Source organism: Nonomuraea fastidiosa, assembly GCF_042751225.1.
GTDB lineage: Bacteria > Actinomycetota > Actinomycetes > Streptosporangiales > Streptosporangiaceae > Nonomuraea > Nonomuraea fastidiosa.
This window is the reverse complement of the sequence record NZ_CP170570.1, coordinates 4,656,052-4,768,653: the sequence shown is the minus strand read 5'-3', so window position 1 is coordinate 4,768,653 and position 112,602 is coordinate 4,656,052. Positions and strand designations below refer to the sequence as shown.

108 protein-coding genes, 1 tRNA gene, 3 pseudogenes and 1 riboswitch (2 of these 113 cut by a window edge) are annotated in these 112,602 nt (G+C 70.8%); of the genes and pseudogenes, 44 read left to right on the top strand and 68 right to left on the bottom strand.

Annotated features, from left to right (window positions below; genetic code table 11):
• On the top strand, positions 1-442 hold the final stretch of the coding sequence (locus tag ACFMQL_RS22240) for a methyltransferase (RefSeq protein WP_364070918.1). It extends 563 nt beyond the left edge of the window; 442 of the gene's 1,005 nt are visible here — the last part of the coding sequence; its start codon lies beyond the left edge, outside the window; it ends in the stop codon at positions 440-442.
• A 71-nt stretch (positions 443-513) separates the two neighbouring features.
• On the opposite strand, the gene ACFMQL_RS22235 is transcribed toward ACFMQL_RS22240, so the two are convergent.
• From ACFMQL_RS22235 to ACFMQL_RS22220, 4 genes are read right to left on the bottom strand one after another with little or no spacing between them, the layout of a single operon-like run.
• A complete protein-coding gene (locus tag ACFMQL_RS22235) occupies positions 514-1,101 on the bottom strand; it encodes an ATP/GTP-binding protein (RefSeq protein ID WP_364070916.1) in 588 nt (195 codons plus the stop codon).
• The gene (locus ACFMQL_RS22230; protein WP_364070914.1) at positions 1,082-1,504 is read right to left on the bottom strand and encodes a DUF742 domain-containing protein; all 423 of its coding nucleotides are present in this window, start codon (positions 1,502-1,504) and stop codon (positions 1,082-1,084) included. The genes ACFMQL_RS22235 and ACFMQL_RS22230 overlap by 20 nt, the downstream gene beginning before the upstream one ends.
• Positions 1,504-1,926 carry a roadblock/LC7 domain-containing protein gene (locus tag ACFMQL_RS22225; RefSeq protein ID WP_378786848.1) on the bottom strand — a complete coding sequence of 141 codons (423 nt, stop codon included), beginning with the start codon at positions 1,924-1,926 and terminating at the stop codon, positions 1,504-1,506. The genes ACFMQL_RS22230 and ACFMQL_RS22225 overlap by 1 nt, the downstream gene beginning before the upstream one ends.
• Entirely contained in the window at positions 1,923-4,820 is a 2,898-nt protein-coding gene (locus ACFMQL_RS22220; protein ID WP_364061344.1) for a nitrate- and nitrite sensing domain-containing protein, read from the bottom strand. Before ACFMQL_RS22220 ends, ACFMQL_RS22225 begins: the two co-directional genes overlap by 4 nt.
• 661 nt (positions 4,821-5,481) lie before the next feature.
• Between ACFMQL_RS22220 and ACFMQL_RS22215 the strand changes: the two genes are divergently transcribed.
• From ACFMQL_RS22215 to ACFMQL_RS22190, 6 genes are all read left to right on the top strand, one after another.
• Complete coding sequence (locus tag ACFMQL_RS22215; protein ID WP_378786846.1) at positions 5,482-6,483, top strand: ABC transporter substrate-binding protein; 1,002 nt, start codon at positions 5,482-5,484, stop codon at positions 6,481-6,483.
• Positions 6,480-7,295, top strand: a complete 816-nt coding sequence (locus ACFMQL_RS22210; RefSeq protein ID WP_364061338.1) for an ABC transporter permease — start codon at positions 6,480-6,482, stop codon at positions 7,293-7,295. Before ACFMQL_RS22215 ends, ACFMQL_RS22210 begins: the two co-directional genes overlap by 4 nt.
• Entirely contained in the window at positions 7,292-8,110 is an 819-nt protein-coding gene (locus ACFMQL_RS22205; protein ID WP_364061335.1) for an ABC transporter permease, read from the top strand. Before ACFMQL_RS22210 ends, ACFMQL_RS22205 begins: the two co-directional genes overlap by 4 nt.
• Positions 8,111-8,129: 19 nt before the next feature.
• Complete coding sequence (locus ACFMQL_RS22200) at positions 8,130-8,396, top strand: FAD-dependent monooxygenase (RefSeq protein WP_378790194.1); 267 nt, start codon at positions 8,130-8,132, stop codon at positions 8,394-8,396.
• 73 nt (positions 8,397-8,469) lie between these two features.
• Positions 8,470-9,354 carry an FAD-dependent monooxygenase gene (locus tag ACFMQL_RS22195; RefSeq protein WP_378786844.1) on the top strand — a complete coding sequence of 295 codons (885 nt, stop codon included), beginning with the start codon at positions 8,470-8,472 and terminating at the stop codon, positions 9,352-9,354.
• Positions 9,355-9,515: 161 nt separating this feature from the next.
• Entirely contained in the window at positions 9,516-10,286 is a 771-nt protein-coding gene (locus tag ACFMQL_RS22190; RefSeq protein WP_364061332.1) for an ABC transporter ATP-binding protein, read from the top strand.
• Positions 10,287-10,376: 90 nt separating this feature from the next.
• Here ACFMQL_RS22190 and ACFMQL_RS22185 read toward each other — a convergent pair whose 3' ends face one another.
• The 6 genes and pseudogenes from ACFMQL_RS22185 to ACFMQL_RS22160 all read right to left on the bottom strand — a co-directional run bounded on the left by ACFMQL_RS22185 (position 10,377) and on the right by ACFMQL_RS22160 (position 17,876).
• Complete coding sequence (locus ACFMQL_RS22185; protein ID WP_364061329.1) at positions 10,377-10,955, bottom strand: ATP/GTP-binding protein; 579 nt, start codon at positions 10,953-10,955, stop codon at positions 10,377-10,379.
• The gene (locus ACFMQL_RS22180; protein WP_245956307.1) at positions 10,936-11,343 is read right to left on the bottom strand and encodes a DUF742 domain-containing protein; all 408 of its coding nucleotides are present in this window, start codon (positions 11,341-11,343) and stop codon (positions 10,936-10,938) included. The genes ACFMQL_RS22185 and ACFMQL_RS22180 overlap by 20 nt, the downstream gene beginning before the upstream one ends.
• 22 nt (positions 11,344-11,365) lie before the next feature.
• Entirely contained in the window at positions 11,366-11,779 is a 414-nt protein-coding gene (locus ACFMQL_RS22175; RefSeq protein WP_201760494.1) for a roadblock/LC7 domain-containing protein, read from the bottom strand.
• Between the two features lie 5 nt (positions 11,780-11,784).
• Positions 11,785-14,937 carry a nitrate- and nitrite sensing domain-containing protein gene (locus ACFMQL_RS22170; protein WP_378786843.1) on the bottom strand — a complete coding sequence of 1,051 codons (3,153 nt, stop codon included), beginning with the start codon at positions 14,935-14,937 and terminating at the stop codon, positions 11,785-11,787.
• A gap of 249 nt (positions 14,938-15,186) precedes the next feature.
• Positions 15,187-16,583, bottom strand: a pseudogene (locus ACFMQL_RS22165) (aminobutyraldehyde dehydrogenase).
• A 27-nt stretch (positions 16,584-16,610) separates the two neighbouring features.
• A complete protein-coding gene (locus tag ACFMQL_RS22160) occupies positions 16,611-17,876 on the bottom strand; it encodes a glycosyltransferase (RefSeq protein WP_364061319.1) in 1,266 nt (421 codons plus the stop codon).
• 126 nt (positions 17,877-18,002) lie between these two features.
• Between ACFMQL_RS22160 and ACFMQL_RS22155 the strand changes: the two genes are divergently transcribed.
• Positions 18,003-18,608 (top strand): TetR family transcriptional regulator, encoded by a 606-nt coding sequence (locus ACFMQL_RS22155; RefSeq protein WP_364061316.1) that lies wholly within the window; start codon positions 18,003-18,005, stop codon positions 18,606-18,608.
• Here the strand turns inward: ACFMQL_RS22155 and ACFMQL_RS22150 are convergent.
• The 4 genes from ACFMQL_RS22150 to ACFMQL_RS22135 are packed head-to-tail and all read right to left on the bottom strand — an operon-like array spanning position 18,602 to position 22,409.
• Positions 18,602-19,651 (bottom strand): ABC transporter ATP-binding protein, encoded by a 1,050-nt coding sequence (locus ACFMQL_RS22150; RefSeq protein WP_364061313.1) that lies wholly within the window; start codon positions 19,649-19,651, stop codon positions 18,602-18,604. The two genes, ACFMQL_RS22155 and ACFMQL_RS22150, sit on opposite strands and share 7 nt — an antisense overlap.
• Positions 19,638-20,417, bottom strand: coding sequence for an ABC transporter permease (locus ACFMQL_RS22145; RefSeq protein ID WP_364061310.1), 780 nt, complete (start codon positions 20,415-20,417; stop codon positions 19,638-19,640). The genes ACFMQL_RS22150 and ACFMQL_RS22145 overlap by 14 nt, the downstream gene beginning before the upstream one ends.
• Positions 20,410-21,276: an ABC transporter permease gene (locus tag ACFMQL_RS22140; RefSeq protein ID WP_378786841.1), complete on the bottom strand. Its 867-nt coding sequence runs from the start codon at positions 21,274-21,276 to the stop codon at positions 20,410-20,412. Before ACFMQL_RS22140 ends, ACFMQL_RS22145 begins: the two co-directional genes overlap by 8 nt.
• Positions 21,277-21,287: 11 nt before the next feature.
• Positions 21,288-22,409 carry a spermidine/putrescine ABC transporter substrate-binding protein gene (locus ACFMQL_RS22135; protein ID WP_378786840.1) on the bottom strand — a complete coding sequence of 374 codons (1,122 nt, stop codon included), beginning with the start codon at positions 22,407-22,409 and terminating at the stop codon, positions 21,288-21,290.
• Between the two features lie 360 nt (positions 22,410-22,769).
• Here ACFMQL_RS22135 and ACFMQL_RS22130 point away from each other — a divergent pair, with 360 nt between their 5' ends.
• A complete protein-coding gene (locus ACFMQL_RS22130; RefSeq protein ID WP_378786839.1) occupies positions 22,770-24,089 on the top strand; it encodes a hypothetical protein in 1,320 nt (439 codons plus the stop codon).
• Positions 24,086-25,054, top strand: a complete 969-nt coding sequence (locus tag ACFMQL_RS22125; RefSeq protein ID WP_364061298.1) for an SIS domain-containing protein — start codon at positions 24,086-24,088, stop codon at positions 25,052-25,054. The genes ACFMQL_RS22130 and ACFMQL_RS22125 overlap by 4 nt, the downstream gene beginning before the upstream one ends.
• On the opposite strand, the gene ACFMQL_RS22120 is transcribed toward ACFMQL_RS22125, so the two are convergent.
• From ACFMQL_RS22120 to ACFMQL_RS22100, 5 genes and pseudogenes are all read right to left on the bottom strand, one after another.
• Positions 25,055-25,624: an ATP/GTP-binding protein gene (locus ACFMQL_RS22120; protein WP_378786837.1), complete on the bottom strand. Its 570-nt coding sequence runs from the start codon at positions 25,622-25,624 to the stop codon at positions 25,055-25,057.
• The gene (locus tag ACFMQL_RS22115) at positions 25,605-25,919 is read right to left on the bottom strand and encodes a DUF742 domain-containing protein (protein WP_364061397.1); all 315 of its coding nucleotides are present in this window, start codon (positions 25,917-25,919) and stop codon (positions 25,605-25,607) included. Before ACFMQL_RS22115 ends, ACFMQL_RS22120 begins: the two co-directional genes overlap by 20 nt.
• 66 nt (positions 25,920-25,985) lie before the next feature.
• A complete protein-coding gene (locus ACFMQL_RS22110; protein WP_364061292.1) occupies positions 25,986-26,408 on the bottom strand; it encodes a roadblock/LC7 domain-containing protein in 423 nt (140 codons plus the stop codon).
• Positions 26,405-27,892: a sensor histidine kinase gene (locus tag ACFMQL_RS22105; protein ID WP_378786835.1), complete on the bottom strand. Its 1,488-nt coding sequence runs from the start codon at positions 27,890-27,892 to the stop codon at positions 26,405-26,407. The genes ACFMQL_RS22110 and ACFMQL_RS22105 overlap by 4 nt, the downstream gene beginning before the upstream one ends.
• A gap of 289 nt (positions 27,893-28,181) precedes the next feature.
• Positions 28,182-28,940, bottom strand: a pseudogene (locus ACFMQL_RS22100) (nitrate- and nitrite sensing domain-containing protein); the annotation flags it as partial.
• 494 nt (positions 28,941-29,434) lie between these two features.
• Between ACFMQL_RS22100 and ACFMQL_RS22095 the strand changes: the two are divergent.
• From ACFMQL_RS22095 to betA, 5 genes are all read left to right on the top strand, one after another.
• Complete coding sequence (locus ACFMQL_RS22095; protein WP_378790193.1) at positions 29,435-30,463, top strand: glycine betaine/L-proline ABC transporter ATP-binding protein; 1,029 nt, start codon at positions 29,435-29,437, stop codon at positions 30,461-30,463.
• Positions 30,460-32,376: an ABC transporter permease gene (locus ACFMQL_RS22090; protein ID WP_378786834.1), complete on the top strand. Its 1,917-nt coding sequence runs from the start codon at positions 30,460-30,462 to the stop codon at positions 32,374-32,376. Before ACFMQL_RS22095 ends, ACFMQL_RS22090 begins: the two co-directional genes overlap by 4 nt.
• Positions 32,373-33,338, top strand: a complete 966-nt coding sequence (locus tag ACFMQL_RS22085) for an ABC transporter substrate-binding protein (RefSeq protein ID WP_378786833.1) — start codon at positions 32,373-32,375, stop codon at positions 33,336-33,338. Before ACFMQL_RS22090 ends, ACFMQL_RS22085 begins: the two co-directional genes overlap by 4 nt.
• A 67-nt stretch (positions 33,339-33,405) precedes the next feature.
• Entirely contained in the window at positions 33,406-34,344 is a 939-nt protein-coding gene (locus ACFMQL_RS22080) for an ABC transporter substrate-binding protein (protein ID WP_378786831.1), read from the top strand.
• Positions 34,341-35,966: a choline dehydrogenase gene (gene betA, locus ACFMQL_RS22075; RefSeq protein ID WP_364061274.1), complete on the top strand. Its 1,626-nt coding sequence runs from the start codon at positions 34,341-34,343 to the stop codon at positions 35,964-35,966. The genes ACFMQL_RS22080 and betA overlap by 4 nt, the downstream gene beginning before the upstream one ends.
• An 8-nt stretch (positions 35,967-35,974) precedes the next feature.
• Here the strand turns inward: betA and ACFMQL_RS22070 are convergent, their stop codons facing one another.
• Together ACFMQL_RS22070 and ACFMQL_RS22065 are read right to left on the bottom strand one after the other, a co-directional pair.
• Positions 35,975-36,769, bottom strand: coding sequence for an ABC transporter permease (locus tag ACFMQL_RS22070; RefSeq protein WP_364061271.1), 795 nt, complete (start codon positions 36,767-36,769; stop codon positions 35,975-35,977).
• Complete coding sequence (locus tag ACFMQL_RS22065) at positions 36,766-37,698, bottom strand: ATP-binding cassette domain-containing protein (protein WP_364061268.1); 933 nt, start codon at positions 37,696-37,698, stop codon at positions 36,766-36,768. Before ACFMQL_RS22065 ends, ACFMQL_RS22070 begins: the two co-directional genes overlap by 4 nt.
• Before the next feature lie 78 nt (positions 37,699-37,776).
• Between ACFMQL_RS22065 and ACFMQL_RS22060 the strand changes: the two genes are divergently transcribed.
• Complete coding sequence (locus ACFMQL_RS22060; RefSeq protein WP_364061265.1) at positions 37,777-38,556, top strand: TetR/AcrR family transcriptional regulator; 780 nt, start codon at positions 37,777-37,779, stop codon at positions 38,554-38,556.
• Positions 38,557-38,562: 6 nt separating this feature from the next.
• On the opposite strand, the gene ACFMQL_RS22055 is transcribed toward ACFMQL_RS22060, so the two are convergent.
• The 8 genes from ACFMQL_RS22055 to ACFMQL_RS22020 all read right to left on the bottom strand — a co-directional run bounded on the left by ACFMQL_RS22055 (position 38,563) and on the right by ACFMQL_RS22020 (position 47,304).
• Positions 38,563-39,144, bottom strand: coding sequence for an ATP/GTP-binding protein (locus tag ACFMQL_RS22055; protein ID WP_364061262.1), 582 nt, complete (start codon positions 39,142-39,144; stop codon positions 38,563-38,565).
• Positions 39,125-39,487, bottom strand: a complete 363-nt coding sequence (locus ACFMQL_RS22050; protein WP_364061259.1) for a DUF742 domain-containing protein — start codon at positions 39,485-39,487, stop codon at positions 39,125-39,127. Before ACFMQL_RS22050 ends, ACFMQL_RS22055 begins: the two co-directional genes overlap by 20 nt.
• Positions 39,488-39,513: 26 nt before the next feature.
• A complete protein-coding gene (locus ACFMQL_RS22045) occupies positions 39,514-39,936 on the bottom strand; it encodes a roadblock/LC7 domain-containing protein (protein WP_364061257.1) in 423 nt (140 codons plus the stop codon).
• A gap of 21 nt (positions 39,937-39,957) precedes the next feature.
• Positions 39,958-43,134 (bottom strand): nitrate- and nitrite sensing domain-containing protein, encoded by a 3,177-nt coding sequence (locus ACFMQL_RS22040; RefSeq protein ID WP_364061254.1) that lies wholly within the window; start codon positions 43,132-43,134, stop codon positions 39,958-39,960.
• Between the two features lie 133 nt (positions 43,135-43,267).
• Positions 43,268-43,483, bottom strand: a complete 216-nt coding sequence (locus tag ACFMQL_RS22035; protein WP_378790192.1) for an ACT domain-containing protein — start codon at positions 43,481-43,483, stop codon at positions 43,268-43,270.
• A 197-nt stretch (positions 43,484-43,680) separates the two neighbouring features.
• The gene (locus ACFMQL_RS22030) at positions 43,681-45,492 is read right to left on the bottom strand and encodes a [protein-PII] uridylyltransferase (RefSeq protein ID WP_378786829.1); all 1,812 of its coding nucleotides are present in this window, start codon (positions 45,490-45,492) and stop codon (positions 43,681-43,683) included.
• A 160-nt stretch (positions 45,493-45,652) separates the two neighbouring features.
• Positions 45,653-45,991, bottom strand: coding sequence for a P-II family nitrogen regulator (locus ACFMQL_RS22025; protein WP_364061248.1), 339 nt, complete (start codon positions 45,989-45,991; stop codon positions 45,653-45,655).
• The gene (locus tag ACFMQL_RS22020) at positions 45,988-47,304 is read right to left on the bottom strand and encodes an ammonium transporter (protein WP_364061245.1); all 1,317 of its coding nucleotides are present in this window, start codon (positions 47,302-47,304) and stop codon (positions 45,988-45,990) included. The genes ACFMQL_RS22025 and ACFMQL_RS22020 overlap by 4 nt, the downstream gene beginning before the upstream one ends.
• A gap of 204 nt (positions 47,305-47,508) precedes the next feature.
• Here ACFMQL_RS22020 and ACFMQL_RS22015 point away from each other — a divergent pair, with 204 nt between their 5' ends.
• On the top strand, positions 47,509-48,435 hold the full coding sequence (locus ACFMQL_RS22015; protein ID WP_364061242.1) for an iron-siderophore ABC transporter substrate-binding protein: 927 nt from the start codon (positions 47,509-47,511) through the stop codon (positions 48,433-48,435).
• Between the two features lie 108 nt (positions 48,436-48,543).
• Here ACFMQL_RS22015 and ACFMQL_RS22010 read toward each other — a convergent pair whose 3' ends face one another.
• From ACFMQL_RS22010 to ACFMQL_RS21980, 7 genes are all read right to left on the bottom strand, one after another.
• Positions 48,544-49,314, bottom strand: a complete 771-nt coding sequence (locus ACFMQL_RS22010; RefSeq protein WP_364061239.1) for an MOSC domain-containing protein — start codon at positions 49,312-49,314, stop codon at positions 48,544-48,546.
• 140 nt (positions 49,315-49,454) lie between these two features.
• Positions 49,455-50,396, bottom strand: a complete 942-nt coding sequence (locus tag ACFMQL_RS22005; protein ID WP_364061236.1) for a sigma-70 family RNA polymerase sigma factor — start codon at positions 50,394-50,396, stop codon at positions 49,455-49,457.
• A gap of 167 nt (positions 50,397-50,563) precedes the next feature.
• Complete coding sequence (locus tag ACFMQL_RS22000; RefSeq protein WP_364061233.1) at positions 50,564-51,250, bottom strand: SDR family oxidoreductase; 687 nt, start codon at positions 51,248-51,250, stop codon at positions 50,564-50,566.
• A 46-nt stretch (positions 51,251-51,296) separates the two neighbouring features.
• Positions 51,297-52,100, bottom strand: a complete 804-nt coding sequence (locus ACFMQL_RS21995; protein ID WP_364061230.1) for a MurR/RpiR family transcriptional regulator — start codon at positions 52,098-52,100, stop codon at positions 51,297-51,299.
• A 120-nt stretch (positions 52,101-52,220) separates the two neighbouring features.
• Positions 52,221-53,927 (bottom strand): ABC transporter ATP-binding protein, encoded by a 1,707-nt coding sequence (locus tag ACFMQL_RS21990; protein WP_364061227.1) that lies wholly within the window; start codon positions 53,925-53,927, stop codon positions 52,221-52,223.
• Between the two features lie 413 nt (positions 53,928-54,340).
• A complete protein-coding gene (locus ACFMQL_RS21985; protein WP_364061224.1) occupies positions 54,341-55,099 on the bottom strand; it encodes a hypothetical protein in 759 nt (252 codons plus the stop codon).
• Between the two features lie 121 nt (positions 55,100-55,220).
• Positions 55,221-55,925 carry an FCD domain-containing protein gene (locus ACFMQL_RS21980; RefSeq protein WP_364061221.1) on the bottom strand — a complete coding sequence of 235 codons (705 nt, stop codon included), beginning with the start codon at positions 55,923-55,925 and terminating at the stop codon, positions 55,221-55,223.
• A gap of 136 nt (positions 55,926-56,061) precedes the next feature.
• Between ACFMQL_RS21980 and ACFMQL_RS21975 the strand changes: the two genes are divergently transcribed.
• The 7 genes from ACFMQL_RS21975 (at position 56,062) to ACFMQL_RS21945 (ending at position 63,476) form a co-directional block, all read left to right on the top strand.
• Positions 56,062-57,432, top strand: a complete 1,371-nt coding sequence (locus tag ACFMQL_RS21975; RefSeq protein WP_378786826.1) for a glutamine synthetase family protein — start codon at positions 56,062-56,064, stop codon at positions 57,430-57,432.
• Between the two features lie 9 nt (positions 57,433-57,441).
• Positions 57,442-58,785, top strand: a complete 1,344-nt coding sequence (locus tag ACFMQL_RS21970) for an aldehyde dehydrogenase family protein (RefSeq protein ID WP_378786824.1) — start codon at positions 57,442-57,444, stop codon at positions 58,783-58,785.
• Positions 58,786-58,790: 5 nt separating this feature from the next.
• Positions 58,791-59,555 carry a 3-oxoacyl-ACP reductase gene (locus ACFMQL_RS21965; protein WP_364061212.1) on the top strand — a complete coding sequence of 255 codons (765 nt, stop codon included), beginning with the start codon at positions 58,791-58,793 and terminating at the stop codon, positions 59,553-59,555.
• A gap of 29 nt (positions 59,556-59,584) precedes the next feature.
• Entirely contained in the window at positions 59,585-60,277 is a 693-nt protein-coding gene (locus ACFMQL_RS21960; protein ID WP_364061209.1) for a gamma-glutamyl-gamma-aminobutyrate hydrolase family protein, read from the top strand.
• Positions 60,278-60,342: 65 nt separating this feature from the next.
• Positions 60,343-60,440, top strand: a riboswitch (glycine riboswitch).
• 130 nt (positions 60,441-60,570) lie between these two features.
• Positions 60,571-61,656, top strand: coding sequence for a glycine cleavage system aminomethyltransferase GcvT (gcvT, locus tag ACFMQL_RS21955; protein ID WP_364061206.1), 1,086 nt, complete (start codon positions 60,571-60,573; stop codon positions 61,654-61,656).
• Positions 61,653-62,042 carry a glycine cleavage system protein GcvH gene (gene gcvH / locus ACFMQL_RS21950; RefSeq protein WP_364061203.1) on the top strand — a complete coding sequence of 130 codons (390 nt, stop codon included), beginning with the start codon at positions 61,653-61,655 and terminating at the stop codon, positions 62,040-62,042. The genes gcvT and gcvH overlap by 4 nt, the downstream gene beginning before the upstream one ends.
• 57 nt (positions 62,043-62,099) lie before the next feature.
• The gene (locus ACFMQL_RS21945; RefSeq protein WP_378786822.1) at positions 62,100-63,476 is read left to right on the top strand and encodes an L-serine ammonia-lyase; all 1,377 of its coding nucleotides are present in this window, start codon (positions 62,100-62,102) and stop codon (positions 63,474-63,476) included.
• Here ACFMQL_RS21945 and ACFMQL_RS21940 read toward each other — a convergent pair.
• Together ACFMQL_RS21940 and ACFMQL_RS21935 are read right to left on the bottom strand one after the other, a co-directional pair.
• On the bottom strand, positions 63,457-63,972 hold the full coding sequence (locus ACFMQL_RS21940) for a hypothetical protein (RefSeq protein WP_364061197.1): 516 nt from the start codon (positions 63,970-63,972) through the stop codon (positions 63,457-63,459). The two genes, ACFMQL_RS21945 and ACFMQL_RS21940, sit on opposite strands and share 20 nt — an antisense overlap.
• Positions 63,973-64,060: 88 nt before the next feature.
• Entirely contained in the window at positions 64,061-64,660 is a 600-nt protein-coding gene (locus tag ACFMQL_RS21935) for a DUF6286 domain-containing protein (RefSeq protein ID WP_364061394.1), read from the bottom strand.
• A gap of 137 nt (positions 64,661-64,797) precedes the next feature.
• On the opposite strand from ACFMQL_RS21935, the gene ACFMQL_RS21930 reads away from it, so the two are divergent.
• Positions 64,798-65,991, top strand: a complete 1,194-nt coding sequence (locus ACFMQL_RS21930; protein ID WP_364061194.1) for an amino acid deaminase/aldolase — start codon at positions 64,798-64,800, stop codon at positions 65,989-65,991.
• Between the two features lie 49 nt (positions 65,992-66,040).
• On the opposite strand, the gene ACFMQL_RS21925 is transcribed toward ACFMQL_RS21930, so the two are convergent.
• Positions 66,041-66,370 (bottom strand): DUF3618 domain-containing protein, encoded by a 330-nt coding sequence (locus ACFMQL_RS21925; RefSeq protein ID WP_364061191.1) that lies wholly within the window; start codon positions 66,368-66,370, stop codon positions 66,041-66,043.
• Between the two features lie 178 nt (positions 66,371-66,548).
• Here ACFMQL_RS21925 and bcp point away from each other — a divergent pair, with 178 nt between their 5' ends.
• Together bcp and ACFMQL_RS21915 are read left to right on the top strand one after the other, a co-directional pair.
• On the top strand, positions 66,549-67,022 hold the full coding sequence (gene bcp / locus ACFMQL_RS21920) for a thioredoxin-dependent thiol peroxidase (RefSeq protein ID WP_364061188.1): 474 nt from the start codon (positions 66,549-66,551) through the stop codon (positions 67,020-67,022).
• Between the two features lie 209 nt (positions 67,023-67,231).
• Positions 67,232-67,304 (top strand) — tRNA-Leu (locus tag ACFMQL_RS21915).
• A 55-nt stretch (positions 67,305-67,359) separates the two neighbouring features.
• Here ACFMQL_RS21915 and ACFMQL_RS21910 read toward each other — a convergent pair.
• Entirely contained in the window at positions 67,360-67,830 is a 471-nt protein-coding gene (locus tag ACFMQL_RS21910) for a hypothetical protein (RefSeq protein WP_364061185.1), read from the bottom strand.
• 164 nt (positions 67,831-67,994) lie between these two features.
• Here ACFMQL_RS21910 and ACFMQL_RS21905 point away from each other — a divergent pair, with 164 nt between their 5' ends.
• From ACFMQL_RS21905 to ACFMQL_RS21885, 5 genes are all read left to right on the top strand, one after another.
• Positions 67,995-69,212 carry a histidine kinase gene (locus ACFMQL_RS21905; protein WP_364061182.1) on the top strand — a complete coding sequence of 406 codons (1,218 nt, stop codon included), beginning with the start codon at positions 67,995-67,997 and terminating at the stop codon, positions 69,210-69,212.
• Positions 69,209-69,892, top strand: coding sequence for a response regulator transcription factor (locus ACFMQL_RS21900; RefSeq protein WP_364061179.1), 684 nt, complete (start codon positions 69,209-69,211; stop codon positions 69,890-69,892). The genes ACFMQL_RS21905 and ACFMQL_RS21900 overlap by 4 nt, the downstream gene beginning before the upstream one ends.
• A gap of 121 nt (positions 69,893-70,013) precedes the next feature.
• Entirely contained in the window at positions 70,014-70,766 is a 753-nt protein-coding gene (locus ACFMQL_RS21895; protein ID WP_364061176.1) for an ABC transporter ATP-binding protein, read from the top strand.
• 1 nt (position 70,767) lies between these two features.
• Positions 70,768-72,069: an FtsX-like permease family protein gene (locus tag ACFMQL_RS21890; protein ID WP_378786819.1), complete on the top strand. Its 1,302-nt coding sequence runs from the start codon at positions 70,768-70,770 to the stop codon at positions 72,067-72,069.
• Entirely contained in the window at positions 72,018-73,253 is a 1,236-nt protein-coding gene (locus ACFMQL_RS21885) for an FtsX-like permease family protein (protein WP_378786817.1), read from the top strand. The genes ACFMQL_RS21890 and ACFMQL_RS21885 overlap by 52 nt, the downstream gene beginning before the upstream one ends.
• Before the next feature lie 101 nt (positions 73,254-73,354).
• Here the strand turns inward: ACFMQL_RS21885 and ACFMQL_RS21880 are convergent, their stop codons facing one another.
• From ACFMQL_RS21880 to rph, 5 genes are all read right to left on the bottom strand, one after another.
• On the bottom strand, positions 73,355-73,624 hold the full coding sequence (locus ACFMQL_RS21880) for a hypothetical protein (protein ID WP_364061170.1): 270 nt from the start codon (positions 73,622-73,624) through the stop codon (positions 73,355-73,357).
• Positions 73,621-74,427 (bottom strand): toxin glutamine deamidase domain-containing protein, encoded by an 807-nt coding sequence (locus ACFMQL_RS21875; protein ID WP_364061167.1) that lies wholly within the window; start codon positions 74,425-74,427, stop codon positions 73,621-73,623. Before ACFMQL_RS21875 ends, ACFMQL_RS21880 begins: the two co-directional genes overlap by 4 nt.
• A gap of 118 nt (positions 74,428-74,545) precedes the next feature.
• The gene (locus tag ACFMQL_RS21870; RefSeq protein WP_378786816.1) at positions 74,546-76,186 is read right to left on the bottom strand and encodes a molybdopterin-dependent oxidoreductase; all 1,641 of its coding nucleotides are present in this window, start codon (positions 76,184-76,186) and stop codon (positions 74,546-74,548) included.
• A 242-nt stretch (positions 76,187-76,428) separates the two neighbouring features.
• Positions 76,429-77,019 carry an RdgB/HAM1 family non-canonical purine NTP pyrophosphatase gene (rdgB, locus tag ACFMQL_RS21865; RefSeq protein WP_364061161.1) on the bottom strand — a complete coding sequence of 197 codons (591 nt, stop codon included), beginning with the start codon at positions 77,017-77,019 and terminating at the stop codon, positions 76,429-76,431.
• Positions 77,016-77,735: a ribonuclease PH gene (gene rph / locus ACFMQL_RS21860; protein ID WP_364061158.1), complete on the bottom strand. Its 720-nt coding sequence runs from the start codon at positions 77,733-77,735 to the stop codon at positions 77,016-77,018. The genes rdgB and rph overlap by 4 nt, the downstream gene beginning before the upstream one ends.
• 68 nt (positions 77,736-77,803) lie before the next feature.
• On the opposite strand from rph, the gene ACFMQL_RS21855 reads away from it, so the two are divergent.
• Entirely contained in the window at positions 77,804-79,045 is a 1,242-nt protein-coding gene (locus ACFMQL_RS21855; protein WP_364061155.1) for an MFS transporter, read from the top strand.
• 186 nt (positions 79,046-79,231) lie between these two features.
• Here the strand turns inward: ACFMQL_RS21855 and ACFMQL_RS21850 are convergent, their stop codons facing one another.
• The 3 genes from ACFMQL_RS21850 to ACFMQL_RS21840 all read right to left on the bottom strand — a co-directional run bounded on the left by ACFMQL_RS21850 (position 79,232) and on the right by ACFMQL_RS21840 (position 81,745).
• A complete protein-coding gene (locus ACFMQL_RS21850; protein ID WP_364061152.1) occupies positions 79,232-79,984 on the bottom strand; it encodes an MBL fold metallo-hydrolase in 753 nt (250 codons plus the stop codon).
• Complete coding sequence (murI, locus tag ACFMQL_RS21845; protein ID WP_364061149.1) at positions 79,981-80,805, bottom strand: glutamate racemase; 825 nt, start codon at positions 80,803-80,805, stop codon at positions 79,981-79,983. The genes ACFMQL_RS21850 and murI overlap by 4 nt, the downstream gene beginning before the upstream one ends.
• 148 nt (positions 80,806-80,953) lie before the next feature.
• A complete protein-coding gene (locus ACFMQL_RS21840; protein ID WP_364061146.1) occupies positions 80,954-81,745 on the bottom strand; it encodes a thioesterase family protein in 792 nt (263 codons plus the stop codon).
• Positions 81,746-81,847: 102 nt separating this feature from the next.
• Between ACFMQL_RS21840 and ACFMQL_RS21835 the strand changes: the two genes are divergently transcribed.
• Together ACFMQL_RS21835 and ACFMQL_RS21830 are read left to right on the top strand one after the other, a co-directional pair.
• On the top strand, positions 81,848-82,174 hold the full coding sequence (locus ACFMQL_RS21835) for a hypothetical protein (RefSeq protein ID WP_364061143.1): 327 nt from the start codon (positions 81,848-81,850) through the stop codon (positions 82,172-82,174).
• An 84-nt stretch (positions 82,175-82,258) separates the two neighbouring features.
• Entirely contained in the window at positions 82,259-84,136 is a 1,878-nt protein-coding gene (locus ACFMQL_RS21830) for a DUF3352 domain-containing protein (RefSeq protein ID WP_364061140.1), read from the top strand.
• A 183-nt stretch (positions 84,137-84,319) separates the two neighbouring features.
• On the opposite strand, the pseudogene ACFMQL_RS21825 reads toward ACFMQL_RS21830, so the two are convergent.
• The 5 genes and pseudogenes from ACFMQL_RS21825 to clpS all read right to left on the bottom strand — a co-directional run bounded on the left by ACFMQL_RS21825 (position 84,320) and on the right by clpS (position 87,080).
• Positions 84,320-85,266, bottom strand: a pseudogene (locus ACFMQL_RS21825) (PLP-dependent cysteine synthase family protein).
• Position 85,267: 1 nt separating this feature from the next.
• The gene (locus tag ACFMQL_RS21820) at positions 85,268-85,540 is read right to left on the bottom strand and encodes a MoaD/ThiS family protein (RefSeq protein ID WP_364061134.1); all 273 of its coding nucleotides are present in this window, start codon (positions 85,538-85,540) and stop codon (positions 85,268-85,270) included.
• A 207-nt stretch (positions 85,541-85,747) separates the two neighbouring features.
• Positions 85,748-86,149: a Mov34/MPN/PAD-1 family protein gene (locus tag ACFMQL_RS21815; protein WP_378786812.1), complete on the bottom strand. Its 402-nt coding sequence runs from the start codon at positions 86,147-86,149 to the stop codon at positions 85,748-85,750.
• A gap of 9 nt (positions 86,150-86,158) precedes the next feature.
• Positions 86,159-86,683 (bottom strand): DUF2017 domain-containing protein, encoded by a 525-nt coding sequence (locus ACFMQL_RS21810; RefSeq protein ID WP_364061128.1) that lies wholly within the window; start codon positions 86,681-86,683, stop codon positions 86,159-86,161.
• A gap of 97 nt (positions 86,684-86,780) precedes the next feature.
• On the bottom strand, positions 86,781-87,080 hold the full coding sequence (gene clpS, locus ACFMQL_RS21805; protein ID WP_378786810.1) for an ATP-dependent Clp protease adapter ClpS: 300 nt from the start codon (positions 87,078-87,080) through the stop codon (positions 86,781-86,783).
• An 85-nt stretch (positions 87,081-87,165) separates the two neighbouring features.
• Here clpS and ACFMQL_RS21800 point away from each other — a divergent pair, with 85 nt between their 5' ends.
• The 3 genes from ACFMQL_RS21800 to ACFMQL_RS21790 all read left to right on the top strand — a co-directional run bounded on the left by ACFMQL_RS21800 (position 87,166) and on the right by ACFMQL_RS21790 (position 89,685).
• The gene (locus ACFMQL_RS21800) at positions 87,166-88,404 is read left to right on the top strand and encodes a nicotinate phosphoribosyltransferase (RefSeq protein ID WP_378786809.1); all 1,239 of its coding nucleotides are present in this window, start codon (positions 87,166-87,168) and stop codon (positions 88,402-88,404) included.
• A gap of 15 nt (positions 88,405-88,419) precedes the next feature.
• Complete coding sequence (locus ACFMQL_RS21795; protein WP_364061119.1) at positions 88,420-88,989, top strand: nicotinamidase; 570 nt, start codon at positions 88,420-88,422, stop codon at positions 88,987-88,989.
• Positions 88,990-89,160: 171 nt separating this feature from the next.
• The gene (locus ACFMQL_RS21790) at positions 89,161-89,685 is read left to right on the top strand and encodes a hypothetical protein (RefSeq protein WP_378786807.1); all 525 of its coding nucleotides are present in this window, start codon (positions 89,161-89,163) and stop codon (positions 89,683-89,685) included.
• 100 nt (positions 89,686-89,785) lie between these two features.
• On the opposite strand, the gene ACFMQL_RS21785 is transcribed toward ACFMQL_RS21790, so the two are convergent.
• The 7 genes from ACFMQL_RS21785 to ACFMQL_RS21755 all read right to left on the bottom strand — a co-directional run bounded on the left by ACFMQL_RS21785 (position 89,786) and on the right by ACFMQL_RS21755 (position 98,496).
• On the bottom strand, positions 89,786-90,163 hold the full coding sequence (locus ACFMQL_RS21785; protein WP_364061113.1) for an STAS domain-containing protein: 378 nt from the start codon (positions 90,161-90,163) through the stop codon (positions 89,786-89,788).
• A 255-nt stretch (positions 90,164-90,418) separates the two neighbouring features.
• Positions 90,419-92,170 (bottom strand): DEAD/DEAH box helicase, encoded by a 1,752-nt coding sequence (locus ACFMQL_RS21780; protein WP_364061110.1) that lies wholly within the window; start codon positions 92,168-92,170, stop codon positions 90,419-90,421.
• A 124-nt stretch (positions 92,171-92,294) separates the two neighbouring features.
• Positions 92,295-92,807 carry a hypothetical protein gene (locus ACFMQL_RS21775; RefSeq protein ID WP_378786805.1) on the bottom strand — a complete coding sequence of 171 codons (513 nt, stop codon included), beginning with the start codon at positions 92,805-92,807 and terminating at the stop codon, positions 92,295-92,297.
• A 1,253-nt stretch (positions 92,808-94,060) separates the two neighbouring features.
• Positions 94,061-95,446, bottom strand: a complete 1,386-nt coding sequence (locus ACFMQL_RS21770; RefSeq protein ID WP_364061104.1) for an MFS transporter — start codon at positions 95,444-95,446, stop codon at positions 94,061-94,063.
• Between the two features lie 23 nt (positions 95,447-95,469).
• A complete protein-coding gene (locus tag ACFMQL_RS21765; RefSeq protein ID WP_364061101.1) occupies positions 95,470-96,417 on the bottom strand; it encodes a zinc metalloprotease in 948 nt (315 codons plus the stop codon).
• 75 nt (positions 96,418-96,492) lie between these two features.
• Positions 96,493-96,750 (bottom strand): DUF3039 domain-containing protein, encoded by a 258-nt coding sequence (locus tag ACFMQL_RS21760; RefSeq protein WP_364061098.1) that lies wholly within the window; start codon positions 96,748-96,750, stop codon positions 96,493-96,495.
• 150 nt (positions 96,751-96,900) lie between these two features.
• Positions 96,901-98,496, bottom strand: a complete 1,596-nt coding sequence (locus ACFMQL_RS21755; RefSeq protein ID WP_364061095.1) for an MFS transporter — start codon at positions 98,494-98,496, stop codon at positions 96,901-96,903.
• 160 nt (positions 98,497-98,656) lie between these two features.
• On the opposite strand from ACFMQL_RS21755, the gene ACFMQL_RS21750 reads away from it, so the two are divergent.
• A complete protein-coding gene (locus tag ACFMQL_RS21750) occupies positions 98,657-99,271 on the top strand; it encodes a TetR family transcriptional regulator (protein WP_364061092.1) in 615 nt (204 codons plus the stop codon).
• Positions 99,272-99,460: 189 nt separating this feature from the next.
• Here the strand turns inward: ACFMQL_RS21750 and ACFMQL_RS21745 are convergent, their stop codons facing one another.
• Positions 99,461-100,039, bottom strand: a complete 579-nt coding sequence (locus tag ACFMQL_RS21745; RefSeq protein ID WP_364061089.1) for a YqgE/AlgH family protein — start codon at positions 100,037-100,039, stop codon at positions 99,461-99,463.
• Between the two features lie 110 nt (positions 100,040-100,149).
• Between ACFMQL_RS21745 and ACFMQL_RS21740 the strand changes: the two genes are divergently transcribed.
• Complete coding sequence (locus tag ACFMQL_RS21740; RefSeq protein WP_364061086.1) at positions 100,150-100,665, top strand: hypothetical protein; 516 nt, start codon at positions 100,150-100,152, stop codon at positions 100,663-100,665.
• A 49-nt stretch (positions 100,666-100,714) separates the two neighbouring features.
• On the opposite strand, the gene ACFMQL_RS21735 is transcribed toward ACFMQL_RS21740, so the two are convergent.
• Positions 100,715-101,335, bottom strand: a complete 621-nt coding sequence (locus ACFMQL_RS21735; protein ID WP_364061083.1) for a TetR/AcrR family transcriptional regulator — start codon at positions 101,333-101,335, stop codon at positions 100,715-100,717.
• Between the two features lie 97 nt (positions 101,336-101,432).
• Between ACFMQL_RS21735 and ACFMQL_RS21730 the strand changes: the two genes are divergently transcribed.
• The 3 genes from ACFMQL_RS21730 to ACFMQL_RS21720 all read left to right on the top strand — a co-directional run bounded on the left by ACFMQL_RS21730 (position 101,433) and on the right by ACFMQL_RS21720 (position 105,285).
• A complete protein-coding gene (locus ACFMQL_RS21730; RefSeq protein ID WP_378786802.1) occupies positions 101,433-102,179 on the top strand; it encodes an IclR family transcriptional regulator in 747 nt (248 codons plus the stop codon).
• 74 nt (positions 102,180-102,253) lie between these two features.
• The gene (gene glpK / locus ACFMQL_RS21725; RefSeq protein WP_364061077.1) at positions 102,254-103,738 is read left to right on the top strand and encodes a glycerol kinase GlpK; all 1,485 of its coding nucleotides are present in this window, start codon (positions 102,254-102,256) and stop codon (positions 103,736-103,738) included.
• Positions 103,735-105,285 (top strand): FAD-dependent oxidoreductase, encoded by a 1,551-nt coding sequence (locus ACFMQL_RS21720; RefSeq protein WP_378786801.1) that lies wholly within the window; start codon positions 103,735-103,737, stop codon positions 105,283-105,285. The genes glpK and ACFMQL_RS21720 overlap by 4 nt, the downstream gene beginning before the upstream one ends.
• Before the next feature lie 2 nt (positions 105,286-105,287).
• Here ACFMQL_RS21720 and ACFMQL_RS21715 read toward each other — a convergent pair whose 3' ends face one another.
• The 5 genes from ACFMQL_RS21715 to ACFMQL_RS21695 form a co-directional block, all read right to left on the bottom strand.
• Positions 105,288-105,764 (bottom strand): FtsW/RodA/SpoVE family cell cycle protein, encoded by a 477-nt coding sequence (locus ACFMQL_RS21715; RefSeq protein WP_378786799.1) that lies wholly within the window; start codon positions 105,762-105,764, stop codon positions 105,288-105,290.
• The gene (locus ACFMQL_RS21710) at positions 105,686-106,456 is read right to left on the bottom strand and encodes an FtsW/RodA/SpoVE family cell cycle protein (protein ID WP_378786798.1); all 771 of its coding nucleotides are present in this window, start codon (positions 106,454-106,456) and stop codon (positions 105,686-105,688) included. The genes ACFMQL_RS21715 and ACFMQL_RS21710 overlap by 79 nt, the downstream gene beginning before the upstream one ends.
• A complete protein-coding gene (gene mrdA, locus ACFMQL_RS21705) occupies positions 106,453-108,375 on the bottom strand; it encodes a penicillin-binding protein 2 (protein WP_378786796.1) in 1,923 nt (640 codons plus the stop codon). The genes ACFMQL_RS21710 and mrdA overlap by 4 nt, the downstream gene beginning before the upstream one ends.
• Positions 108,376-108,878: 503 nt before the next feature.
• Positions 108,879-109,661: a rod shape-determining protein MreC gene (gene mreC / locus ACFMQL_RS21700; RefSeq protein ID WP_364061065.1), complete on the bottom strand. Its 783-nt coding sequence runs from the start codon at positions 109,659-109,661 to the stop codon at positions 108,879-108,881.
• Between the two features lie 155 nt (positions 109,662-109,816).
• Positions 109,817-110,845 carry a rod shape-determining protein gene (locus ACFMQL_RS21695; protein ID WP_364061062.1) on the bottom strand — a complete coding sequence of 343 codons (1,029 nt, stop codon included), beginning with the start codon at positions 110,843-110,845 and terminating at the stop codon, positions 109,817-109,819.
• A 192-nt stretch (positions 110,846-111,037) separates the two neighbouring features.
• On the opposite strand from ACFMQL_RS21695, the gene ACFMQL_RS21690 reads away from it, so the two are divergent.
• Positions 111,038-111,535, top strand: coding sequence for a hypothetical protein (locus tag ACFMQL_RS21690; RefSeq protein ID WP_364061059.1), 498 nt, complete (start codon positions 111,038-111,040; stop codon positions 111,533-111,535).
• Between the two features lie 225 nt (positions 111,536-111,760).
• On the opposite strand, the gene ACFMQL_RS21685 is transcribed toward ACFMQL_RS21690, so the two are convergent.
• A protein-coding gene (locus ACFMQL_RS21685) for an NAD-dependent malic enzyme (RefSeq protein WP_364061056.1) crosses the window boundary here: on the bottom strand, positions 111,761-112,602 show its 3' portion. 568 nt of this gene lie beyond the right edge of the window; only the last 842 of its 1,410 coding nucleotides appear in the window; its start codon lies off the right edge, out of view; its stop codon occupies positions 111,761-111,763.

Below are 112,602 nucleotides of genomic sequence, written 5' to 3'. Positions count from 1 at the left end.
CCCGCAGATGCGCGGCATCCTGCTGGACCTGGAGCACGTGGTGGACCACGCCAGGCGCACGCTCGCCGACGAGGGCCTGACCGAGCGCACCGAGGTGGTCGCGGGCGACTTCTTCGTCTCGGTCCCCTCGGGCGGCGACGTCTACCTGCTGGCCAGCGTCCTGCACAACTGGGACGACGAGGACGCGCTCAAGATCCTCCGCAACGTCCGCGAGGCGATGAACCCCGGCGGGCGCGTGCTCATCCTGGAAGTGGTGCTGCCCGACACCGAGGAGCCGCACCTGGGCATGGACGTCGATCTGCGGATGCTGGCGATCTTCAACGGCGGCACCGAGCGCAGCCGCGACGAGTACGCGGCGCTGCTCGACCGCGCCGGCCTGGCGATGGGCGACGTCATCGAGCTGGGCGCGGGCGCGAGCCTCATCGAGGCGCTGCCGCGCTGAGCCCTGGGTGCCGCGTCGTCCGGCGAGCGGGAGGGCGCGGCTCCCGGGCCGGCGCGGCACCTGAGCCCGGGTCAGCCGCCCCAGCCCGGTACGGCCATGCGCACCGACAGCGCGTGCTCGACGAGCTGGATCAGCGCGTTCTTCACCGAGTCCTTGGAGCGGGCGTCGAGCCGCACCATGGGGATGTGCGGCGCCAGGGTGAGCGCGTCGCGCACCTCGGCGTCGCTGTGCGGATATTGCCCGTCCCAGCCGTTCACGCCCACGACGAACGGCAACTGGGCCTCTTCGAAGTAGTCGATGGCGGGGAAGCTGTCGGCGAGCCGCCGCGTGTCGACCAGCACGACCGCGCCGATGGCGCCGCGTACCAGGTCGTCCCACATGAACCAGAACCGGTGCTGTCCGGGCGTGCCGAACAGGTACAGGATGAGGTCCCGGTCCAGGGAGACCCGGCCGAAGTCCATGGCGACGGTCGTGGTCGACTTCAGCGGCGTCATGCCGAGGTCGTCGATTCCCGCGGAGGCGTCGGTCATGACGGCCTCCGTGGTGAGCGGCATGATCTCCGACACCGCGCCGACGAACGTCGTCTTGCCCACCCCGAAGCCACCGGCGACCACGATCTTCGTCGAGGTGAGCCCGGGGTTAGAGCCTGCGAAGTCCACTTAGAACCCTTTCCAGCAGATTTACGTCCGGCCGGCCGGCGTCCAGCTGTGGCTGATGCACGCGGACCAGGCCTTCGGCCGCCATGTCAGCGATCAGCACGCGCACCACGCCGAGCGGGATCCGCAGCAGGGCCGACACCTCCGCGACGGACCTGACCTGCCGGCACAGTTGGCTGATCGCCTGGTACTCCGGCGTGATATGCGAGAACTCCCGCTGCTCGGCGGTCGCCGATGACACCAGGGCCTCCATCGCCAGCTTGACCCGCGGAGCCGTCCGCCCTCCCGTCACCGCGTACGGGCGGACGGGCGATGCGGGGTCGGGATTCAGCTGCGACTGGGGCTGAGGCTGCTGAGGTGGAGGGGCCCAACCGCCGCTGTTCCATCTGGGGTCCGACACGTACATCACCTTGACTGACTGGCGCGCAGCTCGGCACGCACAGCCGGAGTCAGCACCTGACCGGCGCGATCGACCATCAACGTCATCTGATACGCCACCAGACCCATGTCACAGTCCGGCGCCGCCAGCACCGCAAGACACGAACCATCACTGATCGACATGATCAGCATCAGCCCGCGCTGCATCTCCACGATCGTCTGATTGACCGCACCCCCCTCGAACACCCGCGCCGCACCCTGCGTCAAAGACACCAACCCCGACGCGATCGCAGCCAGCTGATCCGCACGATCAGCAGGAAAACCCGCCGACGCCGCCAACGGCAGACCGTCAGACGAGACCACCACCGCGTGCGCGACGCCGGGGACCGTGTTGACGAAGTCGGTGATCAGCCAGTCGACTCCACGCGCCGCGTGGCTGAGATCGTTCACGCGTCCTCCTCCCTTTCGTTCTCCTTAGGGCCTGAGGGTCCAGAGGAAAACGCCCTGCCCTCGCTGATGTCGTCACGTGCTGCTCTGAAGCCCTGCTGGAAGCTGGACAGCCGGCTGCGCACCCGGTCGGGCGAGATCGTCGGCATCGGCGACACGCCCTTGGGCGAGGCGGAGGTGTCGGCCGAGCCGGGCACCAGGTTCGCCTTGGGCACCCGCTTGGGCAGGCCGCTGGCGGTGACGCCGTCGCGGGTCGGCTCGCGTACCGCCTCGGCCGCGCTCCAGCCCTCGTCCGCCTTCGACGATCCCCAGCTCGCGCCGTTCGCGCCGAACCAGGCGGACTCGACCGCCGAGTAGATCGGCAGGTGGTCGTCGGTGCGCGACGGCGGCTCGCTCGCGCTCCCCGGCTCCGGCCGGTCGAAGCCGGGCCGCTGGGACGACGTGCCGTCCTGGTTCCAGCCGCCGCCGGACGACTCGGACTCCGGCCGCCTGGGCAGGCCGTTCTCGCCGTTCCACGACGAGTTGCGCGCCGGGGTCCACACGTCGCTCGCGTACGGCTCCGGCGGCCAGGCCGCGGGGTCGGGCTGCCAGGGCTTGCCGAACGCGCTGCTCGCCTCCGGCCCGGATGAGCCGGAGGAGCCGAGCGAGCCCGGCGCGCCCCACGCGCCCGCGCTGTCGTGACCTGGCGGGGTGGCGCCCCAGCCGCCGGGCTCCTGGCCGGACGCCCCCGATGGGGACGCGCCCCATCCCGCGCCGGCGTCCTGCCCGGTGCCGCTCCAGCCACCGTCCTGGCCCTGTGGAGGCGGGCTCCAGCTCGCCGCGCCCTCCGGGTTGGGCGCGGGCCAGCCGGACCCGAGCTCTGGGTTCGACGGGAAGGACGGATGGCCGGGGCCGTACTGCATGGCCGGCGGCTGGGGCCAGTCTGTGGCGGGCGGCGCGGGGTGCGGCCCCGCGTAGGGCTCGTCCCCTCGCGGCCCGCCGCTCGCCGCGCCCGCCAATGCGGGCGGCTGGTTGCCGGAGAAGGACGGCATGCCGGAGAAGCCGGGCGTCTGGGAGCCCAGCATGTTCTCGGGGATGAGCACCATGGCGGTCAGCCCACCCGAGCTGTGCGGGCGGAGCTGGACGCGGATGCCGTGGCGGTGCGCCAGCCTGGCGACCACGAACAGGCCCATGCGGCGGGAGACGGAGACGTCCACGCTGGGCGCCTCGGTCAGCCGCTCATTGGCGGCGGCCAGCTCCTCCTGGGTCATGCCGATGCCGGAGTCGGTGATCGACAGCATCACGCCGCCGCCGTCGATCCTGCTGCCCGACACCGTCACCCTGGTCTCGCGTGGCGAGAACGACAGCGCGTTCTCGACCAGCTCGGCGAGCAGGTGGATGACGTCATTGACGGCCTGGCCGGCCACCGACACCCCGTCGGGCACCTGGAGCACGACCCGCTCGTAGTTCTCCACCTCCGACAGCGAGGCGCGGGCCACGTCCACGATCTTCACCGGCTGGCTCCAGCGGCGCGGCGGGTCCTGACCGGCGAGCACCAGCAGGTTCTCGCTGTTGCGCCGCATGCGGGTGGCCAGGTGGTCGAGCTTGAACAGGTTGCCGAGCCGCTGCTCGTCCTGCTCGCCCTGCTCCAGGCTGTCGATGAGGGTGATCTGCCGCTCCACCAGGGTCTGGCTGCGCCGCGACAGGTTCACGAACATCGCGTTGACGTTGCTGCGCAGCTTCGACTCCTCGCCCGCCAGCCGGACCGCCTCGCGGTGCACCTCGTCGAAGGCCCGCGCGACCTCGCCGATCTCGTCGAGCGTGTCCACCCCGATGGGCTCGACGGGGCCGATCGCGCCTTCACCGTTCTCGCGCAGCTGCCGTACGGTCTCCGGCAGGCGCTGCCCTGCGATGTCGAGCGCCTCGCGGCGCAGGCGGCGCAGCGGCCTGATGAGCGAGCGCGCGATGAGCGAGATGATCGCGATGACCGCGATCAGCAGCAGCAGAATGAGCCCGCCGGAGATCATCGCCGCGCGGTAGGCGCCCTCCTCCAGGCTCCTGGCCCGCAGGATCACCGAGGACGACAGCTCGCGTTCCACGCTGCGCAGCGCGTCGATCTTGCCGGTGCTGACGTCGAACCAGGTGGCCACGTCCCGGTCGGCGCCGCCGCCGATGCTCAGCTGCTTGCCCTCCGCCGCCTGCGCCATCGCGCGCAGCCGGAACAGGTCGGTCTGGTCGACGTCCCTGCCGACGACGGTGTTGCGGTAGAGCTCGAGCTGGTCGAGGGTGGCGAGGGTGGCGAAGAGCGTCTCCTCGCTCTCCTCGCGCGACTTGGCGTCGGTGAGCGCGTCCAGCTCGCCGCTGTCGAACGCCCTCTTGTCCAGCGCGCTGGCGAGGATGCCGCGCTGCCTGGACGCCTGCTCCTTGGCCCTGGAGATGGCCGCCATCGCGCTGGCGGAGTCGGCCACCTCGTCGTCCACCGCGACCTGGCCCACCTGGTCGTGGAACTGCAGCAGCGCCGAGATGATCTCCGAGTACTTCCTGATCATCGGCAGTGGCTGGATCTTGCCGTTGACCGCGGTCTCCCGCAGCGTCGGGATCTCCTCAAGCCGGCGCAGCACGGGGCGCACGGCCTCGCCGTGGGTTTCGCCGAGTGCGTTGGCCTGCTGCTTGGCCTCGTCGATGAGGCCGTTGACCTGGCTGTAGGTGGTGCGCAGCTGCGCCTCGCGGCTGTCCGGCCGGCCCTCGGCGATGTAGAGGGCGGTCTCGTCGCGTTCGTAGCCGAGCTCATGAGTGACGGCCCCAAGCTGCTGGCTGAGCTCGGCGACCTCTCTGAGGGTCTGGTAGGTGCGGGCATCGCTGAGCGAGGTGATGACGTTCAGCCCGCCCAGGCCGACGGCGACGGCGGTGGGCACCACGATCAGCGCGATGAGGCGCGATCGGACATGCCAGTTGCCCAGTCCGAACCTGCGCGATGAAGGTTTGGACAGCCGTCGCTTCTGATGGCCGTGCGGCTCGCGGTCAGCGGAAGCTTCAGCGTTCTGCGTTCTCACTTGCCTTCGCAACCTCTCGCCCTTTGAGGAGGGGAATTCTCGGGTGGACCAGCGGTATTGCAGGGTGGGGCAGTTTTGTACGACGACATATCGAGATAAGCGTCATTTGAGCACACGGGTGGGGAAGGGCCAACCACTACTAGTGCCCCGATGAGGTGTTTGTCCCCGAATGTCCAGAAAATATGACAGAATCGATAAACGGCCTTCTACCAGGCAAAACAGGCAAGGAGGGGTCGCCCCGCGAGCCACCTCCCGACTCGCAGAAGACGCTTGACAAGAATCAGAAGTAACGTAGGTTCCCGGTAGCACCACCCTTCCCAAAACAGACATTTTTCAAGATCGCACACGTCCGCCAAAATTTCACGATAGAGCGATAAACAGACATTGCAACCACAAGTGTCAGCTTTCCGATAATGAACGGCTTTTTGGTGCTACCGTCGATCTCTGTTGTGCGTCAGGCACACAGTCCCCGGGAGCAGAAGCCGCCCGGTTCCCCCCTTGGCTCCATCCGAGAGGAGTCCCTGACATGAGGCTTGGCCGTTCCGCCAGGGCCGCCATCATCGGGTTCGCTTTGACGCTCGGTGCCGTGGCGTGCAGCTCGGGCGGCGACCCGAACACCAGCGCCCCTCCGTCCGCCGCCGCGGCGGGAGGGCTGGAGAAGACCCAGCTCAAGGTCGCCACGCTGCCGGCGATCGACAGCGCCGCCATCTACGTGGCCATCGACCAAGGGCTCTTCGAGAAGGAGGGCCTGGAGGTGACCCCGCAAGTCGTCCAGGCCGCTCCAGAGGCCATACCCATGCTGGTCAAGGGCGAGATCGACGCGATGTTCGGCAACTACGTGTCGATGTTCGCCGCGCACGACAAGCAGGCGCTGAAACTGCGCATCCTGGCCGAGGGCTCTCGCGCGGCCCCCGACTCGCTCAGCATCATGGCCCTGCCGGACTCACCGATCAAAACGCCCAAGGACCTGGAGGGCAAGACGATCAACGTCAACGTCCTGCACAACTTCCAGGAGCTGGCGCTCACCCAGGTGCTCAAGGCCAACAACGTCGACCCCACCAAGATCAACTATGTGCAGGTGACGTTCCAGAACATCATGCCGTCGTGGAAGGGCGGCCAGATCGACGCCGCCTATCTCGGCGAGCCCATGGTCACGGCCGCCACGGCCACCATGGGCGCCCGCAAGATCCTCGACCCGGCCTCCGGCCCCGCGGCCGAGTTCCCCATCTCCGGGTACGTCAGCACCCAGGAGTGGTACGACGAGCACCCGAAGACCGCCGCGGCCTTCCAGCGGGCCATACACAACGCGGGCAAGCTCATGGCCAACAACCGTGAGGTGGTGGCCAAGGTGCTGCCCACGTTCACGCAGATCGACGCCGCCACCGCGGCCACGGTGACCTTCCCCTACTTCTCCAGCAACGACAACCCGGTCCGCCTCCAGCGGGTGGCCGACTGGATGCTGGAGGCGAAGTGGCTGTCGAAGGCCATCGACGTCAAGACGCTCATGTCGCCCACCACGTCCGGGTGAGCGCGCAGACCCTGTCACCCGCCCGCCCGGCGTCACCGGCCACGCGGTGGTCGCGCCGGGCGGCGGGGGCGCTCGCCTTCGCCGCGCTGATCGAGCTGCTCAGCAGGACGGGTCTCGCCGACCCCGAGTTCCTGCCGCCCGCCAGCGAGATCCTCGTCAGGGCGGCCGGGCTCGTGGCCGACCCCGCCTTCCATGCCCACGCGCTGGCCAGCGCGCTCGCCTGGGCGATCGGGCTGTGCCTGGCGGCCGTGGTCGCCGTGCCGCTGGGCGTGCTGCTGGGCAGCGTGCCGATCATCGACGCCGCCACCCGCTCGGTGGTGGAGTTCCTGCGGCCGATCCCGTCGGTGGCGCTGATCCCGCTGGTGGCGCTGATCATCGGCACCGGCCTGCAGCAGCGCGTCGCGCTCGTCTTCTACGCCTCGCTCTGGCCCGTCCTCTACAACACCATGTACGGCCTGCGCGGCGTCGACCCCGTGGCCAAGGAGTCGCTGCGCTCCTACGGCTTCGGCCCGCTGTCGGTCCTGATGCGCGTCAGCCTCCCCGCCTCGGCGCCCTTCATCCTCACGGGCGTCCGCCTGGCGTCCGGGGTGGCGCTCATCCTGACCGTGAGCACCGAGATCGTGGCCGGCCGCGGCGAGGGCATCGGCGTGTTCATCTTCTTCGCCGGCATCGCGGTGCCCGCCCGCATGACCGACATCCTGGCCGGGGTGTTCTGGGTCGGGGTGTTCGGCGTGCTGGTCAACGCGCTGCTGGTCTGGGTCGAGCGCCACACCTTCCGCTGGCACCACGAGCAGCTCGGGAGGCCGTCATGAGGAGAGGCTTCGCGAGGGGGCGCGGCAGGCGTACGGCCGTCTTCCGCGTCCTCGTGCTGGCCGTGCTCGTCGCGCTGTGGGAGCTGGGCACGCGGCTTGCGGGCAGCACGTTCTTCCCGCCGCCGAGCACGATCGTGACCAGGATGCACTCCCTGTGGTTCTCCGGCTCGCCGGCCACGCTGTTCCTGACCGACGAGGCCATCCGCAACATCCTGCCCAGCCTGGGCCGGATGGCGATCGGCTTCGCCGCCGGCGCGCTGATCGGGGTGCTGCTCGGCCTCGCGGTGGGCCTGTCGGCCCGGGTGTACGACTACCTCGACGGCGTGCTGCAGTTCCTGCGCGCGGTCCCGCCGCCCGCGCTGGCCACGGTCTTCGTGGTGCTGTTCGGGTTCGGGATGAAGATGCAGCTGGCGTTCATGATCTTCAGCATCGTGTGGCCGGTGCTGCTCAACACCGCCGACGGCGCCCGTTCGGTGGAGCCACTGCATCTGCAGACCTGCCAGGCGTTCCGGCTCTCGTGGGCCGAGCGGCTGTGGCGGGTGATCCTGCCCTCGACGCTGCCCAAGATGTTCGCCGGGCTGCGGCTGGCCGTGTCGCTCTCCCTGATCGTCATGGTCTTCTCCGAGCTGCTGCCCGGCACGTCCAACGGCATCGGCTTCCAGCTCACCGGCGCCTACCAGAGCTTCGACCTGCCCGCCATGTGGGCCGGTATCGTGCTGCTCGGCGTGCTGGGCTACCTGCTCAACGAGCTGTTCCTGGTCGTCGAGCGGCGGGTGCTCGCCTGGCACCGCGCCGCCAGGAACCTCGTCGGTTAGAGTCCCTGCCGTGCGGACGATGATCGTGGGCGGCGGCATCGGGGGCCTCAGCACGGCGCTCAGCCTGCATGCCGCCGGACTTGACTGCGTGGTGGTGGAGGCGGCCCGTACGCTGCGGCCGCTCGGCGTGGGCATCAACCTCCAGCCCCACGCCGTGCGCGAGCTGACCGAGCTCGGCCTCGGCGATGCGCTGGCCGGGCTGGGCGTGGAGACGACGTTCATGACCTTCGCCGATCGGCACGGCAACGTCATCCTGTCCCTGCCGCGCGGCCGGAAGGCCGGCTGACCGGTGGCCCCAGTACAGCATTCACCGCGGCGAGCTGCAGCTCGCGCTGCTCGCCGCGGTGCGGGAGCGGGGCGTGCCGGTGCGCACGGGCGTCAGGTTCGAGGACGTCGCGCAGGACGGCGACGGCGTGCTCGTCACGCTGCGCGAGGGCGATGAGCTGGTGCGGGAGCGGGCCGACGTGCTGGTCGGCGCCGACGGCGTGCAGTCGGCGGTGCGCGAGCGGCTGTGGCCGTCCGGCGGGCCACTGCTGTGGTCGGGCATCAGGATGTGGCGGGGGGTGGCCGAGGGCGAGCAGATCATGGACGGCGCGACCGTGCTCGTGGGCGGCTCCAACCGCGCCGGAAAATTTGTTACTTATCACATCTCTGCGCGTAATCCGCGGCTGATCAACTGGGTCGCGGAGGTGAAGGTGGACGAACCGGGCGTCGTTTCCGCCGCCGACTGGTACCGCCGGGGAAGTTCGGCGGAGGTGTCGGCGCATTTCGCGTCCTGGAAGTTTCGCCTCGCCGACATCGGCGCTTTGCTCTCCGCCACCGACCGGATACTCGAATATCCGATGGTCGATCGCGATCCGCTGCCGCAATGGCGGCAAGGGCGGGTGACGCTGCTCGGCGACGCCGCCCATCCGATGTACCCCATCGGGTCGAACGGCGGGTCGCAGGCGGTGCTCGACGCGCGGGTGCTGGCGCGCTGCCTGGCCACGCACGACGACGCCGAGCGCGGGCTGGCGGCGTACGAGGAGGAGCGGCGCCCGCCCACGTCGGCGCTGGTGCTTGCGCATCGGGCGCTGCCCATCGAAGAGACGATCACGCTGGTGACCGAGCGCGCCCCCAACGGGTTCGGTGGCATCCGCGAGGTGCTGAGCGAGGAGGAGCTGGCCGCCATGGCGGACGCGCAGCGAAGTATCTCGGACGCCGACGTGCGCGCGCTGAACGAAAGGGAGTCCTGGAGTGTATGAACCGCGGGCCTCCATGGCCGTGACGTTCCCGCAAGAGTAAGATCACGCCCCGAATAGGGTTACCTGACTGACATGTCATGCATTTACCGCTCCGCTAGAGTCATTTCCGGCTCTGAAAGAGTCGCCGCACTGCCCGCGGTCTCGCCCCCCAAGGAAATCCATTGCTCGAGATAGAGAACCTTTCCCATGTGTACGGCAGCGGTACTCCCAACGCGCACCACGCCATCGAAGGACTCAACCTGAGCGTCGCCGCGGGCGAACTGCTCTGCATCGTCGGCCCGTCGGGCTGCGGGAAGTCCACGCTGCTGCGCTCCATCGCCGGCCTGATCACCCCCACCGGCGGGCAGGTCAAGGTCGAGGGCGAGCTGGTCCGCCGGACGCCCGACAACCTCGCCGTGGTCTTCCAGGACTACAGCCGCTCGCTGTTCCCCTGGATGTCGGTCGCCGACAACGTGGCGCTGCCGCTGCGCCGCAAGAACATGGACAAGCGCCAGCGCCGCGAGGCCGCCCAGGAGGCCCTGGAGTCGGTGGGGCTCGAAGGCGCCGCGCGCAAATACCCGTTCCAGCTCTCCGGCGGCATGCAGCAGCGGGTGGCGATCGCCCGCGCGCTGGCCTACCGGCCCTCGCTGCTGCTCATGGACGAGCCGTTCGGCTCGGTGGACGCCCAGACCAGGGAGGACCTTGAGGACCTGGTGCTCAAGGTGCGCGGCCACCACCAGATGACGATCGTGCTCATCACCCACGACATCGACGAGAGCGTCTACGTGGGCGACCGGGTGGTCGTGCTGTCCAAGGCGCCGGCGCACGTCGTGGGCGACCTGAAGGTGGACCTGCCCGCCCCGCGCGACCAGATCACCACGCGCGAGCACCCCGACTTCGTGCACCTGCGCGCCGAGGTCGGCCGTCTGGTGCGCGGCCACGCCACCGTCTGACGGCGCCTGCGAAAGCCGGCCCTGTGTCCGGCTCCGTACGCACGACGAGGCGCCGCCCGGCCTCCCGGGCGGCGCCTCGTCACACGTGTGTCAGACCGGCGAGTGCATGTGGCGGGTCAGGGCGTGCTCCACCAAAGTGATCAAGGTGGCCTTGACCGATTCGCGCTGCCGGGCGTCGAGACGCACGATCGGGATGTGCTCACCGATCGACAGCGCCTCTCTGATCTCCTCCTCGGCGTGCGCGAAGTGCCCGTCCCAGCCGTTGACGCCGATCACGAACGGCAGCTTGGCCTCTTCGAAGTAGTCGATGGCCGGGAAGCTGTCGGCGAGCCGGCGGGTGTCCACGAGGACGACGGCGCCGATGGCACCGCGTACGAGGTCGTCCCACATGAACCAGAACCGGTGCTGTCCGGGCGTGCCGAACAGGTAGAGAATCAGATCACGATCGAGTGAGACCCGGCCGAAGTCCATCGCGACGGTCGTGGTCGTCTTGTTCGGCGTGAGCGAGACGTCGTCGACGTGCGCCGAGGCGTCCGTCATGACCGCCTCCGTGGTGAGCGGCAGGATCTCCGAAACCGCACCCACGAACGTCGTCTTCCCCACGCCGAAGCCTCCGGCCACGACGATCTTCGTCGAGGTTAGGCCGGGGCTAGAGCCTGCGAAGTCCACTGAGCACCCTTTCGAGCAAGTTGAGGTCCGGCTTTCCCGCGTCCAGCGCAGGCTGGTGCACGCGGATCAGGCCTTCCGACGCCATGTCGGCGATCAGCACCCGGACCACGCCAAGAGGCTGGCGTAAAAGGGCGGAGATCTCGGCAACCGACCGGACGTTCCGAGTCAGCTGAATGATCGCCTGATACTCCGGACTTAGTAGGGAAATGTCTTGGTATTCCGACGTCACGGAGGACACGAGGGCCTCCATGGCGAACTTCATCCGCGGGGCCGTACGCCCCCCGGTCACGGCATAGGGCCGTACCAGGGAGCTCGGCTTCTGCGGACGGGGAGCCGCCGGATGCGGCGGAGTACTATCACCAGCCCAACCCTGCTGACCTGACACCATGTTCTCCTGTCACCGCCCGTTTTCAGCGGGGGCGGGCCGCTTGCAGCTCAGCGCGTACGGCCGGAGTCAGCACCTGACCGGCCCGCTCGACCAGCAACGTCATCTGGTACGCGACCAGACCCATGTCACAGTCGGGAGCGGCCAGCACGGCCAAGCAGGATCCGTCACTGATCGACATGATCATCAAGAGCCCACGCTGCATTTCGATAACGGTCTGGGTCACCATACCGCCCTCGAACACCCGCGCGGCGCCCTGGGTCAAGCTGATCACGCCGGAGGCCACCGCGGCCAGCTGGTCGGCCCGGTCCTTGGGGAACCCCTCGGAGAAGGCCAGCGGCAACCCGTCAGACGACACCACGACCGTGTGGGCGACGCCTGGCACGTTGTTCACGAAGTCCGTGATCAGCCAGCTAATGCCGCGCGCTCCCTGGCTCATTTCTCTCATTTGTCCTCCTCGTGTACTTCTCCGCGGGTGACCGCCCGGCCTTGCCGGACACCCTGCTGGAAGCTGGAGAGCCGGCTGCGCAACCGCTCGGGTGAGATCTGCGGTGCCGGTGACGTCGCCTGGGGCTCGGCCAGGCTAGCCGTACCGGGCACCAGGTTGGCCTTGGGGACACGCCGCGGCAGGCCCGACGCCGTCACACCGCCCATCTGCGGCTTGATGGCGGCCTGCGCGGCCTGGAAGCCGGAGTCCGCGGGCGACGACCACGACGAGCTGAGGCCCGACGCGCCCGGCTTGCGCTGCGGCAGCCCGGACCGGCTCGTGCCGCCCTGAGCCGCCCCCTGCGGCGGCGGACCGTCGGCGCTCACCGGCGGATGGACCGCGGTGCTCTCCGGATCGGACTCGGGCTCCGGCTCGGAGCGCTGCTTGAGCACCTCCGGGTCGGGACGCCGGAACCAGTCGGACCCGACCGACGAGAAGATCGGCAGGTACTCCTCGTTCTGCTCGTCCATCGGCGAGTTGCGCACCGCGGGGAGCGGACCGGTCATGTCCTGCGAGGAGTACTCGCCGGGACCGAACGGGTTGTAGGAAGAGTGGCCGTTCTGCTCGAACTGGTCGGCCGGCTTGGGCTCCTCCGCGAACGGCGAGCGGTAGCCCTCGCCGAACTGGGGCTTGGGCCGGTCGCCCGCGTCGAACAGCGACCTGCGCGGCAGCGGGTCGGCGAAGGACGACCAGCTCGACTCCTCCTCCTGCTGCTGCGGCGGCTCGGTCGCGAAGGACGGCCACTGCGGCTCGTCGTTCTGCGGCGGCGGTGGCTGCTCGGCGAACGAGGGCCACCGGTTCTCCGCGAACGACTGCTGCTCCGCGGCGGGCTGCGGCGTCTCCTCGGCGAAGGAGGGCCAGCGGGGCTCGCCGGCGGACTGCTGCGGCACGGCCGGAGGCTCTTCGGCGAACGACGGCCAGCGGGGCTCGTCGGCCCGCTGCGGCTCGCCGGCGCCCGACGGCTGCTCGCCGCCGAAGACCGACGGCTGGTCACCGAACGCGGACGGCGCCGGGTCGGGGAAGGACGGCGACTGCTCGCCGAACGACGGCCAGTTGCCGCCGGAGCCAGGCGGGGGCACAGAACCCGGCCACTGGGTGTCCATGACCTGGCCGGGCACGTCGTCGAACGACGGGTGGCCGTTGCGCGACGGCTGGCCGAACGAGCTCGGGTCGAACGAGGTGAACGCCTCGTACTGGCCGCCCTGCTGCTTGCCGGTGCCGGTGCTGATGAGCACGTCGGGCATCATCACCAGGGCGCTCAGGCCGCCGTGCTCGCGCTGGCTGAGCTGGACGCGGATGCCGTGGCGCAGGGCCAGGCGGCCGACCACGAACAGGCCCATGCGGCGGGAGACGGACACGTCCACGACGGGCGGGTTGGCCAGGCGCCAGTTGGCCTCGGCCAGCTCCTCCTGGCTCATGCCGATGCCCTGGTCGTTGATCGTGACCAGGACGCCGCCCTCGGTGGGCGTGCTGGTCACGGTGACCTTGCTCTCGCGCGGAGAGAAGGAGATCGCGTTCTCGATCAGCTCGGCGAGCAGGTGGACGGCGTCGGTGACGGCGGCGCCGACGATCATGGTGCCGGACGGGATCTGGATCTGGACCCGTTCGTAGCCCTCGACCTCCGACAGCGAGGCGCGGGCGATGTCGACCAGCGGAACCGGCTCGCTCCACTTGCGCGCGGCCTCCTGGCCGGCGAGAACCAGGAGGTTCTCGCTGTTGCGCCGCATGCGGGTGGCCAGGTGGTCGAGGCGGAAGAGGTTGGCGAGTCGCTGCTCGTCCTCCTCACCCTGCTCCAGGCCCTCGATGAGCTGCAGCTGCCGCTCGACCAGCGTCTGGCTGCGGCGGGAGAGGTTGACGAACATGGCGTTGACGTTGGCGCGCAGCTTGGCCTCGTCGCCCGCCAGGCGGATCGCCTCGCGGTGGACCTCGTCGAACGCCCGCGCCACCTCACCGATCTCGTCACGGGTGTTGATGCCGACCGACGGCGCCTCGGGCACCTGGGCGCCCTCACCCTGCTCACGCAGCATGCGGACGGTCTCGGGCAGCCGGGTCGTGGCGACCTGCAGCGCCTCGGCCCGCAGCCGGCGCAGCGGGCGGACCAGCGAACCGGCCACGCGGGTGGTGATGATCAGGACCAGGAGCAGCAGGACGAGGATCAGCGCACCGGAGATGATGGCGTTGCGCTGCTCGGCCTCGCTCAGGTCGCGGGTGGTCGTCACGATCTTGGTGGCCAGGCCGTCCTCGACCTTGCGCATCGCGTTGGAGACGGTCGTGGTGACCTCGTACCACTCGTTGAGGTCGCGGTTGGTGGTGACGTCGAGGTCGCGGATGCGGTTGCCGGCGCTCACCTGGGCGAGCGCGCGCTGCCGCATCGCGTCGGCGAGGTCGACGTCGGGGCCCTTGACCGTGTCGCGGTAGGTCTTGAGGTCCTCCGGAGCGGCCTCCTGCTCGAAGGAGGCCAGCTCGGTCTGCTGCTTGTCCCAGGAGCCGAGGAAGTCCGACCAGTCGGTGCTGTCGACCTTGAGCGCGCGCTGGATCATCGTGTTGATCAGGATGATCTGCTGGCGCGCCGTCTCCTCCTTCATCCGCTGCAGCGAGCCGAGCGCGGCCACGTCACCTTGCAGGCGGTCGTCGGCGACGCCGTCACCGAGGTCGCCCTGCAGGCTGGAGAACGTCTCGATCATCGTGCTGTACGTGCCGACGACGGCTCGGGGCGGGATGTTGCCCGTCATCGACTCGCGCAGGCTGTCGAGGCCCTCCAGCCAGCGGCGCATGTTCCTGACGCCCTCGCGCACGCGCGCGGAGTGGGAGGCGTCGATGGCGGATGCGGCCGACAGCACCTGCTGCTTGGCCTTGTCGGTGGCCTGGCGCTGCGTCTTGAGCTGCACCAGGCGGCCGCCCCTGCGGCGGTCGGCGACGTACCAGGCGGTGAGCGTACGCTCCCTGGCCAGCTCGTGGTTCAGCCCGCCGACGCGCTGGACCAGCTCGGCCACCTGGGTGAGCCGCTTGTACTCGGCGCTGGTGCCGATGGCGTCGGCCAGCTGGATGCCGGCGAGCAGCACGCCCACGACGGTGGGGATGAGGATCAGAGCGACCAGCCTTGAGCGCACACGCCAGTTCGCCAGCCGGAACCGTCCGCCTGTGTACTCCCCTGGCCTGGTGTGCCTGGGGTCTTTCGTCCTCACTGAGTCTCGCAACCTCTCGCCGGTACGTGCTCGAAGAAAATCAGACACGCGTGTGGCGCATGGGATTCTGTCCGGCCGGGTAATTGGAACACAACCCGTACCAGATCGGCCAACTGAACATATCCCATCACAGGCGCCCAAAGAGGCACTTTGGGCACTGACGCCACCACGTTTTCAGGCGGGCCGGAACGAATCCCGCTCGGCCGGTGCCGCGTGCTTCACCATCAGGTGCCGCGTCACCGAGTACTCCTGCACCGCCTCCTGGCTCATGTCCTTGCCGAACCCGCTGCCCTTGACCCCGCCGTGCGGAGCCTCGCTGGCGATCGGCAGATGATCGTTGACCCAGGTCACGCCCACGTCCAGCCGGTGGGACACGCGCATCGCGCGAGCCACGTCACGCGACCACACCGACGAGGCGAGGCCGTATCTAGTGTCGTTGGCCAGCCGGACCGCTTCGTCCTCTCCATCGAAGGGGAGCGCCACCAGGACCGGTCCAAACAGCTCATCCTGGACGATCTCGCTGGTCTGTGCGATATCGGTCACAAGCGTGGGCGGGTAGAAAAAGCCGGAGCCCCCACTCGGGGAGCCGCCGTGCAGGACGCGCCCGCCGGCCCGCGAGACGAAGCCGTGCACCCGGTCGCGGTGCGCGGCGGAGATCAGCGGGCCGATGTCCGTCGAGGGATCCCAGGGATCGCCGACGGTGATGCCGGCCAGGGTCTCCCTGAGCGCCTCCACCGCGTCGCCGAAGATCTCTCGGGCGACGTAGACGCGGGTGGCGGCGGTGCAGTCCTGGCCGGTGTTGTACGTGGCCCCCATGGCCACCCCACGGGCCATCTCCGCCAGGTCGGCGTCCTCGAACACCAGCGCCGGCGCTTTACCGCCGAGTTCGAGGTGGACCCGCTTGAGCGTGGCCGCGGCGCCGGTCATGACCGCGCGACCAGTCTCGGTGGAGCCGGTGACGCTGACCATGTCCACGCCGGGGTCGGTGACGAGGGCCTGGCCCACCTCGGCGTCGCCGGTGACGGCGCGTACCAGGCCCTCGGGAGCGCCGGCCGCGGCGAACAGCTCGGCCAGACGCAGCGTCGTGCGGGGAGTCTGGGGGCCGGCTTGATCACCACGGCGTTGCCCGCGGCCACCGCCGGCCCGACCTTCCAGACCGCCATCACGAACGGGAAGTTCCACGGCGCGATCGACCCCACCACACCGACGGGCCTGCGCAGCAGGACCGAGGTGTAGCCGGCGCTGAACACCCCGGCACCCGTGCCCTCCAGGGAACGGGCGGCCCCGGCGAAGAAGCGCAGGTTGTCGACGGCGAAGGGCAGCTCGCCGTCGCGGAAGACCGCCGCCGGCTTGCCCGTCTCCTCGACCTCCAGCCTGGTCAGCTCCTCGGCCTCGGCCTCCACCAGGTCGGCCACCTTCAGCAGCACCCGGGCGCGCTCGGCGGGCGTGGCCTGCGACCACTCCTCGTACGCGGCCCGCGCGGCGGCGACGGCCTTGGCGACCTCCTCCACGGGCGTGTCGGGAACCTCGGCGAAGGCGAGGCCGGTGGCGGGGTTGATCAGTGTGCGCATCAGGAAGACTTCAACTTTCAGGTCGTGCTAACGAGCGAGCTGCTCGATCAGGTCGGCGGCCTTGCGCAGGCCGTCACGGCGCCGGATCTCCTCGCCCGCGGCGGCGATGCGCGCCCGCAGCTCGGTGTCGCCGAGCAGCTTCGCGATCGCCCCTGTGAGTTCCTCGTCGGCGAAGGTGTAGGTGGAGAGCCTCACACCGTAGCCGAGCTCATCGACCCTCTGGGCGTTGTCGTACTGGTCCCAGAAGAGCGGCAGCAAGATCATCGGCTTGCCGAAGTGCAGTGCCTCGGTGGTCGTGTTGTTGCCGCCATGGGTGATGACCAAGTCACACAGTGGGATGATCTTAGTCTGCGGAAGGAACTCCTCGCCCCACATGTTGTCGTGGAGCTTGATCTCCTCGTGCAGCGGGCCCTTGGAGACGATGTACTGGTGCGGGGTGGTGCCCAGCACGTCGATCACGCGCTGCATGAGCTCCACGTCGGCGGAGCCGAGCGAGCCGAGCGAGAAGTAGATCAGCGCGTGCTCGTTGCGCTCGAAGGGCAGCGTGAAGTCCTCGTCTGTCTCGCGTACCGAGGAGTCCAGGCGGTGCCACGTCGGGCCCAGGGGGCGGTCGGCGACGTAGTCGAGGATCTCCGGGTAGACGTAGAGGTTCAGGTCGCCCTCGTGGATGAAGTCGAGGTCGGGCAGCGGCGGGGTGCCCTGCTCGACGCACCACTCGTTCCAGGCGGTCCACAGCTCGCGGTGGGTGCGCTCGTACTCGGCGCGGAAGGCGTCCCACTCCGAGCGGTCGCCGGCGGGCAGGCCGGAGAAGACCGGCGGGATGTTCGGGCCGCGCACCTCCAGCGGCTGGCAGGAGACGATCCGGACGAACTTCTTGCCCGCGGTGATCAGAGCGGGGAACGTGAGCACGTTGTCCTCGATGATCACGTCGGGGTTCACCCGCTCGATGATGGCCTTGAGCTGCGGCTCGCAGTACTTCGCGCCGTCGATCAGCTCGGCCCAGATGGGCTTGATGACGGTCTCGAGCTGCTCCCTCGTGCTCTTGCGGTACTCCGGCGCCGTGTCGCGGATGAAGTCCTTCCAGAACTGGCCCGGGTCCTGCTCCTCGTCGGACGGCGGGGCCAGGTCGACCAGGTCCTCCTCGAAGCCGAGGGCCTCGAGCTTGCCCTTCCATGACGCCTCGGCGGCGAAGACGACGCGGTGACCGCGCTTGCGCAGGATGTCGCCGATGCCGATGCAGTTGTTGGTCGGTCCGTACGCGCTTTCCGGCATGAACAGGAACGTGAGAGACATCGAGACTCCTGGGGACACTCGTTATTTTGAAGGTGAATTCAAAAACGGATCTAGCGTGAAGGTCAAGTTAAGGGCACTATGGTCACGGCTAACTGAAAAGTGGCCCAACGAGTGAAGGTGGTGAGGGTGGCTCAGCGTAAGAGCCGCAGTGATCGGCGCATCGACTTGATCGAGGCCGCGCGCAGGGCCATCATCCGCCACGGCATCGACGGCGTACAGCTCTCGCACGTCGCCGAGGAGGCCGGGCTGACCTCCGGGGCCGTGCTGTACCACTACCCCGACCTCAGCGAGCTGCTGGTCGAGGCGCAGCAGGCGGGCATGGAGCGCTTCTACGAGCAGCGCCTGCGCCAGCTCGCCACCCTCACCGACCCGGTCGAGAAGCTGGTCGTCACGATCAGGTCGGGGCTGCCCACCGGGCCGCTCGACCCCGACGTGCGCCTGCTCAACGAGCTGGGCGGAGCCGCGGGCCGCAACCGCGTCTACGGCGTGCTGCTCACCTCCCTCTACGACCGCCAGGTCTCGATGTACCAGGCGATCCTGGACACCGGGGCGGCGATCGGCGTGTTCCGGCTGAGCGCCGACTCGCTGACGATCGCCCGCAACCTGGTGGCCCTGGAGGACGCCTACGGCTACCGCATCACCGCCAGGCACCCCCTGATCGGCCCGGACGAGGCGGCCGAGCTGATCCTCTCCTACGCCCGCGCGGCCACGGGCAACGACCTGATTCACTGACCCGCCGCCATGATGACCGCGTCCTCGGCCTTCCAGCACACCTTGACCTTGGCGCCGGCCTTGATCGTGCTGGCGCCCTGGACGGCGGCCAGCACCGGCTTGTCGCGGTCCTTCACCTCGATCGACAGGTGCGAGACGCCGCCGAAGAAGCTGACGTCGAGCACGGTGCCCGGCAGGCCCCTGGTGTCGTCCTCGCCGGCCAGCTCGATCTTCTCGGGCCGGACCGCGAGCAGCGCGCCGGTGCCCTCATCCAGCTCCTCGATCAGCGTGCCCTCGAGCGTGCCGAACGCCTCGCTCTTGATGCCGTCCGAACCGTTCACGGTGCCCTCGAAGAGGTTGTTGGCGCCGACGAAGTCGGCCACGAACGGCGTGCGGGGCCGCTCGTAGAGCTCGATCGGCTCGTCCACCTGGCAGACCTTGCCGCTGTCGAAGACCGCGATGCGGTCGGCCAGCGACATGGCCTCCTCCTGGTCGTGCGTCACGACCACGAACGTGATGCCCACCTCGTTCTGCAGCCGCTTGAGTTCGAGCTGCATGTCGGCGCGGACCTTCTTGTCCAGGGCCGACAGCGGCTCGTCGAGCAGCAGCAGCCGGGGCCGCTTGACGATCGAGCGGGCGAGGGCGACCCGCTGCCGCTGGCCGCCGGAGAGCTGGGCGGGCTTGCGCGAGGCGTGCGCCGACAGGCCGACCGTCTCCAGCACCTCGCCGACCCGCTGCTTGATCTCGGCGCGGGGCAGGCGCTCGCGCTCCAGCCCGTACGCGACGTTCTTGGCCACGGTCATGTGCGGGAACAGCGCGTACGACTGGAACATCATGCTGATCGGCCGCTTGTTCGGCGGCTTGGCGAGCAGGTCCTCGCCGTCGAGCGTGACGCCGCCCGCGTCGGGCGTCTCGAAGCCCGCGATGATGCGCAGCAGCGTGGTCTTGCCGCACCCGGAGGGGCCGAGCAGGGCGAAGAACTCCCCCTGGCGGATCTCCAGCGAGACGTCGTCCAGCGCGGTGACACTGCCGAATCTCCGGGTGATCCCGTCAATCTTGAGCACGCGATTCCCCGATCTTGGTCAGGCGCTGTCCGGCGATCACGGCGGTGAAGCTCACCAGGAGCAGGATCGCGGCCAGCGCGTTGATCTTCGGAGTGACCCCGAATCTGATCATGGAATAGATGACGATCGGCAGCGTCTGCTCGCTGTTGCCGATCGTGAAGTACGCGATCACGAACTCGTCCAGCGACAGCGTGAACGCGAGCAGCGCGCCGGCCACGATGCCCGGCATCAGCTGCGGCAGCGTGATCTTCATGAACGTCGTGACCGGGCCCGCGCCGAGGTCGCGCGAGGCCTCCTCCAGCGAGGTGTCGGCCCCCGTCAGCCGGGTGCGCACCACCGCCGCCACGAACGCCATCGAGAACACGCCGTGCGCCAGCACCGCCGAGTACAGGCCGAGCGTGAGCTGGATCGCCCCGTAGAACAGCAGCAGCCCGATGGCGATCACCAGGTCGGGCAGCACGGCGGGCATCAGCGAGATCGCTTCGAGCACCTTGGATCTGGTGTGCCTGACCAGGCCGACCGCCAGCAGCGTGCCGAGCACGGTGGCGATCACCGTGGACCCGGCGGCCACGATCAGCGTGTTCACCACGCCCGAGAGCACCCGGTCGTCGCGGACCAGCTCGCCGTACCACTTGAGGCTGAAGCCGTCGAAGCTGTAGGCCGAGTCGCCCGCGTTGAACGACATCACGACCAGGACGACGATCGGCAGGTACAGGAAGACGTACGTGGCCCAGAACGGGACGTACAGGAACTTCGACCTACGCACGGCGCGTCACCCATGCCTGGATCATGAGCAGCACGATCAGCACCGCGATGACCGCCAGCGCCAGCGTCGAGCCGAATGGCCAGTCGCGCGCCGTCAGGAACTGCTGCCTGATGAGGTTGCCCACCATGATCGACTTGCTGCCGCCGAGCAGCTCGGGGATGACGAAGTTGCCGAGGCTCGGCACGAACACGAACATGCTCCCGGTCAGCACGCCCGGCAGGGTCAGCGGCAGCGTGACCTTCCTGAACGTGGTGAACGCCGAGGCGCCCAGGTTGGCCGACGCCTCGCGGAGCTGCGGGTCGAGACGCTCGATGGCGGCGTACAGCGGCAGCACCATGAGCGGCAGGTACGAGTACAACAGTCCGGTCACGATCGCGCCGTCGTTGTAGAGCAGCTCCAGCGGCTCGATGCCGAAGACGTTCAGCGCGCTGTTGATCAGACCGGGACCGCTCAGCAGGATGATCCACGCGTAGACGCGGATGATGAAGTTCGTCCAGAACGGCAGCACGACGGCGACCAGCGCGATCGTCTTCCACTTACGCGGAAGCTGCGCGATCAGGTACGCCGTCGGATAGCCGATCAGCAGCGCGATCACGGTCGTCAGCACCGCGATCTTCAGCGACTGGACGACCACGTCGAAGTAGAGCGGGTCGAGCAGGCGGCTGAAGTTCTCGGTGGTGAACTCGTAGACGACCCCGCCGAAGCGCCCCCGCTGGAAGACCGTGTAGCTGAGCACCAGCGCGAGCGGCACCAGCAGCAGCACCAGCAGGTAGGTGAGCCCCGGCGTCAGGAACACGAACGCGCCCAGCCGGCGCCCTCGGGAGCGGGACGCCGGCAGGGCCTTGACCTTTGATTCCACTACAACGACAACTACTTCGCCGCCTGGATGTCGGCGGACAGACGGGTGTACTTGGTGGACGCCGGACCGAGGTCGATGATCGACTCACCGTCGAGCAGCTTGTCCGGCGTGATGCCGAGCAGCGAACCCTTCGGGATCTTCACCCGCTCCATGGCCGCCTTGTTGGGGACCTTGTAGTTGATGTTCTCGGCCGCCCAGCTGTGGATCTCGGGGCTCAGGATGTAGTTGATCAGGGCGTGCGCGGCCTCCTTGTTCTTGGAGGACTTCATGATCACCATGGTGTCCACCCAGAGGTCGCTGCCCTCCTTGGGGTTCGCGAACCCGATGTTGCCCTTGGGGTCGGTGGTCGGGCACCAGCCGTCCCACGCCTCCACCATCACGGCCTCGCCGCTCTGCAGGCGCTCACCGAACGTGGTGTCGTCGTAGGTGAGCAGGTGGGGCTTCTGCTCGAGCAGCAGCTTGCGGGCCTGCTCGATCTCCTCGTCCTTGTCGGTGTTGACCGAGAAGCCGAGCACCTTGAGCGCGGGCAGGGCGAGCCAGCGCTCGGTGGTCATCATCGTGACCTTCTTGTCGGCCCAGGCCGGCGGCTTGAGGAGATCGTTCCAGCTGTCCGGGACCTTCTTCACGAGGTCCTTGCGGTAGCAGATGCCGGTCGTGCCCCAGGTGTAGGGCACGGAGTACTTGTTGCCCTTGTCATAGGACAGCTGCGTGGCCTCGGGGTAGAGGTTGGCCAAGTTGGGGATCAGCTCGGGGTGGATCGGCTCCAGCAGGCCCATGGCGTTGAGCGCCTGGGCGTACTGACCGGAGACGAACGCCACGTCGATGCCACTGTCGCCGGGGGCGGTGAGCTTGGTCATCGCGATCTCATTGGTGTCGTGCAAGGTGATGGTCATGTCCTTGACCTTGAGGGTCGCTTTGACCTTGTCGGCCAGCTCCTTAGGCAGGTAGCCATCCCACACCGTGACCTGCAACGACTGCTTCGTCAGGTCCGCGTTGGGCTTGAGCTCGGCCGCCGCCCCCGTCGTGTCCTGTGAACTTGACGAGGCCCCACCGCCGCACGCCGCGACGGCAAGCGCGAGGCCGACCACCGCGATGGTGGCCGGGAAACGACGGGTGAACCGGGAACGGGACACGGCCGCTACTCCTTCTGAAATTGAGATGTAAGAGGGGTCGCGCGACCTTACCGGACACAGCAGACCAGAGCAGGAGTGTTGCAGCAGAAATCAACATGAGCAAGACTTTTGATGACATTGCTACCTGGAAGTTTGGTCCACGAGTTGAATTGGGATTCAATACGCCGCCGGGTGCTCTCTCTGGGTGAGAGACCGCTCACCCCGCGAGATCGCGGGCTCAGCGCCGCGCTCGTGGCGTGCCTCGGGGAGGAGGCACCGGCACCTCTGTCCGTACGGCGATTTCTGCCGTTGCCCACCTTCTCGTACGGGCTTGGAGATCTCCACACTGGGGTCCCAGGTGAGCGTGACTTCGGAGCTCACGTGGACCAGACGAACTACTCGGTGGTGGTGGACGAGCGGGTCGTCGTGAAGTGGCTCACCCCGCCCGCGCCCCTCCCCCATCCCACCCCTGACATCCTCGCCCACCTCGTTGAGGCTGGATTCAAGGACACCGCTCCTCCTTACGCCGTCCTGACCGGCGTGGTAGACGGCAGGGAACACCTCCTAGCGCTGGTCACCGGTTACCTTCCGGATGCCAGGGACGGCTGGGAGTGGTGCGTGGACGACGCCGTCGCCGGCTCCACGGCGTTCGCGACCGAACTCGGCCGCCTCGCCGCCGACCTCCACCTCGCGCTGTCCACCCTCCCCCACCCTGCGCCATCCGCGCCCCCGCCGTCCGCAGGCCCCGCGCTCCCGGGCGGCCCCGCCGCCTCCCCCACCTCCTCGGACTCGGGGCGGACGCCCGCAGAGGCGCGCGCGGCAGGAGACGCGGCGGCCGCCACGACGGCGCCCGCGGAACGAGCCGAGGACACGCGCCCGGATCAGGCGTTCGCGGAGCGGGCGGAGGAAGCGCTGGGTGAGGCGCTGGCGGTGACCGAGGGCGAGGACGGCGCGTGGCTCGCCGGACGGGCCGACGCCATGCGCAGGGAGCTGGCCTCGCTGGCCGCGCCCATGACCACGCCGCTGATCAGGATCCACGGTGACCTGCACGTCGGCCAGATACTCAAGTGGCGCGACGGCTACGCGGTGATCGACTTCGACGGCAACCCCACGGTCACCGACGCCGACCCACGCCAGCCGGCCGCCCGTGACGTGGCCCAGCTCACCACCAGCCTCGAACACGTGGCCCAGGTGGCGATCAAGCGGCGCGGCACCCCGCCGGACCGGGCCGCCGCCTGGGTGCGCGAGGCCCGCGCCGCCCTGCTCGCCGCCTACCGCGCCCGCCTGGCCGAGCGGCACCGGAGCGATCTGCTGGATGAGCGGCTGATCCGCCCGTTCGAGGTGGAGCAGGAGTGCCGCGAGCTGATCTACGCCGCCCGCCACCTGCCCCGCTGGCGCTACGCCCCGATGGGCGTCCTGCGCACCTGGTACCCCGAGGAAACCCCTGCGCCGGACGCCGGCGCTCCGCCGGCAGACGCCGCCCCGCACCCTACGGACACCCCCGCACCGCACCCCGCCGGCACCCCTGCGGGAGACGGCGCCCCGCACCCCACGGACACCCCCGCACCGCACCTCACCGGCGCCCCTGCGGGGGATGTCGCCCCGTTCCCCACGGAGACCCCTGGGGAGGAGCCCGCGCCGCGGGCCGCAGACGACCCTTCGCGGCACTGCGCGGAGAAACCTGAGGAGAACATCGCGTGAAATCCGAGCTTTACCTGTCCGACCTGGAGAGCAAGCCGGAGGCGCTCGCCGGCCTGGCCGCCGCGCTGCGGGCGGGCGACCCCTTCGACGGGCTGCCGGAGGACGTCGACCGGGTGCTGTTCCTCGGCATGGGCAGCTCCCGCTACGCGGCGGGGGTGGCGGCCCGCAGGCTGCGCGCCGCCGGGGTCGCCGCCGTCGCCGAGTACGCCTCGGCCGCCGCCGCGTTCCCGCCCGCCCCGGGCACCCTGGTGGTGCCGATCTCGGCGACCGGCGGCAGCCGCGAGACGCTCGACGCGGTGGAGGCGTACCAGGGCGGGCCCTCGTTCGTGGCTGCGCTCACCAACCGCCCGGACGCCGCGCTCGCGAAGGCCGCCGACCTGGTGGTGGAGATGCGGGCGGGCGAGGAACGCGGCGGTGTCGCCTGCCGGACGTTCCAGCACACGCTGGCCCTGCTGCTCGCCCTGGAGAGCCGGCTGACCGGCCGCACCCGGGACCTGCCCGCGCTCGTCGAGCGGGCCGCAGAGGCCACCGCCGACCTGCTGGAGCGCAGGGACGAGTGGCTGCCGCTGACATTGGAGCTGCTGGACGGCCCGCACGGCGTCTACACGATCGCCCCCGCCGAGCGCCTGTCGTCGGCGGAGCAGTCGGCGCTGATGCTGCGGGAGGGCCCGCGCCGCCCGGCCGACGCCTGCGAGAGCGGCGACTGGTCGCACGTGGACGTCTACCTCACCAAGACCCTCGACTACCGCGCGCTGCTCTTCCCCGGCTCCCGCTACGACGAGCAGGCCATGGACTGGGTACGGCAGCGCGGCTCCACGGTGGTGACCGTGGGCGGCGAGGTGAAGGACGCCGCCGCGGCGGTCCGCTACGTGCACGACGACGACCCCGACGTGGCCCTGCTCACCGAGACGCTGGTGGCCGAGCTGGTGGCGGCCTACTGGTGGTCGGCCCAGGAGGACGGCTGATCAGTGCGCGCGTACGGCGAGCGCGTGCTCGACCAGCGCGATCAGGGTGTTCTTGACCGCCTCCCTGGCCCGCGCGTCCGTGCGCACGATCGGCACGTGGGCGGAGATCGTCAGCGCCTCCCGCACCTCGTGCTCGTTGTGCGGGAACTGGCCGTCCCAGCCGTTCAGCCCGATGATGAACGGGATGCCGGAGTTCTCGAAGTAATCGACGGCGGGGAAGCTGTCGGCCAGCCGCCGCGAGTCGACCAGCACCACCGCCCCGATCGCGCCGCGCACCAGGTCGTCCCACATGAACCAGAACCGGTGCTGGCCCGGCGTGCCGAACAGGTAGAGGATCAGGTCGTCGGAGAGCGAGAGCCGGCCGAAGTCCAGCGCCACGGTGGTGGTGCTCTTGCCCGGCGTGTGGCGGAGGTCGTCGATGCCGGTCGAGGCGTCGGTCATCACCGCCTCGGTGGTGAGGGGCATGATCTCCGACACCGCGCCGACGAAGGTGGTCTTGCCCACGCCGAAGCCGCCGGCGACAACGATCTTCGTCGAGGTGAGCCCGGGGTTAGAGCCTGCGAAGTCCACTGAGAACCCTTTCGAGCAGGCCTCTGTCGGGCAGGCCCGCCTCAAGCTGCGGCTGGTACACCCTGACCAGCCCGTCCGCCTCCATGTCGGCGACCAGCACCCGTGCCACGCCGAGCGGCACGCTGAGCAGCGCCGAGATCTCCGCCACCGAGCGTACCTGGCGGCACAGCTCGCTGATCGCCCGGTACTCGCGTGTGTACGTCGTGCCGAGCTGAGCCGAGGTGGCCGATGACACCAGGGCCTCCATGGCGAGGTTCGTCCGCGGCGCCGTACGTCCGCCGGTGACGGCGTACATGCGGACGAGCGAGCTGCGCTCCGGCTCCTCTTCCTGGTCGTGCCACGATGCCAAGGTTCACTCCCATCACCAGGGGCGCACGGAGGACAACTCCGCTCGCACGGCAGGAGTGAGCACCTGCCCCGCGCGCTCGACCAGGATCGTCATCTGGTAGGCGACCAGGCCCATGTCGCAGTCGGGCGCGGCCAGCACCGCGAGGCAGGATCCGTCGCTGATCGCCATCACCAGCAGCAGCCCGCGCTGCATCTCCACGAGGGTCTGGGTGACCTCGCCACCGCCGAACACCCGTGCCGAGCCCTGCGTCAGGCTCACCAGGCCGGCCGCGATGGCGGCGAGCTGGTCGGCGCGCTCCTGGGGGAAGCCGCGGGAGTAGGCCATCGGCAGCCCGTCGGCGGAGACCACCACCGCGTGCGCCACGCCCGGGACCTCTTCGACGAAGCCGGTGACGAGCCAGTTGACGTCTTTGGCGGCCTGGCTCAGCTCCTTCATGAGTCCTCCTCAAGCTCGGCGCGTCCTTTGCGTACACCCTGCTGGTAGCTGGCCAGCCGGCTGCGCAGCCGGTCGGGGGAGACCGGAGGAGCGGGAACGGGCGGAGGGTTCGGGTTCGCGGTCCCCGGTACCAGGTTCGCGCGCGGGGTTCGCTTCGGCAAGCCGGAGTTCGTGGTCCCGCTCTTGACCGGCTCGGCGGCGCCGGCGGCCTGCCGGCCCTGGTCGGCCGCGGACGGCCAGGACTGGTCTCGGTGGTCCGCGGTGGGGGCTGAGCGGCTGAACCAGCTGCTCACCTCGGTCACGGGCTCGGGCGCGTGGTCCTGCGCGGCGGGCTCGGGCCTGTGGGAGATGCCCAGCTCGGAGCTGGGCGCGGTCAGCGGGTCGGGCCGTGCGGGCGGCGGCTCGGGGGCCGCCTGCTCCATCGCGTGCGCCGGGGTGGGGGTGACGTCGAACCACGACGGCTCGGCCGCGCCCTGGCCCGCCGCGCCGTTGCGGAGCGCGAGCCCGTCGTACGACGGCGCCGCCCCTGTGTCTGACGAGGTGTCGAAGGACGGGTGTCCCCCGGTGAGCGACGGCAGCGACGTCAGGGACGGCGGGGACGGCGGGGACGGCGGGGACGGGTACGCGGGGGCCGGGGCGGCCGCGTGCGCCGGCGTGTGCGGCTGCCGGGACGCCCGCTGCCGCTGACCCGCGCCGGGCACCGGCCCCGGCACTCCGGTGAGGAGCACGGGCGGGACCAGCACCATGGCGGTCAGCCCGCCGGTGTCCTGCAGCCGGAGCTGCACCTTGATGTTGTGCCGCAGGGCCAGCCGGCCGACCACGAACAGGCCCATGCGCCGCGAGACGGACACTTCCACGACGGGCGGGTTGGCCAGCCGCCAGTTGGCCTCGGCCAGCTCCTCCTGCGTCATGCCGATGCCGTGGTCGGTGACCGACAGCAGCAGGCTGCCGCCGTCGATGCGGCTGCTGGAGATGATGACCTTGGTGTCACCGGGCGAGAAGGACACGGCGTTCTCGACCAGCTCGGCGAGCAGGTGCACGACGTCGGTGACGGCCTGTCCGGCGATGGCGACGTCCGACTGGACCTGGATGCTGACCCGGTCGTAGCTTTCGACCTCGCCCAGCGCGGCCCGGACGATGTCCATCAGCTCGACCGGCTCGCTCCACTTGCGCGCGGCCTCCTGACCGGCGAGGACCAGCAGGTTCTCGCTGTTGCGCCGCATGCGGGTGGCGAGGTGGTCGAGCTTGAACAGGTCGCCGAGCCTGGCGTCGTCGCGCTCGCCGCGCTCCAGCTTCTCGATGAGCGTGAGCTGCCGCTCGACCAGGGTCTGGCTGCGCCTGGAGAGGTTGACGAACATGGCGTTGACGTTCGAGCGCAGCTTGGCCTCGTCGCCGGCCAGGCGTACGGCCTCGCGATGCACCTCGTCGAAGGCCCGCGCGACCTCGCCCACCTCGTCCTTGGTGAAGATGCCGATGGGCGGCACCTCGACGTTGACCGCGCCGTCGCGGGACTCGCGCAGGTGCTGGACGAACTCGGGCAGCCGGCCAGGCGATCTCCAGGGCCTCGCCGCGCAGCCGGCGCAGGGGGCGTACGAGGGATCTCGCCACGCCGGTCGTGATCAGCAGCACGGCCACGAGCAGGGCGAGCACGGCGATCGCGGTCACGACGGCGCGCTGCCGCTCGTCGGCGCTGAGTGCCTCGCTGCGCTGCACGATGCCCTGGGCCTGGCGCTGCTCGACCTTGCGCATGGAGTCGAGTACCACGCTCGACGCCTCGAACCACTCCCTGGCGTCGTCCTTCTTGGTCAGGTCGAGCCCGCGCAGCGGCAGCCCGGTGGTGGCCCTGATGAGTACCAGCTCGCGCAGGAAGAGCATGCGGTCGGCGGAGCGGCCGTTGACGGTCTCGTCGAAGAAGCGGCGCTCCTCCGCGGTGGCCTCGGCGGCGAAGTCCTTGCGCTCGCCCGCCTCCCTGGACTGCTCGCCGAGCAGCCGCTTGAGCGGCTCGGGCTCGAACGAGCCCTCGACCAGCGCCACGATGATGAGGGCCTGCTGGTACGACACGCTCTCCTTGGCCCTGGCCAGCCCGTCGAGCATGCGGGTCTGGCGGAACAGCTCGTCGTCCACGCTGCCCTTGACCAGCTCGTTGTGCACCGACAGCAGGCCGCCCACGATCACCGTGTAGAGCTCGACGGCCGGGCCGGGCAGCAGGTTGGCGTCCAGGGCCTGGCGGCGCAGCGAGGTGAGGTCGTTGAGCCGGTTGAGCAGGTTCTCCAGCTGGTCGGCGGTGCGTCCGGTGGAGTCGGGCAGCAGCTCCTGGGCGATGGCGCGCACCTGCTTGGCGGACAGGTCCACCTGCGCCATGTGGGACTGCACCTCGGCGAAGGCGTCGGCGGGCCGGTTGCGGGCGATGTACCAGGCGGTTCTGGCGCGCTCGGCGGAGACGAGGTGGGTGAACTCGCCGAGCTCGGCCGAGAGCCGGGCGAACTGGTTCGTCCGCGCGTAGTCGGAGGCGGCGGCGGCCGAGTTGAGCACCTGGATGCCGCCGAGCAGAACGGCGGCCGCGGTGGGCACCAAAATGAGCGCCACGAGCCGGGCGCGGACCCGCCAGTTGCGCAGCCGCCAGCCCTCAGTGGCCTGCTTGACGCCCACCTGTGTTGTCACCGAACGCACCTCGTCCGAATCGGCCTATATCGGGCCGTGTGCCCGGAGGAAATCAGCAAGTGCCGGGTTATTGGAACACATCACATGGCTTGTGGCCAAGCAAACATAACGCGACAAATGTTGGTTCACGTGACATATGAGGTTAGAACCTGGTGCTCCATGCGCGAAGCTGCCGCAGCACGAAATTAACCTTTAACAATGACAATGTCCACATATGGGCGATTCGCTCGTTCCAATCGCGTAACACCACCGGCGCACCCCGATCTCCGGAAGGTCACGCCATTGAGAAACGGGCTATTCACCACATATGTTGATCGACGTCAATCGAGGAGGCGCAGGTGGGAGATTCTCCCGGCAACGCGGCAATCACCGTTGCAGGCCTTTGGAAGATCTTCGGACCGAAGGCGCACAAGGTGCTGAACAGCGATGATCGGCATTTGGAACCGTCCGCGCTGAGGGAGAAGACCGGCTGCACCGCCGCCGTACGCGATGTGAGCTTCGAGGTGCGCCCCGGCGAGGTGTTCGTCGTCATGGGCCTGTCGGGCAGCGGGAAATCCACCCTCGTACGCTGCCTGACCAGGCTCATCGAACCCACCGCCGGCCAGGTGACGATCGCCGGCGAGGACATCGGTGCCGCCTCCCCCGCCCGATTGCGCGAGATCCGCCGCCACCAGGTGAGCATGGTCTTCCAGCATTTCGGCCTGCTGCCGCACCGCAGGGTCATCGACAACGTGGCGTACGGGCTGGAGATCCAGGGCACGCCCAAGGCGGCCAGGCACCAGCGAGCGGCCGAGATCCTCTCGCTCGTCGGCCTCGACGGCTACGCCGACTCCTACCCCGACCAGCTCTCCGGCGGCATGCAGCAGCGCGTCGGGCTGGCCAGGGCGCTGGCCGTCGAGCCCCAGGTGATGCTGTTCGACGAGCCGTTCAGCGCGCTCGACCCGCTGATCAGGCGCGACATGCAGGCCGAGGTGATCAGGCTGCACCGCGAGGTCGGCAAGACGATGGTCTTCATCACGCACGACCTGTCGGAGGCGCTGAAGCTGGGCGAGCGCATCGCGATCATGCGGGCGGGCTCGATCGTGCAGCTCGGCACGGCCGAGGAGCTCGTGGGCGCGCCGGCCGACGACTACGTGGCCGACTTCGTCCGCGACGTGCCGCGCAGCCACGTGCTGACGCTGCGCTGGATCTGCCGCGACCCCGCGCCCGGCGACCCGCTGGACGGTCCCGAGCTGCCCGTCACCACCGTCATCAAGGACGCCATCGCCGTCGCCTCCGGCTCGTCGCTGCCGATCAGGGTCGTGGACGGCGACGAGCTCGCAGGCGTGGTGGACCGGGACGACATACTGGCCTTCCTGGCCGGCCAGGAGACGGCCGTGAAGGCGACGGCATGAGCAGCACGGCCGTCGCCACGCCCTCCAGGCCCGGGCTGCCGAGGTGGGCGGCCCCCACGGGGGCGGCGGTGCTGTTCGTGGCGGCGTACCTGGTCTTCCGCGGCACGGGGACGCTGCCGCACGACAAGGAGGCGCCGCAGTTCCTCGCCGTCACCGAGCTGCGCGAGTGGATCGACGACCACCGCAACGAGAACCCGCTCTTTCTGTACTTCCTCAACTACATCCGGCTCTTCGTCGGCCAGCTCTACACGCTCTTCCAGACCGTCCTGTACGCGCTCGGCTGGCCCGGCATCACCGGCGTCATGGGCGCGCTGGCCTGGCTGGCGGGCGGCTGGCGGATCGCGCTGCTCGCGGTCGGCGGCGTGAGCGCGTTCGGGGTGCTGGGCCTGTGGGAGTCGAGCGTGGACACGCTGGCCCTGGTCGGGGTGGCGGTGCTGCTGTCGCTGGCGATCGGCGTGCCGGTGGGCGTGTGGGCGGGGCTGTCGGCGCGCACGCGGCGGGCGATCACGCCCGTGCTCGACGTCATGCAGATCATGCCGACGTTCGCCTATCTCGCGCCGCTTGCGCTGTTCTTCCACATCGGCGCGCCTGCCGGGGCCATCGCCACCATGATCTACGCGATCCCGCCCGCCATCCGCATCACCGCACTGGCGATCTCGTCGGTCTCCCCCACGGCGGTGGAGGCGTCCACCTCGCTGGGCGCGACCAGGTGGCAGACGCTGTTCAAGGTCTACCTGCCGCTGGCCAGGTCGACGATGGCACTGGGCGTCAACCAGACCATCATGATGGCGCTGTCAATGGTGGTCATCGCCAACCTGATCTCGGCCCCCGGCCTGGGCGGCGACATCATCCGCGGCCTGTCGCGGGCGCAGGTCGGCATCATGCTCCCGGCCGGCGTGGCCATCGTGGTCATGGCGGTGGTGCTGGACCGGATGATGATGGCGGTCGCCCGCCGCGACGCCCACGCCAGGATCGGCAGGACCGGCCTCATCGGCGCGGGGGTGCTGGGCGCCGCCGGGCTCGCGCTCATCCCCGTGCTGCCGCCCGTCTGGCCGGAGAGCCTCACGATCGACGTCGTCGCCGAGGTCAACGCGGCCGTGCGCTGGGCCGAGACGAGCTGGTACCCGGTCACCACGTTCATCAAGGACGTCACCTCGCACGCGCTGCTCAACCCGCTGGAGTCACTGCTGACCAGCGCCCCGTGGTGGCTGGTCGCGCTCGCGGTGCTGGGCCTGGCCTGGCGGGTGAGCGGCCCGCGTCCCGCGCTGGTGGCGCTGGCCTGCCTGCTCGGCATCGCGCTGCTCGGCGTGTGGGAGCACGCCATGCAGACGATGACCACGGTCGCCGTCGCGGTGCTGGTGACGCTGCTCATCGGCCTGGTGCTGGGCGTGGCGGCGGCCCGCTCGCCGCGTTATTCGGCCGTCCAGCGCCCGCTGCTCGACGCCGCGCAGACCATGCCCGCGTTCGTGTACCTGCTGCCGGCGCTCGCGCTCTTCGGCACCACCAGGTTCACCGCGATCTTCGCTTCCATCATCTACGCGGTGCCGCCGGTGGTGCGCCTGGTCGAAGACGGCATCAAGAACGTGCCCGCCACCGCCGTCGAGGCCGCCACCTCGGCCGGCTCCACCTCGGGGCAGCTGCTGTGGAAGGTGCAGCTCCCGATGGCCAGGCGGGCCATCCTGCTCGCCGCCAACCAGGGCATCGTGCTGACCCTCGCCATGGTCGTCGTGGGCGGCCTGGTCGGGGCCGGAGCCCTCGGCTACGACGTGGTCGCCGGATTCTCCCAGCGGCCCGACTTCGGCATGGGCTTCGTGGCCGGCGTCGCCACCGTGCTCCTCGGCGTCATGCTCGACCGCATCACGCAGGGCGCCGACACCAGGCGCCCGTCCCCCCGAAAGAGGAAGTTCACATGAAGATTCGCCTGCTCGCAGGCCTGCTCACCTTAGGGCTCGTCGCCGGTTGCGGCGGGGCGACCGTGGAGACCTCACCCAGCTCCTCGGCGCCCGCGTCCGGTTCCTCCGCCGGGTCCGCCGGGACCGTGAAGATCGCCATCAATCCCTGGGTCGGGTACGAGGCCAGCGCCAACGTCGTGGCGTACCTGCTCAAGCACGAGCTCAACTACGACGTGGAGCTGCCGGAGATCAAGGAGCAGCTCGCCTGGGAGGGCTTCGAGACCGGCGATGTGGACGTCATCATCGAGAACTGGGGCCACCCCGACCTGAAGAAACAGTTCATCGAGGAGAAGAAGGTCGCCCAGGAGGCCGGCTCCACCGGCAACAAGGGCGTCATCGGCTGGTACATCCCCAAGTGGATGGCCGACAAGTACCCCGACATCACCGACTACAAGAACCTCAACAAGTACGCCGACCTGTTCAAGACCTCCGAGTCGGGCGGCAAGGGCCAGCTGCTGTTCGGCGACCCCTCGTACGTCAGCAACGAGGAGGCCCTGATCAAGAACCTCAAGCTCAACTACAAGGTCGTGGTCGGCGGCAGCGAGGCGGCCCTGATCAAGAGCGCCCAGCAGGCGCAGGAGCAGAAGAAGCCGCTGCTGTTCTACTTCTGGGACCCGCACTGGCTGTTCAGCAAGACCGAGCTGGTGCGCGTGAAGCTGCCTCCGTACACCGAGGGCTGCGACGCCGACCCGAAGAAGGTGGCCTGCGACTACCCGGAGATGGACCTCGACAAGATCGTCAGCACGAAGTTCGCGCAGACCGGCGGCAAGGCGTACGAGCTGATCAAGAACTTCCACTGGACCAACGAGGACCAGAACGCCGTGGCCGACGACATGACCAACGGCGGCATGACCGGGGAGGAGGCCGCCAAGAAGTGGATCGAGGCCAACCCGGACAAGTGGCAGGCCTGGATCCCCCAGTGACCCCGTCCTGAACCCCCATGACCGCGCGCCCGTCCTCCGGCGGGTGCGCGGTCACCGGAGACCTCTCATGATCCGAATGAAGACGCTGGCCGGCCCGCTCGCCGCGCTCCTGCTGCTCGCCGCCTGCTCCGGCGGCGAGCCCGAGACCACGGCGAAGGCCAAGGGGACCGTGAACATCGACATCCACGGCTGGGTGGGGTACGAGGCCCAGGCCGCCGTGCTGGCGTACCTGCTCGAACACGAGCTGGGCTACCAGGTGAACAAGCGGCCCGCGAAAGAGGACCAGTCCTGGCGGGATTTCGAGTCGGGCAAGGTCGATGTGATCGTGGAAAGCTGGGGTCACAACGACCTGAAGAAGGAGTACATCGAGGAGAAGAAGGTCGCGCTGTCGGCGGGGCTGACGGGCAACAAAGGCGTCATCGGGTGGTACGTGCCCGAGTGGATGGCCAAGAAGTATCCCGACATTACGGACTACCGAAACCTCAATAAGTACGCACATCTCTTCCGGACCGAAAAAACCGGAAATGCCGGACAGGTGCTTGACGGGGATCCGACATTCGTCACCAACGACGAGGCTCTCGTCAAGAACCTCGGGCTCAATTACAAGGTCGTCTACTCCGGCAGCGAGGCCGCGCTCATCAAAGCGGCCCAAGCGGCGACGAAGAATCGGACGCCGCTGCTGATGTATTTCTACGAACCGCAATGGCTCTTCAGCAAGATCAAACTCGTCAAGGTCGCGCTGCCGCCGTACGCGGTGGGCTGTGACAGCGACCCGGCGAAGGTCGCCTGCGACTACCCGCCGTACCTGCTCGACAAGATCGTCAGCCGGCGGTTCGCCGAGACGGGCGGGCAGGCGTATGAGCTGGTCCGCAACTTCACCTGGACCAACGACGACCAGAACGCCGTGGCGAGCTACATGATCAACGAGCGGATGTCCGCAGAAGAGGCCGCCGAGCGGTGGGTGCGAGAGAACAAGATCGTGTGGAAGGACTGGATCCCCCGTTGAGGTTCGACTTCGTCATCGTGGGCGGCGGCTCGGCCGGATGCGCCCTGGCCAACCGGCTCAGCGCCGACCCCTCGACCTCGGTACTGGTGCTGGAGGCCGGGCGGCCCGACTACCTGTGGGACGTCTTCATCCACATGCCGGCCGCCCTGATGTTCCCCATCGGCAACCGCTTCTACGACTGGCAGTACGAGTCCGAGCCGGAGCCGTACATGAACGGCCGGCGCATCTACCACGCCCGCGGCAAGGTGCTGGGCGGCTCCAGCAGCATCAACGGCATGATCTTCCAGCGCGGCAACCCGCTCGACTACGAGCGCTGGGCCTCCGATCCCGGCATGAAGAGCTGGGACTACGCTCACTGCCTGCCGTACTTCAAGCGCATGGAGAACTGCCTGGCCGACCCGGGCAGCGACTTCCGCGGCGACAGCGGGCCGCTCAAGCTCGAACGCGGACCGGCGCGCGGCCCGCTGTTCGAGGCGTTCTTCGAGGCCGTGCAGCAGGCGGGGCACCGGCTGACCGACGACGTCAACGGCTACCGCCAGGAGGGCTTCGCCGCCTTCGACCGCACCATCCACCGCGGCCGGAGGCTCAGCGCCGCCCGCGCGTACCTGCACCCCGTGCGCAAGCGCAGGAACCTGACCGTCAGGACCCGCGCCTTCGTGGAGAAGGTGCTCTTCGACGGCACGCGCGCGACCGGCGTCATGTGCAACGGCGAGCGCATCGAGGCCGGGGAGGTCATCCTCTGCGGCGGCGCCATCAACACCCCGCAGCTCCTCCAGGTGTCCGGGGTGGGGCCGCGCTCGCTGCTCGAACCGCTCGGCGTCAAGGTCGTGCACGACCTGCCGGGCGTCGGCGAGAACCTCCAGGACCACCTGGAGGTCTACGTCCAGCACGCCTGCACCAAGCCGGTCTCCCAGCAGCCCTCGCTGGCGCTGTGGCGGCGGCCGTTCATCGGCGCGAGCTGGCTCTTCCTGCGCGGCGGCCCCGGCGCCACCAACCACTTCGAGGCCGGGGGCTTCATCCGCTCCAACGACGACGTGGCCTACCCCAACCTGATGTTCCACTTCCTGCCCATCGCCGTCCGCTACGATGGCTCGGCCCCGGCGAGCGGGCACGGCTACCAGGTGCACATCGGGCCGATGTACTCCGACGCCCGCGGCTCGGTCCGCATCACCTCCGGCGACCCCCGGCGCAAGCCCGCGCTGCGCTTCAACTACCTGTCGACCGAGCAGGACCGCAGGGAGTGGGTGGAGGCGATCAGGCACGCCAGGCACATCCTGTCGCAGCCCGCCTGGGCCGACCTGGACGGCGGCGAGATCTCCCCCGGCCCGCAGGTGCAGACCGACGAGGAGATCCTCGACTGGGTCGCCAAGGACGGCGAGACGGCCCTGCACCCGTCGTGCACCTGCAAGATGGGCACCGGCGAGATGTCGGTGGTGGACCCCGACACCATGCGCGTGCACGGCCTCGACGGGCTGCGCGTGGTGGACGCATCGGCCATGCCGTACGTCACCAACGGCAACATCTACGCCCCCGTGATGATGCTGGCCGAGAAGTCCGCCGACCTCATCCTGGGCAACACCCCGCTGCCGCCGGAGCCGGTCGAGTTCTACCGCGCCTCCTGAGCGGGACCTCACCTGTCGAGGCGCTGGAAGAGCCGTACGGACAGGACGAAGAAGACGACGGTGATGGCGGCCGGCCAGGCGACGGCCATCAGAACGGCGTGCTGGGCGACCCAGGAGTCGCCGCCCCAGCCCTGGTCGCCGAACAGCTCCCTGGCCGCCGCCACCGTCGCCGACAGCGGGTTCCACTCGGCGACGGCCCCGAGCCAGCCGGGCATGGTGGCGGGGGCGACGAAGGCGTTGGACAGGAAGCCGATGGGGAACTCCATGGCCTGGATCGTCACCGCCGCGCCCGGGTTCCTGGTGCGCAGCCCTGCGTACACGCCGGCCCACAGCAGCGAGAAGCGCAGGAGCAGCAGCAGGCCGATCGCGGCCGCGGCGCCGGAGAGCGTGGCGGGGCGCCAGCCGACGGCCAGCCCGCACAGCAGCAGCCCGGCCAGGATCAGCACCGAGTGCAGCAGGTCGGCGACGGCCCGGCCGGTGAGCACGGCGGACGGCGCCATCGGCAGCGAACGGAACCGGTCCGTCACGCCCTTGGCCGCGTCCGTGGAGACCGCGATCATGGTCGAGCTGAGACCGAAGAGCATCGTCATGCCGTACATGCCGGGCATGAGGAAGGCGAAGTAGTCCACGCCTTCCGGCACCTTGACCGCGCCGCCGAACAGGTAGCCGAAGGCGAGCGTGATGACGATGGGGAAGATCACGCCGGCCGCGATCGTCATCGGCTGGTTGGCCCAGTGCATCAGGTCGCGGCGGGCGACCGTCCAGCCGTCCGCGATCGCCCAGCGCAGGGTCGTGGCCGTCATCGGCGGTCACCTCCGGTGATGTGCAGGAAGACCTCGTCGAGCGTGGGGCGGCGCAGGGCGACGTCCTCGGCCTCGATGCCGGCCGCGGACAGCGCGTTCAGCGCCTCGGCGAGCGTGCGCACCCGCTCGGCGACGGGCGCGCTCACGCGGCGGGTGCCGGGGTCGGTCTCGGCGGGTTCGCCGGCGACCCGCTCGATGATCTCTGCCGCCTCGAGCAGCCGCTCCCGGTCATGGACGACCACGTCGAGCCGATCGCCGCCCAGCCGCGCTTTCAGCGCCTCCGGGGTGCCCTCTGCGACGACCCGGCCGGTGTCGATCACCGCGATGCGGTCGGCGAGCTGGTCGGCCTCCTCCAGGTATTGGGTGGTCAGCAGCACGGTCGTGCCGCCCGCCACCAGGTCGCGCACCGCCTGCCAGATCTCCGTGCGGCTGCGCGGGTCGAGCCCCGTGGTCGGCTCGTCGAGGAAGAGCACGGGCGGTGACAGGATCATGCTCGCGGCCAGGTCGAGCCGCCTGCGCATACCGCCGGAGTACTCCCCGGCCGGTCCTGGGTGCTCGATGCCGAAGCGTTCGAGCAGCTCGTCCGCTCTGGCGCGGGCCGCCGCCGCGCCGAGGTGGTGCAGGCGGCCGAACATCTCCAGGTTCTGCCGGCCGGTGAGCAGCTCGTCCACCGCGGCGTGCTGGCCGACCAGTCCGATCCTGCCGCGCACCTGGCGGGGCTGGGTGCGCACGTCGAAGCCCGCCACCTCCGCGCGCCCGCCGCTGGGGCGCAGGAGCGTGGTGAGGATGCGCACGGTGGTGCTCTTGCCCGCGCCGTTGGGGCCCAGCAGGCCGTAGACCGTGCCGGGGGCGACGTCGAGGTCGATGCCGTCCAGGGCCGTTTTCCCGCCGTACGTCTTGCGCAGCCCTCGTACCGATATCGCTGCCACAGAACCGCCTCCTTGTCGTACGCTGTACCGTACACAATACGGTAGAGGCGGGCAACCGTACGGTGTACCGTTCGGAGGGTGAGCGTTGAGTACTCGGGCAAGGGCGACCCCGCGCGCAGCCTCGCGCTGCTGTGGCGCACCAGCGAGCCCACCGGCCGCAAGGGCAAGCCGGAGCTGAGCGTCGGCAGGATCGTGCGCGCCGCCATCGAAGTGGCCGACGCCGAAGGGCTCCAGGCGCTGTCGATGCGGCGCGTGGCCGAGCGGCTGGGCGTCGGGACGATGTCCCTCTACACGTACGTGCCGGGCAAGCCGGAGCTGTTCGACCTCATGCTCGACACGGTCTACGGCGAGACCGCCAGACCGGCCGACGTGCCGGGCGGCTGGCGGGGCAGGCTGGAGCAGATCGCCAGGGAGAACTGGGCCCTGTACCTCCGCCACCCCTGGCTGCTGCAGGTGGCGGTCAGCAGGCCGGTGCTGGGCCCCAACGTCACGGCCAAGTACGACTACGAGCTGAGCGCCATCGAGGGCATCGGCCTGACCGACGTCGAGATGGACGCGGTGCTCACGCTGATCACCGGGTTCGTGCACGGCACCGCCAGGGGCGCCGTGGAGGCCGCGCAGGCCGAGAGCAAGACGGGGCTGACCGACGAGCAGTGGTGGGCCGCGCACGCGCCGTTCTTCAGCCGCATCGCCGACCCCGAGCGCTTCCCCATCGCCGCCCGGGTCGGGCAGGCGGCGGGCGAGGCGCAGAACGCGGCCTACAGCCCCGACCACGCCTTCGAGTTCGGCCTGCAGCGCGTGCTCGACGGCATCGAGGCGCTGGTGCGGCGGCGGGCCGCCGGTGAAGCGGCCGGGTAGGGCGTCTCAGTAGGCGGCGGGGGCGGCGCGCAGGCGTACGACGTGCTCGACCAGCGAGATCAGCGTCGCCTTGACCGACTCGCGGTTACGCGCGTCGGTGCGCACGATCGGCACCTGCGGCGACAGCGCCAGCGCCTCCCTGACCTCCTCGTCGGAGTGCGGGAACTGGCCGTCCCAGCCGTTGATGCCGATGATGAACGGCAGCTTGGCCTCTTCGAAGTAGTCGATGGCGGGGAAGCTGTCGGCCAGGCGGCGCGTGTCGAGCAGCACCACGGCGCCGATCGCGCCGCGCACCAGGTCGTCCCACATGAACCAGAACCGGTGCTGTCCGGGCGTGCCGAACAGATAGAGGATCAGGTCACGGTCGAGCGACAGACGGCCGAAGTCCATCGCCACGGTCGTGGTCTGCTTGTGAGGGGTCAGCCCGAGGTCGTCGATGCCCGCGGACGCGTCGGTCATCACCGCTTCCGTGGTGAGCGGGAGGATCTCGGACACCGCCCCCACGAAAGTCGTCTTACCGACGCCGAAACCCCCGGCGACGACGATCTTCGTCGACGTGAGGCCGGGGCTAGAGCCTGCGTAGTCCACTGAGCACCCTTTCGAGCATGTTGAGGTCCGGCTGGCCCTCGCTGAGGCGTGGCTGGTGCAGGCGGACAAGCCCTTCGTCGGACATGTCCGCCACGAGCACCCTGGCCACGCCCAGCGGGACGCGGAGCAGGGCCGAGATCTCGGCTACCGACCGGAACGTCCTGCACAGCTGCATGATGGCCTCCTGCTCGGGGGTGAGCAGCGCCATCTCTTCGTCCGGAATCGGCATCGACGAGATCAACGTCTCCATCGCGAGGTGGTAGCGCGGCTCAGCCCTGCCACCCGTCACCGCGTAAGGACGGAACAGGGGCTCCTCTTCCCCGATCCCGTCAGTGCCGTACACGGCCCGCTCCCATCAGTTCCATCACATCACCGGGTCCTGGCGGCCTGAAGCTCCGCGCGCAGGGCCGGAGTCAGCACCTGTCCTGCCCTGTCTACCAGCAACGTCATCTGGTACGCCACGAGTCCCATGTCACAATCCGGACCCGCCAGGACCGTGAGCACGGACCCGTCGCTGATGGCCATGACCAGCAGCAGACCGCGCTGCATCTCGACCACGGTCTGCGTGACCGCCCCGCCCTCGAACACCCGCGAGGCGCCCACCGTCAGGCTCAGCAGACCGGCGGCCACCGCGGCGAGCTGGTCGGCGCGGTCCGGCGGGAACCCCTCGGACGCGGCCAGGCAGAGCCCGTCGGCCGAGACGACGACGGCGTGGGCGACTCCGGGCGTGTTACGGACGAAGTCAGTGATCAGCCAGTCGAACTTGTTGGCCTCATGACTAAGGGTTGTCACGCATCCTCCCCGGCGGGACGCTTACTCACTCTTGTTCTCCTGTCCACGAATCTCCTGGCGCCCCCTGCGCACACCCTGCTGGAAGCTGGCCATCCTGCTGCGCATCCGGTCCGCGGAGACCGGCGGCGGCGGTGGTGCCTGCCGCTGCTGCGCCTGCGCGGGCTGGCTCGCGGTGCCCGGCACCAGGTTGGCCTTCGGGGTGCGCTTGGGGAGCCCGGCGGCGGTGATGCCGCCGAGGCTCGGCTCGGCGGCCGCTTTCGCCGCTTGCCAGCCGGCGTCCGCGGCCGTCCGCCACGCTTCCTCCCCTGAGGGTACGGCGTGCGCGCCCGTGGACTCTCCCTGGCCCTGCGCCGCTTCTGCGGGCGGCCGGCGGAACCAGGCGGACTCCACCGCCGCGAAAATCGGCAGATAGTCCTCTTGTTCCTGCTCAGCGGGGGTGTCCGCCGACGGGGCCGGGTCCGGCGTGCGCACGTCGTTGGTCGAGTAGGAGCCCGCAGGCGGATTCTGGAACGCGCCATTACCAGATGCGCCGGCGGGGGCGCTGGGGTAGGAGGGGTAGGAACCGGAGTCGTACGTCCCCGGCCGCCCGCGGAAGGTGCCGCCGTCGGTGTCGGCGGTGAAGCCGTTGACCCCGGCGCGGCCCGGGTCCGAGGGGAACGATCCGTACGACGGCCTGGGCGTCTCGGGCCCGCCGTCGAACGCGCGCGGCCCCGCGTGCTGCTGCCCGGTGTGCTGGGGCCCCGCCTGGGCTCCGTTGCCCTGGCCCTGCGGCGCGCCGTCGAGCGACCTCGGCCCCTGACCCGGCGCGCCCTCGAACGAACCGGGCGTCCGCCGCGGCAGGCCGCCGGGCCCGGGACGGGCGCCGCCGTTGACCGGCCCCTGCACCGGCCGGACCGGACCGCCGTCGAGCGAGGCCGGGCCCTGGCGCGCGGGGGTGTCGAAGGACGGCGGCCCCTGCCTGACGGGACCGCTGTCGAACGTGGAAGGACCCCGCCCGACGCTGTCGAAGGTCGACGGGCCGCCCGGCCTGGCCGGACCCGTGTCGAAGGACGGGTGCCCGGGACCGAAGCCGTTGTCCAGCGCGCCCGCCCTGGGCGGCGCGGCGTCGAAGGAGTCGAAGCTGCCGAACGACCGGAACGCGCCGTTCGGCGAGAGCGCGCCCGCCTGCGACGGCACCGTGCCGCCGCCGAACGCGGGCCGCTGCGGCAGCGGCTGCTGGGAGCCGTCGGCGATCAGCGTCGGCGGCAGCAGCACCATGGCGATCAGGCCGCCCTCCTCGCCCTTGCGCAGCTGCACCCGGATGCCGTGGCGCAGCGCCAGGCGGCCGACCACGAACAGGCCCATGCGCCGGGAGACCGACACGTCCACGACCGGCGGCTCGGCCAGGCGGTGGTTGGCCTCGGCCAGCTCCTCGTCGGTCATGCTGATGCCGTTGTCGGTGACCGACAGCAGCGCGCCGCCGCCCTCGATGAGGCTGCTGGTGACGGTGACCTGGGAGTTGCTCGGGGAGAACTGGATGGCGTTCTCGACCAGCTCGGCCACCAGGTGGACGAGGTCGTTGGCGCAGCTGCCGAGCACGGACGTGCCGCGGTGCACCCGCACCTGGACGCGCTCGTAGCCCTCGACCTCCGACAGGGCGGCGCGTACGACGTCGATCAGCTTGGCCGGCTGGCTGCGCCGGCGGGTGGCCTCGTGGCCGGCGAGGACCAGGAGGTTCTCGGAGTTGCGGCGCATGCGGGTGGCCAGGTGGTCGAGCTTGAACAGGTCGGCCAGCCGGCCGCCGTCCTGCTCGCCCTTCTCCAGGCCGTCGATGAGCGAGATCTGCCGCTCGACCAGCGTCTGCGTGCGGCGGGAGAGGTTGACGAACATCGCGCTGATGTTGCTGCGCAGCTCGGCCTCCTCGCCCGCCAGGCGCACGGCCTGCCGGTGCACCTGGTCGAAGGCCCTGGCCACCTCGCCGATCTCGTCGTTGCCGTCGACCGCGATGGGCTGCACCTCGCGCACGGACGCCGGGTCGCCGCTGACGCGGAGCTGGCGCACCACGTCGGGCAGCCGGAAGCCGGCCACCTCCAGCGCCTCGGTGCGCAGCCGCCGCAGCGGGACGACCATCGAGCGGGCGATGGCCACCGTGAGCAGCAGCACGACCAGCAGCAGCGCGAGCACGAGGATCCCGCCGGTGATCGCGTTGCGGATCTCGGTCGAGCGCAGCTCCTGGCTGCGCAGGTTCACCCGCTCCGCCAGGCCCTTCTCGACGTTGTGCAGCAGGTCGACGGCGACGGTGTTGTTGTTGAACCAGTCCTCGCGCTCGGCCCTGGCCGAGATCAGGTTGTCGACGATGCGGGCGCCCGGCTCCTTGCCGCTGACCAGGGCGATCGCCCGGGACTTGGTGAGCTGGATGTTCACGTACTCGGGCTGGGACGCCAGCGTCTTGGACAGCTCCAGGCCGACGTCGACGCCGGCCTCGGCGCCCACGGTGGCGATGTCGCTCTGCAGCCGGGCGTTGGAGGCGATGAACTGCTCGACCTCCTTGGCGTCCACGCTGTCGGCGTCGTAGGACGCCTGCAGGAGCTGGACGCGCTGGCGGGAGATCTCCTCCTTGGCCGCGACGAGCGCGCTCAGGCCGCGGAACTGGCCGACGATCTGCGAGTCGTCCGACATCAGGGCCAGCTCGTCGTGCAGCTTGATCAGAGTATCGGTGAGGAAGTCGTAACGGATCGTGTTAGTCTGTCCTTCGGTCCTGATCTTGGGGAGCCGGCTGAGGTCGTACCTCGCCTGCTCCGCTGCCTTGACCACACGGGGACCATAGGACGCGTCCATGGTGTCGAGGTCGGCGCGCACGGCCTTGACCAGCGTGTCCACGGCCGCCTTGCGCTGCGCGAGCGGTTTGGCGAGCTTCTTGCGCATGGCCCTGCTGGCGCCGATCCAGCCGCCTGTGTCGCGCTCCAGGCCGAGCGCCTGCACCAGGTCGCGGATGCGTCCCGCCTGCTCGGCCGCGGTGGCGGTGCGGTCATAGGCGGCGATGCTCTGGATCGAGCTGACCACGCGTGCTCCCCCGAGCACGACGGCGGCGATGGTCGGCACCAGGATGAGGGCGGTGAGCCGCCATCTCACCCGCCAGTTTCGCAGGCCGAAGCGCCGTAGCCAGCCGGCACGGCTCGGCCGCACGGTGGTGCCGTTGCCCGAATTCCCCGTAGTCACCGCTCCCGCTACCCCTCAATCGTCCCGTCCGCAACGGGTCTTCAGACCGTCCACAAGGTATCCGCAGCATCTGACTTAACAGGCATATCGGACACAATCGTTACAAACGTAGCCGGTTGTCGTGTGCTCCTGGTCATCGCAGTGCGGCAAGGACTTGATCGCGGACTTGGGCCCGTTGCGCCTCGTCGCTGAGGGGGCGACCGGCGCGGTCCACAACGTAGAAGACGTCCACCGCCTCCGCGCCGAGAGTCTCCACGCGAGCGGCCCTCACGTCAAGACCGCACTCGCCGAACGCACGTCCAATACGCCACAGGAGCCCCGGCCTGTCATGGGCCCTGACTTCGACCACGGTGGCGGTGGCGGAGGCATCATCGACCAAGGTCACACGGGGTGGAGCGACCGGCACGCGAGGCGGCCTGACACCCCTCGCGCGGCGGGCCAGACGTTGCTCGATGTCAAGACGTCCAGCAAGGACGAGACGGAGGTCGGACTCCAGCGCCGCGGGGTCCGGCGGGGAGCCGTACTCGGGGACGACGGAGAACTCGATCACCGCCGTGGAGCCGGCGGACGCGGACGAGGCCGAGCGCACCACGAGCCGGTGGGCCGACAGCACGCCCGCGGCGCTCCACAGCAGCCCCACCCGGTCGGGCGCGACGACCGTGACCGCTCCCCCGACCACGCGGACCGCTCCACCGCCGTGGCGGGCCAGCGCGGCCTGCTCGGGCGAGAGCGTCGGCGGCTTGGGCGGGGCGAGCCGGCCAGCACCGAGCGGACCCGGCGCACCAGGTCGGCCACCAGGCCGGCCTTCCACGAGTTCCATGCGGCCGGGCCCGTCGCGATGCCGTCGGCCACCGCCAGCGCGGCCAGCAGGTCGAGCACCTCGCGCGAGCCGACCGTGGCCGCGACCTTCTCGATCGTGACGGGGTCGTCGAGGTCCCTGCGGGTGGCCGTCTCGGGCAGCAGCAAGTGGTGGCGTACGACGGTGGCGAGCGTCTCGACGTCGGCCGGCGGCAGCCCGATGCGGGTGCCGATGTCGCGGACCACCACCTCGCCGGTCGCCGAGTGGTCGCCCGGCCAGCCCTTGCCCACGTCGTGCAGGAGCGCGGCGATCAGCAGCAGGTCGGGCCGCGAGACCTCGCGGGTGTGGCTGGCGGCGTTGGCGGCGGCCTCGATCAGGTGGCGGTCGACCGTGAACCGGTGGATCGGGTTGCGCTGGGGGCGGTGGCGCACCCGTTCCCAGTCGGGAAGAAGTTTGACGAGAATTCCCGCCTGGTCCAGCTCCTCCCAGACGGGTACGGCGGCGCGGCCCGCGCCGAGAATCGACACCAGGGCGTCACGGGCCTCCTCGGGCCAGGGCACCGGCATCGGCGGCGACTGAGCCGCGAGCACGGACACCGTGGCCGGTGCGAGCGGCAGCCCGGAGTCCGCCGCGGCCGCCGCGGCACGCAGCACCAGCACCGGGTCCTTGCGCGGATCGACACCCCTGGCGAGCACCACCTCGCCCCCGTGCTCCACCACGCCGTCCGCCAGCGGGCGGCGCCCGCGTGGAGCGGGCCCCGACACGAGCCTGTCGACCGTGCGCCAGGTGGCGTCGAAAGCATGTGAGATCGTGCGGCCCGCCTCGGCCAGCCGGCGCATCAGCGCCTCGGCGTCGAGGAGGCCGAGCACCCCGGCCACCGCGTCCTGCTCCTGGAGGACCAGCCGGTCGGTGCCGCGTCCGGTGACGACGTGCAGCGCGTGCCGCACGTCGAGGATGAACTCGTACGCCTCGCGGGCCCGCGGCCCCGGCGCCGAGGCGACCCAGGCGGCGGCCACCGCCTGCATGGCCTGGACGTCGCGCAGCCCGCCGCGTCCGTCCTTGAGATCGGGCTCCAGCAGGAACGCCAGCTCCCCGCTCACCTGAGCCCGCTGATCGGCGGCCTCCCGCAGCTCGCCCAGCCGGCGCCGCGAGTCGGCCCGCCATTCGGCCAGCACCGCCTCCCTGGCCTTCCTGGTCAGGTCGGGGTCGCCTGCCACGTGCCTGGCCTGGATCAGGCCGAGCACGGCCTTGAGATCCTGCCGGGCCACCGAGACCGCCTCTTCCACCGTGCGTACGGAGTGGTCGAGGCCGATCGCCGCGTCCCAGATCGGGTACCAGATCCGGTCGGCGATCCTGGCCACGTCGGCCCGGCCGTTGTGGAGCAGCACCAGGTCGAGGTCGCTGCCCGGTGCCGGCTCACCCCTTCCCAAACTCCCGACGGCGACCAGTGAGACGTGGTCGCCGTCGGTCGCCGTGCGGAAGAGATCCTTGAGCCAGCGATCGGTGTCCGCGGTCCGCTCCTTGCGGGCCGCGGCGAACGAACGGGCCTCTCCCCTCACTACTGCGCCCCCTTGCCGAGCTCCGCCCGGACGCCGTTGTCCAGGCTTCGCCTCGGGTCCATCTCTCCCCTGTGAATCCCCCGCCGGACATCGTCGGCCGTGCGGGGCTCGCTCCGCGCGGACGCCCGCCAAGGGGTGCCCGCGCTTCGCCGCGGAATCTTCACAGGGCTTCCGGACCCCGTTCGCCGGTCCGTACGCGGACGACGGTGTCGACCGGCACCGACCAGACCTTTCCGTCGCCGATCTTTCCGGTGTGCGCCGCCTTGGTGATGACGTCGATCACGTCCTCGGCGTCGTCCTCCTCGGTGAGGACCTCAAGGCGCACCTTGGGCACCAGGTCCACCTGGTACTCGGCGCCCCGGTAGACCTCGGTGTGGCCGCGCTGCCGACCGTAGCCGCTGGCCTCGCTGACCGTCATGCCCTTGATGCCGAACTGTTCGAGCGCGGCCTTCACGTCATCGAGCTTGAACGGCTTGATGATCGCCGTGATGAGCCTCATGCGTCCACCTTCTTCGTGGCCGGAGCCGTGGTGACGGGACCGTTCGGGGAGCTCACGCCGGAGGCGTGAACGGTGCCGAGGTCGTAACCGGTCTCGGCGTGCGTGGTGATGTCGATACCGGTGATCTCGTCCTCGGCCTTGATCCGGAAGCCCATCGTCTTGTCGATGATCTTGCCGATGATCCAGGTGATGACGAAGGAGTACAGGCCCACGGCCACCGGGCCGAGCACCTGCAGGCCGAGCTGGCCGAAGCCGCCGCCGTAGAACAGGCCCTCGCTCTGCTCGTCGGTGGCGGGGTAGGCGGCCACGAAGCCGAGGGCGACGGCGCCGATCACACCGCCGACCATGTGGACGCCGACCACGTCGAGCGAGTCGTCGTAGCCGAGCTTGTACTTCAGGCCCACGGCGTAGGCGCAGATCGCGCCGGCGAGCAGGCCGATGACCATCGCGGCCCAAGGGTCGACGAAACCACAGGCGGGGGTGATGGCGACCAGACCGGCGACCGCGCCGGAGGCCGCGCCGAGGCTGGTGGCGTGGCCGTCACGCAGCTTCTCCACGGTGAGCCAGGCACCGACCGCGACCGCGGTGGCGACCTGCGTGTTCATGAAGGCGAGGCCGGCGATGCCGTCGACCACCAGCTCGGAGCCGGCGTTGAAGCCGAACCAGCCGAACCACAGCAGCGCCGCGCCGAGCAGCACCAGCGGGAGGTTGTGCGGCCGCATCGGCTCCTTGCGCCAGCCCTGCCGCTTGCCCAGCACGAGCGCCAGGGCGAGGGCCGCGGCGCCGGCGTTGATGTGGACGACCGTGCCGCCCGCGAAGTCCTCGATGCCCATGGAGTTGAGCCAGCCGCCGCCCCACACCCAGTGGGCGACCGGGAAGTAGACGACCGTGGCCCAGATGACGGCGAACAGCATCCACGCGCCGAACTTCGCGCGGTCCGCGATGGCACCGCTGATCAGTGCGACGGTGATGATGGCGAACGTCATCTGGAAGGCGGAGAAGACGAGGCTCGGCATGCCCGTGCCGTCGTCACTGGTCGCGGTCTCCACCAGGCTCTGCAGGCCCAGGGCGTCGAAGCCGCCGACGAAAGAGTTGAGCGCTGAGATGGGGCTTTCTGTGAAGGCCAGTGAGTGACCGTAGAGCATCCACGCGACGCTCACGACGACGATGGCGCCGAACGACATCATCATCATGTTCAGGACACTCTTGGCCCTGGTCATGCCCCCGTAGAAAAGCGCGAGGCCCGGAGTCATCAACAGCACCAACGCGGTGGCCGTGAGCATCCAGGCAGTCGTGCCGCTGTCGATCTTCACGACGCGACCCTCCTTACATGTGACGTGTGGCCACAGCGTGTTCGCCCGGGGTTTCGTGGCTCGACCAGGTGTGTTTCACATTCGTGAATCTCGCCGCACAGGTGTTTCGCCTGCGTTTCGGATGCCTCACAGGCCGGGTTTCCGCATGGCGATATCGATCGTGAGATACTTAGGCTAGCCTTACCTAACGATCAAGGAACGCCCATGCGCCTCCGCTTGGCCATCGCCGCCATGCTGCCCGTTCTGGCCCTCGCCGCCTGCGGCACCTCCACCGCGTCGCAGGATGCGGGCCCCACCCGTACCGTCGAACACGCCATGGGTGAGACGAAGGTCCCCATGGCGCCGAAGCGGGTCGTCGTGCTCGACACCGACAAGCTCGACTCGATGGTCTCGCTCGGCCTCGCCCCCGTGGGGGCCGCCCAGGCCCAGGAGAACCAGACGTGGCCCGATTACCTCGGCTCCGCCCTGGCGAACACCAAGCCCGTCGGCACCCTTCAGCAGCCCAACATCGAGGCCATCATGGCGCTGAAGCCCGACCTGATCCTCGGCTCGAAGTTCCGCCAGGCCGCCTTCTACGACAAGCTCTCCAAGATCGCCCCGACCGTGTTCACCGAGCGGGTCGGCATCACCTGGAAGGAGAACTTCCTGCTCGACGCCGAGGCGCTGGGCAAGAAGGAGCAGGCGCAGCAGCTCCTGTCGGCGTACGAGGCCAGGGCCAAGGAGATCGGAGCCAAGTACTCCGAGCTGCAGGTCAGCATCGTGCGGTTCATGCCGACCGAGATCCGCATGTACGGGCCGCAGTCGTTCAGCGGCATCGTCCTCGAGGACGCCGGCATCCCCAGGCCCGAGGTCCAGCAGCTCAAGGACCAGGAGGACCGGCGCTTCGGCAAGCTGAGCCAGGAGAACATCGCCAAGGCCGACGGCGACGCGATCTTCTACACCGCGTACGGCGAGAACGCCGCCAAGGCGCAGGCCGAGGTCACCGGCGGGCCGCTGTGGAAGAACCTCAAGGCGGTCAAGTCGGGCAACGCCCACAACGTGGACGACGAGATCTGGATGACGGGCATCGGCGTCACCGCGGCCGGCAAGATCCTCGACGACCTCGACAAGTACCTCGCCCCGCTGGCCTGACCTCCCAGCCCCGGCCACTTCGGGCACCCGGCCCGTGACAAGGCCCGGCCGCTCGGAAGGCCCCGGCCGCTCGTGCGTGAGCGGCCGGGCGCGCGCCGAGGACCCGGCTCACACCACGGTGACCGGGTCGCCCACCCTGATGCGGCCGGGGCGGGTCACCCGGGCGTACACGCCCGCGCACGGCTGCGGCTCCATGCCGAACACCGGCACCCTGTTGTGCCTGGCCACGGTGCGCAGCGCGTCGGTGTCGCGCTCCAGCGCGCCGTGCGCGAGCGTCGGCACCGCGCAGCGCGGGGTGGCCACGATGACGTGCAGCTCCACCTCGTCGCCGACGCGCAGCCGCCGCTCCACCCAGCCGTTCTCGACGAACCCCTCGTCCCCGTCATCTTCGGTGGCGATCACCAGGTTGGGCCGGTAGCGCTCGGCCTCGACGTGCCCGCGCGGCCCGAGCGCGCCGATCCTGGCGAGCGCGGAGGTGGTGATCAGGTGCACGGGGGCGAAGTCGAAGAACGTGCCCTCGGGAGCGCCCGCCCCGACCGGGCTCACCGTGTACGGCACCTCCGCCTCGATGCCCTCGGCCAGCACCTGCTCGGGCACAGATCGCAGCATCTCGGCACCCTCGGGCGGCACGTCGATCAGCCGCACCTCGCGCCCGAGCAGCTCCGACAGCTCCGCGTCGCCGGGCGCCCGCGCGCCTTCGAGGGTGAGCAGCCGCCGCCACAGCCGCGGGTTCTTCGCGCTGGCGATCTTGCCGGTGGCCACGTCGAGCACCGCTCGCGCCCGGTCGCCGGCCAGCCCGCGCTCGGTCACCTCGGTCTCGGCGAGCTCCTCGCCCAGCATCGACTTCACCGGATAGCGCCGCAGGGTCTCGACATGCATGGCGAAAAGCCTAGGGCCCGCCGGCGCCCTCCCCTCAGGGGCGCCTGGCGGGCCCTGAGTCCCTGATGCCGGGCGGCCGTCCTCCCTGGCGGGCCACCGTCGGCTGAGCCTGACGGACGGCCCTCTGCGGCGGGCGGCCGTCAGGCGGCTGCCGTGGCCATCTTGCGCAGCCGCGCCAGCGCGTCGCGCTCGATGCGGCGGGCGCGGTCGCGGCCGATGCCGTAGCGCTCGCCCACCTCGGTGAGCGTGTGCTCGCGCCCGTCGACCAGGCCGTAACGCCAGCGCAGCATCTCGCTGGTCGGCCCCTCGAGCCCGGTGAGCCACTGGTCGAGCCGCTCGCGCTCCAGGATGTCGATCGCCTGCTGCTCGGGATCGGCCCACGTCTCGTCGGCGATCATGTCGCCGAGCTCGGTCTCGTCCTCGTCACCCACGCCGAGCTGCAACGACACCGGGTCGGACGCCCAGCGCCGCAGCTCGCGCACCCGCTCGATCGGCAGGTCGAGAATGCCGGCGAGGTCGTCGTCGGTCGGCTCCATGTCGAACTCGGCCAGCATGTCGCGCCTGACCCGCATCAGCCGGGTCATCTGCTCGCCCGCGTGGGTCGGCAGCCGCACCGGCCGCGCCTGCTCATGGATGGCACGCCCGACGGCCTGCCTGATCCACCACGTGGCGTAGGTCGAGAACTTGTAGCCCCGCCGGTAGTCGAACTTCTCCACCGCCCGCACCAGGCCCAGGTTCCCCTCCTGGACCAGGTCGATCAGCGGCATCCCACGGCCTGAGTATTTCCTGGCCACCGCCACCACCAGGCGCAGGTTGGCCTGAATGAACTCCTCCTTCGCCCGCCGGCCGGATATCGCCAGCCGTTCGAGCTCCTCGTCGGCCGCGTCTCCGATGCGCGGCTCCGTGCCCCCGCTGTCGAGCAGCTGCTCGGCGAACAGGCCCGCCTCGATCCTCTTGGCGAGCTCAACCTCTTCCTCCGCCGTGAGCAGCGGGACCCGGCCGATCTCGGCCAGGTAGGTCCCCAGCAGATCGCGCTCGGCGATGTGCTGCTCCTGCGTGCGACTCCCCGTAGGCCTTGCCATCCCCAGGCACCTCGTTCCGCAGCTGCGTTCTATACCCGGGCAACGTCCGGCCACGTGCAAAGATTCCCTAAAGCACTACGCCTGCGGGAGGGTTCTGCATGTCCTCCTCAAGGAGGAGACCGCGGTGAAACGCCTGGTGAACACGGGGGAGGACGGGCGCGCCCCGGTCAGTTGACCGGACCGCCCCTGGGCCGCACGGTCAGCTCGGTGAGGTGGGCGTCGGGCCCTGCGGTGATGGCGGCCACGATGGCCCGCGCCACGGTCTCCGGCGTGAGGTAGCGCTCCGGCTCGAACTCGCCGCCCTCGTACTCCCGCACGCCGCGCTGCATGTCGGTCGCGGTCCTGCCCGGGTAGACGGTGGTGACCCTGAGCAGGGGCTCCTCCAGCCGCAGCGCGTCGGCGAACGCCTTGAGCGCGAACTTGCTGGCCGCATACGACGCCCAGTGAGGGTTGGCCCGCTGCCCCGAGCCGGAGTTGACGCACACCACGTGCCCCTCGGCCTGCCTGAGCGCGGGCAGCAGCAGCCTGGTCAGCTCGGCGACGGCGACGACGTTCACCTCGTACGTGCGCCGCCACGCGTCGGCGCTCTGGTCGGCGATGCGGCCGAGGGTGGCGACGCCCGCGCTGTGCACGAGCACGTCGAGCCGGTCGATGCCCGCGACGTCGGCGGCCGTCACCTTCGTCAGCTCCACCGGCCACGGCCGTGCCCCGGGCAGCTCGGCGGCGAGCGCGGCCAGCGCCCGCTCGTCACGGCCGCCGAGCAGGACGTCGTGGGTGGGGGCGAGGGCCCGCGCGACGGCCGCGCCGACCCCTCGGGAAGCGCCGGTGACCAGCGCCTTCGGTCGTTCAGTCATAGCGGCAGCTTATTGACCTTGGCCGCCCCGCCTGTACGAGGACGGCTCAGGCCGGGTCGGGGGTGCGGAAGGTGCCGGTCTCCTCGGCCATCCGGTCGTACTCCTCAAGCCTGGCCCGCGTCCGCAGCGGCACCGCCTCGGCCATGGCCTCCACCAGCGCCATGGCGAGCGCGAGCGGCGCGGCGTGCGAGTTGAAGACCAGCCCGTCGCCCACGGGCGCGTCGAGCACGACCTCGGCGGGCAGGCCGGCCCTGTCGGTGATGGCGGCGACCCGCAGGCCGAGCTTGGCGGCGTACTCGAGCGCGTCCAGCGTCTCGGCCGGGTAGCGCGGCAGCACCACGGCCACCACCCACTCGGCCCCCGCCCGCTGGGCCGCGTGCAGCCCTTCCGCCAGCTCGGAGCCGCCGTGGACGAGCAGCCGCACGTCGGGGTGTATGCGGCGGGCGTAGTAGGCGAACGTGGTGGCGAGCCCGCACGAGGCGTGCAGGCCCAGCACGGGCAGCGGCTCGGTGGCGGCGAGGTGCTCGCCCAGCTCCTTGATCGGGAAGGCGGACAGGCGTTCCCTGACCGTGACGAGGTTGCGGATCTCGCAGTCGATGGCCCCGCGCAGCAGGCTCTCGTGCGGCGTCTCCGGGCCCCCGCCGAGCACGAGGGGGCGCAGCGCCTGGCGCAGCTCGGGGTATCCGGCGAAGCCCAGCACCATGGCGAAGCGGGTCACCGAGGGCTGGCTGACCCCGGCCCGCTCGGCCAGCTCGACGCTGGACAGGAAGATCGCCTCATCCAGGTGCTCGCTGAGGTAGTCGGCGATCCTGTGCTGAACGGGGGACAGCCTCCGGCCGTCCAGCAGCATGTCAAGCCCACCGCGAAATCCGTCCGCCACGCAACGTGCAACGCACGAGACCCGCCGTTCTCATCCCGCCCACCAGTGACAAAAGGCGTCGCAGGTCACGTTTGTGCTGCTCAGCGGCTTTCAACTGGCCAGGAACTGGGTGGCGGCCAGCTCCCGGTAGAGCTCGTCCTCGCCCACCAGCTCGTCGTGGCGGCCGACCGCGCGTACGGTGCCGCCCTCCATCACCACGATCCGGTCGGCGCCCGTCACCGTGGAGAGGCGGTGCGCGATGACCAGCACGGTGGTCTCCGCCGCGACCTCGGCGATGACCTCGCGCAGCCGCAGCTCGTTGACCGCGTCGAGCTGCGAGGTGGCCTCGTCGAGCAGCAGCAGCCTGGGCTTGCGCAGCAGCGCCCTGGCGATGGCCACGCGCTGCCGTTCGCCGCCCGACAGCAGCACGCCGCGGTGGCCGACCGGGGTCTCCAGCCCGTCGGGCAGCCGCGCCACGAGGTCGTCGAGGCGGGTGCGCGCGATGACGGAGCGCAGCTCGTCCTCGGTGGCGTCCTGGGCGGCGAACAGCAGGTTCTCGCGCAGCGTGCCGGCCAGGACGGGGGCGTCCTGCTCGACGTAGCCGAGCGCGGCGCGCAGCTCGCCGAGCGGCCAGTCGCGGATGTCGCGGCCGCCCACCAGGATCCGCCCGTCTTGGTGGTCGTAGAAGCGTTCGAGCAGCGCGAACACCGTGGACTTGCCCGCTCCCGACGGGCCGACGAGCGCGGTCAGCCCGCCCGCGGGCACCTCGAAGGTGACGCCGTTGTGCACGATCGGCCGGTCGTCGCCGTAGCGGAAGACGACGTCGCGGAACTCCACGCCGATCGGCGTGCTCTCCTCGTGCGGGACGACTCCGGCGGGCTCGGCCGGCAGGTCTTCGATCTCCTTGATGCGCTTGAGCGCGGCCAGGCCCTGCTGTAGCTCGACCCCGCCGTTGACGAGCTGCCCGATCGGCGCCACCAGGTAGAACAGGTAGAGCAGGAACGCGATCAGCGACGAGACCTCGAGCGCGCCCGACGCGACCCGCGCGCCGCCGACGGCCAGCACGGCGAGGAACGCGATCTGCACGGTCATCCACGTCGCCACCCCTGCGAGCGACGTCCAGCCGGCGACCTGCAGCCCGCGGTCGCGGGCGCGCGCGGCCGCCCCTGCGACCTCGGCGATCTCCCGCTCCTCCGCGCCGCTGGCCTTGACCGTCCGGTACGCCTGCAGCGCCCGGTCCAGCACGGCGCCCATCTCGCCCACGGCCTCCTGCGCCTGCGCCTGCGCCCGCTGGATGCGCGGCATGATGAGCGCGACCAGCCCGCCGATCAGCACCACGACGAGCAGCGTGACCAGCAGCAGCACGCCGTCCATCGCGGCCATCAGCACGATCGCGCCGACCAGCATGAACGCCGAGCCGATCGAGTCCACCACGCCGTTGGTCAGCACCGAGCGCAGCAGCGTCGTGTCACCGGTCACCCGCGACAGCAGGTCGCCGGGCTTGAGCCGGTCCACGTCGGCCACCCTGAGCCGCAGCATGCGGTCCACGAGCCTGCGCCGGGCGCCGAGCACGATGCCCTCGCCGGTGCGCTCCATCAGGTAGCTGCCGCCGGCCGAGACGGCGGCTCCGATCACCACCGCGATGGTCAGCCCGAGTAACGGCCCCGCCATGGAGGCGTTCCTGCCGAAGGCGTCCACGACGTACTTGGCCAGCAGCGGCATGGCGAGGCCCGCCGCCGAGCCGATCAGGCCGAGCAGCCCGCCGACGACGAGGATCTTCCGGTGCGGACGGAGGTAGGCGAGCAACTCCTTGACCACCGCAGCTCCTTTCACGACATTTCTCGACTCGCCCAACGAACGGGACCGCGCGATCCGCACCCGGGCACAGCAGTCAACTTAAATTGACGACCTGAGTATGTCAACTTTGGTTGACACTCCTCCTTGAGGAGGAGGCGGCGGACGATTCCTGCGGCCTTCCCGAGATCCCGAGATCACCGTCGTCCTATGAACCGCCCCAGACGCCCTGTCTCCTCCGCCGCGCCACGAACGGCGCCCAAGCGCCCAGCCTCCACCGCCAGAGGCGTCTTCAGCGGAGACACGCAGGCGCCCCCGCCGAAGACGCCCACCCGCCGCAGCCTCAACGCCCGCGAGGCAGCGGCTGAAGCGTCCAGAGCGAGGCGGGATACGGGGTGCTCGTGGGGTGCGGCCCTAGAACACGTTCCAGCGAGAGCTCAGAGGGCCGAGCGGCGGGTGCGGCGGCTGGAGGGAAGGTCGTGGCGGCCGGACAGAAACTCCTGGAACGCGATTTTCGCCCGGATGACCGGCCGCCGCCACCGCTCTTCCCGGTGCACGGCCTTGGCGAGCTTGCGCGGCGAGCGTTCGACGATGAACCAGCGCGCCCACGGCGACCCCGGCCGCGCCAGCCTGATGGCGCCGACGAGCAGCATGGGCGGCACGAACAAGCCCGCCATCCCCGTCCAGATCTTGCCCTTGAGCAGGGTGATGACGGCGAGCACCAGGTTGGCCACGATGAGCGCGGCGGGGTTGATGACGGGCGGGCCGTAGTCCCAGGTGAGGGGGCGCAGGCCGATGAGCAGCAGGCCGCTGACGGCGATCGCGATGAAGACGGCGTCGACCGAGGTGCGGCCCTCTTCCTCCCAGTAGACGTCGTGCAGGTGCAGGATGAGCGCGAACTCGTCGAGCACGAGGGCGGAGCCGACGCCGAAGATGGAGGCGGCGACCGCGGTGCCGACCTGGGAGCCGGGCGAGACGATGAGCGTGACGCCGCCGATCAGCATGAGGATGACGCCGAACACCACGTGGTGGATGTGCATCTCGCCCACGGTGAAGTTGCGGAACCAGCCGACCTTCGCCCTGATCAGGCGGACGTTGATGCGGGTGGCGATGAACGCCACGATGAGCATGACGAAGTAGCAGAACAGCGGAAGCCGTCCTGTGGCGACGATGCTGTGTTGAAACCAGTTCCCCATGGCTCTCGCCATCGATGGTACGAGCCGTGCGGGACCGTCGCGCCCGCCCTGCTCTCACGCCGGAAAGCCCGCCGTACCCGCACACACCGGCCGTACCCGCACAGGGGAGCAGGCCAGGACCTCACGCCAGGAAACCGCGCAGCAGCGCGGCCGTGCCCTCCAGGTGCTCGGCGACGGCCCGTCCGGCGGCTTCCGGGTCGCCGGCGAGTATGGCGTCCACGATGGCCCGGTGCTGGACGGCGGCGTGGTCGAGGTTGACCTGGAGCATGGGGATGGCGTTGAGCAGGTCGCTGACCCGGGAGCGGGCGTCGGCGCAGGCGGCGGCGAGCAGGCCGGAGCCGGTCAGCTCGGCGATGGACAGGTGGAACGCGGTGTCGAGGCGGCGGTAGTCGTCGAGCCCGGCCGCGTTCAGCTCGTCGAGCCTGCGCAGCAGCAGCTCGCGCTTGGCGGCGTCGAGCTCGGAGGCGGCGAGTACCTGCGCGGCGCCGCTCTCGACCGCGAGCCGGAAGGTGAGCGCGTCGGCCAGCTCGCCGGGCCCCATCGCGTTGACGGCCTGGCGGGCGGTGCCGGCGTCGGGCTCGGGCGGCCGGTACGTGACGAACGCCCCGCCGTACCGGCCCCTGCGGACGTCGAGGTAGCCGGCGTCGGACAGCGCCCTGATCGCCTCGCGCAGCGTCACCCTGCTGATGCCGAGCCGAACGGCCAGCTCGCGCTCCGGCGGCAGCTTGCCGCCCGGCGGGACGACGCCGAGCTTGATCGCCTGGAGCAGCCGCTCGACCGTCTCCTCGAAGGCGTTGCCCGCCCTGACCGGCCGCAACACCGTCATCAAACGCGCCGACTCGTCCAACGTGTCCTCAGGCCTTGACAAGCGATCCCACGATGCACCTCAATGGTCTGAGACTAGCCCAATCGGCGAATGAGCGCGTCAGGCCAGGTCAGAGCCCAGTGAGGAGCGGCATAGCGTGAGCGATGGAGCGAGCAGCGGGTTCCTGTCCGTGGCCGAGCTGCGCGACGAGGTCGCCGCCGGCCGGATCGACACCGTGCTCCTCGCGATCGCCGACATGCAGGGCAGGCTGCAGGGCAAGCGGCTGTCGGCGCGCTACTTCCTCGACGAGGTGCTAAAGCACGGCTCCGAGGGCTGCAACTACCTGCTGGCCGTCGACGTCGACATGAACACCGTCCCCGGCTACGCCATGTCGTCCTGGGACAGGGGCTACGGCGACTTCGTCATGAAGCCCGACCTGAGCACGCTGCGCCGCATCCCGTGGCACGAGGGCACCGCCCTGCTGATGGCCGACCTGGCCTGGGAGGACGGCTCGGAGGTGACCGCCTCGCCGCGCCAGATCCTGCGCCGCCAGCTCGCCCGGCTGGCCGAGCGCGGACTGGCCGCGTACGTGGGCACGGAGCTGGAGTTCGTGATCTACGACAACAGCTACGAGGACGCCTGGAAGCGCGCGTACCGCGACCTGACCCCCGCCAACCTCTACAACGTCGACTACTCGCTGCTCGGCACCGCCCGCGTGGAGCCGCTGCTGCGCAGGATCCGGCGCGAGATGGAGGGCGCGGGCCTGTACGTCGAGTCCGCCAAGGGCGAGTGCAACCTCGGCCAGCACGAGATCGCCTTCCGCTACGCCGAGGCGCTGGCGACCTGCGACAACCACGTCATCTACAAGACGGGGGCCAAGGAGATCGCCGCCCAGGAGGGCCGGTCGATCACGTTCATGGCCAAGCCGAACCAGCGTGAGGGCAACTCCTGCCACATCCACATCTCGCTGCGCGGTCTGGACGGCGAGCCGGTGATGGCGGGCGAAGGTCCGCACGGGCTCTCCCAGCTCGGCGCCCGCTTCGTGGCCGGGCAGCTCGCCTGCATGCGTGAGCTGACCCTGCTGTACGCGCCCAACATCAACTCCTACAAGCGTTTCGTGCCCGGCAGCTTCGCCCCCACGGCGCTCAAGTGGGGCGTGGACAACCGCACCTGCTCGCTGCGCCTGGTGGGCCACGGCCTGTCGCTGCGGGTGGAGAACCGCGTGCCGGGCGGCGATGTGAACCCGTACCTGGCGGTGGCGGCGCTGATCGCGGCGGGCCTGCACGGCATCGACGAGGAGCTGCCGCTGGAGGAGCCGTACGCGGGCAACGCCTACACCTCGGGCGCGGAGACCGTGCCGCTGACGCTGCGCGACGCGCTGGCCGCGTTCGAGGGGTCGAAGCTGGCCAAGGACTGGTTCGGCGAGGACGTGGTCGAGCACTACGCGAACAACGCGCGCGTGGAGCTGGCCGCGTTCGACGCGGCGGTGACGGACTGGGAGATGTTCCGTGGTTTCGAGCGCATGTGACGGGGGCGCATGAAGATCATCAATCCGGCCACGGAGGAGGTCCTGGCCGACGTCGAGCTCGCCGACGCCGCCGAGGTCGACCGGGCCGTGGAGCGTGCCACGAAGGCGTACGCGGGCTGGCGCGCGGTGGCGCCGGGCGACCGGGCGCGGCTGCTGCGCAGGTTCGCCGAGGTGGTGGACGCGCACGGCGCGGAGCTGGCCGAGCTGGAGCTGGCCAACGCCGGTCATCCGATCGGCGGCGCCCGCTGGGAGGCGGGCGCGGTACGCGACGTGCTGCACTTCTACGCGGCCGCCCCCGAGCGCCTGCACGGCAAGCAGATCCCGGTGCCGGGCGGCGTGGACATCACCTTCCACGAGCCGCTGGGCGTGGTCGGGGTGATCGTGCCGTGGAACTTCCCGATGCTGATCATGTCGTGGGGCGTGGCGCCCGCGCTGGCGGCGGGCAACACGGTGATCGTCAAGCCGGCCGAGTGGACCCCGCTGACCGCCCTGAGGCTGGCCGAGCTGGCCCTGGAGGCGGGCCTCCCCGAGGGGGTGCTCCAGGTGCTGCCCGGGGCAGGGGAGGTCGCGGGCGCCCGCCTGGTCGAGCACCCCGGCGTACCCAAGATCGTCTTCACCGGCTCGACCGAGGTGGGCAAGGAGATCGCGGCCAAGGCCGCGCGCCACGTCAAGCGGGTCACGCTGGAGCTGGGTGGCAAGTCGGCCAACATCGTGTTCGCGGACGCGGACCTGGAGAAGGCCGCGGCGACGGCGCCGTACGCGGTGTTCGACAACGCCGGGCAGGACTGCTGCGCCCGCTCCCGCCTGCTCGTCCAGGCGAGCGTGTACGACGAGTTCATGGCCCTGCTCGCCCCCGCCGTGCTCGGCGTCAAGGTCGGCGACCCGCGCGACGAGGCCACTGAGATGGGCCCGCTCATCAGCGCCGAGCACCTGGCCCGCGTGGCGGGCTTCGTCGAGGGCACCCCCTACCTGCAGGGCTCCTGCCCCGAGGGCAAGGGCTTCTGGTTCCCGCCCACCGTGCTGACCCCCGAGGTCACCGACCGGGCGTTCACCGAGGAGATCTTCGGGCCCGTGGTGTCGGTGGCCAGGTTCGACGACGAGGCCGACGCCGTGCGCATCGCCAACGACACCCCGTACGGGCTGAGCGGCTCCATCTGGACCCGCGACGTGGGGCGGGCGCTGCGCGTGGCCAGGGCGGTCGAGTCGGGCGCGCTGTCGGTCAACTCACACTCGTCGGTCCGCTACTGGACCCCGTTCGGCGGCTTCAAGCAGTCCGGACTCGGCAGGGAGCTCGGCCCTGACGCCCTGGCGGCGTTCACCGAGGTCAAGAACGTCTTCATCGCAACGGAGTGACGCGGATGCAGCGCTTGCAGGATCGGGTGGCGGTCATCACGGGGGCGGCGAGCGGGATCGGGCTGGCCACGGCCCGGCGCTTCGCCGAGGAGGGCGCCAGGGTGGTCTGCGCGGACATCGACGAGGACGCCGGCGCCAAGGCCGCGAGCGAGGTCGGCGGCCTGTTCGTACGGGCCGACGTGACCCGCGAGGACGACGTGATCCGCATGTTCGCCACCGCGCACGAGACATACGGCAGCGTGGACATCGCCTTCAACAACGCCGGCATCTCGCCGCCCGACGACGACTCGATCCTGGAGACCGGCCTGGAGGCCTGGCGGCGGGTCCAGGAGGTGAACCTGACCAGCGTCTACCTGTGCTGCAAGCACGTCATCCCGTACATGCGGCGGCAGGGCAAGGGCTCGATCATCAACACGGCCTCGTTCGTCGCGGTCATGGGGTCGGCGACCTCGCAGATCTCCTACACCGCCTCCAAGGGCGGCGTGCTGGCGCTGTCGCGGGAGCTGGGCGTGCAGTTCGCCAGGGAGGGCATCAGGGTGAACGCGCTGTGCCCCGGCCCGGTGAACACGCCGCTGCTGCAGGAGCTGTTCGCCAAGGACCCGGAGCGGGCGCAGCGGCGGCTGGTGCACGTGCCGATCGGCCGCTTCGCCGAGGCGTCGGAGATCGCGGCGGCGGTGGCGTTCCTGGCCAGCGACGACGCGTCGTTCATCACGGCCAGCGAATTCCTGGTGGACGGCGGCATCTCCGGCGCGTACGTCACACCGCTGTAAGAGGGGGCGCGGGTCTAAGGGGACACGCCATGCGGCGTCCGGTCATCGGCATCACCTGTTACGTCGAGCAGGCCACGTTCACGGTGTGGCGGGACACGCCCGCCGCGCTGCTGCCGCATGCGTACGTGGAGAAGGTGGCGGCGGCGGGCGGGCAGCCGGTCGTGCTGCCGCCGGCCGGTGAGCCCGCCGCGCTCGTGGACCGGCTCGACGGGCTCATCCTGGCGGGCGGCGGCGACATCGACCCGGCCAGGTACGCCGCGACGCCGCACGAGCGCACCGGCTACGTGCGGGAGTTCCGCGACGCGGCCGAGTTCGCGCTGCTGCGCGCCGCGCTCGACGCCGGCCTGCCCTACCTGGGCATCTGCCGGGGTCTCCAGGTGCTGAACGTGCTGCTCGGCGGCAGCCTGCACCAGCACCTTCCGGACGTCGTGGGCCACACCGGCCACTGCCCGGGTCCCGGCCGTTTCGGCGACCTGCCGGTCACGCCCGTGCCCGGCTCGCGGCTGGCCAAGGCCCTGGGTGCGGAGCCGCTGCCGGTCCCCCACTACCACCACCAGGCCGTGGACCGTCTCGCGCCCGGCCTGGCGGTCACCGCGACGGCGGCGGACGGCACGATCGAGGCGGTGGAGCTGGACCGGGACGCCCTCACGATGGCCGTGCAGTGGCACCCGGAGGTGGCGGCCGACCCGAAGCTCTTCGAGGCGCTGGTGGCGGCCTGCTGAACCCTCGCCGGACGGCGAACGCGACAAGACCCCCATAACACCACTAGGCTGGCGGGCATCACCGATGAAACCGTGCGGGAGAGTGCCCTGACAGCCGGTCAGGGCCCCTGAAGGAGCAAGCCCTCCCCGCGAACCTCTCAAGGCAAAGGACCGCACGGCTACGGTGTCTCTGGAAAGCAGGCCCTCGGGGCCTCGCCGAAGGTGAAAGTCCGGCAAAAGTCGGGCGAAGCTCTCAGGCACCGATGACAGAGGGGGAGGATGCTGGCATCCACTCCTGTCCTGAGGTGCGACCAATGTCCCGACCGACACCGCTCCGAGACGTTCACGAGAGCCTCGGCGCCACCCTGACCGACTTCGCCGGCTGGCTCATGCCGCTCCGGTACGGCAGCGAGTCCGCCGAGCACCGCGCCGTCCGCGAGGCGGCCGGGCTGTTCGACCTGTCGCACATGGGCGAGATCTTCGTCACCGGCCCGCAGGCCGCCGAGGCCCTCGACTACGCGCTCGTCGGCCACCTGTCGGCGCTGGCCGTCGGCCGGGCCCGCTACACCATGATCGTCAACGAGCGCGGCGGGGTGCTCGACGACCTCATCGTCTACCGCCTCGGCGACGAGGAGTTCATGGTCGTCGCCAACGCCTCCAACTACGAGAAGGTCGCCGCCGAGCTGACCGGGCGTGCCAAGGCGTACGACGCGGTCGTCGAGGACCGCTCCGACCAGTACGCGCTGATCGCCGTCCAGGGCCCGCGCTCGCAGGAGATCCTGGCCACGCTCACCGACGCCGACCTGGACGGGCTCAAGTACTACGCCGGCCTGCCCGGCACCGTGGACGGCCGCAAGGCCCTCATCGCCCGCACCGGCTACACCGGCGAGGACGGCTTCGAGCTGTTCATCCACAACGCGGACGCCGTCCCGCTCTGGCACGCGCTCACGGCCGCGGGCGAGCCGCACGGGCTCAAGCCGGCGGGCCTGTCCGCCCGTGACACTCTCCGCCTGGAGGCCGGCATGCCGCTGTACGGCAACGAGCTGACCGCGGAGCTGACCCCGTTCGACGCGGGGCTCGGCAGGGTGGTGAAATTCGACAAGCCCGGTGACTTCGTCGGCCGGTCCGCGCTGGAGGCGGTCAAGGACGACCAGCCCAGGCGCAGGCTCGTCGGCCTGGTCGCGCGGGGCCGCCGGGTGCCGCGCCACGGTTACCCGGTGACCCGAGACGGCGCGGTCGTCGGCGAGGTCACCAGCGGTGCGCCTTCCCAGACTCTGGGCAAGCCCATCGCGATGGCCTACGTGGACAGCGGCGCCGATTCTGGCCTGGCTGTGGACATCCGGGGCAGCCATGAACCTGTGGACCTGGTCGAGCTGCCCTTTTACAGGAGGAACAAGTGAGCAACATCCCTGACGACCTGAGCTACACCAAGGAGCACGAGTGGGTGCGCGGCGTCGAGGACAGCGTCACCGTGACCGTCGGCATCACGGACTTCGCCGCCGAATCCCTTGGTGACGTCGTCTATGTGCAGCTCCCGGAGGTCGGCAGCAACGTCGAGCCGGGTGACTCCGTCGGCGAGGTGGAGTCGACCAAATCCGTGAACGAGGTCTACACGCCGGTCGGCGGCGAGATCGTCGAGGTGAACCAGGCGGTCGTGGACGACCCGAGCCTGGTCAACAGCGACCCGTACGGCGAGGGCTGGATGTTCAAGGTCCGCGTGGAGGGCGACCCCGAGGACCTGCTCTCGCCTGAGGAGTACGCCGCGCTCACCGCGGGCGACTCCTGACCCACCCGCCGGGGCCCGCGCGGCCGGGCCCCGGCCCTTCATGAAAGGCGCACATCAATGGCGATCAGCGTCTTCGACCTGTTCAAGATCGGCATCGGCCCGTCGAGCTCGCACACCGGCGGCCCGATGGCCGCCGCGCACAAGTTCGCCCGCGGCCTGCACCAGGACGGCCTGCTCGACCAGGTGGCCCGCGTGGAGGTCATCCTGTACGGCTCGCTGGGCCTGACCGGCAAGGGCCACGGCAGCGACAAGGCCGTCCTGCTCGGCCTGTCGGGCGACAAGCCCGAGCTGGTCGACGTGGACACCGTGGACGCCCGCATCGCCGCCATGCGCGAGTCGGGCACCGTCACGCTCTTCGGCGTCCGCGAGATCCCCTTCGTCGTCGGCGAGCACCTCGTCTTCGAACGCAAGATCACGCTGCCCGAGCACCCCAACGGCATGCGCTTCACCGCCTGGTCGGAGTCGGGCGAGCGGCTGCGGGAGAAGGTCTACTTCTCCGTCGGCGGCGGCTTCGTGGTGGACGAGCAGGCCACCGGCGCCGACCGCATCAAGCCGGACGACACCGTGCTGCCGTACCCGTTCAGCACCGCCGAGGAGCTGCTCAAGCACTGCTCGGCCACCGGCCTGTCGATCTCCGCGCTGATGCTGGAGAACGAGAAGGCGTTCGGCCGCACCGAGGACGAGATCAGAAGCGGCCTGATGAACCTCTGGCGGGTCATGTCGGAGTGCGTCGCGCGCGGCATCTCCAAGGAGGGCGTGCTGCCCGGCGGGCTGAAGGTCAAGCGCCGGGCCAACCAGCTCCACCGCCGCCTGCAGTCAGAGCCGCCGGAGAAGGACCCGTTGCAGGCGATGGACTGGGTGACGCTGTTCGCGCTGGCCGTCAACGAGGAGAACGCGGCCGGCGGCAGGATCGTCACTGCCCCCACCAACGGCGCCGCCGGCATCATCCCGGCCGTGCTCACCTACTACACCCGCTTCGTCCCCCACGCCGACGACGACGGCGTCATCCGTTTCCTGCTGACGGCGGGCGCGATCGGGGTGCTGTTCAAGCAGAACGCCTCGATCTCCGGCGCCGAGGTGGGCTGCCAGGGCGAGGTCGGCTCGGCCTGCTCGATGGCCGCCGCCGGGCTCACCGAGGCCCTGGGCGGCACGCCCGAGCAGGTGGAGAACGCCGCCGAGATCGGCATCGAGCACAACCTGGGGCTGACCTGCGACCCGATCGGCGGCCTGGTGCAGATCCCGTGCATCGAGCGCAACGCGGTGGCCTCCAACAAGGCCATCACCGCGGCGCGGATCGCGCTGCGCGGCGACGGCCGCCACTTCGTCTCGCTCGACCGGGCGATCAAGACGATGCGCGACACCGGCCGCGACATGCTCGACAAGTACAAGGAGACCTCGCGCGGCGGCCTCGCGGTCAACGTGATCGAGTGCTGACCTGACGCCGTACGTGGAGCCGGACCACGGCCGGGCACTCGTCGTCGCGGACCTCGCGCCGGATCCGGCCCACGATGTCCTGGTCGAGCTTGCTCACGATCGCGCCGACGTCGGCGGCGGCCGGGCAGGTCAGGCCGATGCGCAGGCCGTCGGCGGCGACCCGGACGCCGGCCCTGCCCAGCCCGTCCACGCCCTTGAGCCCGACGAACAGCATCGCGGTGCCCGTGCCGTTGTGGCTGCCGCGGCGGCCCCAGCCGAGGCTGAGCAGCAGCCAGCGCAGCGCGAGCAGGGTCAGCAGCAGCAGGCCGAACGCGACGAACCACAGCGGCCACGGGCTCTCGGCGAGCGACTTGCGCACGCCGGTGGGCAGCACCTTCGCGCCCGGCGGCAGGTCGAAGAAGCGGTCCTGGCCGCGCAGCCACGCGTACGCGCCGAGTGCCAGCAGGATCGCCCCGACGACGGCGAGTCCCACACGGTTGCCTGCGTATTGGCGCATCAGACGGCCCTCCCGCTGCCTGCGTACCGACCGCTGCCTACGTACCGGCCGCCGCCTGCGAACCGACCGCCGCCTGCGAACCGGCCCATCACGCGGCCCTCCTGCGCAGGCGGACCACGACCTCGCAGGTGGTCAGCGTGCCGACGCCGGCCAGGCGGTCGCCCACGACGGCGCCGACCTGCCTGAGCATCTGGCCCGAGCTCTCCCCGCTCGTCATGACCGTCACCTCGATCGTGCGGCGGCGCAGCCGGACGCTCGCCCGCTCCACGCCGTTCACCTGCTGGGCCGCCGCGCGCAGGGTGCGGCGCAGCCCCGAGCGGGTGATGCCGATGACGATGAGCGGGTCGTTCGTCTCCACCGGCACCAGCCGTGGACGGCCTGGCACGATCGCGAGCACCAGCAGGAGCGCGCCCGCCCCCGCCAGGGCCAGCGCGAGTGTCTCCAGCTCCGGCCAGGTGCTCCGGCCGGCCAGCTCGATCAGCTCGTTGACCGGCACCCAGCCGAGCGGCGCGCCGAGCAGCGCCGCGACCACCTCGGCCGTGGTCGCCCCGAGCCCGGTCGCCAGCGCGAGCGCCACCAGGGCGCCCGGGACGGTACGCGCCGGCCGCAGTGCCCTGGTCGCCCTGCGCAGCCCGGTGTTCCGCGGGGCGACGACGGTACCGGGCAGGAGCTGCTGAAGCGTGGTCATCACACCGACAGACGTACATGGAGGGCGCCCGGCCCACACCGCGCCCTCGCCGCCGGTTTGCCCGATCATTACGGGGACGAAGATCAACGCGAACAAGCCTCATATTCTTTTGCCCGATATGCGGTTACGCTGCCGTTATGGATCACCGGCAGCGTTACGACCGGGCCACCGCCGGCCTCGAACCGCCGTTCGCGCTCCTCGACCTCGACGCCCTGCGGGCCAACGCCGCCGACCTCGTACGCCGTGCCGCGGGCAAGCCCGTCAGGGTGGCCAGCAAGTCCGTACGGTGCAGGGCGGTCCTCGACCGCGTGCTCGCCATGGACGGCTTCCAAGGGCTGATGGCCTACACGCTGCCCGAGGCGCTCTGGCTGGCCGGGCACGGCCACACCGACATCCTCCTCGCCTACCCCACCGCCGACCGGCAGGCCCTGGCCGCCCTGGCGGCGGATCCCAAGGCCGCCGCGAGCATCGCCGTCACCATCGACTCGGCCGCCCACCTCGACTACATCGAGGCCGCCGTCTCCGGTGTCCGGCCGCGCGCCGAGATCAAGCTCTGCCTCGACATCGACGCCTCCTACGTCGCCCTCGGCGGCAGGTTCAGGGCCGGCGCGCTGCGCTCCCCCATCCGCGAGGCCGAGCAGGCCGCCGAGCTCGCCGCGCGCATCGCCAAGCGTCCTGGCTTCCGGCTGGCCGGGTTGCTGGCGTACGAGGCGCAGATCGCCGGGGTCGGCGACGACCCGCCGGGCAGCGCCGTCTACGCCCGGCTCATCAGGCTCATGCAGGCGCTGTCCGCCAGGGAGCTGGTGCTGCGCAGGGGCAGGATCGTCAACGCCGTACGCCAGGTCGCCGACCTCGAATTCGTCAACGGCGGCGGCACCGGCTCCGTCGAGCGGACCGTACGCGAGAAGGCGGTCACCGAGGTGGCCGCGGGCTCCGGGCTCTTCCATCCCCGGCTGTTCGACTTCTACCGGGGCTTCACCGGGCGGCCCGCCGCGCTCTTCGCGCTCCCCGTGGTCCGCCGCCCCGCCAGGGACGTCGTCACCGTGCTCGGCGGCGGTTACATCGCCTCAGGCCCCACCGGGCCCAGCCGGGCGCCGCAGCCGTATCTGCCCGCCGGGCTGCGCTACGCGCCCGACGAGGGCGCGGGCGAGGTGCAGACCCCGCTGCTCGGCCAGGCGGCCGAGGAGCTGCGGATCGGCGACCGGGTGTACTTCAGGCACGCCAAGGCGGGCGAGCTGTGCGAACGGTTCGACGCGCTGCACCTGGTCGAGGGTGACACGCTGGTGGAGTCGGTGCCGACGTACCGGGGCGAGGGCCGCACCTTCCTCTGACCGTCCCCAGAGCACCCTCTGACCACCCTCTGACCGCCCGCGTGCCGGGTCAGCGGCGCTTGCGGCGGCGCATGAGGACGATGGCGGCCCCGACGACCAGCACCGCGCCGATCCCGATCAGCACCGGTCCCAGGTCGGGCTGCTCGTCCTCCCACATCTGGCCGGCGTCGTCGCCGGGCTGCGCCGGCCGTGCCGTCACCCCCAGCGCGTCGCCGACCGCGGCGACGAAGTGACCTGCCCTGCTCTTGACGTCGGCGACCGTGCGCTCGGCGACCCTCTTGGGGCTCACCCGGTCGGCGATGGCGTCGACCGTCCGCGCCAACTCCGCGCGCGTCCGCGCGATCTGCCGCTCCAGCTCGTCGGGATCGGTGTCGGCCATGGCTCTCCTTTCGACCGTACGCGTGCCCTCGCGGCGGGCCCGTCCGTTCTGGTCGTGATCAGTCTGTCAGGTCGGCGCACCGGACGGCACGGCGACCGTAGCGTACGGTGAGCCGGGCGACGCGGCGGGGCCGGTAGGTTGAGCCGGTAAGTTGGCGGCAGGAATTCAGGAGGGCCAAGTGACCGAAACCAAGCTCGCGCCCGGCGACGCCGCACCCGAGTTCACGCTCCCCACCGCCGACGGCGCCACCGTCTCGCTCGGCGACTACCGCGGCAAGCGCGTGATCCTCTATTTCTACCCCGCCGCGATGACCCCCGGCTGCACCAAGCAGGCGTGCGATTTCCGCGACAACCTCGACCAGCTCACCGCCGAGGGTTTCGTCGTTCTCGGCGTGTCGAAGGACAAGCCGGAGAAGCTGGCCAAATTCGCCGAGCGCGACGCGCTGACCTTCCCCCTGCTGTCCGACCCCGAGCTGGCCGTCCATAAGGCCTACGGCGCCTACGGCACGAAGAAGCTGTACGGCAAGGAGGTCGTGGGCGTGATCCGCTCGACGTTCGTCATCGACGGCGACGGGAAGATCGAGCAGGCGCTCTACAACGTGAAGGCCACGGGCCACGTGGCCTCGCTCAAGAAGAAGCTCGGCCTGGCCTGACACCCCGCCCCCGCGGCGGCCCCGGAACGGTCCCGCGCGCTCTCAGGCGCGCGGAGGCGAGGCTTGGAGCGACGTAATTCGCGCTATAAAGCCGGGCACGAGCAGGGCGCCGGACACGGGCGCAGGCGGTAAGATTGGCGGCACGCGGCACTTCCCGTGCCCGAATTGTCATTTCCCGACCGAAACTCGCGGGGCATGGCAATGGCAAAGGGGTCGTAGCCCAATGGCAGAGGCGCAGTCTTTAGGTGGCTGTTAGTGTGGGTTCGAATCCCACCGGCCCTACAAACGATTGGGTTTTCCACGCCCCGACCGGCCGCGGCCCCCGTCACATCGCCGGTCAACCGGTGAAGGTCTGCCGGGGCTCATCCGCGTCAGGGGCCGACGGCAGCCGCGGCAGGCGCGGCGGCTGCGGCACGGTGCAGCGCACCTCTTCGCCGCTCTCCCAGCAGGTCGGCTTCGGCGGCTTGGGGATCACCAGGCTCCCGTTCCCGAGCCAGTGCGGCGTGCCGTACCAGACGCCGAACCTGCCGGGAGGCATCGCGTCAGTGACCGCGGCGACGGTGAAGCCGCCGATCAGGACCCCCGCGAGCAGGCCGGCGAGGCCGACGCCGACGATCCGCCGGCGCCTGGCACGGCCGCTCTCGTCAGGCGTCTCCCAGGCCGCCATCGGCTGCGTGGGCGGGATGTCGGCGTACGGCTGATCCGCACGTTCGCCGTATTTCAGCTGCCAGTCCTGCCACTCAGGGTTCGGGCCGCGCGGCGCTTCCTCATCACCGCGCGGCCCGGCGTAGCGATCATGATCCGCCATCACGATCTCCCTTTACTCGCCCCGCAGGGGCGCTCCCGATAGGGAGGATGCCAAAGCCCCCGTAAGCCGCCCGTAAGCCGCCCGATCATGTCAGACCTGGGTCGTACCCGCACTTCACCCTTGAGGCGGACAGAAGCCAGAAAACGCCTGCATATCGTGATGTTGTGTTCGGCAGGGTGCGGGAGTGGTCGCGACACCACGAGAAGCTGGCCAACGCCCTCTGGGCGAGCCCTCTGGCGCTGTTCTGCGTTCTGAGCGCGTTCGCCAGCCGCGGTGCGGGCACCTCGGACGGCGGCGCGGTGCCCGGCCTGGGCGGTTACCTGGGCCTGACGGCGCTCCTGCTGCTGCCGCTGCTGTGGCGGCACCGGCCGGTGCTGTCGTTCGCGGCGATCGCGCTGGTCAGCTTCGGTCAGTGGCTGGCCGGCCTGGCCCCGATGCCCGCCAATCTGGCCGTGCTCGTCGCGCTTTACGCGGTGGCCTACCGGTGCCGCTTCCGCTGGGCGATGGCGGCCTGCCTGGTGGCCGAGCTGGGCGTCGCGATGGTCATGATCAACTGGGACGATCCGGGTCTCGGCCTGTTCTTCAGCAGCTCGATCTTCGTGGTGACGATCTGGCTGAGCGGCCTGTACGCGAGCACCCGCCGCCGCTACCTGGAGAGCCTGGAGGAGCGCGCGGAACGCGCCGAGCGCGAGCGTGACCAGCAGGCGCGGATGGCCGCGGCGGCCGAGCGGGCCAGGATCGCCAGGGAGCTGCACGACGTCGTGGCCCACAACGTCAGCGTGATGGTGGTGCAGGCCGACGGCGCGGGCTACGCCCTCGACACCGACGTCGAGCAGGCCCGTACGGCCGTCAAGGCCATCTCCGCCACCGGCAGGGCCGCGCTGGCCGAGATGCGCAGGCTGCTCGGCGTGCTGCGCAAGACCGAGGACGACTCGCAGGAGGCAGAGCCGGGAAAGGCAGCGTCGGAAAGAGCAGGGGCCGCCGACTACTACCCGCAACCCGGCCTGGCCCAGCTCGACGAGCTGGTGGCGACGTTCGCGGTGCCTGCCACGCTGCGGGTCTCCGGTGATCCCGCGCGGCTGCCCGAGGGGCAGCAGCTCGCCGTCTACCGCATCGTCCAGGAGGCCCTGACGAACGTGCTCAAGCACGGCGGGCCGGGTGCGAGCGCCACCGTCGAGATCGACGTGAGCGGCGGCGACGTGCAGGTCCGGGTGACCGACGACGGCAGGGGCGCCGCCGCGTCGCACGCCGGCGGCGGCCACGGGCTGATCGGCATGCGCGAGCGGGCCGGCATGTACGGCGGCGCGGTCTCGGCGGGCCCGCGGCGGGGCGGCGGCTTCGAGGTGGTGGCCAGGCTGCCGCTGGCGAGGGAGGCGGCGTGATCAGGGTGATGCTGGTCGACGACCAGGAGCTGCTGCGCGCGGGCTTCAAGATGGTGCTCGGGGCGCAGCCGGACATCGAGGTGGTGGCGGAGGCCGGAGACGGCGCGGCGGCCCTGGAGCTGCTCCAGCGGGTCGAGGTGGACGTGGTGCTCATGGACGTCCGCATGCCGGGCATGGACGGCGTCGAGGCCACCCGGCTGATCAGGGGGCCGAAGGTGCTCATCCTCACCACGTTCGACCTCGACGAGTACGCCTTCGCGGCGGTCAAGGCGGGCGCGGCCGGGTTCCTGCTCAAGGACGTGCCCCCTGCCGACCTGGTCAGCGCGATCCGGGTGGTGCACGCGGGCGAGTCCGTGATGTCGCCGAGCACGCTGCGCCGCATGCTGGACCGCTTCGCCGAGCACCTGCCCGACGGTCAGGCGCCGCCGGAGGCCGCCTCCCTGACGCCGCGCGAGCGCGAGGTGCTGCTCATGGTGGCGCGCGGCCTGTCCAACGCGGAGATCGCGGCCCGCCTGGAGGTGGCCGAGGCGACGGTCAAGACGCATCTGGGCCGGGTGCTGGCCAAGCTGGGGCTGCGGGACCGGGCGCAGGCCGTCGTGTACGCGTACGAGGCCGGCCTGGTCGTGCCCGCCCACGGGTCCGGTCAGAACGCCCCGCAGCCGCCGTCACATCGGCCATAAGTCTGACCGGGGTCATCTGGCGGCGCAGGTGAAATCCCTCCTCAAGGCCCACGAGACGGGACTTTTCCGCTCCTAGCGTTGGTCGCGTTCGGCATCCGTGACCTGCGATCGAGGAGTGAACGTGACGCTCACCGAGACCCGGCGGCGCGCGCCCGCCGCCGTGGTGGCAACCGAACTGACCAAGGTGTACGGCGAGGGCGACGCCCGGGTCCACGCCCTGCGCGGGGTCACCGTGTCCTTCGAAACGGGGGCGTTCACCGCGATCATGGGCCCGTCGGGGTCCGGCAAGTCGACGCTGATGCACTGCCTGGCCGGGCTCGACGCGGCCACGTCCGGCACCGTGCACATCGGCGACGTCGAGCTGACGGGGCTGAGCGACCGGCAGCTCACGCTGCTGCGCCGCGAGCGGATCGGCTTCATCTTCCAGGCGTTCAACCTGCTGCCCACGCTGACCGCCGAGCAGAACATCCGGCTGCCGCTGGACATCGCGAGCCGCCAGGCCGACGAGGCGCTGTTCGAGCGGGTCATCGACACCGTCGGGCTGCGCGAGCGGCTCTCGCACCGGCCCGCGCAACTGTCCGGCGGGCAGCAGCAGCGGGTGGCGGTGGCCAGGGCGTTGATGAGCAAGCCCCAGGTGATCTTCGCGGACGAGCCGACCGGGAACCTGGACTCGCGCAGCGGCGCGGAGGTGCTGGCGTTCCTGCGCTCGTCCGTACGCGAGCTGGGCCAGACGATCGTCATGGTCACCCACGACCCCGTGGCGGCCTCGTACGCCGACCGCGTGGTGTTCCTGCGCGACGGCGAGCTGGTGACCGAGGTCACCGCCCCGACGCCGCAGTCCGTGCTGGACACGCTCGTCCGGCTGGAGGCGTGAGGTGCTGAAGACCACGCTGGCCGGGCTGCGCGCGCACCGGCTGAGACTCATGCTCACGTCGCTCGCGATCCTGCTGGGAGTGGGCTTCATCGCGGGCACGTTCGTGCTGAACGACACCATCGAGGCGGGCTTCGCCCAGCGGGTGACCGCCAACGCCGGCAAGGTGGACGTCGCCGTGCTCGCCAAGAGCCAGGACGAGCCGCTGCCCGCCGACCTCCTCGACCGGATCAGGAGGCTGCCCGGCGTCACCGAGGCACAGGGGCTCATCCGCGGCAGCGCGCCCGTGCTCGGCAAGAACGGCAAGACCGCCGGCAACGCGCCCACCACCGCCGTCTCGGTCGTCACCGGCCCGCTCGATCGCACCGACGTGGTCGCGGGCACCGGCCCCGGCACCGATGACAGCGCGGCCGTGCTGGACGAGAACACCGCCAAGGCCCAGGGCCTGCGGCTCGGCGACATGATCACTGTGCTCGACTCCCGCAAGCGGCGGCACGACTTCCGCCTCGTCGGCCTCATCGACGTGGGACTCGACCAGCAGCTCGCCTTCACCGGCGCGGTCGGCTTCACCCCGGAGATGGCGCGGCGCATGACCGGCGCCAAGGGGTACGCCGAGATCGACGTCAAGGGCTCGGGCCCCGGGCTCGAGCAGGCCGTCGCGGCGGCGGCCGGGGGCTCCTACCAGGTCATGACCGGCGCGGAGCTGGCCGACCGGCTCGCTGAGCAGGCGGGCGTGGAGCGGCGGGTGGTCACGGTGGGCCTGCTGCTGTTCGGCGTCGTCGCGATGCTGGTGGCCGCGCTCGTCATCTACAACACCTTCACCATCCTCGTCGCCCAGCGCACCCGCGAGATGGCGCTGCTGCGCTGCATCGGGGCGACGCGCCGGCAGGTGTTCGGCCAGGTGCTGCTGGAGTCGGCCGTCGTGGGCCTGCTCGCCTCGCTCGCCGGCCTCGCCGCCGGGTACGGCCTGGCCACGCTCACGCTGACCGTGCTCGGCGCGTTCGACGTCCCGCTGCCCACCGACGCGGCCGTCTCGCTCTCCCCTGTCACCGTCGGCGTCGCGCTCGGCGTGGGCGTGACGGTCACGGTGTGCGCGGCCGTGCTGCCCGCCAGGGCGGCGACCCGCGTGGCGCCGATCGCCGCGCTGCGCAGCGAGCCCGAGGAGCAGGCGTTCCGCACCGGGAAGGTGCGCGTCCTGTTCGCGGCGCTCTTCCTGCTGGCGGGGCCGGCACGAGCGGCGTGGGCGCGTTCCGGATGCCACCAGGAGACGCCGCGCTGGTCGTCGTCATGGCAGGGGGCGCGCTGACGTTCCTCGCGGTGCTGATACTCGGGCCCGTGCTGGTCGGGCCGCTGAGCGCGGTCGTGGGCCTGCTGCCGCGCCGGCTGTTCGGGGTGCCGGGGCGGCTCGCGGTGGACAACGCGGCCCGCAACCCCAGGCGGGCGGCCACCACCACGGTCGCGCTGACGATCGGGGTGACGCTGATGACGCTCATCTCCGTGGTCAGCGCCTCGACCCGGCTGACCATGACGGCCAAGCTGGACGAGCAGTTCCCCATCGACTACGTGCTGGTCGACCAGGAGCACGAGTCGGTCATCCCGCGCTCGGTCGGCGAGGAGCTGCGCGGGCGGCCCGAGCTTGACTCGGTGGCGCAGGTCCGCCGGGTCACGGCCGTCTTCGGCGGCAGGACGCAGCAGGTGGGGACCTTCAGCGGGCGCGTGGAGCCGTATGTGACGGCCGGGTCGCTGGACGGGTTCGCGGCCGGTCAGGTGGCCGTGGACGAGCGCACGGCGGCCCGGCTCGGGCTGCGGCTCGGCGGCACCGCTGAGCTGGCGACCGAGCGGGCGGGCACGGTCTCTTTGACGGTGGTCGCGCTGGTCGACGGCGACCAGACCGTGCTGCCCGCGGTCACGGTGCCCGAGCGGGCGTTCGACGCCTACTTCGGCGCGGTGCCCGATGCGCAGGTGCTGGTCTCGATCAAGGACGGCGTGCCCGCGGAGCGGGCCCGCGCGGTAGTGGACGCCGCCGCCGCGCCCTACCCGAACGTGCACGTCAACAGCGCGACGGAGGTGCGCGGGCAGTTCGACGAGACGCTCGACATGCTCGTGATGATCATGATGGGGCTGCTCGGGCTGGCCATCCTCATCTCGCTGCTCGGCATCGCGAACACCCTGTCGCTGTCGGTGCACGAACGTACCCGTGAGTCCGCCCTGCTGCGTGCCCTCGGCCTGACCCGGGCGCAACTACGCCGGATGCTGTCGGTGGAGGCGCTGCTGCTCGGGCTGATCGGGGCGCTGGTGGGCGTCGCGCTCGGGCTCGTCTACGGGTGGGTGGCGATGCGGGCGCTGCTGCCGGACTCGCGCTATGTGGTGCCCGTCGCGCAGGTCGTGGTGTTCGTGGCGCTGTCCGGGGTGGCGGGGGTGCTGGCGGCCGTCCTTCCGGCGCGGCGGGCGGCCCGGGCGTCCATCGTGGGATCGCTGGCGGCCGACTGAATCCGACATCTGTGAATAAATCCAGAAAAAGCGGATAGGAGGGAACGCGCAGGTCGGGCGCCTCATGGGGGCGGCGCCCGGCTTCGCGCGTACGGGAGCGTTCAGCGCGGGGTCGGGCCGGGCCAGAGCTCGGCCACCGTCTCCACGTCGAGCAGCGGCCGCACCACCACCTCGCCCGTCGCCCGATCGATCACGATGCACCCCGCACCGGCCGTATCCGGCAGACAGACCGGGTCGTCGGGCTCCAGGTCGCGCACCCACCCGACGTAACCGCCCTCGAAGCCGTAGACGCCCACGGGCACCGCCTCCTCCGGCGGGCGGACCCCGTTGAAGTACTCCTCCGCCAGCGCTCTGGCCTGCTCCAGGTTCATCGCGGCCGTCCCTGCCTGTCGAGGATCACGCAGAACACCCCGGTCACCGTCCGGTACGGCGGCTCGACCGACATGTGGCCCCGCTGCGCGTCGATCCAGATCACCTCACCCTCGAAGTTGACCGCGTTCCACGCGTGGCTGCCGCCGCCCGGCCAGCGCACCACGATCACGGCGCTCGCCCCGTGACCGGCCTCGGCGAGCCGGTGGGCGATCATCGGGTAGGCGTGCCTGCCCTGCCCGGCGTACTGCAGGCGGTGGCCGACCCAGCGCTCGATCCGCGCCACGCTGCCCTGCTCGCCGGTCAGCACCGGGCGGCCTATCCGGTCGTACTCGGGCAGCCGGGGCGCGGCCGCCGCGGGCTCGCCGTGCCAGGTGGACAGCACCGCCAGCGCGCAGTCGGCGGCGTTGGACGCCCTGAAGGGGTCGTCGGCCGGGCCGCCGCCGTTGACCAGGCGCACCCACGTGCCGCGCGGGTCGGGGAAGCGTACGCAGCCGCGCACCGCCTCCGCGAGGTCCCGCTCCACCTGCGGGTCGGGGTGCGCGAGCCCGCCGGGCACGCCGTAGGGGCGGCTGTCGGCCAGCCTGGGCGGCCGGTGCGGGCCGTCGAACCAGTCGCCGCCGCCAGAGGGCTGCGCGGCCGTCGCGGGCAGAAGCTCGTCCGATGGCGCGGCGGCGGATGCGGAGTCGGCATCGGTCTCGGCGGCGTGCTCGTAGTCGAGCCACCGCATCCCGTCGGCGACGACGGGGTTGTATCGGCCATCTGGAAGGACCCACCGGACACTCGGCTTGTGCTCGCGGAACACGGCCTGCCTCCTGTCATGCTTCGACGACGATCGTAGAGGCGGCGCGGTGACAAGGGGGCGAAGTCGGCGAGATTCCCCGCAAGAGCCAGGGCATCTACCTGGGCAAACGCCGCATACGTCAGCTCACGCGCACGGTGATCGTGTGATAGCCGGTGGCGCCGTCGGGGGCCGGAGGGGCGGGCTGCTCGGTCTGCGTACGCCCGGCCGCGTCGGTCGCGCGTACCTGGATGGTGTGCTCGCCCGGAGTCGCGTCCCAGTCGATCGACCACTGCCGCCAGGTGTCCGGTCCCGGCACCTCGGCGAGCTTCGCCACCCGCCACTGGCCGCCGTCCACCCGCACCTCGACCGCGTCGATGCCGGTGTGCTGCGCCCAGGCCACCCCGGCGATCGTGGTGCGGCCCGCCTTCACCTTGTCGCCTGAGCCGGGCACGTCGATGCGCGACTGGGTCTTGATCGGGCCCTTCTCCGCCCAGCCGCGCGGCGTCCAGTACGCCACGTCGGCGTCGAACCTCGTCACCTTGATGTCCACGACCCACTTGGTCGCCGAGACGTAGCCGTACAGGCCGGGTACCACCTGCCGTACCGGGAAACCGTGATCGACCGGGAGCGGCTCGCCGTTCATCGCGATCGCGAACAGCGCGTCGCGGCCGTCCATGACGACGTCCACCGGGGTGCCGCAGGTGAAGCCGTCGACGGAGGTGGACAGCAGCATGTCGGCGTCCGAACGCAGGCCCGCCTCGCGCAGCACGTCGGCCATGCGCACGCCGAGCCAGCGGGCGTTGCCGACGTACGGGCCGCCCACCTCGTTGGAGACGCAGGTCAGGGTGACGTCCGCCTCGGTGAGCGGGCGCCCCAGCAGGTCGGCGTAGGTCAGCTCGATCGGGCGGTCCACCAGGCCGTGGATGCGCAGCGTCCACTCGTTCGGGTTCACCTGGGGGACGACGATGGCGGTGTCCACGCGGTAGAAGTCCCTGTTGGGCGTGACGAACGGCGACAGGCCCGGGATCTTGAAGTCCACGCCCGCGGGAAGCGGCCTGGCCGGGGTCGTGGGCCTGGGCAGCGCCACGTCGGCCCTGGCGGCGTCCACCGCCTGCCGCCCGCCGAGCTGCTGACCCAGGACCGTCGCGGCGCCCGCCACGACCACGCCCCCGGCGACGCCGGTCAGCAGCCGCCGCCGATCGAACTCGGCCACCGCCCCGCCCGGCCGCATCACCGCCGGCCGCTCAGGCTCGTCAGCGGGCACTTCGTGCCGGTCGTCCGCGGCTCCGCCGTGCACCGCAGCGGGCTGGGGCGCACGCTCGGGAGCCCACGCAGGGACGAGGGTGGTGGCACGGCCCAGCAACCACCGCAGGGTCCACGCACCGGCCAGCGTGCCGAGGACGGTGGGCAGCAGATCCACGGCCCCGGTGCCGGGCCGGGTGAGCACGGCCAGCGCCCCGAGCACCCCGAACACCGCGAACCCCGCGATCCCCAGGCTCGGCCTGCGTCTGGCCGACACCCCGATGACCGCCGCGACCACGGCCAGCACCACCAGCACGCCACCGACCAGCACGGCCTTGTCGTTCTCACCGAAGGTCCGGATGGCGAAGTCCTTCAGCGGCGCCGGCGCGGCGTCGATGGCGGTGTCCCCCACCGCCACCACGGGGAACGACGAAGGCCCGACGACCCCGGCCACGAGCCGCGCGACCCCGAGGGCCACGCCTCCTGACACCAGCCCCGCAAGCCCGCCCGCCCAGGCGGGAACGCTCGATTTGCTCACGCTCCGACGCTACGCCCGCCGACCCCGCAGGTTTCTTACGCGATGGTTACGTATGCCCCGCATCTCTGCCGCCGGAGCCGCCCTGGAGACCGCCCAGGAGGCACCACACGCCCCGCTGAAGCCATTGCGCACCAGGCGCGTACACCGGGACCCCGGCCGGGCCGTGAACGCCCTCACATGCGCACTGAGCGGATGCCGGCCACTGACGCCGCGGCCCGGGGAGGCGTGAAGCCCTCAGACGGTCAGGGGGTGAGCAAGTCGCGGACGATCGGGGCGAGGGCGCGGAAGGCGCGCCCGCGGTGGCTGATCGCGTCCTTCTCCTCGGGCGCCATCTCGGCGGTGGTGCGCTCTTCGCCGTCGGGCACGAGGATCGGGTCGTAGCCGAACCCGTTGGTCCCCCTCGGCGTCTTGACCAGCCGCCCGGGCAGCGTGCCGGTGGCGACGCGTTCCTCGCCGGACGGGAGGGCCAGCGCGGCGGCGCAGGCGAAGTGGGCGGTCAGCTTGTCGGCGGGCACGTCGGCGACCTGGGCGAGCAGCAGCTCCAGGTTGGCGCGGTCGTCGCCGTGGCGGCCGGCCCAGCGGGCGGAGAAGACGCCGGGCATGCCGTTGAGCACGTCGACGCAGAGCCCCGAGTCGTCGGCGACGGCGGGCAGCCCGGACGCCTTGGCCACGGCGTGCGCCTTGATGAGGGCGTTCTCCTCGAACGTGACCCCGGTCTCGGCGACCTCGCCGATCGAGGGGAACTCTTCGAGCCCGACGATGTCGAATCCGTCGAGGATGCGCCGGAGCTCCGCGATCTTGCCCTTGTTGCGGGTCGCCAGCACGATCTTCATGAAGCGAGTGCCTCCTGCTGCAGCCGCGTCAGCTCCGCGCAGCCGGTCACGGCGAGGTCGAGAAGCTTGTTGAGCACGTCGCGGTCGAACGGCGTGCCCTCGGCGGTGCCCTGCACCTCGACGAAGCGGCCGTCGCCGGTCATCACGACGTTCATGTCGGTCTCGGCGGCGACGTCCTCGGTGTAGCAGAGGTCGAGCATGGGGACGGTGCCGACCACGCCGACGGAGACGGCCGAGACGGAGTTGATGAGCGGCTCGCCGGGGCACATGCCGCGCTGGCGCATCCACTCGACCGCGTCGGCGAGCGCGACGTAGGCACCGGTGATGGCGGCCGTTCGCGTGCCGCCGTCGGCCTGGAGCACGTCGCAGTCGAGCAGTACGGAGTTCTCCCCCAACGCTTTGTAATCGACGCAGGCACGCAGCGATCGGCCGATCAGCCGGGAAATCTCGTGAGTACGTCCACCGATTTTTCCCCGAACCGATTCACGATCGTTACGTGTATTGGTCGCTCTGGGCAGCATCGCGTATTCGGCCGTAACCCAGCCCTGGCCGCTCCCCCGGCGCCAGCGAGGCACGCTGTCCTGCACGGACGCCGCGCACAACACCCTGGTGCCGCCGAATTCGACCAGCACTGATCCTTCGGCATGGGCGAGCCATTGCCTGGTGATGGTAATGGGACGGAGCTGGTCAGGGTTGCGGCCATCCTGTCGGGACATACAGATCACCCTATCTCCGTGCCACCACACGCTTGACCAAATGTGTCCATCACATAGATCCTGACGCAATGACAACGGGGGTGTTGCGAAACCCTGACTTTCTCCGGTTCCTCGGTTCGCACGCCGCGAACGAACTCGGAGCGAATATTTCGCGTGTGGCGCTGCCGCTCGTGGCGGTGGTGACGCTGCACGCCGGTCCGGCGCAGGTCGGTCTGCTGTCGTCGCTGCAGACGGTGGCGTTCCTCCTGCTCGGCCTGCCCGCGGGGGTGTGGGTCGACAGGATGCGCAAACGTCGGGTGATGATGGCCTCCGACCTCGCACGATTCGTGCTGCTCGGCAGCATCCCGCTGGCGGCCGGCCTCGAGCTGCTCAGCATCGAGATGCTGTTGGTGGTGGCCCTGTTGGCGGGCGTGGCCCAGGTGTTCAACGACGTGGCGGATTCGACGTACCTGCCCAACCTGGTCAGCACCACGCAGCTCGGTGACGGCAACGCGAAGCTCGAGACGGTGCGGTCGGGCGCGTTCCTCGCGGGCCCGGGCGTCGGCGGCGCGCTGGTGCAGTTACTCGGCGCGCCCCGGACGGTCCTGACCACCGCTCTCGGGGCGCTCGCGTCAGTGCTCTTCCTGTCCACGGTGAAGGTGCCGGACAAGCCGCCGATCGAGAAGGCGGAACGCGGCCCGATGCGGCGGGACATCAAGGAAGGCGTGGCGTACGTGTGGCAGGACCGCCTGATGCGGGCCTTCAGTGCCTCGTCCGCGCTCGGGAATCTGTGCGTGAGCGGCGTGCTGGGCCTGTCGGTGCTGTTCCTCGCCGAGACGGTCAAGCTGGCCCCGGGCGCTATCGGGGCATTACTCATGTCCGGCGGCATCGGCGGGGTGCTCGGCGGGCTGACCGGCGGGTGGCTGATGCGGCGCCTCGGCACCGCCAGGGCGACCATGCTGGCCACCGCCATCGGGGCGCCGTTCGGGCTGCTGCTGCCGATGACGCAGGCCGACTGGCGGGTGATCTGCTTCGCGCTCGCGTCGATGATGATCTCGTGGGCCGCCACCATGTCGAACGTCGGCCAGAGCACCTACCGCCAGACCGTCACGCCCGACCACCTGCTCGGCCGGGTGAACGCGTCGGTGCGGTTCGTGACCTGGGGCGTGATGCCGCTCGGCGCGCTGCTCGGCGGCCTGGTGGCGCAGCAGATCGGGGTGCGGGAGGCGCTGTGGCTGCTCATGCTGGGCCGGGCGGTGGCGTTCGTGCCGTTGCTGTTCTCACCGCTGCCGCGCATGCGCGATTTCGCCGAGGCGCAGCCCCGCCAGTGACGCGCGCGGAGGCGGCCATGGCGGGCGGCCCAGTGTCAGATTCTGTGTCAGATTCTGTGTCAGACGCTGGGCCGGACGCTGTGTCAGACGCTGGGCCGGACGCTGTGTCAGATGCTGTGCCGGACACTGGGCCGGACGCTGTGTCAGATGCTGTGGCGGACGCCGTGAAAGGCGCCGCGGCGGCGGTCAGGACAGGTCGTAGACGGCGCCGCTGCGGGCGAGCTCGACCGGCCCCGCGTAACCGCCGGTGGACGCCTCCTCCAGCACGGTCGCCTGGTCGTTCCACGGCACGAGATGCGTCAGCACGAGCCGGCCCACGCCCGCCTTGGCCGCGTGCTCGGCCGCCTGACGTCCGGTCAGGTGCAGGCCGGGAGGCAGGTTGGGGCGCTCGACGAACGACGCCTCGCACAGCAGCAGGTCGGTGCCCGCCGCCAGCTTGACCAGCTCCTGCGACTCGCCGGTGTCGCCGGAGTAGGCGATGCTCCTGCGGCCGTCGGTGACGCGGAAGCCGTACGCCTCGACCGGGTGGTTGACCAGGCCGGCGGTCAGCGTGAACGGCCCGATCTCGAACGAGCCGGGGCGCAGCGGGACGAACTCGAAGGCCGTCTCCAGCGCGGGCTCGTCAGGCATGCCGTACGCGCCCGCCAGCCGCCTGGGCGCGTCGGCCGGGGCGTAGACGGGGACGATGGGGTACGGCGCGTTCGGCCCGTACGTCCTGGCCACGTGGTAGCCGCAGATGTCGAGGCAGTGGTCGGCGTGCAGGTGGGACAGGCAGATCGCGTCCACGTCGTACAGGCCGATGTGGCGCTGCAGCGCGCCCAGCGAGCCGCTGCCGAGGTCGAGCACCATCCTGAACCCGTCGGCCTCGAGGAGGTAGCAGGACGCGGGACTGTCGGGCCCGGGGTAGCTGCCCGAGCATCCGACGATGGTCACCTTCATGTGGGCCTCCCGTTGAAGGTCGTACCCCCCACTGGTGCGACTTCGACCGCATCGATCTCCGGCCCCAGGAAACGCCGCCCGAGCCGGGCGAAGAGCAGGGAGTCGCCAGTGGCGCGGAAACGGTGCCGGGGGGTGGCGTCGCTTCCTGCCGCCAGACCGCGGTCGTGCAGGATCCGGTAGACGTCCTTGGCCGTCTCGTCGGCGCTGGAGATGAGCGTGACGCCCTCGCCGGCGACGTAGGAGATGGCGCCGGTGAGCAGCGGGTAGTGGGTGCAGCCGAGGATGAGCGTGTCGCATCCGGCGGCCCTGATGGGCTGCAGGTACTCGCGCACGACCTCGATCAGCTCGTCGCTCATCGTCTCGCCGCGCTCGACGTACTCCACGAGGCGCGGGGCGGCCACGCCGGTGAGCTCCACATCAGGGGCGGCGGTGAAGGCGTCGTGGTAGGCCATGGACTCGATCGTCGCCCTGGTGGCGATCACGCCGACCTTGCCGTTGCGGGTGGCGCGCACCGCGCGGCGGGTGGCCGGCATGATCACTTCGACGACGGGGACGTCATAACGCTCGCGCGCGTCGCGCAGCACGGCGGCGCTCGCGCTGTTGCACGCGATCACGAGCATCTTGACGTGCTGCTCGACCAGGTGGTCCATGACCTCCAGCGCGTACGCCCGAAGCTCCGCGATGGGCTTCGGCCCGTACGGCTGCCGCGCCGTGTCGGCCACGTAGGTGATGGACTCGTGGGGGAGCTGATCGATGATCGCTCGCGCGACCGTCAGGCCGCCCACCCCGCTATCGAAGATCCCAATACTCGCGTCCGGCACGTTCTCGAGGGTAGGCGACCTGCGCCGATCAGCACTGCGTAAGAATCCTCACACCGGTGACCCATGAGCATGTCGCGGTGTTGCCTTGGTCACAGTGCGACCATCGGTCCTGTGAACATGCGATCGGCTCCGCCTTGAGCCGCGTCCGTCAGCCCCGGCCGACGCGGGCGAGCTGGCGTGACTGGGCGACCAGGCGGCCGGTGGAGTCGCGCACCTCGACCTCCTCGTCGAACCAGCCGTCGGCGACCAGCCGGCCGCTGCCGAGCAGCGTGAGCCAGCCGGGGGCGGGCAGGGCGCGCAGGTGCCAGGTGAGGTCCACGGTGGGGGCCCAGCCGCGGGCTCCGGAGGAGAAGACGACGGGCGGCAGCGCGTCCACGGCCAGCGCCAGCACGTACGGGTCGGGGTCCTGCGGCTCGGCCATCCTGAAGTACGCGCGGGACTCGGGGCGGCCGGTGGGCCTGCCGTGCAGCCAGCCGATCGTGGGCGGGTCGAAGACCAGCTCGATCTGGGCGTTGAAGGTCATGTTCGACTCGGGCTTGGGGTCGGGGAGCTTGACGCACTCCTCGATCGGCGGCATCTCGTAAGCCGGTTTATCGGCATAAATCGGCTCGACGTCGTGCAGTGTGGCCGTGGTGATCAGGCCCTCGATCTGCGTCACGCCGTCCTGCACCAGGCTCGCGCGGGCGAACGCGACCGTCTTGCCCGCCTTCAGCGGCTCCACGATCACCTGGGCGGGACCCGCCACGGGCGCCCTGTGGAACTGCGCCGTCGTGCTCACCGGATGCTCGAACGGCGAGGCGTCCACCGCCGCCCGCAGGATCGTCGCCATCAGGTAGCCGCCGTTGAGCGGCCCGCCGATCGCATATCCGGGATCGAGACAGACGTCATAGGTGTGATCATCGACCTTGATCGCCTGCGTGGCCTCGTCGAACTTCGTCATCCGCTCCCGCCTCACGTCCGAACTATGTTCTAGACATGCTAGAGCATTCGCCCATCAGCGCGCCTACCTGCGAAAATGTGATTCGGCTGACACCGTTTGATCATGGCTAGTGTCACCGAACTCATCGGACAGTCCGTTTGGGACTCCAACGGGGTGTGGGTCGGTTTCGTGGTGGACATCCGCGTGGTCAAGCACAAGGGCGAGCTCCAGAAGAGCCACACCGTCTACGGTCTGGTGGTCTCCAGCGTGCGCGCGCCGTTCCTGCTCGGCCTCACCCGCGAACGCCAGGGCAGGTCGTCCTGGCTGTCCCGCCTGCTGGCCCGCATCGTCTACGCCGGCTGCACCTTCGTGCCGTGGGAGAACGTCGTCGACTACGGAGGCGGGGAGGTGCACATCGGCGTCCTGCGAAATGAGCTGAATCGGGTCTAATCCGACTTCAGTACATTGCAAGCGCACGTCTAGCAACATCAGCTACCTTCTCTGTGGTCAAAAGTCCACATTGTGAGTTGAGTGATGTCTGCTAACAATCCCCCCTATGGCCAGGATCCTGACCGGACCACGGCGTACAACTGGAACCAGGGGCAGCAGCCGGAGAACCAGCCGACGGCGCAGTATCCGGGGCAGCCCTACCCTCCCCAGCAGCCTTACGGCCAGCAGTCCGCACAGGGGCAGGGTGCTTACGGGCATCAGGGGGCCTACGGCCAGCAGCAGCCCCCCTACAACCCCCAGTACGGCCAGCCGCAGCCCCCGCAGGGCCCGCAGCAGCCGTACGGCGGCCAGCAGGCGCAGGGCGGCTGGCAGCAGCAGCAAGGTTGGCAGCAGCAGCCCGCGCAGCAGGGCTGGCAGCAGCAACCCCAGCAGCAGTACCAGCAGGGCGGCTGGCAGCAGGAGCAGCAGGGCTGGCAGCAAGGCGGCTGGCAACAGCAGGGCCCTGAGGGCTTCGGCCCGGCCGAGCCCGCGAAGAAGGGCCGCAAGAGCTGGATCATCGCGGTGGCGGCGGCGGTGGCCGTCGTCCTCCTCGGCGGCGGCGCGGTGTGGGCCGTCGGCGCGCTCGGCGGCGGTGGCGCCCAGCCGAGCGACGTCCTGCCCGCGAACTCCATCGCCTACGCCCGCTTCGACCTCGACCCGGCCGCGAACCAGAAGGTGGCGCTCTTCCAGATCGCCAGGAAGTTCTCCGCGACCAAGGACGCCTTCTCCGGCGAAGACCCGCGCAAGGCCCTGTTCGACCTCCTCAACGAGGACGGCAGCGCCAAGGCCGACTTCGCCAAGGACGTGGACCCCTGGCTGGGCAGCCGCATCGGCGTCGCCGCCGTCCCGTCCGGCAAGGACGAGCCCGACATCGCGGTGGCCGTCCAGGTCACGGACCAGGAGGCCGCCAAGGCCGGCATCGCCAAGCTCATGGAGGACGACAAGTACGGCATCGCCTTCCGTGACGACTACGCGCTGATCACCGAGTCCCAGGACCTCGCCACCAAGTACGCCGAGGCCGAGGGCAGCCTGACGGACAACGCCGAGTTCAGCGAGGACATGGGCGCGGTCGGCGAGCAGGGCGTGCTGTCGTTCTGGGCCTCCATGAGCGGCATCATCGACCTCGCCAAGAAGGAGATCCCCGCCGATCAGGTCGCGTCGATCGAAGCGATCAAGAACGCCAGGTTCGCCGGCGCCCTGCGCTTCGACAGCGCCTACGTCGAGCTCGCCGGCGTCGTACGCGGCGCCAAGGGCATGGCCCCGGACGGCGACCTGCCCAAGGCGAACATCGGCACGCTCCCCGACACCACGGCGGGCGCCATCTCGATCTCCGGCCTCGACCAGATGGTCACCAAGCAGTGGGCCGAGATCGAAAAGCAGGCCACGGCCGCGGGCAACGCCCAGGTCTCGCAGATGCTGCAGCAGTTCAAGACCCGGTTCGGCCTGAACCTGCCCGCCGACCTCGCCACCGTGCTCGGCCAGAACTTCACCGTCGCCGTCGACAGCGAGGGCCTGAACACCGACCAGATCAAGGGCGGCGTGCGCGTCACCACCGACGCGGCCAAGGCGCAAGCGATCGTGGACAAGGTGCTGAACGCGTTCGCGCAGAACGGCCAGCCCGCCCCGCAGATCGCCAAGGTCGCCGGGGACGGCGTCTTCACCGTCGCGACCACCGACGACTACGCCAAGAAGCTGGCCACCGAGGGAACGCTGGGCGAGTCGGAGACGTTCCAGACGGCCATCCCGAACGCCGACGACGCCAACTTCGCCATCTTCGTCGACCTCGACAAGATCGAGAACCTCTACCTCCAGTCGATGCAGGGTGACGACAAGGCCAACGCCGAGGTGCTGCGGGCCGTCGGCGTGAGCGGCAGCCAGACCGACACCGAGGCGAACTTCTCGATGCGGCTGCTGTTCAACTGACGGCTTTCCGAACACGCGAAAGGCGGCCGGCCCTTGCACAGGGGCCGGCCGCCTGCCGTTCTCATGACCCACCGGTGAGCGAGGGCCGCGCGGGGCCCGCCGGTCACACCACGCCCAGGAGCCCGCCTGGGACCCGGAGCCCGCCTGGGACCCGGAGCCCGCCTGGGACTCGAAGCCCGCGGGTCAGGCCCAGAGCTGGCCTTCGAGGCGTTCTTCGGCCTCTTCGAGCGTCCCCTCGTACGCGCCCGTCGACAGGTACTTCCACCCGCCGTCGGCCACCACGAACACGATGTCGGCCCGCTCCCCGCCTTGACCGCCTTCTTGGCCACCCCCAGCGCCGCGTGCAGCGCGGCCCCGGTGGAGACGCCGGCGAAGATGCCCTCGGAGGCCAGCAGCTCGCGCGTGCGCCGCAGCGCGTCGGCCGAGCCGACCGAGAAGCGGGTGGTCAGCACGGACTCGTCGTAGAGCTCGGGGATGAAGCCCTCGTCGACGTTGCGCAGGCCGTAGACCAGCTCGCCGTAGCGCGGCTCGGCGGCCACGATCTGCACGCCGGGCACGTGTTCGCGCAGGTAGCGCCCGACGCCCATGAGGGTGCCGGTGGTGCCGAGACCCGCCACGAAGTGGGTGACCGTCGGCAGGTCCGCAAGGATCTCCGGGCCGGTGGTCTCGTAGTGTGAGCGCCAGTTGGCCGGGTTGCCGTACTGGTAGAGCATCACCCACGACGGGTTCTTCGCGGCCAGCTCCTTGGCCACCCGCACGGCCTCGTTGGAGCCGCCGGCGGCGGGCGAGGAGATGATCTCCGCGCCCCACATGCGCAGGAGCTGGCGGCGCTCCTCGGAGGTGTTCTCCGGCATCACGCAGATCAGCCTGTAGCCCTTGAGCTTGGCCGACATGGCCAGCGAGATGCCGGTGTTGCCGCTGGTCGGCTCAAGGATGGTGCAGCCCGGCGTGAGCAGCCCGTCCTTCTCGGCCTGCTGGATCATCCACAGGGCCGGTCTGTCCTTGATCGACCCGGTCGGGTTGCGATCCTCCAGCTTGGCCCAGATGCGCACCTCACCCGAGGGCGACAGCCTGGGCAGGCCGACCAGCGGGGTGCGGCCGACCGAGTCGATCAGCGAGTCGAAACGCATGTCACCCGCCGGCCACGGCAGGCAGGACGGTCACCGTGTCGCCGTCGGACAGCGGGGTGCCGAGGCCGCCGAGGAAGCGGACGTCCTCGTCGTTCAGGTAGACGTTGACGAAGCGGCGCAGGCTGCCGTCGTCGACCAGCCGCTCCTTGATGCCGGGGTGGCGGGACTCGAGATCACTGATCAGCTCTTCGAGCGTGGCGCCCTCGGCGCTCACGGCCTTCGCGCCGTCGGTGTAGTTACGCAGGATGGTCGGGATGCGAACCTCGATGGCCATCGCGGTCAGTCTCCTCAGGTCAGTCGTCGTCCCATCGGCAGCAACGCCGATGGAGTGGTGCGGATTCCATGGGCTCGTACGCCGGCTGCGCCGCTCGCCGGACAGAGACGTCCTACGGGCGCGAGACCAGCGGGTCTCCGGCCGGACAGTCGTAGACGACGACGGCAGGAGTGTGTGCGAACAGGAAGCTCTGCACCGGCCTGACCATCATGGGAGAAACCTTACCTCTTCCTCGGTGATCTCCCCATCGAGGATCCGGAAGGAGCGGAACTCCACCTCGTTCTCGTCCCGCGTGGAGACCAGGACGTAGTGGGCGTTCGGCTCGGAGGCGTAGGAGACGTCGGTGCGCGACGGGTACGCCTCGGTGGCCGTGTGGGAGTGGTAGATGACGACCGGCTCCTCGTCGCGCTCGTCCATCTCCTTCCACACCCGGAACTGCTCCATCGAGTCGAAGCGGTAGAAGGTGGGCGAGCGTTCGGCGTTCTGCATCGGGATGAAGCGCTCGGGCACGCCGTTACGGCCCGCGATGACGCCGCACGCCTCGTCCGGGTGATCGGCGCGGGCATGCGCGACGATCTTGTCAGCCAGTTCCTGCGAGATCGACAGCATGCCCGGAAGTTACCAGAGCGCCCGGACCAGGCTGTCCTGGAGGTAGGTCAGCCAGTCGTAGGTGACGTACGCCGGGTAGCGGGGGTCGTCCTCCGACATCACGGCGATCTCGTCGTGGACCTCCTCGGTCACGTCGAGCTTGGTGCCGAGCGTCAGGCGCAGGTCGTTGAGCGAGCGCAGCCACGCCTGCGCCTCCTCGGCCGACAGCTCGGCGCGGCCCGGCCGCGCGGTGTCGTGCACGGTCTGGGCGTCGGCCCGCTTGCCGTCGCGCAGCGTCGCCTCGGTGTAGCGGCGGAACTCGGCGGCGTCCTTCTCGTCCTCGTACGCCGACGGGAACAGCCGGGCGAGCACGGGGTCGGACGGCGCCGTGCTGTCGCCGATGCCGAGCGCGCGCTCCAGCGGGTCGTCGCTGGTCTGCCCCGGCGAGACGATGCCGAGCATCATGGAGACCAGCGAGCGCAGCAGCGAGACCTCCGCCGCCTCGAACTCGGCGACGACCCCGCCGTCCTTCCCCCGCGAGAACCCCGAACTCACCTGTGCCTCTTCCTGGTAGTGCCGCGACCCGCGCGTCCCACTCGACCGGGTCTGACTTGGCCGGGTCTCACTTGGCCGCGTCTCACTTGGCCGGGTCTCACTTGACCGAGTCCGGCTGGAGCGTCGCCCACAGGCCGTAGGAGTGGAGAATCTGCACATCTCTTTCCATCTCCTCGCGCGTGCCGCTGGACACGACGGCCTTGCCCTTGTGGTGCACGTCGAGCATCAGCTTCTCGGCCTTTTCGCGGGTGTAGCCGAAGACCGTTTGGAAGACATAGGTCACGTAGGACATGAGGTTGACGGGGTCGTTCCAGACGATGGTCACCCAAGGCAGATCGGGCCGGACGTCCGATGACGGACGCTCAACGGCGATTGGAGCGGTGCTACCCACATCCATGAGTCTGCCCTATCTGGGCCGTAGTCTTCGAGTCGTGAGAATGACCATGAGCACTGCGTTGCTCACAGATCACTATGAGCTGACAATGTTGCAGGCCGCCCTGCGCAGCGGTGCCGCGCACCGGCGGGCGGTTTTCGAGGTGTTCGCCCGCCATCTCCCCGGTGGGCGGCGATACGGGGTCGTCGCCGGAACGGGGCGCGTCCTCGACGAGCTGGAGAACTTCCGTTTCGGTGACAATGAACTCACCTTTCTGCGTGAGCACAACATCGTCAACGAGGAGACCCTGGCGTTTCTCGCCGATTACCGGTTTTCCGGCAACATCTACGGCTATCGGGAGGGCGATCTCTACTTCCCCGCCTCCCCGATCATGGTCGTGGAGGGCACGTTCGCCGAGGCCGTGCTGCTGGAGACGCTCACGCTGTCGATACTCAACCACGACTGCGCCATCGCCTCCGCCGCCTCGCGCATGACCAACGCGGCGGGCAAGCGGCCGATCATCGAGATGGGCTCGCGGCGTACGCACGAGCACTCCGCGGTGGCCGCCGCGCGGGCCGCCTACATCGCCGGGTTCGCCTCCACATCCAACCTGATGGCGGGGAAGATGTACGGCGTGCCCACGGCGGGCACGGCGGCCCACGCGTTCACGCTGCTGCACGACTCGGAGCAGGCGGCGTTCGAGGCCCAGATCGCCTCGCTCGGGCCCGAGACGACGCTGCTGGTGGACACCTACGACGTGGCCGAGGCCGTGCGCACGGCCGTCGAGGTCGCCGGAAACAAGCTGGGCGCGGTCCGCATCGACTCGGGCGACCTGGCCGCGGCCGCCCAGGAGGTGCGCGAGCTGCTCGACTCGCTGGGCGCGTTCGACACCCGCATCATCGTCACCTCCGACCTCGACGAGTACGCCATCGCCGCGCTCGCCGCCGCCCCCGTGGACGGCTACGGCGTCGGCACCTCGCTGGTGACCGGCTCCGGCGTGCCCACGGCGGCCCTGGTCTACAAGCTGGTGGCCAGGGAGACGGCGACGGGCAAGCTGGAGGCCGTGGCCAAGCGGTCGGTGGGCAAGCCGTCGCGCGGCGGGCGCAAGAACGCGTACCGGCTGCTCAACGAGTCCGGCCACGCCGAGACCGAGCTGATCACCACCGGCGGGCTCGTCCCCGAGGGCGGCGTGCCGCTGCTGCACGAGCTGGTGCGCGACGGCGAGATCGTCGGGCGCGAACCCCTGTCCGCCGCCCGCGAGCGCCACGCCGCGGCCGTCGCCACGCTCCCCCAGGAGGCACTCCAGCTCGGCCGGGGGTATGCGGCGATTCCCACCGAATTCGCCTGACGTATCGTGCTATCTATGGGCACCGCGTTGATCGTCGTCGATGTGCAGAACGACTTCTGCGAAGGCGGCAGCCTGGCCGTGGCCGGCGGGTCGGAGGTGGCCGCGGCGATCTCCCGCCACGTGGCCGAGAACCCCTACGACCACGTTGTGGCCACCCGCGACCACCACATCGACCCCGGCGACCACTTCGCCGAGACCCCCGACTACGCCGCGAGCTGGCCCGCCCACTGCGTGGCCGGCACGCCGGGCGCCGAGTTCCATCCCGCGTTCGACGCCTCCCGGGTGGAGGAGGTCTTCAGCAAGGGGGCCTATGAGGCCGCCTACAGCGGCTTCGAGGGTCTCTCCGAGGACGGCGTGCCGCTGGTGCGGTGGCTGACCGACCGCGGCGTGACGGAGGTGGACGTGGTGGGCATCGCCACCGACCACTGCGTCCGCGCCACCGCGCTCGACGCGGCCGAGCACGGCCTTACCGTGCGGGTGCTGCTGGACCTGACGGCCGGCGTGGCGCCCGAGACGACCGAGGCGGCGCTGGCGGAGATGAAGCAGGCCGGCGTCACCCTCGAGGGCACCCCCGTCGTGCGCTGAGCCCCGGCCCCGGCACCGGCACCGGGCCGCTCAGGCGCGCGGCCGTACACGTTCACCCAACGTATACGGTTTGCAACGCTGCGGTCATGTGATATCGAGGAGAACGGACCACGCTCCGAAGCAGGAGTACCACGGAGAGTGATCACTCTTCCTAGCGGTGGGAGGTTCTCCATGCTGCCTGTGTCACTCGGCGTGGCCTGGCTCGTTCTCGGGCCGCTCGCCCTGTGGTTACTGCTCAGGGGCACCTGGGCCGACCGCACGGCGGCCGTCGTGACGCTGGCTCTGCTTGAGGCCGGCACCATCGCGATGAGCGCGCTGCGCCCGCCGCCCGCCCCGGCGCACGCGGGCACGGCGCCCGCGACCGGCGCCGTCGCCGCCCGGCCGCCCGCCACTCCGCCCTGCCGGGCGCACGAGCCCGTTCCCGCCTCCGCCGAGGTGGGCCGGCATCTGGTGCTGACCTGGCCGGCGGTCTCCGGCGAGTGCGGCAGTGCCGAGGTGGTCCTGCTCCCCCGCGGCAAGCAGCTCATGATCTGGGTGTACGCGCCCCCGCGCGCCTGCCGCCACCCGTCGCGCCACGCCTACACGCGGCCGGTGCACGTGCGCGGCGGCACGGCGTCGCTGGCGGTGCCGCTGCACTTCAAGCCCGGCGTGACCCCGGTCGACGGCCACAGCGGCCGCCCGATCCCCGCCACATGAGCCGGGGGCGTCACGGCCGGCGGCACGCGGCCGGGGCCGAGTGAGCCGGCGCCCTGCCGCTCACGCGTGGCCAGGGTCGAGCAAGCCGGCGCCCTGCCGGTCAGGCGTGGGTGACGGCCAGCCGCATCGCGTCGTCGAACCGGGCGAACACCTCGAACGCGTGCCGCAGCCCGGTGATCGACAACACCCGCGCCATGACCCCCTGCACCCCGCCGAGCAGCAGCCGGGTGCCCTGTGCCTCGCAGCGCTGCATGAGGTGGACGAGCTCGTTCATGCCCATGGAGTCGCAGAACGAGACCTCGCCGAGGTCGAGGATGAGAAAGGGCTTGGGAGGCAGCTCCCAGATGCGCTGGATGTGCTCCTGAAAGATCGGCAACGCGTTGACGTCGAGTTCGCCTTCGAGCTTGATGATGATCGCGTTTCGAGAGAGGCCAGAGGTGACGGTGAGCGTCGGCTTTCCGGTGGCCTCAGACGACATGGGCAAAGTCCTTCTGCGTATCCCAAGACAGCCAAGAGTGTTGTTGCCGGTTCCGTCGAGCTTCTAACAGATGGCCAGCGCTCTGTGACCAAATGCGCATAGTCACGTAACGTGACGGCCAGCCTCATATCCCTTGACCTGGGATAACCAGGGACCTCCCCCCGTCCAGGGCGAAGAGCCCGACCCGGGCGCAGGGCTTGTCCCGGGTACAGAGCCCGTCCCGGGCGGGGAGCCAAGCGCCGCCGGCCGGGACGGTCAGCGGCGCTGGGTGGCCCAGCGGCGGATCATGGCGATGCGCTCCTGGATCTGCTCCAGCGTCGCCTGCGCGATCGGCGGCCCGCCGCAGGCCCGCCGCAGCTCGTTGTGGATCACGCCGTGGGGCTGGCCCGTGCGGTGGTTCCACGCGCCGACGAGGCCGTTGAGCTCGCGGCGCAGCTCGGCGATCTGCTCGTGCGGAGCCAGCTCCTGCTTGGGCTGGGCCGCCTGCTGCCTGCGCCGCGCCGCCTGCTGCTCGGACTGCCGCTTGCGCAGCAGCGTGGCCACCTGGTCGGGCTCGAGCAGGCCGGGCAGGCCGAGGAAGTCCTCCTCTTCGGCGGAGCCCACAGCGCCGCCGGTGCCGAACTCGCCGCCGTCGAAGAGCACGCGGTCGAACGTCGCGGTCGCCTCCATCGTCTCGAACGGCAGCTCGTCGCCCAGGACGTCGGGGTTGTCCTTCTGGCGGTTGGCCTGTTCGAGCAGCGTGTCGTCGAGGCCGTCCTCGGGCGGCCGCTTGTTGAGCACGTGGTCGCGCTCGGCCTCCATCTCGTTGGCCAGGCCCAGGAGGGTCGGCACCGAGGGGAGGAAGACGGACGCGGTCTCGCCGCGCTTGCGTGCGCGCACGAAGCGGCCCACGGCCTGGGCGAAGAAGAGCGGCGTGGAGGTGGAGGTGGCGTAGACGCCCACGCACAGGCGGGGGATGTCGACGCCCTCCGACACCATGCGCACGGCCACCAGCCAGCGGTCCTGCGAGGCCGAGAACTGCTTGATCTTCTTCGACGCGCCGGGGTCGTCGGAGAGCACCACCGTGGCGGTCTCGCCGGTGATGTTGCGCAGGTGGCGGGCGTACGCGCGGGCGGTCTCGTGGTCGGTGGCGATGACCAGGCCGCCCGCGTCGGGCACGCCCCTGCGCACCTCGGTGAGCCGGCGGTCGGCCGCGTGCATGACCTGGCGGATCCAGTCGCCCTTGGGGTCGAGCGCGGCCCGCCACGCCTGGGAGAGCTGATCCTTGGTGAGCGGGGTGCCGAGCGAGGCGGCGATCTCGTCGCCCGCACGGGTGCGCCACTTCATCTCGCCGGAGTACGCCAGGAAGATCACCGGACGGACGACCCCGTCGGCGAGCGCGGGACCGTAGCCGTAGGAGTAGTCGGAGACGCTGCGCTTGACCCCCTCGGCGTCCTCCTCGTAGGTGACGAACGGGATCGGGTTGTCGTCGGACCTGAACGGCGTGCCGGTGAGCTGCAGCCGCCTGGTGGCGGGCTCGAACGCCTCGCGGACGCCGTCGCCCCACGACTTGGCGTCGCCCGCGTGGTGGATCTCGTCGAAGATGACGAGCGTCTTGCGGGCCTCGGTGCGAGCCCTGTGGAGCGCCGGATGCATGGCGACCTGCGCGTAGGTCACCGCCACCCCGATGTAGTCGCGCGAGGTGGTGCCCTGGCTGTTTTTGAACTCGGGATCGACGGCGATGCCCACCCGCCCTGCGGCGTCGGCCCACTGGCGCTTGAGGTGCTCGGTGGGCGTCACGATCGTGACCGCCTTGACCACGCCCCTCGCGAGCAGCTCGCTGGCGATGCGCAGGGCGTAGGTCGTCTTGCCCGCGCCCGGCGTCGCCACGGTGAGGAAGTCACGCGGCTCGCGGCTGAAGTAGAGGTCGAACGCCTGCTGCTGCCAGGCGCGCAGCTTGGGAGCGGTGCCCCAGGCGGCCCGATCTGGATAGGAAGGCGATAGGTGGGACGCGGCGAAGGTGCTCACCGCATCACCTCTGGGGTTGGTGTGCTTCGCTCTCTCACAGTGATCCAAGGGTAATCGGGGCCACCGACAAGACGTGCCGTGAGACGAGGATTCTGGCCAAGGTTCTCCTCACGTGCTATGCGGCTTATCGGAGGCTCGTCATGACCGCCTCGAGCGCCTGCCTGCGGGCCTGGTCCTCGGGTTGCAGCAGCCCGACGAGCAGCACCGGCTGGTCTTCACGAGTGACGAGCATCACGCGCAGGAACGCCGGGCGGTTGACCACATCGCGGTACTCGGCGCGCAGCGCCCGCGTGTAGCCGTCCCGGGTGCCGCGGTCGTCCACCACCGTCACGCGGTCGCCCTTGAGCAGCAGCCTGGAGTAGAGCTGGGCGGCCTGCGCCGCGGTCTTCTTCGCGTCCTCGATCGGCCCCGGCACCGGGCGGGCCATCACCACCGCGCCGTCGCCGTCGCGGGCGACCGAGGTGAAGCCCGTCACCGGCGGCACCGGGCTCGTACGCCAGCCTTCGGGCAACGGCGCCGCCACCCCGGCCAGCGAGTCGCTCAGGCGGTCCGCCTCCGGCTGCGGGGCGACGAACCGCAGGGCGGCGCTCGTGGCCGCCGCTACGAGCGCCGTACCGGCCGCCAGCGCCGCCAGCACGGCCGCGACCTTCTTGGCCGTCCCCGCGCCGCTCTGGGCGCGCGTGGCGTGCTGCTTGGGCGCCGTGGGCGAGCGGTAGAGCCGGGCCGAGGGAGGCAGGTCGTCGTCGGCGGCGCCGCTCTGGCGGACGGCGCCGCGGATGCGCGGGTTCCAGGACGGCTCGTCGTCGTCCGCGTCGTCGTCCAGGTCGTCCTCGCCCCAGAACTCCTTGTCCGGCTCCAGATCGAGCGGATGCCGCCGCCTCCGCCCCGCGTCCTCGTCACGCGCCCAGGCGGGGTCGTGTCCCCAGCCGTCGTCGCCGTCCCTCCCGGAGCCCTGGGCCTCGGTACGCGCCCAGCCCGAGCCGTCGGAGCCGCCCCAGCCGGGGTCGCCGGACCGCTGCCGGTCCGGCCCGTCGTCGTGCGGCCGCCTGCGGCGGCTCCCCTCCCCGCTGACGGGGCCTGCGGGCCCGGCGGGTTCCGCGCCCCAGGCGGGCTCGGCGGCGCGGTCCTGCGCCCGCCTGCGTCCCCAGGCGGGCGGCGGCTGCCGGCTGGGGTCCGAGGCGGTCCCGCGGCTCTCCGCCCAGTGCTGCTCGGCCCGGCGGCGGTCGTCCTGGTACGGCGGCCGGATGGTCCTGGGGCGCGGGGACGGTACGGCGGTCAGCGGGTCGCCGCCCGCCGACGCGGGACCGGCGGAGGTCGCAGCACGGCCCTCCGGCGCGAGACCGGCGGGGGGCGCGGCACCACCCCCGGCACGGAACCGGCGGAGGTCGCAGCACGGCCCTCCGGCGCGAGACCGGCGGGGGGCGCGGCATCACCCCCCGGCGCCGGACCGGAAGGCGCGGCACCATCCCCCGGCGGCCGGGTTCGACCGGCCGGAGGCTCGGCGTCCTCGGACGGAACCGCGGTCAGGCCGGGCGGGGACTGCGCGCCCCGGGGCGGTGGCTGGTCGGCCCGGGGCGGTGGCTGGCCGTACGGTCGCCGGACGGACAGTGGCTGGTCGGACGGGGGCCGGTCGGACGGAAGCCGGTCGGGTTGTGTCCGATCGGGTTGTGTCCGATCGGGCGGTGGCTGATCGGGCGGTGGCTGATCGAGCTGGGGCCGGTCGGGGGAAGGCGACGGCGAAGGAGCCGAAGGACGGCGGTGCCTGGGCCCCGGCAGCGGGGGCCAGACCCGGTGATCACCTTCCATGTCACCTCCCTGCCCGCTGTCCTATCACTCCTTGCGATCGCCGGCAGGCGAACTGTGACGACTGTGACGGGAGGGACGGAAATTTCAGCGGGTGCGCCCGGCGAGCAGGGTCCCGCTGAACGCGATGGCGGCCATGAGGCCGGAGATGACGAGGAATCCGGTGGCGATCTGGGACGGGGCATGGCCGATCACGTTCACCAGCGCGCCGCCGATCCCGACCGACAGCGCCGAGCCGAACTGGTCGGACACCGACAGCGCGGCCGAGTTCGCGCCCTGCTCGTTCAGCGGCGACTGCTTGAGCGCGGTGACGTTGACGGTGGTGATGCCGTAGCCCATGCCGAGGCCGGCGATGATCCACGCGGGCACGGCGACCCACCCCGTGACGCCCGGCAGCACCGACAGCAGGCTGACGAGGATGCCGGCGGTGACGCAGCCCGCGCCCAGCCTGATCCGCTTGTGCGCCTCGGCGGAGTGCCTGGCCTGCAGGTACGCCCCCGCCGACCAGCCCAGCGCGCCGGTGGTCAGCGCGATGCCCGCCGAGGTGGTGTCGAACTCCTTCACCTCCTGCAAGGCGAGCGGGATGAAGCTGTTGACGCCGAAGAAGGAGGCGGAGAAGAAGCCGCGCATGAGGACGGTCGTGGGCAGCCCGCGCCGCAGCAGCAGCGCGCCCGGCGGCAGCAGCCGGTACAGGCCGAAGACGACCAGCGCGAGCCCGGCCGCGCTCTCCAAGGCGGCGGGCATGGCGTCGCGGTGCAGCCCGTCCACGCCGTACAGCAGCAGCCCTGCGCCGCCCGCGGTCGCGGTGGCGGCGAGCGTCATCGCCACGGGCCTGGAGCGCGGGCCCGTGGCGGGCTCGGCCTCGTGCTCGGAGCCCATGCGCAGCGCCGGTACGAGCATCACCAGCGCGGGCACGACCAGCGGGACGATGCCGTAGAAGACGTAACGCCATCCCCACGTGTCGCCGACGAACCCGGCCACGGACGGCCCCACCATGGCGGGCACCACCCAGGCGGCGGAGATCGCGGCGAACGCCTTGGGCCGGATGTCCATGGGGTAGACGCGGGCGATCATCACGTACAGGGCGACGATGGCGGCGCCGCCGCCGAGCCCCTGCACGACCCGCGCGAGAAGGAACATCCCGGCGTTGGACGCGGCCCCGGCCAGCGCCATGCCGGCGGCGAACAGCACCACGCCGGCCAGGAACGGCGCCGGGTAGCCGCGCCGGTCCGACCAGAGCCCGGCCACGACGTTCATGAACAGGCTGGCGATCAGGAAGGCGGAGAAGCTGATGCCGTACAGGTCGAGGGCGTTCAGCTCGTCGGCGATGGACGGCATGACCACCCCGACCGACATGCCCTCGAAGGCGATCAGCGTGACCACCAGCAGGATCCCTAAGGTGGCCGCCCGGTATGCGGGGTTGAAGATGCCTGGCGGCTTCATGGGAGTGTCGAGTGCTTTTGGTGCTGTCACCCGCACATCGTAGTTCGCCCGGTTCAGACCTCCGACCTGCCCCTCGCCGGGGCACGGAACGCCGCCCACATCTCGTGCATGCGTCGGGCCTGACCTGCGGTGAACTCCCACATGCAGCGGTCGTGCGAGTAGTCCATGAAGTTGTGCGCGGGGTCCTTGCCCGGCCGGTCGGCGCAGGTGTCCTTGTCCTGCGGGCACGCCTCGGTGGGCCGGGCCTCGGCCGGGGTGTCGTCGATGCCGTCGCCGGGCTCGCGGCAGCCGTTTTCGAACGTGTGGAACAGGCCCAGCCAATGGCCGATCTCGTGGACACCGGTGAAGCCCTGGTTGTAGTTGGTCATCGTGCCGCCGGGCAGGCTGCGCCAGTCGATCACGACGCCGTCGAGCGCGGGCGCGCCCTCGTACCAGTACGGGTAGCTGGCGAAGCCCAGCATCAGCTCGCTGAGCTGGGCGATGTAGAGGTTGAGCGTGCCGGGCCCGCCCTCGTGCAGGGCCCTCTTCATGACCTTCTCGTTGCCGACGGGGTCGGTGAACCAGGCTTCGCTGTGCCGGACCGCGATACCGTCGAGGCGGAAGCGCACGCCGGTGTCGACGCCGCCGAACTTGCCGGCGTACGCGGAATTGAGCACGTCGATCTGGGCTTTGACCGCCTCGTCGGAGACCGGGCGGCCGGCGGCGCCGGCGATCACGTGGACCCGGGTGGGCACGGTGATCCGCGTCGGCGGGGTGACCCCGGCCAGGCGGCGGCCGAGCTCGGCGATGACCTTGGCGACGTCTTCGGGCTTGGGCGATCGCGGGCCGGGAGCGCGGGCAGGAGCGGCCGTCTCCGGCCGCCCGTCGTCGCACCGCTCCTCCGGCTCGGCCTTCGACCTGGACGCCGATCCGTGCGGGAGCGCCGCGCCCGGCCGCAGCGGCGGGACGAGCCCGGCCGCGAACAGGCATGCCAACGAGACGGCGGTCGCGCGCCGGACCATGCAATCCCCCACGGTTGCGAGACGATCTGGCTACAGACCGTAACGCTCCGTACGGGGATTACCGCTCAGCAACACTCACTGCTTGTCGTCGCCCTCGCCACCGCCGGGCGGCAGGCTCTCGTAGATCTCCTTGCACTCCGGGCAGACCGGGTACTTCTTGGGGTCACGGCTGGGCACCCAGACCTTGCCGCACAGGGCGCGGATGGGCGTGCCGGTCACCATGCTCTCGGTGATCTTGTGCTTGTCCGCGTAGTGGGCGAACCGCTCGTGATCGCCGTCGCCGTGCGACGTCCGCGGAGTGGTCTCCTGCTCTGGGAGGATCTTCGTGCTCACCCCATCGAGTTTATGCCCGTCCAGGACCCCGCAGAGCGCGACGGCCCCCGCCCCGGAAGGACGGAGGCCGTGCGTACGCGCGCCGGGGCCCAGCGTGCGCAATGACCCCCGCCCCGGAAGGACGGAGGCCGTGCGTACGCGCGCCGGGGCTCAGCCCATGTGGACCGGTGCGCCCTCGGTCTTCCTGCCGGCCTTGACGAACATCGTCAGGGCGGCGGTGATCACCGCGATGCAGGTGCTCACGACGAAGGCGAGGTGCATGCCGTCCATGAAGGAGTTGTGCACGGCGTTGACGATCGGCTCGGGCAGCCCGGGAGGCGCCGCGCCGAACGCGGCGGCCTTCTCCAGCGCGGCCATCTGCTCCGGCGGGATCTGCTGGGCGATCGGGCCGAGGTAGCCGGGCATCTTGCTGGAGATCTCCGACGCCATCACCGCGCCCAGGATGGCGGTGCCGAGCGCGCCGCCGACCTGCATGGCCGACTGCTGCACGCCGCCCGCGACGCCGCTCAGCTCGACCGGCGCGTTGCCCACGATGATCTCGGTGGCGCCGACGAAGACCGGCGAGAGGCCGAAGGCCAGCAGCACGAACGGGATGGCGCTCTCGATGAACGTGGCGTCGATGCCGAGCCGCGACATGAGGAACATCGCGAACGCGGTGATCAGCAGGCCGCCGGCCATGGTGAGCTTCGGGCCGAACCTGCTCAGCATCATGCCGGCCAGCGGCGAGGCGAAGATCATGCCCGCGCTCATCGGCAGCATGCGCAGGCCCGCCTCCAGCGGCGCCAGGCCGTGCACGCCCTGGAAGAAGAAGCCCAGGAAGAACATCGCGCCGAACATGGCGAAGGCGACCATCATCATCAGGAAGGTGCCGATGGAGATGGACGGGTTGGCGAACAGCGACAGCGGCACCAGCGGCTGCTTCGCGCGGCTCTGCCAGAAGATGAACAGGCCGATGAGCACCACGAACACGGCGAGGAACGTCAGGGTCGTGCTGTCGCCCCAGCCCCAGTCGGGGGCCTTGATGATCATCCAGACCAGCGAGAACATCGCGCCCGACAGCAGCACCACGCCCAGCCAGTCGATCCTGGCGAGGGTCTGCGCGCGGTTCTCCTTGATCAGGATGATGCCCATGATCAGCGCGATGACGCCGACGGGGGCGTTGATGAAGAAGACCGACTCCCAGCTGACGCTGTCGACGAGCAGGCCGCCCACGATCGGCCCGGCGGCGCTGGACAGACCGATGATGGCGCCCCACGCGCCCATCGCCTGGTTCAGCTTGGGGCCGGGGAACGCGCCGCGCAGCAGCGCCAGCGCGGCGGGCTGCAACAGCGCGCCGAACAGACCCTGGGCCACCCGCAGGCCGATCAGCGCGCCGATGGGGGTGACACCGGGAATGATGTCGGCGAGCTCGGCGCTGAAGCCGATGCCCACCGACGACAAGGCGAAGCCCGCCACACCGATGAGAAAGACCCGCTTGTGCCCGAAGAGGTCACCGAGCTTGCCGGCGGTGATGAGGAAGACCGCGAGCGCCAGCAGGTAGCCGCTGGTCACCCACTGCAGGTCGGACAGCGACGCCTTCAGGTCGGCCTGGATGACCGGATTCGCGATGCCGACGACCGTGCCGTCGAGCATCACCATGATGACGCCCAGGCTGACCGCCAGCAGAACAAGCCACGGGTTGCCCCCGGTCCCCGTCTCGGCCGGGCCGGGCGATGACGGTGCGTCGACCGCCTTCGCGTGAGCCATAAATCCCCCTATTTCCCACGTGTCGCCCAAGATCAGGGCACATGTATGTCAAGCCTCAGGTAATCTAATGACACAGTATGACACTTCACAACTGACTTTTTTATGGCGGGCTATGACTTATGGCACACTGTGACAGTTCGATGTCGAGGGAGTGACGACAGTGGGTCTGCGGGAACGCAAGAAGGAGAAGACGCGCGCCGCCATCCTCGACGCCGCGCTCGACCTCTTCCTCGAACAAGGGTACGAGTCGACCACCGTCGAGCAGATCGCGGGGGCGGTCGAGATCTCCCCTCGCACCTTCTTCCGCTACTTCACCAGCAAGGACCACCTGGTGCTGTGGTTCCACGACCACGGTGAAGCGATCATGCTCGACGCCCTGGCCGAACGCCCGCACGACGAGCCGCCGTTCGCCTCGCTGATGAGCGGGCTGCGCGCCGTGCTCGCCGACCTGGAGGAGTCAACGCCGGAGGACGTGGAGAGGTTCCTCAAGCTCCGCAGACTTTTCGAGCGTTACCCGCACCTGGTCGGGCTTTCGGCGGCCAGAAGCGCGGAGACCCAGCGCCGCCTGGCCGCGGAGATCGCCGCCCGCCGCGGCACCGACCCGGACGAGGACCAGTTCGCCCACCTGATCGTGGCGTTCGCGCTGTCCGCCATGCGCGTCGGCATGGAGTGCCCGCGCAACACCACGTCGATGGCGGAGATCAAGGAGCGCATGGCGCAGACGCTGGAGATGACCGAGCGCTGCCTGCGCCCCGGGTGGGACCAGCAGCCCTGACTCGCGGCGGCGCCGCACGAGCCGCCGACCGCGTCCCCGGGCGCGCCCTCCCGGCAGCGCGCCCGCACCCGCCGCGAGCCGAGGCCGCACAGGGCCCGCCGCGGGCGGAGGCCGTACAAGGCCCGCCGCGAGCGCGCGCCCCCGAAGGCCGCAGGCGAGCGCTTGCGGGAAAACTCGCGGGGAGAACGGTCAGTTCATGGTCGGGTCGTCGGGGCAGGTCGCCACGAACGCCAGCTCCCCGCGCTGGCGGCGCAGCACCTGCCGCCACAGGGACGCGGGGTCGGCGTGGAAGGTGTCGCCGACCTCGGAGTCGACGACGTACCAGGCGCCTTCGGCTATCTCGCTTTCGAGCTGGCCCGCCGACCACCCCGCATACCCGGCGAAGATGCGCATCTGCGCGATCTCGCCCTGAAGGATCTCGGGGGGCGCGTCGAGGTCGACCGTGCCCAGCCTGGCCACCGAGTCGGTGCCGGCGTGCAGCCGCCGCCAGCCCAGGGGCTCCTCGCCGCTCGGGACCGCGGCCAATGCGAGCGCGCTGTCGGTTTGCACGGGCCCGCCCTCGAACAGCACCGGCGGCCCGGTGACGAGAGGATCCCAGACCGGGAGCACCTGGGTCACCGAGATGTCGCTCGGCCTGTTGAGCACGACGCCCAACGTTCCGCCGTCGTGGTCGTGTTCCAGGATCAGCACGACACTACGCCGGAAGTTGGGGTCGTCGAGAAGCGGCGTCGCCACCAACAACCCGCCGACGTAGATCGCTTCCGCCATACATCCATCATGAAGGCTCACCGGGGGTGCGCGCTCCCCCGATCCCCCCATGTTACTTTTCGTGCACGCTTGGGAACTTTAGGTAGCGAAGATCACGTTCGGGGGGAGCCATGCGCATCGGTACTCGTCTCGTCCTGGCCTGCCTGCCACTGGCGGCTCTCGTGCTCCTTCCCCTGCTGCTGCCGTCGCCCGCCCACGCCTGGCCGGGGTCGGACACCGGTGACCCGTTCACGATGACGGTGGACGACGTGGCCTGCCGTACGGGCCGGGCGACCGTACGGCTGCACAACCAGACCCGTCAGATGGTCAGGTTCGACCTGAAGGCCGACGGCGAGAGCGTGGCCAGCGGGTCGATCCCGGCCCGCAAGTCGATCGTCCGGCACGTGAAGGTGCGCAGGGGCAGCAGCGCCGAGATTGAGGCGTTCTCGGTGAGCGACAGCACGCCGGAGACGCTGATCGACTCGACCCGGGTGGAGAACGACTGCCCGTGGGGCCACCACCGCCGGCAGCTTCCGTTCACCGGCCCGCCCACCGACCTGCTGGGCAAGCTCGCCACCGCGGGCGGCATGGTCGTGATGGGCGGGATCCTCTGGTGGTACGGCTCGATCTGGCCACGCTCATCGTGACACGGGTTCACGCGCCTTCCAGGCCGAACCCGCTGTCACGGACGCCTTGTCACACGGTTTCCGCCACGAACGCGCCCGCCCTGGCGGCGGCGAGCGCGCGGTCCACGGAGGCCAGCGCGGCCTCCCGCGTGACCGGCTCGCGCGTGACGACCAGCCGGTAGTACAGCGGCGCGGAGACGGCTTTGATCAGCTCTTTCCCATCGGTGCCCGGGGGCAGCTCGCCCCTGGCGACGGCGAGGTCCACGACGGCCGCCCACTCGTCGATGCGGCGCCGGTAGAAGGTGCGCAGCGCGCGGGCCGCCTCCTCGTCGCCGGTGGCGGCGGCGATGACGGCCTGGAACGTGGCGCCGAGCCGGGGGTCGTTGATCGCCTCCAGCACCATCAGCGCGTTCGCGCGCAGGTCGCCCTCGATGCCGCCGGTGTCGGAGTGCGGCGCGGACTGGTTCGCGAGCTCGTTCATCAGATCGGTCACCAGACCCGCGGGGGTGCCCCAGCGCCGGTAGACGGTCGTCTTGCCGACGCCCGCCCTGGCCGCGATCTGATCCATGCTCAGCGCGTGGAAGCCATGCTCGACCAGCGCGTCCTGCGTGGCCTCGAGCACGGCGGCGCGCACCCGCGCGGTGCGGCCGCCCGGCCGCACGGTTCCCGCCGAACGGGAAGGTCGGTCCATCGAGTCTCCTCGCCGTCTGCCGACAGCTTATCGAAACTGGCGTTCCATTAGGTTCGCGTTCGGCATTGCCGAACGAAAGTGCGCTAGTGTCCCTCACGTGGGAGAGACGATTCAGTCCGTCGAACGAGCCGCCGCGATCCTGCGGCTGCTCGCCTCCGGCCCGCGCCAGCTCGGGGTCGCCGAGCTGGCCAGGGCGCTCGGCCTGCCGAAGGGGACGCTACACGGCATCCTGCGGACACTCGTGCGGGTGGGCTTCGTCGAGCAGGACCAGGAGACGGGCAAGTACCGCCTGGGCGCCACCCTGCTCCACCTCGGCAGCAGCTACCTCGACGTCAACGAGCTTCGCGCCCGCTCCATCAACTGGGCCGACGCGCTGGCCGGCCGCAGCAGGGAGAGCGCCTGGATCGGCACCCTGCACGAGGGCCACGTGCTGGTCATCCACCACGTCTTCCGCCCCGACAACAGCATGCAGACGCTGCAGGTGGGCACGTATCTGCCGACGCACGCGAGCGCCCTGGGCAAGGTGCTGCTCGCCTACGACCCCTACGACGAGCCGCCAGGCCCCCTTGAGCCGTACACCAAGAACACGCTGGCCGATCCGGCCGCGCTGGAGCGGGAGCTCGATCTGGTGAGATCGCGCGGCTGGGCGGCGGAGATGGAGGAGCTGACGGAGGGCGAGGTGGCCATCGCCGCGCCGATCAAGGACCCGCGCGGCCTGGTGGTGGGCGCGATCGGCATCCGCGGCGCCGTCGAGCGGCTCGCGCCCGGCGGCGAGCTGCACATGGAGTACGTCTCCTACGTACGGGACGCCGCCCGGGCGATCACTCGTGACCTGGCCAGATGACACTTGAACACCTACCACCCACCACATAGCATTCGTTCGGCATTGTCGAACCCGGAGCACTAGCGAGGAACCCAGTGCCTCGACCGCACTACATCGCAGCCATCGACCAGGGCACCACGTCCAGCCGGTGCATCGTCTTCGACGAAGGCGGCCACATCATCTCCGTCGCCCAGCGCGAGCACCGGCAGATCTTCCCCAGGCCGGGCTGGGTCGAGCACGACGCCGGCGAGATCTGGCAATGCGTACGCGGCGTGCTGGCCGAGGCGGTGAGCGGGGCCGGCATCGACAACGGCCAGATCGCCGCGCTGGGCATCACCAACCAGCGCGAGACCACGGTGCTGTGGGAGCGCGACACCGGCCGTCCCGTCTGCCCGGCGGTGGTCTGGCAGGACACCCGCACCGACGCGCTGACCAGGTCGCTGGCCGACCGGGAGCCGCTGTTCAGGGAGCGGGCCGGGCTGCCGCTGCACACCTACTTCTCCGGGCCCAAGATCCGCTGGCTGCTCGACGAGCACGACCTGCGCGAGCGGGCCGAGCGCGGCGAGGTGCTGTTCGGCACGATGGACAGCTGGCTGCTGTGGAACCTCACCGGCCGCCACATCACCGACGTGACCAACGCCAGCCGCACGATGCTGATGAACATCCACACGCTGGAGTGGGACGACGAGCTGCTGGCCGCGCTCGGGGTGCCGCGCGCCATGCTGCCGGAGATCCGGCCGTCGGCCGAGGTCTACGGGCGCACGCAGGACGGCGTCCCGGTGGCGTCGGCGCTCGGCGACCAGCAGGCGGCGCTGTTCGGCCAGACCTGCTTCTCCCCCGGCGAGGTGAAGAGCACGTACGGGTCGGGCAGCTTCCTGCTGATGAACACCGGGCACGAGCCGGTGGTCTCCAAGCACGGCCTGCTGACCACCGTGGGCTACCAGATCGGCGCGGGACCGGCCACGTACGCGCTGGAGGGCGCCATCGCGGTCACCGGCTCGCTGGTGCAGTGGCTGCGCGACAACCTCGGCCTGATCTCCAGCGCGGCCGAGATCGAGACGCTGGCGCGGACCGTCGACGACAACGGCGGCTGCTACTTCGTCCCCGCCTTCTCGGGGCTGTTCGCTCCGCACTGGCGCTCCGACGCGCGGGGCGTGATCGCGGGGCTGACCGGGTTCGTGACCAAGGGACACATCGCGCGGGCCGTGCTGGAGGCGACCGCGTGGCAGACCCGCGAGGTCGTCGACGCCATGAACGCCGACTCCGGCCTCGACCTGACGACGCTGCGCGCCGACGGCGGCATGACGGCCGACAACCTGCTCATGCAGACGCTCGCCGACGTGCTGGCCGTGCCGGTGATCAGGCCGATGGTGTCGGAGACGACCGCGCTCGGCGCCGCGTACGCCGCGGGCCTCGCCACCGGCTACTGGCCCGATCTCGACAGCCTGCGCGCCAACTGGCACAAGGCCGCCGAGTGGCGGCCGGCCATCGACGAGCAGGTCCGCGAGCGCGAATACCGCAACTGGAAGAAGGCCGTGGCCAGGACCCTCGACTGGGTCGAGCAGGAGGAGTGTGCATGACGACCACGATCGGCACCGACCGGGCACAGGTCCGCGAGGAGCTCTCCACCACCACTTTCGACCTGCTGGTGATCGGCGGCGGCATCCTCGGCACCTCGGTCACCTGGATGGCCGCCCAGGCAGGGCTGCGGGTGGCGATGGTGGACGCGGGCGACTTCGCCGGCGCCACCTCCAGCGCCTCGTCCAAGCTCGTCCACGGCGGCCTGCGCTACCTGCAGACGGGCAACGTCAAGCTGGTGGCGGAGAACCACCGCGAGCGCCGGGCGCTGGCCGCCGACATCGCCCCCCACCTGGTCAAGCCGCTGACGTTCCTGGTGCCCATCTACAAGGGCGGGCCGCACGGCGCGGCCAAGCTGGGCGCGGGCGTGTTCCTGTACTCGGCGCTGTCGGTGTTCGGCGACGGCATGGGCAAGGTGATCACGCCGAACCAGGCCGTGGCCAAGGTGCCGGCGCTGCGCACCGAGGGGCTGCGCGGCGCGGCCGTCTACGGCGACCACCAGATGAACGACTCCCGCGTAGCCGTCATGACCGTGCGGGCCGCCGTGGACGCGGGCGCCACCGTGCTCAACCACGCCGAGGTCGTCGACCTGCGCAAGACGAACGGCACCGTGTGCGGCGCCGAGCTGCGCGACCGGCTCGACGGCACCGAGTTCGGCGTCTCGGCCAGGCTCGTGCTCAACGCCACCGGGCCGTGGGTGGACCACCTGCGGCGCATGGAGGACCCGGACGCCGCGCCGAGCATCCGCCTGTCCAAGGGCGCGCACCTGGTGCTGCGCCGTCACGAGCCGTGGAAGGCGGCGCTGACCACGCCGATCGACAAGTATCGGGTGTCGTTCGCCATCCCGTGGGAGGACCACCTGCTGCTCGGCACCACCGACGAGGAGTACGTGGGCGACCCGGCCGACGTCCGCCCGACCGAGGCCGACATCGCGCAGATCCTCGACGAGGCCGGGCACTCCGTACGCGACACCCAGCTCAGGCACGAGGACATCACCTACGCCTTCGCCGGCCTGCGGGTGCTGCCCGGCGGGCCCGAGGATGTGACGGCGGCCAAGCGGGAGACCGTGCTGACCATGGGCTCAGGCGGCATGCTGTCGGTGGCGGGCGGCAAGTGGACGACGTACCGGCACATCGGCAAGCACGTGTTCGACATCCTCGCCCACCTGCCGGACCGGCCGCTCGGCGACGACCTGGTCACCCCGCTGCCCGCGGTGCCGCTGCCGGGCCTGGCCAGCCCCGACGCGGTGGCCATGCGGCTGTGGACCGACCGCGAGCGCGATGCCCGCATGGACCCGCTGGTCGCCAGGCACCTCGCCACCCACTACGGGTCGATCGCGTTCGACCTGGCCAGGATGATCCGCGAGGACCCGTCGCTCGGCGAGCGCATCCACCCCGACGGGCCCGACATCTGGGCGCAGGCGGTCTACGCCCGCGACCACGAGTGGGCGGCCACGGTGGACGACATCGTCCGCCGCCGCACCACGCTCACCGTACGCGGCCTGGACACGCCCGAGGTCCGGGCGAAGATCGCCGAACTGCTGGCCTGAAGTCACCGGCTCGCCTGGCGGCGTACGGACATCAGCACGCCCACCGCCGCCAGGCAGGCCACGATCGACGAGCCGCCGTACGAGACGAACGGCAGCGGCACGCCCACGATCGGGGTCAGCCCCACCACCATGCCGACGTTGATGAACGTCTGCGCGGCCAGCCAGCACACGATGCCGGCGGCGGCCAGCCTGCCGTACGGGGTGGCGGCCGCCGCCGCGATCGCCAGCGCCCTGTGCAGCACCAGCCAGAGCAGCACGAGCAGCAGCGCCGCGCCGGCGAAGCCCAGCTCCTCCCCCGCGACCGTGAAGATGAAGTCGGTGTGCTGCTCGGGGACGAACCTGCCGCCGGTCTGGTCGCCGTGGAACAGCCCGCGCCCGAACAGCCCGCCGGAGCCGACCGTCACCAGCGCCTGCGCCGCGTTGTAGCCGGCGCCCTGCGGGTCGGCCATCGGGTCGGCGAACGTGAGCAGCCGCTGCACCTGGTGCGGGCGGAGCAGCCCGAGGAACCAGGCCGCGACCGCCGCGCCGGCCCCGCCCCGGCCAGCAGCGCCAGCCACCGCCAGCGCACACCGGCCACCACGAGCATGCCGCCGGTGGTCATCACCATGATCATCGCGGTGCCGAGGTCGGGCTGGAGCATGATGAGGCCGAGCGGCAGCCCGGCCGCCGCCAGCGCGAGCGGCACCCGCCTGCGCGAGCGCTCGGCGAGCAGCACGGCCAGCATGAGCACCAGCGTGACCTTGGCCGGCTCCGACGGCTGCAGCTCAAGCCCGCCGATGCTCAGCCACGACTGCGCGCCGTTGGCGGTCCTGCCCAGCGGGGTCAGCACGGCGGCCAGGCCGAGCACGCTCACCAGGTAGGCGGGCAGCGCCCAGGCGCGCAGCGCGCCACGGCCGGGCAGCGCGACCACCGCCATGACGGCCAGGCCGACCAGCACGTTCACGGACTGCCTGACGAGGTACGTCTGCGGGTCGTCACCGGCCGCGGCCATCCTCGGCCGGGTCGCCGACCAGACCAGCAGCACGCCGGCCAGCGAGAGCGCCAGGGCGGGCAGCAGCAGCGGCCAGTCCACGGCCTTGAGCAGCCGCAGCAGCCCGCGGCGGCGCGGGCCCGGCAGCGCGCCGTCCGCGCGCAGGCGGCGCAGGACCTGGGGATCCTGGGTGGCGGTCATCGGCGGCTCCGCTCGGGCAGCGCGGCCTTGCGGCCCTCCAGGCCGTACATGCCGGACCAGATCTCCCTGACGGCGGGCGCCGCGGCCTCGCCGCCCGCGCCGCCCTTGGAGACCACGGCCACCACCACGTACTTCGGCTTCTTCGCGGGGGCGAAGGAGGCGAACCAGGACGTGTCGGTGGTCCCGTACGCCTCGGCCGTGCCGGTCTTGCCGGCCACCGCCAGCCTGCCGAACGGGAACCCGTCGAACGCCTGCGCCGCCGTGCCCGACCTCGGCACCTCGGCCAGGGCGTCGCGCAGGTAGCGCAGGGTCTTGGCGGGCACCGGCAGGCGTCCCGCGACGGGCGGGGTGATCTTCCGTACGAGGGCGCCGTCGGGGCCGCGCACCTCCTTGCCGACGCGCGGGCTGAACAGCGTGCCGCCGTTGGCCAGCGCCGCGTACGCGCGGGCCAGCTGCAGCGGCGTGACCAGCACGTCGCCCTGGCCGATGGAGAAGTTCGCGGCGTCTCCGGCGCTCCAGGCGTAGCCGCCCGCGCAGTTCTCGGCGGCCACCGCCTTCAGGTAGGCGGCCCTGCGGGGGTCCTTCTTGGCGACCTCCGGGTAGCCCTTGCGTGCCGCCTCGCACGTCTCGTCCCTGGTCGCCTCCCAGAACGCCTTCTTCCACGCCCGGTCGGGCACCCGTCCCGCGGCCTCGCCGGGCAGGTCCACGCCGGTCTTCGCGCCGAAGCCGAACGCCCGCGCCATGCGCTGCATGGCCTCGTCGTCGCCCTTGCCCCAGAGCTGCTCGGCGAAGCGGTAGTAGATCGTGTCGCACGACACGACGAGCGCGCGGTGCAGGTTCATGGTGCCGAGGTCCGCGCCGCCCGCGTTGCGGAACGCACGGTCACCCACCTGGTACGAGCCGGGGCAGTCGTAGCGGCCGTCGAGCGGGTAGCCGGAGGCCGCGGCGGCGGCCGTGGAGACGATCTTCCAGGTGGACGCGGGCGGCCACTGACCTTGAACGGCCCGCGACAGCAGCCGGTCGTCCCTGGTCAGCTTCCGGTAGTCGGCCTGGTCGATGCCGCCCGTCCACACGCGGGGGTCATAGCCGGGGGCGGAGGCCATCGCGACGATCCTGCCGGTGCGCGCCTCCATCACCACGGCCGCGCCCGAGTCAGCGCCGCGCGCGCCGCGTACCGCCTTGCTCAGCGCGCGCTCCACAACCCGCTGCACGTCCGCGTCGATGCTGGTGACCAGCGTCGAACCGGGCACCGGCGGCTGCTCGCGCACCGTGCGCAGCACCTGGCCCGCGCTGTCCACCACCACCTCCCTGCTGCCGGGGCGGCCCTTCAGGTCGGCCTCGTAGGCGGCCTCCAGGCCGTCGGCGCCCTTGCCCTCGCCGGGCGACAGGTAGCCGAGCACGTGCGCGGCCAGCTCGCCGCGCGGGTGGTCGCGTACGGGGGCGGGCGCCGCGCTCACGCCGGGGAAGCGCTCGGGACGCTCGACGATCTGCATCGCCTTGCGCTCGGCCACCCCCTCGGCGACCGGGATCGGCTGGTACGGCGAGCCCGCCCAGCACGGCTTGCCCACCTTCGGCCCGCACAGCCGGATCCGCCTGGCCAGCTCCTTGTAGGGCCGGTCGAGCAGCTCGGCCAGCGCCCGCAGCGTGGCGCGGCCGCCGTCGGGCTGGCGGCGCAGCGCCACGCGGTCCACCGAGACCGTCATCTCGGCGCGGTTGCGGGCCAGCGGGCGGCCCCGGTCATCGAGGATGCGCCCGCGCACGGGCGGGATGGCGATGCGGCGTACGTGGTCGGCGACGGCGGCTCGGGTGTAGCGCTCGCCGTCCACGATCTGCACCTGCCACAGCCGTCCGAGCAAGGTGATGAAGAGCACCGCCACCAGCAGGTGCACCAGTGGCAGCCGGAAGCGTGAGTGTCGCATCGGGAAGTCTCCGTGAAGCCCGGCGGCGCCGGATCAGCAGGCGCCACATCAGCGGGCCGGCGATCAGGTTGCACGGGAACGCGGCGAGCGCCGCTCCGGCGTCCGGCAGGGCGATGGCCGCCGTGGCGTCCGCCACGTGGCCGGGCTCCGGCGCGGGCGCGCCCGGCCAGACACCCAGGAGCAGCGCGGCGAGCACCGGGAGCAGGCCGCCGGCCGCGCTCGCGGCGAACACCCCGGCGGTGCCCGGCAGCCTGCGGGCGAGCCATCCCGCGGCGTATCCGGCCAGGCAGAACAGCAGCGCGCTGCGCCCGGCGGGCGGCAGCGCGGGCGGCACCAGGTCGGCGACCAGCCCGGCCGCGAAGCCGGTCACCGCTCCGGAGACCGGCCCCGTCAGCACGCCGGCCGCCACCGCCACGGCCAGCGACAGATCGGGCGCGGGGAACGGCAGCCGCCCGAGCAGGGTCACATCGAGCAGCGGGGCCAGCGCCACCGCCGCGGCGAGCCTAATCCGCATCCTTGATCACGCCCACCACGTCGAGGGTGCTGAAGGTGACGGCCGGGCGCACCAGTGCGGTGCGGGTGAGCTGGTCGCGGGCGGGGTCCACGCGCTCGACGGTGCCCACGGGCACGCCTGGCGGGTATGGCCTGCCCCCGCTCGACCCCAGCGTCTCCACCCGCCGGCCCGGCCGAAGCTCGGTGTCGGCGTCGAGCAGCCGCAGCGCGAGCAGCCCGTCGCGGCGGCCCTCGACCGTGCCGATCACGCCGGAACCGGCCACCCTGACTCCGACGGCGGCCGACGGCGCGGTGATCGACAGTACGGTGGCGACGTCGGGACCGGCCTCGACGACCCGTCCCGCCAGGCCGTCCGCGGTGACGACGGCCATGTCGGCGGCCACTCCCTGCCGGGTGCCCGCGTCGATGGTGACGCTGTCGCCGCGTACCGCGACCACCCGGGCGTCGACCAGCGACACGCTCGGATGCGCCGCCTCGATGCGGTGGCGCTGGGCATCGCGGGCGCGGGCCGCCCGCTCGGCCCACAGCTCGGCGGCCAGCCGGTTGGCGCGCCGCTCGGCCTCCTCGGCGCGGCGGACCGCGTCACCGCCGCCCGCGAGCGAGCCGAGCGGCCTGGTGGCCTCGCCGAGCAACTCCTCGGCCGGCCCCACCACGGCGGCGGACGCGGCACGCATCACCGACGCGTGCCCGCGCAGGTCCAGCGTGACCAGCACGGCACCGGCGACCAGCAGGATCGCCAGTACCCGGTGACGCCGCAACGGACGCCCACGCATCGCTCACCACCTCTCGAAAGCAGAACGTGCCGGAACGACTTCGGGGAGGGCGCTTACGCCACCCTCCCTGGCGGGCCATCGGGGGAACCGGATCGGCCGGGCACACCCGTTCTCGAAAAGGGCCCGCCTGAGGCAGGCCGGTCGGGTGTACGGCCCTACCGTCTGGGTTCGGGGATCAGCACGCCGTGGAGCCGGTCGAACTCCTCCACGCACCGTCCCGACCCCAGCGCCACCGAGTGCAGCGGGTTGTCCACGGTCCTGATCGGCATGCCGGTCGCCTGGCTCATCCGCTTGTCCAGGCCGCGCAGCAGCGCGCCGCCGCCGGTCAGCACGATGCCGGTCCTGACCAGGTCGCCGGCCAGCTCGGGCGGGCACTGGTCGAGCGCCGTCTGGACGGCGTCGATGATCATGTGCACCGGCTCCTCGATGGCCTCACGGACTTCCCCCGCCGAGATCGTGACCGTCCTCGGCAGCCCGCTGACCAGGTCGCGGCCTCTGATGTCGGCCTTCGGCTCCTCCTCCTGCGGCCAGGCGAAGCCCAGCTCGATCTTGATCTGCTCGGCGGTGCGCTCGCCCAGCAGCAGCGAGTGCTCCTTCTTGACGTACGAGATGATCGCCTCGTCCAGCTCGTCACCGCCGACCCGCAGCGAACGGGCGGTCACGATGCCGCCCAGCGAGATCACCGCCACCTCGGTCGTGCCGCCGCCGATGTCGACCACCATGCTGCCGACCGCCTCGTGCACCGGCAGCCCGGCTCCGATGGCGGCCGCCATGGGCTCCTCGATGATGTACACCTTGCGGGCGCCCGCCTGGTAGCCCGCCTCCTTGACCGCGCGCTGCTCCACCCCGGTCGTCCCGCTCGGCACGGCCACCACCAGGCGCGGCTGGGTGAAGTGGCGGCGGCGGTGCACCTTCTGGATGAAGTAGCGCAGCATGCGCTCCGCCACCTCCAGGTCGGTGATGACGCCGTCGGCGAGCGGGCGGATGGCCACGATGTGACCGGGCGTCCTGCCGATCATCTGTTTGGCCTCGGCGCCGACCGCGACGATCTTCTCGGTCCTGGTGTTGAGCGCCACGACCGAGGGCTCATCGAGGACGATGCCCTTGTTGCGGACGTAGACGAGCGTGTTGGCCGTGCCGAGGTCTACTGCCATGTCACGGCCGAGGAAATCCAGCACAGACATGTCCCCCCAGGAAATGGACTGGACCCGCGGTGACAGAGGAACAGCACTCAGGGCGGTGTGACACTTCGCCCGCATCTGAAAAACTTATAACTCCATAAGCAAGTTTTCGCAACATGTGAGTAGAGCTTTTCTGTAGCGGGAGTTGTACCCAAGGTGAGGTGGCGTGCGCCTATGGCGGGGCAGGTGGTGGGCATGCGTACACCGATGAACGAAGCCCTGATCAGGCACTTCACGGATCTGCGCGACGGCGTGCACGGCGGGGCCGTCACGCGCGATGACAAGGAACGCCTCTTCGCCCGTGCCGTCGAGCTGCTCGACCCGGTGGCGTGCCGGGTGCTCGACGAGGCCAATGCCGACCTGCTGCTCGGCACCGGGGAGGTCGTCGCCAGCGGCGTCACCCGGTCGCGGGAGGGCGGGCTGAACGCGATGTGGTCGCTCACCTGGCCGGAGCAGCGCGCCGCCCGCGTGCAGCCGATCGCGCTCGTCGCCCACTTCGGCTGCGATTTCCTCCACCCGCACCTGCGCGGCAACACGGTCGGCGACTGGCCGCTGAACGTCTTCGACGAGTCCGACGCGGCCGGGCAGCTCGACACGCTCCGCGCCATCGCCGCCGCCGACGCCCACAACCTGGTCTTCCAGGAGAGCCACCGCCTGATGCCCGCCGCGACCAGCGCCGTCCCCGCCTCATGACCGGCCGCGCACATGCGACCGCCCCGCCCCCTGAGTGAAGGGGACGGGGCGGACAAAGCCTCAGTGCGGCGGCCGAACTCCAACGGGCCGAGCCTCAGCGCGGGAATCTGGGCGCCCGGCTCGGCAGCCGAACCGGGATGGACCGGCCTCGGCGCGAAGCTCGAAGGCGGACGGACCGGCGACGGGCTCCAGCGCGGAGGCCGGGGCGCGCGGCCTCGCGGGAGATCAGGCCTCGGTGAAGCCCCGGGCACGACCGCCCGCGGACTCGCGGACGGCGGCGGCAACCGCGGTGGCGACGTCGGGGTGGAAGACGCTGGGGATGATGTAGTTGGGCCCCAGCTCCTCGGGCGTGACGACGGCGGCCAGGGCACCGGCGGCGGCCAGCAGCATCTCCTGCGTCACCCCGGCGGCCTGCGCGTCGAGCAGCCCGCGGAACACGCCGGGGAAGGCCAGCACGTTGTTGATCTGGTTGGGGTAGTCGGAGCGGCCGGTGGCGACCACGGCGGCGTGCTGGCGCGCCTCGTCGGGCGACACCTCGGGTTCGGGGTTGGCCAGCGCGAACACGACCGGATCGGGCGCCATCGAGGCGATGTCGTCACCGGTGAGGATGCCGGGCGCGGACACGCCCACGAACACGTCGGCGCCCTTGACCGCGCCGCGCAGGTCGCCGGAGTAGCCCTCGGCGTTGGTGTGGTCGGCGATCCAGCGCAGCGAGTCGTCGAGGTCGTCGCGCCCCTTGTGGACGGCGCCGAGGTAGTCGCAGACGATGACGTTGCGGGCCCCGGCCGCCAGCAGCAGCCGCAGCACGGCGTTGCCGGCCGCGCCCGCGCCCGCCATGGTGATCTTGACGTCTTCGATGTTCTTGTTGACCACCCGCAGCGCGTTGGTGAGCGCCGCGAGCACGCAGATGGCGGTGCCGTGCTGGTCGTCGTGGAAGACGGGGATGTCGAGCAGCTCGCGCAGCCGCCGCTCGACCTCGAAGCAGCGCGGCGCGCCGATGTCCTCGAGGTTGATGCCGCCGAACCCGGGAGCGATCACCTGCACGGTGCGGACGATCTCGTCGACGT

Excerpts from the sequence above, each read along its gene's own strand:
- ACFMQL_RS21820 (WP_364061134.1), bottom strand. The coding sequence starts at position 85,540 with ATGGCCATCGAGGTTCGCATCCCGACCATCCTGCGTAACTACACCGAC.
- ACFMQL_RS21835 (WP_364061143.1), top strand. The coding sequence starts at position 81,848 with ATGGCTAGTGTCACCGAACTCATCGGACAGTCCGTTTGGGACTCCAAC.
- ACFMQL_RS21945 (WP_378786822.1), top strand. The coding sequence starts at position 62,100 with ATGGCGATCAGCGTCTTCGACCTGTTCAAGATCGGCATCGGCCCGTCG.
- ACFMQL_RS22070 (WP_364061271.1), bottom strand. The coding sequence starts at position 36,769 with ATGACGGCCACGACCCTGCGCTGGGCGATCGCGGACGGCTGGACGGTC.
- ACFMQL_RS21855 (WP_364061155.1), top strand. The coding sequence starts at position 77,804 with ATGACAACGGGGGTGTTGCGAAACCCTGACTTTCTCCGGTTCCTCGGT.
- ACFMQL_RS22000 (WP_364061233.1), bottom strand. The coding sequence starts at position 51,250 with ATGACTGAACGACCGAAGGCGCTGGTCACCGGCGCTTCCCGAGGGGTC.
- ACFMQL_RS22200 (WP_378790194.1), top strand. The coding sequence starts at position 8,130 with ATGATCGTGGGCGGCGGCATCGGGGGCCTCAGCACGGCGCTCAGCCTG.
- ACFMQL_RS22025 (WP_364061248.1), bottom strand. The coding sequence starts at position 45,991 with ATGAGGCTCATCACGGCGATCATCAAGCCGTTCAAGCTCGATGACGTG.
- ACFMQL_RS21695 (WP_364061062.1), bottom strand. The coding sequence starts at position 110,845 with ATGTCTGTGCTGGATTTCCTCGGCCGTGACATGGCAGTAGACCTCGGC.
- ACFMQL_RS22010 (WP_364061239.1), bottom strand. The coding sequence starts at position 49,314 with ATGCATGTCGAGACCCTGCGGCGCTATCCGGTGAAGTCGATGCTGGGC.
- ACFMQL_RS21690 (WP_364061059.1), top strand. The coding sequence starts at position 111,038 with ATGCGTACACCGATGAACGAAGCCCTGATCAGGCACTTCACGGATCTG.
- ACFMQL_RS21985 (WP_364061224.1), bottom strand. The coding sequence starts at position 55,099 with ATGGGGAACTGGTTTCAACACAGCATCGTCGCCACAGGACGGCTTCCG.
- ACFMQL_RS21790 (WP_378786807.1), top strand. The coding sequence starts at position 89,161 with ATGCTGCCTGTGTCACTCGGCGTGGCCTGGCTCGTTCTCGGGCCGCTC.
- rdgB (WP_364061161.1), bottom strand. The coding sequence starts at position 77,019 with ATGAAGATCGTGCTGGCGACCCGCAACAAGGGCAAGATCGCGGAGCTC.
- ACFMQL_RS21910 (WP_364061185.1), bottom strand. The coding sequence starts at position 67,830 with ATGGCGGATCATGATCGCTACGCCGGGCCGCGCGGTGATGAGGAAGCG.
- ACFMQL_RS21885 (WP_378786817.1), top strand. The coding sequence starts at position 72,018 with ATGCCACCAGGAGACGCCGCGCTGGTCGTCGTCATGGCAGGGGGCGCG.
- ACFMQL_RS21960 (WP_364061209.1), top strand. The coding sequence starts at position 59,585 with ATGCGGCGTCCGGTCATCGGCATCACCTGTTACGTCGAGCAGGCCACG.
- ACFMQL_RS21980 (WP_364061221.1), bottom strand. The coding sequence starts at position 55,925 with ATGACGGTGTTGCGGCCGGTCAGGGCGGGCAACGCCTTCGAGGAGACG.
- clpS (WP_378786810.1), bottom strand. The coding sequence starts at position 87,080 with ATGGATGTGGGTAGCACCGCTCCAATCGCCGTTGAGCGTCCGTCATCG.
- ACFMQL_RS21800 (WP_378786809.1), top strand. The coding sequence starts at position 87,166 with ATGTTGCAGGCCGCCCTGCGCAGCGGTGCCGCGCACCGGCGGGCGGTT.
- ACFMQL_RS21815 (WP_378786812.1), bottom strand. The coding sequence starts at position 86,149 with ATGCTGTCGATCTCGCAGGAACTGGCTGACAAGATCGTCGCGCATGCC.
- ACFMQL_RS22175 (WP_201760494.1), bottom strand. The coding sequence starts at position 11,779 with ATGAGCCAGGGAGCGCGCGGCATTAGCTGGCTGATCACGGACTTCGTG.
- mrdA (WP_378786796.1), bottom strand. The coding sequence starts at position 108,375 with ATGCGACACTCACGCTTCCGGCTGCCACTGGTGCACCTGCTGGTGGCG.
- ACFMQL_RS22015 (WP_364061242.1), top strand. The coding sequence starts at position 47,509 with ATGCGCCTCCGCTTGGCCATCGCCGCCATGCTGCCCGTTCTGGCCCTC.
- ACFMQL_RS21930 (WP_364061194.1), top strand. The coding sequence starts at position 64,798 with ATGGATCACCGGCAGCGTTACGACCGGGCCACCGCCGGCCTCGAACCG.
- ACFMQL_RS21735 (WP_364061083.1), bottom strand. The coding sequence starts at position 101,335 with ATGGACCGACCTTCCCGTTCGGCGGGAACCGTGCGGCCGGGCGGCCGC.
- ACFMQL_RS22085 (WP_378786833.1), top strand. The coding sequence starts at position 32,373 with ATGAAGATTCGCCTGCTCGCAGGCCTGCTCACCTTAGGGCTCGTCGCC.
- ACFMQL_RS22160 (WP_364061319.1), bottom strand. The coding sequence starts at position 17,876 with ATGTCTCTCACGTTCCTGTTCATGCCGGAAAGCGCGTACGGACCGACC.
- ACFMQL_RS22090 (WP_378786834.1), top strand. The coding sequence starts at position 30,460 with ATGAGCAGCACGGCCGTCGCCACGCCCTCCAGGCCCGGGCTGCCGAGG.
- ACFMQL_RS21745 (WP_364061089.1), bottom strand. The coding sequence starts at position 100,039 with ATGGCGGAAGCGATCTACGTCGGCGGGTTGTTGGTGGCGACGCCGCTT.
- ACFMQL_RS22115 (WP_364061397.1), bottom strand. The coding sequence starts at position 25,919 with ATGTACGCCGTCACCGGCGGACGTACGGCGCCGCGGACGAACCTCGCC.
- ACFMQL_RS22180 (WP_245956307.1), bottom strand. The coding sequence starts at position 11,343 with ATGGTGTCAGGTCAGCAGGGTTGGGCTGGTGATAGTACTCCGCCGCAT.
- mreC (WP_364061065.1), bottom strand. The coding sequence starts at position 109,661 with ATGCGTGGGCGTCCGTTGCGGCGTCACCGGGTACTGGCGATCCTGCTG.
- ACFMQL_RS21925 (WP_364061191.1), bottom strand. The coding sequence starts at position 66,370 with ATGGCCGACACCGATCCCGACGAGCTGGAGCGGCAGATCGCGCGGACG.
- ACFMQL_RS21720 (WP_378786801.1), top strand. The coding sequence starts at position 103,735 with ATGACGACCACGATCGGCACCGACCGGGCACAGGTCCGCGAGGAGCTC.
- ACFMQL_RS21840 (WP_364061146.1), bottom strand. The coding sequence starts at position 81,745 with ATGACGAAGTTCGACGAGGCCACGCAGGCGATCAAGGTCGATGATCAC.
- ACFMQL_RS22110 (WP_364061292.1), bottom strand. The coding sequence starts at position 26,408 with ATGAAGGAGCTGAGCCAGGCCGCCAAAGACGTCAACTGGCTCGTCACC.
- ACFMQL_RS21995 (WP_364061230.1), bottom strand. The coding sequence starts at position 52,100 with ATGCTGCTGGACGGCCGGAGGCTGTCCCCCGTTCAGCACAGGATCGCC.
- rph (WP_364061158.1), bottom strand. The coding sequence starts at position 77,735 with ATGTCCCGACAGGATGGCCGCAACCCTGACCAGCTCCGTCCCATTACC.
- ACFMQL_RS22005 (WP_364061236.1), bottom strand. The coding sequence starts at position 50,396 with ATGGCAAGGCCTACGGGGAGTCGCACGCAGGAGCAGCACATCGCCGAG.
- ACFMQL_RS22080 (WP_378786831.1), top strand. The coding sequence starts at position 33,406 with ATGATCCGAATGAAGACGCTGGCCGGCCCGCTCGCCGCGCTCCTGCTG.
- ACFMQL_RS21880 (WP_364061170.1), bottom strand. The coding sequence starts at position 73,624 with ATGAACCTGGAGCAGGCCAGAGCGCTGGCGGAGGAGTACTTCAACGGG.
- ACFMQL_RS21785 (WP_364061113.1), bottom strand. The coding sequence starts at position 90,163 with ATGTCGTCTGAGGCCACCGGAAAGCCGACGCTCACCGTCACCTCTGGC.
- ACFMQL_RS21830 (WP_364061140.1), top strand. The coding sequence starts at position 82,259 with ATGTCTGCTAACAATCCCCCCTATGGCCAGGATCCTGACCGGACCACG.
- ACFMQL_RS21740 (WP_364061086.1), top strand. The coding sequence starts at position 100,150 with ATGCGCATCGGTACTCGTCTCGTCCTGGCCTGCCTGCCACTGGCGGCT.
- gcvT (WP_364061206.1), top strand. The coding sequence starts at position 60,571 with ATGTCCCGACCGACACCGCTCCGAGACGTTCACGAGAGCCTCGGCGCC.
- ACFMQL_RS21710 (WP_378786798.1), bottom strand. The coding sequence starts at position 106,456 with ATGACCGCCACCCAGGATCCCCAGGTCCTGCGCCGCCTGCGCGCGGAC.
- ACFMQL_RS21850 (WP_364061152.1), bottom strand. The coding sequence starts at position 79,984 with ATGAAGGTGACCATCGTCGGATGCTCGGGCAGCTACCCCGGGCCCGAC.
- ACFMQL_RS22230 (WP_364070914.1), bottom strand. The coding sequence starts at position 1,504 with ATGTACGTGTCGGACCCCAGATGGAACAGCGGCGGTTGGGCCCCTCCA.
- ACFMQL_RS21755 (WP_364061095.1), bottom strand. The coding sequence starts at position 98,496 with ATGGCTCACGCGAAGGCGGTCGACGCACCGTCATCGCCCGGCCCGGCC.
- ACFMQL_RS21935 (WP_364061394.1), bottom strand. The coding sequence starts at position 64,660 with ATGACCACGCTTCAGCAGCTCCTGCCCGGTACCGTCGTCGCCCCGCGG.
- ACFMQL_RS21940 (WP_364061197.1), bottom strand. The coding sequence starts at position 63,972 with ATGCGCCAATACGCAGGCAACCGTGTGGGACTCGCCGTCGTCGGGGCG.
- ACFMQL_RS21795 (WP_364061119.1), top strand. The coding sequence starts at position 88,420 with ATGGGCACCGCGTTGATCGTCGTCGATGTGCAGAACGACTTCTGCGAA.
- ACFMQL_RS21765 (WP_364061101.1), bottom strand. The coding sequence starts at position 96,417 with ATGGTCCGGCGCGCGACCGCCGTCTCGTTGGCATGCCTGTTCGCGGCC.
- ACFMQL_RS22215 (WP_378786846.1), top strand. The coding sequence starts at position 5,482 with ATGAGGCTTGGCCGTTCCGCCAGGGCCGCCATCATCGGGTTCGCTTTG.
- ACFMQL_RS22205 (WP_364061335.1), top strand. The coding sequence starts at position 7,292 with ATGAGGAGAGGCTTCGCGAGGGGGCGCGGCAGGCGTACGGCCGTCTTC.
- ACFMQL_RS21970 (WP_378786824.1), top strand. The coding sequence starts at position 57,442 with ATGAAGATCATCAATCCGGCCACGGAGGAGGTCCTGGCCGACGTCGAG.
- ACFMQL_RS21965 (WP_364061212.1), top strand. The coding sequence starts at position 58,791 with ATGCAGCGCTTGCAGGATCGGGTGGCGGTCATCACGGGGGCGGCGAGC.